The following is a 115,343-nucleotide window of genomic DNA, read 5'->3' on the forward strand; positions in this document are numbered from 1 at the left end:
CCCACGCGATTTGTTCATTATGACCAAGGATAATTCCGGGTATGCCGGCAAATATTACTCCACTTACATTGACGTCCGGTGATTCAAGATGCATTTGATACCAGATGGAAGGAGTTCCTAGCGCAAGATGAGGATCATCTGCCAAGAGTGGTTTCCCACTGGCGGTTTTATCTCCACTAACAACCCAGTTATTGCTCCCGTTAAATTCAGGTGGTATGAAAGCTTCTTCAAATGATTTACTCAGATCTACGTGCAGTTTCCCAACATCTGCTAATATAGTCGGAGCCTCTTCAGGATAGGTAGGGAATAAATCATATGCTTTTTCTTCAGGGAGGTTCTCCAATGCCCAATATCTGAAAGCCTGTCCCTGCCAATGACCACCTAAGTCGAAGGCCATATACTTTCCAATCGTCAAAGAATCGACTGGTGTCCATTTTTCAGGTTTATAGCCGAGGAGAGTGAATTCAAATGGGAGCTTTCCGTTGTCTCCAGCTTCTTTCATATAGGCGTTGACCCCGTCGGCGTACCATTCAAGCAACTCCTTTGCTTCATCTGGATATGCGGTAAATGAAACCTGTGCTGCTCTGCGTAACCCGAATGTTCGGAAAAATTTATCCCGATCTACCGCCTTCTCACCGACAACTTCACTTAAACGCCCCGAGGCCTGTCTCCTGCTCAAGTCCATTTGAAATAATCGATCCTGGGCCTGGACATAGCCTTGGGCCATATACAAATCACGTTCATTTTCCGCCCGAATATGTGGTACACCGTCCTTATCTCTTATTACTTCTACGTCTTCAGATAAACCACTCAAAGGAATCGTTCCCGAAATTACTGGAAGAGATCTTTCAATGTAATAGTTGGCAAAAATCAGCAAGCCCAGCAAGATAAACAAAATCACTCCCGCTGTCCACAACGTAATCTTAAGACTTTTATTCATTTTCTTCCTTTGAAGCTCAATGCCTCCATTCATTCCTTTTCCCCCTGTATGGTAGATAGAATTTTCTGAAAATATCTATATCTTAACTATTAGCCTTTTGGGAGGGGAATTCCTTCATCTGACAAGTAATCAAAGAAATTTATTAAAAAAGGAATGCTGGGACTATGCTGCACTATCACTATTTTCAGGAGCCGATTTAAACCTTGAATAGAAAACAAAAATAAGAATCCCACTAGTCATAAAGAAAATTGAACATCCATAAAAAATAACGTGGATGGTGAAATAGTCTAGCAAGAATCCAGTTCCCATTACGGCTACACTAGAGAAAATAGAGGTCCAAAAATGATATGCCCCGATACTCTTTCCTCTTGATGCCTGTTCTGTCAAGTCACTAAGTACTACTTTCTCGGATGTTTTCTGGATAGCTCCTAAAATGCCAAGTATCAATTGCACAAGATATACACCTTGAACCGAATCCACAGAAGGGATAAATAGAAACATAAGACTCATTCCGATAGAATACATCAGGAGAAGAACCGGTCCGCCAATCATATCGGACACCTTCCCGATAAAGCGATGACTGAGGGCTGCACTTAACGTGAATAATCCATAAGCAAACCCGAAACTCGAGAAAGAGTTCCCGATATTTTGAATAAACAACAAATAAAAAGGAAAAGACACACCTGCTGCCACCATGGCAAAGCTTTGGGATATGATAAACCACTTCATTGTCCGTAACGCTCATAGAATAAATTCATAAATCGTTCTTCCGGATCAAGCTGTTTCTTCATGTCAAAGAATTCATCTGTGTTCGGGTAAGCTTCTTTCATTTGTTCCACCGTTGGATATTCATAGTAAGGCAGATAATAACTACCTTCATGTTGAAGGCTTATATCGATCATCCCTCGAATAGTATTGCCTGTCTTCTTAATCTCCTCCTCACTTTTCCCTTGATTAATTAATAAAACAAGTGCGAACATATCTTCTTTTGCGTAGGACAAGACGGCTTCTTCATTGTGACTCACATATCGTACGGTTATATTTATTAAATTCAGGTCCTGTTCTGATAAAAACTCCCGTAACTCATCGATATATTCCTCGTATTCATCGACGGGAATAAAATACTCCTGTAAAATATCTGTATCGTTCTTTGCCTCATACTCCAAGAAATCTGATTCTGAGCGCATGGCATTATTCCGGGTCACAAGCTTACCATCCTGCTTTTGAAAAAATGATTTCTGCATCCCCCAAAATACATTTTTCCCCCATTCAAAATCTCTCGAAAGTCCGAGTAAGAATTTTGTCAGGAATGTAAGTTTGTCTTCTTTCAATTGATTAAGGTCGGAGTATTCCTCCTGATCTTTTTGTAATACATAATTCGTCACATACATATCTTTAAGAAATGTCTCAGGAGCAGTTGACAATCTGCCTAGATGCATCTTCACATTATCATTACCCTGCACATTCTTCCTAAAGTATTCTTCATATTTGTCATAAGTCATTTCTTCCGTCTCCAAGGCATACAATTCGTCATTTGTGAGTTTAAGCTCCACATCCAGAATCACTCCAAACAACCCGTAACCCCCAATGACCAGTGGAAAATATTCAGCATTCTCTTCCCTCGATACCTTTATGATTTCTCCATCGGGTGTTAATAATCTAAACCAATTAACCGTTTCAATTAATGATCCATTCCGAATATCTCTTCCGTGAACATTAACGGAAAGAGAGCCCCCAACCGTAAAAATATTTTGGGACTGCATCACCTTTACCGATAGCCCCAAAGGGTTGATGGCTTTTTGGATATCATCCCATGTTGCCCCACTTTGTACATGAACGGTCTGATGGACAGTATCCACATTGAGTACTTCGTCATATGTGGTCATATCCAACATGATCCCATCTGGATAATACGTATGTCCTCCTTGACTATGCCTCTTTCCAGCAATGGAAACTTTAAGGTTATCACGCCTTGCTTCTGCAACCGTATCCACAATACTCTTTTCTTCATTCCCCTTAATGATCTTGTGAATTTTCGTAGGCATCAGTCTCCCTACATCTGTTATTCGATTGTTTGATTCGTTAGTGTTTATGGCCCAATGAAATATCATTATGTATGTGAGCAACGTCAAAATAATAAGCAGGAAGATACTCTTTATATCTTTCAACATCGAAAAACACTCCTCATTTTCCCTTTTGGTGTAATTTTACACTAAAATAAATGTTTTTCAATATAAATGTGAAAGATTTCCTTTGAAAATTCTCTATCGGCTGCCATGATTATTTTTGGACTCTTTGCTCTGCTAGATATTGATGCTGAAGGGGAACTATCATTGATTTTGTAAAATTTTTCTATCACCATTAGTTAACATAATAAAGTTGCAGTTAACTAATGGTGAAGGTGATGGTTAATCGAGCTAAGAGACATATTAAAACGGGCGAGAAACCTTTTTGGTTCCTCGCCCGTTTCTGTGCTCACATAATTCGTTTGAACATTTTTTCCATTTCATAAGTGGAATAGTGAATGATGATCGGTCTCCCATGGGGACATGTGAATGGGTCGCTCGCCAATCTTAATTCATCCAATAACGCCTGCATGTCTCCATTTCGCAAATGATGATTTGCTTTAATGGATCCTTTACAGCTCATCATGATGGCTGCTTCTTCCCGCAATTTTCGAATATCCACCCTATTCATTCTTATAATCTGTTCAATCATATCTTCAATGGTCTGCTGTTCTTCACCTTTTGGGAACCACTGAGGATGTGCACGGACAATAAAGCTGTTGTGTCCAAAATCTTCAAGGAATACACCGACTTCTTCGAGGAGAGAGCGATGTTCATTAATCTTAATATATTCGTCTGTAGAAAATTCAAGAGTAAGAGGAACCAGGAGTTCTTGAAGCTCTTTTGCGACTTCCCCTACTTTCTCTTTATAGAATTCATATTTAATTCGTTCCTGTGCCGCATGTTGATCGATAATGTATAAGCCTCGTTCATTTTGAGCAAAGATGTACGTTCCATGCATTTGACCAACAAGATAGAGAGGTGGGACTCGAGGAGAAGGACTTTCCTCCTCAGAGCTTTCATCCATTTCAGGTTTCTGGTAGTCCTGTTCTTCTTCAATCGGGAAACCTGGATCAGGTGGTTCACTGGAAACAAGTCCTGTTGTTTCATACATTTCATTCCTTAATCGTTGGGGCTCATATAGATTGACCATTTCTTCCTTAGGAAGCATTCGCTCTCGAACTGCCCCATGGAATCCTGATTTTTCTTTCGCTTTGGCCGAATGATCTAAATTCATGAACGTTTGCTCCGATTTTGGCTGTGCTACATTTGGTGCGACTGCCCCTGATGGAATCAGTTCTTTCCCTTTAAATACCCTTTTGATACCTTCCGTCACCAGAGCATTTAATTCAGCTTCTTTACTAATCCGAACCTCCATCTTAGACGGATGTACATTCACATCGACCAGAATCGGATCCATCTCTATGGAGAGAAGCACGATAGGGTGCCTGCCTATCGGAAGAAGAGTGTGATACCCTTCCCCGATTGACTTGGCGATAGCATAGTTCTTGATAAACCGGCCATTAATCATCGTTGATATATAATTCCTAGAGGCCCGTGTAACTTCAGGAAGAGAAATGTATCCTTTTACTTTAAAATCAAGGGAGTCCACGTTGATCGGTACCATCTTCTTGGCAATTCCTACCCCATAAATGGCAGCCAGGACCTGTAATACATCTCCATTTCCATTCGTGTGAAGGAGAGATTTCCCGTTATGCAGAAGTTTGATTGAAACTTCTGGGTGGGAAAGTGCAATTCGATTCACCACATCAGTTATATTCCCGAGCTCAGTATGAATGGTCTTCATGTATTTCAGTCGTGCAGGTGTATTGTAAAACAGTTGTGAAACTGTGATATCTGTTCCTTTTCTTGAAGACGAATTTTCAAGTGACTTGATTTCTCCACCTTCAAGTTCGATAGACGTTCCTGGACCATCCCCCGTACTCGTTTTTAATATGAAATGAGAAACGGAAGCGATACTTGGAAGTGCTTCCCCTCTGAACCCCAACGTACGAATGCGAAATAAGTCATTTTCGTCTTTAATTTTACTGGTTGCATGACGCTTAAACGCTGTTTTCACATCATCCTGTTCAATTCCATCCCCATTATCAATGATGCGTATGGAATGAAGTCCGGCTTCTTCAATATGAACTTCGATAACAGATCCTCCTGCATCGATGCTGTTTTCAAGGAGCTCCTTCACAACAGAAGCTGGACGCTCCACGACTTCACCTGCGGCGATTTTATTTGATAGAGAGTCATCTAGCTGAAATATCTTTACCACAGTTTCACCTCCTTTAGTGCTTTAGGTTTTTTTGGATTCCGTATAGAGTGTTCATCGCATCTAATGGAGTCATCTCCAGAATATCCAATTTTTTAAGATCATCTAAACACTTCTTTTCCTTCGAAGTGAAATGTTCTTGCCTTTCCGTTTTCTCCGCTTCAAAGAAAGAAAGCTGAGCCAAATCTTCAGCTTTGTTTTTTCGTTTATCCATCCCAGCTTCTCGTGTAACAGCTACTTCTTTCTTTGAAACAGTTTCTTCCTTCCTCTCAAGTTCAAGAAGGATTTCATTCGCTCTTTGAATTAAAGGTGAAGGGAGTTCTGCAAGCTCGGCAACATGTATTCCGTAACTTTTGTCAGCTGCCCCTTCCTTTATCTTATGAAGGAATACAAGCTTCCCATTTTGTTCCATGGCACTTACATGTACATTTTTCACCTTTTGTAATCCTTCTTCAAGGACCGTTAACTCATGATAGTGAGTTGAGAATAACGTTTTCGCACCGATATGTTCATGTATATATTCGATGATGGCTTGAGCCAGCGCCATGCCATCATAAGTTGAAGTACCACGTCCGATTTCATCGAAAAGAATCAAGCTTTCTTGGGTAGCGTGAATCATTGCATTCTTTGCTTCTAGCATTTCGACCATAAATGTACTTTGCCCCGAGATCAAATCATCTGCTGCACCAATTCGGGTGAACACCTGATCGAATATGGGCAGGTCTGCTTCACTAGCAGGAACATAACATCCGATTTGAGCCAATATACTCGTTAACGCTACTTGTCTCATATAAGTACTTTTACCCGACATGTTAGGTCCTGTAATGAGGAATATTTCTCCCTCCTGGTCCATGTAACAATCATTTGGAACATATTCCTGTGCACCCATCACCTTTTCCACCACTGGGTGACGCCCGTCCTTCAAGAGAATTTTTCGCTCTTCATTGAAAGCTGGACGTGTGTAATGACGACTCTCGCTAATGGTAGCAAAGCATTGAAGAACATCAAGCTCACTAACCAGTTTCGCTAGCTTCTGTAGGCGAGGAATAAATTCCTTCACCCTTTCCCGTATTCCAAGGAAAAGTTCATATTCTAACTCTACGCTTTTTTCATCAGCTTGAAGGATAAGTGCTTCTTTCTCTTTTAAATCGGGTGTAATGAATCGTTCTGCATTTGTTAACGTTTGCTTTCTTTCATAGCGTCCTTCTTCCAAATGATGAAGGTTCGCTCTTGTCACTTCAATATAGTAACCAAACACACGATTGAACCCAACTTTCAGTGAACGGATCCCTGTTCGCTCACGCTCATCTCGTTCAAGCTTAGCGATCCAAGATTTACCATTTCTGCTTGCATCACGGAATTGGTCAAGTTCTGAATGGTACCCATCTCGGATCAGGCTGCCCTCTTTGATTGTAAGAGGAGGGGTTTCTACTAGCGCTTGCTCCAGGATTTCTGTCAACTCTTCACAAGGATCGAGCTTACTTACAAGTTCATCGGTTGCTTCGTTATCAAGTGACTCAACTAAGTGTTTTAAGACAGGAACCTGTTGTAATGATTTCTTCAACTGAATCAAATCGCGGCCATTTACATTTCCGAATGCCACACGCCCGGCAAGCCGTTCAAGATCGTATACTTCCTTTAACCTTTCTCTTAGATCCTGCCGTTCAAAGAACCTCTCCAGTAACACCCCTACAACAGTTTGACGCTTTTCAATCTCTAATTTATGAATGAGTGGACGATCGATCCATTGCTTTAGTAATCTTGCTCCCATGGCAGTCATTGTCTCATCTAACAGCCAAAGCAAAGACCCTTTCTTCCCTTTGGAACGAATGGTTTCCGTTAATTCCAGATTGCGTTTTGAATAATAGTCCATTTTCATAAATTGGTGGAGTTGATATGGTTCTACCTCTTGCAAATGATCCAGACTTCTCTTTTGTGTTCGGAAGAGATAATGCAAAAGGATGGAAGACGCCTCTACTAGTTTACCTTGTTTCAACCGAGCCAATAGATGGGAGAAAGCTTCCCGAGTGTCGGCTTCCTTCTCAAATGATAACGTTATTTCGTTACGTTCTTTGATCTTCCCTTGCACCTCTGCACTGAAATCAGGGTGAATGACCACTTCCTTAGCACCGATCGTGGATAATTCATTTACTAAAGCTTGCACGCCTCCAGTGACAAGGGTTACTTTGGTCTCTCCAGTTGTTAAATCACTATATGCCAGTCCGTATGTTTCATCTAGAAAATCAGTCACAGAAGCAATATAATTATTCTCTTTATCATTTAAACCCTTACCATCCATAACGGTACCAGGTGTAATAAGCTGAACAACTTCTCTTCTGACAACTCCCTTTGCCTGTTTTGGATCCTCGGTTTGTTCACAGATAGCTACTTTAAATCCTTTATCAATGAGTTGCTCTATGTAATTAGGTGCAGAATGATAAGGAACACCGCACATTGGAATCCGTTCCTTTCCTCCCCCATCACGACTTGTCAACGTTATTTCGAGTTCCTGTGATGCAGCAATGGCGTCATCAAAAAACATTTCATAAAAATCGCCTAAACGAAAAAATAAAAAGGCATCCTGGTAATCTGCCTTAACTTGTAAGTATTGTTTTATCATTGGAGTATATTGTGTCATGGTTTCATTCAAACCTTTCCATCTATATCTACTATTCTCGACTATTCATTATATCACAGGGGTACGGGTTGAAGCATGTGGTTTGAGGAAGCATATTTTACCTAGAAAGGTGTTAAGAGTGAACAAGTGAACACAAAAAAGTTCGCTCCCTTACAATGGGAGCGAACTTTCACCATATCTATTCTGCTTGCTTTACGATATTGGTATCTTCGCGCAAACAATTGGGCTTTGCCTTTCGTTTATAGATGAAATTATATAATAAGTAACCAATAATGAGTACTGCTCCTCCGATTAGTAGGTATGTTTGCACTTCACTCATCATGGATTGGACAGATTTTAAATTTCCATTTTTCCCGACTATTAACATCGTGAGGGTGATAGGGAATATTCCGATGAAGGTTAACGATCCAAATTTCCATTTATTCACTTTACTAATTCCTGCTACATAGGAGATATAATTCCCGATGCCTAAAGGCCTTGTTATCGCTATGCTCCATAAACCACATTTACGAAACCATTTCTGCCCCTTTTCAATTTTCTTAGTGCTCGTTTTCTCCTTAATCTTATCCTTTAATTTAAATCCAATACCGTATGGGATATAACTAAATATGGTATAGATCACACTGCTGGTAATAGCCAATACTACTAGCTTCACCCAAGAGGGATCTAAGGCATACCCATAAGTCAGCGTTACAAGCGCGCCTGGAAAAGGTAACGAAGACGCTTCAATGGCATTTCCAGCAAATAACCCCCACATTCCTAGCTCCTTTATTAAATTCATGACAAACTCAAACATCGGTTGTTTCCCTCCACGATTCATTTAAATATCCTTTTCCCTCTTTTCTATTTTAAAAACTTGATTAAAGGAAAAGGTTTTATCCACTGGAGGAGGATAATGTCAGTTTTATTGACAATTACTGTAATTCTTTAGCCAACGATTTCTCATCTATCTTCCACTGATCATAGACATTATCTTTCAGGATGAGGAGCTTAACGTTTTTTACCTCCTGAGACTGGTCGGACCGTATCCATTTAACTTTCATCTGAATCTTCATTCCTACAATAGCAGGAAGGTCTTCTACAGGGAGGATCGACCTTTGGATAAATTCGATATGGTGAATTTTTTTAAGTGTCTTTTTAACCGACCGTTTATCTCCTGACAATACTAGTGAGAGTAGCTTCTCATCATGTTGATTAATAGCAATCTCCATCACCTGGATTATTTCATATGGGTCCAATCGGTATAAAAACCGATTCAGTTCACCCCCAGCTTTTAAAATCATGATCTTGTGTGCTAAGTCAGGCGTGGGTGTCTTATGAGTTGTACTTCCGTAAAAATGAACACAGAAATGGCCTGGAAAATTATTCTTGAGAGCTCCGGCTCCATGAGGCATTCCATTCATGGAAGCAGATATGAGTTGATCATGAATCAACACAAGAATGGCACGACGATCCCAACTCCACTTCCCACCGTAAATGGCTTTCATTATTTTAGTATCCTTTTCAGTAACCGGTTGGACATCCGCATGTTTACTTCCCGCTCTTCTTTGAACTTTAAAAGAAAGACCGCTTTCGACATCAATTATCGTAAAGTACGACTGATTCGGAATGATTTCTTTTACTTGTTCCCAAGGAAGAATTTCCACTGTGAAACTCGGCATGGCTTCTGCCGGTTTGACTCCGTATACGAAGAGCAATGAAACGACCATGGTAAACCTTAACATTAACAGCATTTACTGAACCTCTTTTTTTATCTTAGTTTAAGTCCGATGAAGCAATCCATGATAATCAATTTTTGGCAATTAGGTTTGAACATAAAATACTTCTCTTTACCGATACTACAAACGAAAGGGAGGATTTACATGCTTTTGTTGAAATTAAGTGCTATTAGTCTTCTCACGCTTCCTTCAATGGGCAATCATGATCAGTTACATATCCAAGTTCCAAATGGCCCACCACTGTATATTGAACGTCACTCATTGGAGGTACCACTGATGGATGAACCTCTATTGAATGAAAAAAACTATTCAGAATTCGTTTTAGAGCTCCAAGAAAAAGTATATACACCTCCCAGAAACGCCTATATCAATGAAAATAATATCATTGTTCAGGAACAGGCAGGGTTTAAACTTAATGGAAATAAATTTCGCGAATCTGTATATGATTTCTTTTTTTCAAAAGGGGATAAACATATCGCTCCCCCTCTCCTGACCTTGTATCCTAGAGTAGACAGTGAGATTTTGGCGCAAATAAAAACACAGTTGATCGGACAGTATGTCACATATTTTAATAAATATAATGAAGAACGCACAAGAAATATCATCCTTGCTACAGAAGAAATTAACAATGCAGTCGTTTTTCCAGGAGAAGTCTTTTCCTTTAATGGAGTGGTAGGGAAACGAACGAAAGAAAGAGGATATCAGAAAGCCCCTGTGATCGTAAAAGGAGAACTATCAGAAGATATTGGTGGAGGGATTTGTCAGGTGTCCTCTACATTGTTTAATGCAGTGGATCAAGCAGGGGTGGTCATATTGGAAAGATACCATCATTCAAAACGAGTGCCATACGTGCCCTCGGGGAGAGATGCGACTGTAAGTTGGTATGGCCCTGATTTCACGTTCAGGAATGATTACAATCAGCCCATCCTCATACGGGCTAACATAGTCGGTGGACAAGTGATTGTATCAGTTTATTCTTCAGAATTCGTAAACGCACAAAAGAGACAGATTCCAAGTGCTTCTCACGACTTATTTCAGGAGAAGGATGTGACTCATTCTGTTGAGAATTAAAGACTGCACCTTCCATTTAGAAGGTGCATGTCTATTTTATTGGAATTCCAAAAATTCGATGCGATTTCCAAATGGGTCAGATACAAAGAAACGAGCTCTTCCTTTAATAGGAGTATCTTCCTTTATTTCAATTCCCTTCTCTTTCATCGTACGCATAAGGGAAGACAAATTTGAAACCAACAGCCCGGGATGGGCTTTCGTTGCTGGTACAAAATCGTCTTGTACCCCAATATGAATTTCCTGTTTTCCATATTGAAACCAGCAGCCTCCCCGTCCCTGAAGGTTGCTGGGTTTCGGTATTTCCTTCAACCCAATGATGTCACCATAAAATTTTTTCGCTTCCTGTTCACATCCTTTGGGCGCAGCTATTTGAATGTGATCAATGTTTTTAAATTCAAAGCTCATGATGGGTGTCCCCCTTTTCATCTTTTATTTCCTCTTCATTATTTTACCATAATATTCAATGTATTCCATAAAATAAAAAGCATCCATTAATGCAGATGCTTTTTACTTTATTACTATTAATGCAGTGTATTAATTCCGGAAATTACTGTCGACAATAACAGATCCAAATCGTCTTCTTCAATATTTAATGGCGGTGATATCGTCAGAACATTGTTGAAACCTGCAACAGTGGCACCATTTTTCCCGATGATAACGCCATTCTGCTTACAATAGCTTATGACTGCGTTAACCTTCTCAAGTTCTAATGGCTGTTTCGTGTTTTTGTTGCATACCATTTCAATTCCGATCAACAGGCCTTTCCCTCTGACATTTCCAACATATTGATGATCCTGCAACAGATTTTTCAACGTATTTATAGCTTTTTCCCCTAAATCTGCTGAACGTTCAAACAGCTCTTCATTCTCCATGATTTCAATATTTTTCAAGGCGAGTGCACACGCTGCAGGATTGCCACCAAAGGTATTGATATGGCGGAAATAATCATAATCCTCTGAACCTTTAAATGCTTCATATATTTCGCGTTTCACTGCGGTGGCTGACAGGGGAAGATACGCACTGGTAATGCCCTTTGCCATCGTTATAATATCCGGTTTCACATCATAATTCATAAACCCAAACGCCTTACCAGTACGTCCAAACCCGCAAATGACTTCATCAACAATCAAGAGAGCACCATGCTTCTCACAAACTTCTTTCGCTGCTTTCATATAACTATCCTGGGGAATGAGAACCCCACCGCCTGTAATAATAGGTTCCATAATAAGAGCTGCCACTGTTTCACTTAATTCCCATGTCATTGCCTGATCAATTGCCTTTACACCAGGAAGTTCATGGGGATCTACTCCTAACACTTCATCACGGTAAGCATCTGGTGGTGCTACATGGTGGAAACCTGGGGCCAATGGTTCATATTTATATTTACGCTGAGCCTGACCTGTAGCAGCTAATGCTCCCATGGAATTGCCGTGATATCCTCTATATCTGGAGAAAATCTTATACCTTCCATGTTCACCTTTTTGTTGGTGATACTGCCTCGCAATCTTAAATGCTGTTTCATTGGCTTCAGATCCACTGTTAGAAAAGAAGATTACATAATCATCACCGAGCAATTCATTTAATTTCGCTGCAAGTTCAATGGCAGGTTGATGACTTTGAGTAAGTGGAAAATAGGCCATTTTCTTAAGCTGTTCGTAGGCGGCCTCTGCTAATTCCTGCCGCCCATACCCAACGTTTACACACCACAATCCTGCCATTCCATCCAGGAATTTCTGACCATCCTGATTTGTAACCCAGGACCCGCTTGACTCTGTTACGACCATTGTTCCATCGGGATTGTAAGGTTTCATCGAATGCCAAATGAGTTTTTCATCATTCTGTAACCATACATCCTGTGATTGACCTGCTTTTACCATGGAGGTTCCTCCTAACCCTGATTAAAAATCGAATCGAGAAGTAATCATTTTCTTCCTAGTATAGAAATTTACTCCGTCTTTCCCGTTAACATGCATATCTCCGTAGAAAGAATCCTTCCAACCTGAAAATGGGAAGAATGCCATTGTCGCCGGTACCCCAACGTTAATACCGAGCATACCAGCATCTGCTTCTTCTCTAAACTGTCTAACTGCTGCTGCATCTTTCGTATAAATTGTTGCACCATTTCCATATCTTGACTGACGAATATAATCGAGTCCTTGATCCAGGTCTGAAGCTCTCAATAAACTAAGAATAGGTGCGAACATTTCTTCTTTCGCAATCGACATGTCAGGTGAAACATGGTCAAAGATAGTAGCCCCCAGAAAGTTTCCTTCCTTGAAATCGTTCATCTCTTTCCGTCCGTCTCTGATAAGAGACGCCCCTTCCTGTAACCCTTTATCAATATATTCAATTGTCTTTTCCCGGTTTTCCTTTCGTATGACCGGAGTGAGCAGGACTTCTTCGTCCATTCCGCTACCAATGCATAGTTCATCAGCCTTTTTATTTAAAGTCTTTACAAACTCTTCATTATCTCCCACAACCACTACTGCACTACATGCCATACATCGTTGCCCGGCACTTCCAAATGCAGAACTGATAATGTGTTCGGCTGCTTTATTGATATCTGCATCAGGCATGACAACATGATGATTTTTCGCCCCTGACAACGCTTGAACCCTTTTCCCATGAGAAGCTGCTTGTTGATACACATATTTAGCTACGGGCTGAGAACCTACAAAGGAAATGGCCGCAATATCTTTATTCTCCAATAAGCCATTAACGACATCGTGGGCTCCATGAACTACATTGAAAACACCTTCTGGCATGCCAGCTTCCGTTAACAGTTCAGCAAGTCTATTGGCTAATATTGGGGTTCTTTCAGAAGGCTTAAGAACGAATGTATTTCCACATGCAATCGCAAGAGGGAACATCCAAAGAGGTACCATCATTGGGAAGTTAAACGGTGTGATGCCTCCGACTACACCAAGTGGGTAACGGAACATTTCAGAATCAATGTCTTCTGCAATTCCACTTAACGTTTCACCCATCATCAATGTTGGTGCTCCACAAGCGAATTCAACACACTCTAATCCCCGTTGTACTTCACCGTAAGCTTCTTTAAAAGATTTTCCATTTTCCTGAACGACAAGTTTCGCCAACTCTTCATGATTGTCAGAAAGCAAAGAATGGTATTTATATAAGATTCGGGCCCGCTTCGGTACCGGGGTTTTCTTCCACGTCTCTGACGCTTGTTTTGCCGCTTTAACAGCGATCGCAACATCTTCTTTCGTGGAGATGGGGACTCTGGCGATTTCTTCATTCGTCGCAGGGTTCAATACTTCTGCGGTTTGTGAGCTAAGGGAATCCACCCATTTGCCACTAACATAATTCTTTAATACTGCTACATCTTTTTTTATTACCGTCATTTTAGTTCCTCCTTATTTCAGTTGGTATTCATACTTCAATTATAAGAGTAGAACCTTTTTTCAATTCGTTATTATCATTATGAAAGAAAATGATAAGGCTTTCATTAGACATTGTGTAAAAGAACATGACATATTCATTGGACATTATTTCATTCAACTAGGGAATACATCTCCAACCGGTCATGAATTCTATTGAGTCCAGATATTAATTGATCTTAGATTTCTTAAGAGTGTGATGTGGTTGCAGATACTCATAAGAAGCAAGTAAAAATTCAATAGCCACTCGTTTATCGGATGCCATGAAATCCTTGCCTAGTAGATCTTCTATTTTCTTCAGACGGTGATAAAGTGTTTGCCTTACGATGAACAATTTTTTGGACGTTTCTTGCTTTGAGCCCTGACATGCGAGAAAAACCTTCAGTGTCTCCATTAAATTTCCATCATGATCGCGATCATAAGTCAATAAGGGGGACAAATACTCCTCGATCATTTCCCACAGGTTCACGTTCTCATGAACACTGGAGATTAATCTGAATAAATGAAGGTCATCAAAGAAGTAATAGGTGTTTGTCCCCCCCACCTTCGATCGGTGCTTGAGACTCTCTATCGCTGTTTCATAGCTCTTATGAATATCCATCATCTCCTCTTGATATTTGCCCGTAGCAAATACGATCGGAGATGAATCTTTAAAGAAATCTGACTGAAGGATCTTTTCATATGCATTTGTCACCCTGGATTTCCAATCCCCTATTCTCCTTGTATCTAAGAGGATAAAAATGAGATTGTTACCTATTCTTTCAGGTACAACTTGAAAGCCATGCTGCTCAAATATGCTTCTTGTCACGAGGTTAAAATACGTTAAATTCAGTGTCTCTTTCTCATTTACCTTATCTGTCTTGCAAATACATACCACTCCACCGTGAATTGTTAACTTTTGTTCCCTAATAAAAGTATCAAGTCTGTCATAAGACTGTTCTCCCTTCAACCAAGACATGATCCATTTAGAATCCTCCAACCGCTTTTGCTCGTTAAAATAAAGTTCCCTCATTAAATACTGAGCAAGTGCCGTTGACGTTCGGTCGAGGATCAACAGCTCATATTCACTAAAAGGGGGGTTGCTTCGATAGATAGTTAGCTCAGCATATTCTTGGTCAAATAAAATTACTTTTGTAGAAACAAATTGACGATTGTAAGTCTTTTTATATCTATCATATTTGTTTATGAGCTTTACTTGTTCAGGCGAGCATAAGAGGGGATAGAACTCTACTTTTTGTTCTTTTAACTGAAAGAGAACCTGAACATTTAGCTCACTATGTAAAACTTGTAGAATGTCTCTAAAATGATTGACTCCAAGTAGCTTCTTATTCAAGTCTTGAGCATAGGAATCTAACTTTTTGATCATGTCATATTGTTGATTAATTAATACAGAATGTATATCCTGGGTAATACTTACAAATGGGACTTCTTTCTGAAAAACAATGACAGGAAAATCAAAATCATCAGCACATTTTAATACTGATACAGGTATAGAGGAAATGTTCGTATCCAATTCAATACAAATGGCAGCTGCATCGCACTCAATTAATTGCTCAATAAGAGAAAGAAAGGTATCTTCTTCTTGCAATGCAATACCTGTTGATAGTATTAGTTCATTTCCATTTAAGAGATTTTTTATTGATGTCACTTCGACTACGTGGACCCATTTCACTTGTCTCACCAGCCCCTTGTGTCCCGCTATGACTTTTGCATGTTCAAAGTGTTTTCGTACAAGCATATCTTCTACTGAGAAATAGTAATTACTTTTCATCCGTCTCTCCTTATTGATTTGACGTGGGAAAATAGGGAAAAAGGATTGGCTGAACCAATCCTTCATTTGTCTTCAATATAGGGGATTGCAAACTGAATCTCTTCACTCCACCAATTTAATAATTCTTCTTCTGTCAGGTGATTAGAAGACAAGACGGTTAACAGCCAATCGATTAACTCATCAGACGTTTGCATTATTCCAGGACTGAGTATATAGCCTTTCTTACTATGCTGATTTCTCAAGTCACTCATCCAATCCCCCCTTTTTAGTTATGAAGTTTGAAATTGAAATAACAGATTAGAAAAATACTTTCGCGCATTCGCCGTTTTAACATGAAGAGTAGCGCTTCTTTTGTTTTCAGTATGTTTAAAAACGACATATGCTCCACTAAGGTTTTCTGTCACCTTTTCAATTTTAAAGCCTTTTTGTAAGAGAAAGTCGATTTTATCCCTTTCGTTTAAGAACTCTTGATAATCGGACATTCTAACACCCTTTCTTCATTCGTATGGAATAGGATTTTAGCGTTTAATTCAAGAAAGACTTGTGCCTGTCGGAGATTCTTCCAAGACAACCTCTTCTTCCACCTCAATTTCCCAATCTCGACCAACTGATAATCCTAAATATTTCTCATCACTTGGATCAAGAAGCTCTGCCTGTTCATATTTCTTGAACCACCAGAATTTTGCCAACACATAATAACAAAGCGCACCAATTCCAAATCCAACTAAAAATGAAAAGTTAGGAACAAAATAGGAAGCAACAGCACCTATGATCCATGAAATGAACCCGGCAAGATTGACACCTTTCATATATTTGAATTGTCCGTTGTCCTCATACAGAGCTGGAACATTGACTCTTCTCTTTCTAATAAAGTAATAGTCAGAAATTAAAATTCCTACAATTGCAGATAAAATCCCTCCTACAAAGAGAAGAACCGGAATGATAACACCAAATAGATTCCAAGGCTGAACAATTGTCCCTACGATTCCAGCAGTTATTACCCCTGCCCAGAAAGGGAATTTAGGTCCACCAACATTGGAAAAGATGGTGGCGGCTGGGACAATATTCGCTGCAATATTTGTTGACCATTGAGCCAGAACGATCATCAGTAGGAGAACGCCTAATACGAAACCACTTGCTGCTTCCTGAAGGGCAACAACAGGATCATAGTTCAAAACGGCGATATAAGATATTCCACCAATCATCACCATAAATGCTTGAGTGATCGGGAGAGCTACAAGATTACCAATTAAAGAGCTGCGATTTCTCTTAAACCAATTACGCTCATTACTAGGAGCCTTCATGAAGCGTGAAATAGAAGGAATATCAGCTGAAAGTGTAGCCCAAAAGCCCATATTACTAAAAATCACTACCAGAAAAGCAGTAAAGGTTGCAACACCCGTTACAGGACTTTCCACCCAACTCCAAATGTCTCTTCCCTGAGTGGCCGCAGAATCTGATAAGGAGGAATACATCCACACTGAAATAAGAATGATGATTGGAGCAGCAAGGTCAGCAAATCGTTCTACCGCTTTAATACCAAGGGCTGTATTCATCAATTGGAGGACTGCAAATAGTAAAAAACAAACGAACCAATTATTAAAACCAAATAAAATATTTAGAATTCCATTCATCGCTGTGGCACCAAAGTAAGTGTTAATACCAAACCACATGGAAGCAGCTAACCCGCGAACAACTGATGGTATATGCGTGCCAATTGTTCCGAATGGTGCCCTCATATACACAGGAAAAGACACTCCATGCTCAATCCCTATATCACCCGTTAAAGTAATAAAAAGACCGATGGCTAGAGAACCGATGATTGTGGCCAGCATGACGAGGGGTAATGGCAAGGATACGACTCCCGCCCCACCGATTGCGAAGGTAGCCAGAACCACTACCATCCCTACCCACATAAATGAATAACCAAGTTTAGTGATTTTCCTTTCACTTTCTTTAATTGGTAATAAATCCGGAGACTTTAAATAACTTCTTTTCACCCTGAACACCCCATTTTCGTTTGCTTCGAATGGCAAAACCAATCATGGTACAAGAGAGGCAAATGGATGGAGGATGACCCCATCCTGTTTGCAGGAGTAGTTCTACATTAAAGATGGATGCATTTCAAGATAGATTGTTAGGACTTGGAAGATTGAAGTTCCTCACTCTCTTCATTAGAAAGCAGATTACCGTATTTCGCTCTCTTCACATACTTACCGGAACCCAGTTTTCCAACAAATTGTTTATCTTTGATCACATAATCACCTCTTGATAATACGGAAACAGGTTCACCCTTCATTTTCATCCCTTCAAATGGATTATAATCCGCTGCCATATGATGTGTTTGTGCAGAAATCACTCTTTCAGCATCCGGGTCAAAAATGACAACATCTGCATCAGAACCTACTGCAATAGTACCTTTCTGAGGATATAGACCAAAGAGCTTGGCACTTCTGGTTGACATGATATCAACAAACTGGTTCAAACTTATTCGTCCTTTATCAACCCCTTCTGAGAATAATATGGATACACGGTCCTCAATAATCGGTCCGCCATTCGGGATTTTAGTGAAATCATCTTTTCCAAGATCTTTCTGTCCTTGGAAATCAAATGAACATTGATCAGACCCCAATGTTTGAAGCTGTCCACTTTTCAAAGCATTCCAGAGAACATCCTGATGCCACTTTTCACGGAGAGGAGGCGACCAAACGTATTTTGCACCTTCAAAGTGAGGTCTCTCTAAATAGGTTTGATCAAGCACCAGATACTGAGGACATGTTTCTCCCCAAACATTCAACCCTTTACTCCTTGCTGCCGAAATCTGCTCTACAGCTTCCGAACAGGAAACATGCACGACATATAGCTGGGAATCGGCCAATCCAGTCAGTTTAGCTGCACGCCCAGTAGCTTCACCTTCAAGTTCAGGAGGTCTAGTCAATGCGTGATAAATGGGATCGGTTTTCCCTTCCTCCAACGCCTTTTCAGTTAAATACTCAATAACATCTCCATTCTCTGCGTGAACCATGACGAGAGCACCTAATTCCTTTGCAGCAATTAAGGTTCTAAATAGCGTTTCGTCGTCTGCCTGAAATACATTTTTATAGGCCATAAATACTTTGAAAGAGGTTATTCCTTCTTGTTCCATGACCTGAGGGAGCTGAGATAGAACGTCTTGATTAATTTCTCCGATCATTAAGTGGAAGCTATAATCAATGACAGCTTTATCCTTAGATTTTTCATGCCATGTATCAATTGCCTTTTGAAGAGGTTCCCCCTTATTCGTTAAGCAGAAATCGATGAGGGTCGTTGTCCCTCCATAAGCTGCTGCAATCGTTCCACTCTCAAAGTCATCCTTTGAAACCGTTCCTCCAAAGGGCATTTCAAGATGGGTATGAGGGTCTATGCCCCCGGGAAAAATATATTTCCCTTCAGCATTTATTACTTCTGCCTCTGAGTGATCGAATGCTTTACCGATTCCTGCAATCTTACCGTCCTGTATAAGAATGTCGGCCTTATATGTGTCTGTCGCTGTCACAATTGTTCCATTTTGAATGATTTTATTCATTACCTTACCTCCTGAATTATTTCACTGCATTGACGATTGAACTTGAAAGGTTACTTACCACCGCTTGACGTTGATTCCAGGTCATCGGCATATGGCCACTTGGAACTTCTATCATGTCAATAGCACCATCAACAGGGCATACGATCGAGCAGAGATTACAGCCTACACAATCTTCTTCCCTCACCTTTAAATAACTGTTTCCTTTAGGGTCCATCAACATCTCAATACATTGGTGAGAAGTATCTTCACATGCAATATGGCACTTATTACAGTTAATGCAAACATCCGTATTGATTTTTGCGACAACACTATAATTAAGATCAAGATTGCCCCAATCTGAAAATCTCGGAACAGACTTTCCGACGATTTCCTGCACAGAAGAGATTCCTTTATCATCTAAATAATTATTCAAACCATCGAGCATATCCTCGACGATTCTGAAACCGTGATGCATAGCAGCCGTACAGACTTGAACCCCTGATGCTCCCATAAGCATAAATTCGACAGCATCCTGCCAATTTGATACTCCTCCCATTCCAGAAATCGGAACGCTTATACGGGGATTTCTGGCACATTCTGCAACCATGTTCAAGGAAATCGGCTTAACGGCAGGTCCACAGTAGCCTCCATGTGCGCCTTTTCCAGCAACATGTGGAATAGTGTTCCATGAATCCAAATCTACCCCCGCTAAGCTATTGATGGTATTGATCATACTCACTGCATCGGCTCCGCCCCGAACAGCCGCTTCGGCTGTTACGGTAATATCCGTAATATTCGGTGTCAGCTTTACAATTACAGGAGTCTTAGCCATTTCCTTGGCCCAATGGGTTTGTTTTTCAACCAGTTCTGGGACCTGACCTGAGGCAGACCCCATTCCTCTTTCAGCCATTCCGTGTGGACAACCGAAATTAAGCTCTAAACCATCTACCCCGACATCCTCAACTTTCTTAACAATTTCATGCCACTTTTCCTGTTTAGGTTCTACCATCAATGATGCAATAATGGCGTGATTGGGGAACCGTTTCTTCGTTTCATATATTTCCTTTAAATTCACTTCTAATGGACGATCGGTAATGAGTTCGATATTATTGAACCCTGCTACCTTCTGTCCATTAAAACTGACTGCTGCGAATCTTGAGGATACATTGATAATGGGGTCACCTAATGTTTTCCAAACTGCTCCACCCCATCCTGCCTCGAAAGCCCTTTGGACTTGGTAACCTGAGTTCGTTGGTGGCGCTGAAGCTAACCAAAATGGATTGGGTGATTTGATTCCTGCTAAGTCGATGCTTAAATTTGCCATGAATTTCCCCCCTTATAAGACATCTTAATTCATTTGAACTTCTGCAAACTTCCCATGTAAATGATAAGCTACCTGCTTCCCTTGTTCTGCAGCGGTGACAACCATTGCTTCCCCAACTCCTTTACCAAATACAACATCCCCACATGCAAAAATCTTAGGATTCGATGTCTGGAAGGTATCTTGATCAATCTTTACAACACCATCAGAATGCTCTAAACCAAATTGTTCAATGAGTGATAAATGACGGGTTTGACCAATGGCTTTGATGACGACGTCCACAGGCAACACAAACTGTGAGTCTTGGACCGGAACTGGCCTTTTTCTTCCGTCCATTCCAGGCTCGCCTAATTCCATCTTGATACATTCGATACCTGTCACTTCCCCAGCGTCATTTCCAATAATTCTTTGCGGTGCTGTAAGCCATCGGAATTCCACACCATCTTGCTTTGCAAATTCGTACTCGAAATCATAGGCAGTCATTTCTTCTTTTGTTCGTCGATATAAGATTTTCACATTGCCTGCCCCTAAACGTACAGAACATGTGGCCCCATCAATCGCTGTATTTCCTGCACCGATCACCACCACATTTTTACCAGCATACTCCTTATTCAAGGTTCCGCTTTTCGTTGCCTTAACAAATTCAATGGCATCATGAACACCAAGCAAATCTTCGCCTTCAATTTTCAAATCAGGGACGCTTGACATTCCAACAGCCAGAATGAGAAAGTCATGTTTCATTGCTATTTCTTCAACAGAAATGTCTTTTCCTACCTTTACATTGGTCCGAATCTCTACGTTTAATTTCTTTACTTGCTCCACTTCCCAGAAGGAAATGCTTTGAGGTAGTCGAAACGAAACGATGCCATAGGTATTCAACCCTCCCGCTTCTTTCTCTGCCTCATAAATCGTCACCTCATACCCGAAGCGGGCAAGTTCTCTTGCAGCAGATAGACCAGCAGGGCCCCCACCGATAATCCCTACTTTCTTACCATTTGATTCCCCTGCTTCAAATAACACAGCGTCATTATGTCGTGCCCAATCCGTTGCATACCGCTGGAGGTCTCCAATCATGATTGGTTTAGTAGAATGATTCAGTACACATGCCCCTTCGCATAATTCTTCTGTGGGACAGACCCGTGAGCAACTTGCCCCAACTGGATTCGCCGTCATGATCGTCTTAGCAGACCCTTTCAAATTCCCAGAGGCTATTTTTTTAATAAAGGAAGGTATATCGATGCTTGTTGGACAGGCTTGAATACACGGAGCATCATAGCAATACAAGCAGCGATTCGCTTCCTCGACTGCTTCTCTGTTAGTCAAGCCCTCATGTGCTTCAAGAAAATTCTTTTCAAGATTGAGTAATGAAAGTGTGTTGGACAAACTGACTTCCCCCTCTTCATTTCCATTTGATGGCTAATTGTACACTATGGTTGACGGTGATGATTCACCGTTCACCTCACCTATTATGGAAGTAATGCTGTCATGTCGTTATAGGTTTCCGGTCTGCGGTCACGATAGAATTGCCAAGTATCCCGAACTTCCCTTAATAGCTTTTTATTCATTTCCCCGATAATGACTTCATCTTGATCTCTGCTTCCAACGGCAACAAAGCTGCCCCTAGGATCTACTAGATAAGACTGACCATAAAATTCTCCCATATTCCAAGGACCCTCATAGCCAACACGGTTTATTGCTCCTAAGTAATAGCCATTTGCAACTGCATGAGCAGGTTGTTCAAGTTTCCATAAATATTCAGAAAGTCCGGCTACTGTTGCAGATGGATTGAAGACAATTTCGGCACCTTTCAATCCTAATAAACGGGCGCCTTCTGGAAAATGGCGGTCATAACAAATGTAAACCCCTACTTTTGCATATGCCGTATCAAACACAGGGTAGCCTAGGTTTCCTGGTTTGAAGTAATATTTCTCCCAGAATCCATACCCTTCTTCTCCGACTCCCACATGCGGTATATGCTGCTTTCGATATTTACCGAGATAGGCTCCATCCGCGTCAATGACCGCCGCTGTATTATAGTAAGTCGCAATCCCTTCCCTTTCATAAATCGGTAGGACGATGACGACGCCAAGCTCTTTCGCTAATGCCTGAAACTGTTTCGTCGTTGGGCCATTTGGAATTTCTTCTGCTGAATCGTACCATTTGGGATTTTGTTCGGAGCAGAAATATGGTCCATAGAAAATTTCTTGTAAGCAAATGATCTGTGCCCCTTTTTTCGCAGCATCCCTCACTAGCTCCACATGCTTATTAATTGCTTGCTCTTTATGGATCTCTACTCCTTCACTTCCATCCACATCATGAGAAGCTTGAATAAGTCCAATTTTCACTAAATCTGACATTCCATTTCCTCCTACAATAATAGATTTTTATAAAATAGTAAGCGCTTTCATTGTTTTTTCGCCAAATGTTTACACTTACTAGATTTCATCTGCTTGAAATATAGTCTGAATTTTAAGTATTTTCACTTTATTTTAACCCTCATCATTTTGAAAAGCACTATACATTTTGTAACACGAACTCGCCTCTTCTTTTGTCACTATGTATATCCATGTCTAAAACTTATTCGTTTCACATAAGGTAGCATACTTATCTTGCGAAATTTGTAGAAATATTTGATAAATTATTTAAAAATTCAGTTTTTAATTCGACAAATACATTTTTTCAGCTTATTTAACTTATATTTCTCAAGAAATTATTAAACTGTAGTTAAATATCCCTAAAAAAAACAGCCTTCTCTATTGAAAAGGCTGTTTCATAAAAATAACTTTATGAACGTATTGATTTCATTTCCAGAACTCTTTGTCTGTTCGGTCTATATTTCACTAATTGAACAACAAACCAAATGAATACTGCGAACCAAATAATTGATCCCATCATCATAGCCTTTGAATAGGAAAATCCAAAGCCTTCAGGGGCATAAAATATATAGGAACTAACAACTCCTGTCATAAATAATGCAGGGAGACTGCATATCCAGTGGAACTTTGCCTTTTGCAATAAATAGATGGCAGCGGTCCATAGCATAACGGTTGCAACTACCTGATTGGACCAACCAACGTATCTCCACAGAAAGGTATAGTTTATTTGTGTTAATAGAAATGTAGGCACTGCCACAGGTACAACGAGAACTATCGGCACCCATTTACCTTCGATTTCTCTTTTGCGCATTGAATTGAGCAAATCTGCAAGCATCATTCGAGAGGATCTCATCGCCGTATCTCCAGTTGTGATTGGAAGAATAATCACTCCAAGTATGGCAAGGACACCACCTAGTGACCCTAATGTTGTCTTGCTTATTTCATTAACCACACCTGCAGGTCCTCCCGCAGCCAGAGCTTCTTGCAGGCCACCTGTCCCATTAAAGAAGGCCATACCTGCTGCAGCCCATATAAGTGCGATAATCCCTTCTGCTACCATCGCACCATAGAATACTTTACGGCCTTCACTTTCTCGCTTTAACGTTCTTGCTAAAATCGGGCTTTGAGTTGAATGGAATCCAGAGATTGCTCCACATGATACTGTAACCATCAGTAATGGCCATAATGGCAATTCATTTGGGTGAAGGTTTTCAAATGTTAAATTGGGAATTGGATTCTCAAAGAAGAATAACCCCACTCCAATCGCTACAGCCATAAAGATAAGGATGGCTCCGAAGAATGGATAAACCTTCCCTATTATCTTATTAATGGGGAGTACTGTCGCTACGAGAAAATATATAAAAATAAGGAATAGGCACGTCATAAAGTTTAGCGGTGTCACTTCTGCCATTAATTGAGCAGGCCCAGACGTAAACGCCGCAGCTACTAGAATCATTAATACTATCGATAAAATGTTCATGAGCGTTTGAACATGTTTCCCCAAGTACTGTCCAACGATGGTAGGAAACTGTGCTCCATTATGCCTTAGAGAGAGCATACCTGAAAAATAATCATGAACCGCTCCAGCAAATAGAGTACCGATCACAATCCACAAAAAGGCTACCGGGCCATATAAAGCACCTAGTATTGCACCAAAGATCGGTCCTAGCCCAGCAATGTTCAATAGTTGAACCAAGCTTGCTTTCCACCAGCTCATGGGCATATAGTCCATTCCGTCTTTTTTTGTATAAGCTGGTGTCACATTGGAATCATCAATCCCGAAAATCTTTTCTACCACCTTTGAATATACGAAATAACCAGCTACAAGAATACAGATGGATGCAAGAAATGTAAGCATCACGATGTCCTCCCTTCAATGTAAATGAAATTACGGTTAATTCTAATACGTTAAACGACAAAAAACAACAGAATTTTCTAAAGACATTTATTTTTCAGATTTTATAAAAGGCACTCTTTTTCGAATATCCCTTGCCATCAATAATGAAAGCGCACACTTTATATTATGGATTTATATATTATTATCTAATTATATTTTCTGAAAAATCTTTCTGTTTAGAAAATAAAAGTAAAAAAGCATCCCTATTTAAGAGATGCGATAAAAAGATCATACTTTACTGGGCTTTACCATTAGAGAAATCTTCGTGTGCTTTTAGAAATTCTTTATTGTCCCTTTCCTTGGCAATCTCTAAAGGAGTACGATGTTCACTATCTGTATACATTTCTTGGCCGTCGCCATAAGCTAGTAACAAAGTCACAATGTCAGCACTTCCATCGAAAGCAGCTATATGTAAAGCTGTATGACCAGATGAGTCCGGTTGGTCCACCTTCGCTCCTTGATCCAGAAGAAACTTCACCAGCTCTTTTGAGGCATTTCCGGCTATACCAGCATGTAAAGCTGTGTTAGAAGGAATGTAGGAGACCTTTGAATTTGAAACGGAATTGATATCCGCACCAAAATTTAATAGTAGCTCGACAATATCTAAGTGACCATAATGGGCAGCCACTCCCAACGCTGTTAAACCATGTTCATTTTCTCCGTTACAAAGATTTGTGTCATTTTTTAATGATTGCTCGACCCTCGCAATATCACCTAATTCAATTGCTTTAAAGAACTCTTCCATTGTAATCGATGTCAAGTATTCCACCTCTTTTTCACATAATTACAAATATTCTACCAATTATTAACAAAAAAAGATAGGGATGACTCTGAAAATAGTTAGTCATCCCTATGAATATTATTGGTCTAGCTTTAATTTGGCTAAAGCATCCGCTAATGCAGTATTGACTGGTTCATCCTTTTGCTGTGTATTCAAATACTTGTTTACATCCCGCTTTGTTGCTTTACTATTCTTTTCTTTCTTTTTTCGTTCGTTGAATGTCGAGAGTTTTTCTCTATGTCCACATACACAGGTGAATGTTTGCCCTTCACCTTCTCCTCTTAACTCAAGGCGCTTATGGCAATTTGGACAACGTGCGTTCGTTTTCTTGCTAATCTGTTTCCGATGTCCGCATTCACGATCTTTACACACCAATTTTTTCCCATGTTTATTTTTTATTTCCAGCATTAAGTTGCCACAATCCGGGCATTTTGTGCCAGTCACATTGTCATGGGAGAATTTTTTTAGTGAACTCTTAATTTCGCTTACAGATTTCCGGGTATAATCCTTGATTTCTCTTAAGAATTCATGTTTTTTAAGAGAACCGTTTTCAATTTTTTCAAGCTTTTGCTCCCACTCTGCAGTGAGTGTAGGGGACTGCAATTCCAGCGGTGCCAAATCCAACAATTGTTTTCCTTTTGAAGTGATATGGATGTCTTTGCCCTTTGGTTCAATCACACCTGAGTTGAAAAGCTTTTCAATAATATCCGCTCTAGTGGCGACAGTACCGAGCCCACCTGCCTCATGTATGGTATTGAGGAGCTCTTTATTGCTTTCCTTCATAAACTTCCTGGGATTTTCCATTGCAGATAATAAGGTCCCTTCATTAAATCGGCTAGGAGGATTTGTCTGTCCTTCCGACTGTTGCATCGACAGAACAGGGTAGGTATCTCCTTTCTCCATTTTGGTTAAAAGTTGATCTTTCTCTGAATCAAAGTCATAGACTTCTTTCCATCCGATTTCTACTATTCGTTTACCTTTGGTCTGAAATGTTTGTGACCCTATTGATGCTTCTACAGTCGTTTGTTCATATAAGTATGGTGGAAAGAATACGGCTAAGAATCGTTTGACAATCAAATCATAGATTTTTCTTTCCCTATCTTGTAACCGTTGAAGGGATGGTGTTTCCTCAGTTGGAATAATCGCATGATGATCTGTCACTTTTTGATCATCCACATATGCCTTTGAAAGTTGTTGTGATTCCTGCAATGCTCGATGAGCCATTTTACGGTAAGGTTGGACATTCACTGCATTCAATCTGTCTTTCAATGTTGAGACCATATCGCTTGATAGATGCTTACTATCTGTTCTCGGGTAGGTTACCAGTTTATGCTGTTCGTATAATTTTTGCATGATTGATAGGGTTTCTTTAGCAGAAAATCCGAAAATTTTATGGGCGTCCCTTTGTAGTTCTGTTAAATTATAAAGCGAAGGAGCATAAGTTTTCTTCAGTGCTTTTTTTACCGATTGAATCGTGATTTGCTTGTTATCTTTCAATGATTCCATGACATGGACAATTTCTTCTTTAGAGAATGTTTTCGTATCGTTGGTTTTAGAATTTGACCAAATAAACGGTCCACTTTCAGTTGCCGCTTGTACACCATAATAGGGCTGTGGGGTAAAGGACTTTATTTCTTCTTCCCTCTGTGCAATGATGCTTAAAGTCGGGGTTTGAACACGCCCACATGATAATTGGGCATTGTGCTTGGTCGTAAGCGCTCTTGTTGCATTCATCCCTACATACCAATCAGCTTCAGATCTTGCTTGTGCAGCAGCATATAGGTTTTCGTAGTTTATGGCATCTTTCAGATTATTGAATCCGTTCTTTATGGCCATATCAGTGACAGATGATATCCACAGTCGTTTTAACGGTTTATTTACCCGAGCTTTATCGATGATCCATCGTGCTACAAGCTCACCTTCACGACCTGCATCCGTTGCAATGACAATTTCTTTGACATCTGGCCGGTTCATTTGCGCTTTGACTGAGCTATACTGCTTACCGGTTTTCTTGATGACAACAAGATTAAGTGAGGCTGGAAGCATAGGTAAATCCTCCAGATTCCAAGTTTTATAACGTTCATCATAGCTTTCAGGTTCTGCCAATGTCACCAAGTGACCGAGAGCCCATGTAACGATATAGTCATTCCCTTCCAAGTATCCATTTCCTTTTCTCGTGCACTGCAGCACTCTTGCAATATCTCTACCGACAGATGGTTTTTCTGCCAGGACCAAAATCTTTTTCATATCAAAAATCCTTTCATTACAGGGTGTATATTAACTATCTCTATTTTATTTTAACATACAATAATATAGCGCGTTTCCGTTCACCTCTATATTCGGTTGTATTATATTTTTCGCAAAAATTGTTGCTTTCTAATATGGAATACGCCATGACTCTGTCAATAAGTGTGTGCTTTAGATGGTGAGGAGGTTCTGCGGGAAAGTAGGAAAAGCGGAGGCTGCAGTTGGTCTATCTTCAAGTGGGAATAAACGATTTTACAAAATTAAGATGCAAACTCCTGCTTACTGAATTAATTGCTTCGAGAAACGTTTCTCATGAAAAAAAGAGCATCTAAAAAGAGATGCCCGCTGGATCATTTAGTATTTCGTTATAAACGATGGATTGCCTTCAGCTAAGAAGAAAATCTAGGAAGAGGCCGTCTTCCTAGTAAATGTTATTCTTCGTCGCCTTCTAAGAAGTCTGGATCTAACTCTTCAAACTCTTCATCATCTAAGTCGCAATCCCAGTCTTCATCGTCACAACCCTCTGGATTAACAAGGACACAAACTTTTGTTTCTCCGATAACTTCCACTAGGAATTCACGTTCCACGTGAACAATGATTTTGTTACCGTTTGGTGATATTACCGCTTCGCAGCAATTAGGCTGTTGTAATACTCGAGCACATACTTCAATGTCATCTAAACAATCAGGATCACGGTATTTTAACTTAATGCAGTCTGTATATTCTACTCTTTCGGTTACAACAGATGTCTTAGTGTTGTCACTGTGGGAGTACCATACGTTGATATCGTATGAACCGTGTACTTCAACCTTCTTGCCTACTTTGTGTGCTTCATACTGGTGATTAATTATCCAGCAGCCTAAAATGCTCGATGGATTATGCGGCGGGCAAATCGTATGATGAGACTGTGTAAATTTGCGTCCCTTCGCTACGACCGCTTTAGTAATAATCTCTCTATATTCTGCCATTCGAGCGAACCTCCTCATTCATTTTCAATTCATCTTATGCGACTATCTAGGTGTTTGTGCGAGTAAAATTAATTACATAATGGGATTGTTGCGAGATAATGTATTGTATGCGAATCACCATTGAATGTTCCGGGATGCACGGTCCTCTAACCTAGAAAAAGGGGGAAACAAGAATCAGGAAGGTTTTTGTCTAAACTGCAATCTAAAATCTCTTCCTATAAAAGGAATCGCATTTAGCAAAAAGGGGGAGATTTACAAAAAAGAACAAATCCAACAAAAAAAACGATCTTTGCTAAAAGGATATTCCTTTTAGCAAAGATCGTTTTGAAAATTTAAATATGAATGCAGTGTCCGGTTGTTGAAACGACGTTCCTTGAAATTACGAGCAACTTCCAGGTGTTGAATTTTTTACGTTAGACCCTGTTTCTCCACGGAGAAGGTCTCCACCAGTTGTTTCGATGATATGATCTGTCACGTTATTTGAAATAACAGACGCAACAATTTGCAGTAAATCATTCACATCTGTTTGAGATTCCTTAAACTGTTGAACAACCGGAATTTCATCGATTTCCTTTTCAAGGTTTTCAATTTTAGCTTCAACCATTTTTAATGCTTCAATTTTCCCATAGTGCTGAAAGTTCACTGCTTGTTTTTGCAAGCTCTTAATACTGGCGATCATTTCCCGCACCTTTTGGTTTTCATGAATCTGTGATTCAGCACGTTTAAAGAAATCCACTTCCTCTGTTTCAGCAATCATCGTCGCAAGCTCTTCGGCCCGCTTCATAATATCGTCTTTTGTGTACTTTGCCATATTAATTCACCTCTACCGCTTCTTGAAATTCTGTTCCAATCTGGCCTTCCTCGACCATTTCCCCATCCAATGACCAAGACTTGGCGTCTATGATCTTTACTTTCACTATTTTGCCAATGGCTGATTTCGGTGCTTTAAAGTTAACAAGCTTACTGCGTCGAGTATAGCCGGCTAATATTTCAGGATTCTTCTTACTTTCTCCATCTACTAAAACCTCAACAACCTGACCAGTATAGTTCTTCATGGCTTCAGCAGAATATTCTTTCACGACTGCATTCAATCGTTGAAGACGTTCTTTTTTCACTTCCATCGGTACATTATCATTCATCTTCGCAGCAGGCGTACCTTCCCGAGGAGAGTAAATATATGTGAAAGCCGATTCAAATCCAACCTCACGATATAAAGAAATTGTTTCTTCAAATTGCTCATCCGTTTCATTAGGATATCCAACGATAATATCTGTTGTAAGAGCCACATCCGGCATGGCTGATTTAATCTTACCGACTAATTCCAAGAACTGCTCTCGGGTATATTTACGAGCCATGATCTTTAGAACATCTGTCGAACCAGATTGAACGGGTAAATGTATATGCTCCACAAGATTCCCTTTTTGAGCCAGGACTTCGATTAAATGATCATCGAAATCTCTTGGGTGACTCGTTGTGAATCGAATACGTGGAATATCTACTTTTCGGAGATCATCCATTAGGTCCCCTAATCCATAGTTGAGCTCTTCTATGTCTTTACCATACGCATTCACATTCTGCCCGAGCAGAGTGATTTCCTGGTACCCTTGGGCTGCCAAGTGACGGACTTCCTGAATGATTTCTTCAGGACGGCGGCTCCGTTCTTTCCCCCGTGTGTATGGTACGATACAGTATGTACAGAACTTATCACAGCCGTACATAATATTGACCCACGCTTTAATGTTTCCGCGTCTGACTTTAGGAAGGTTCTCAATAACATCCCCTTCTTTCGACCAAACCTCTACCACCATAGCTTTAGACATATATGCATCAGAAAGGATTTTTGGAAGACGGTGAATATTATGAGTTCCAAAGATCATGTCAACTTGTTGATAGGTTTTCAAGATTTTGTTGACAACGGATTCTTCCTGAGACATACAACCGCATACCCCAATCAAAAGTTCTGGCTTTTCTCGCTTTAAATGCTTCAGGTGACCTAGTTCACCGAATACTTTATTTTCAGCATTTTCACGAATGGCACATGTATTTAATAGGATTACGTCGGCATCATCAGTTGAATTCGTCGCTTCATAGCCCAAAGCCATGAAGATCCCTGCCATTACTTCTGTATCATGTTCATTCATTTGACATCCATACGTACGAATATAGAATTTCTTGCCTTCCCCGAGGCCCCTATATTGATCATCGATTGTAAAGTCATTATGATATTGAATTTCTTCTTTCCCACGTTTTTTTGCATCTTTTAACGAAGGTGGGATATAGACACTTTCAAAGTATTTGCTGAAATCCTTTTCGGATTTTTGGTCCGCTGGAGATACAGATTTCGATTGTTGTCCTTGTTTTCGCTGTTCTTCGTTCATGAAAAATCCCCTTTCTACCTCTATAACCAAACCGTTTATCTTCTATATAGTAAGTCGGCCGAATTAACAAGATATACATTCTTGCACATTATAATAGTATAAAGGTTTTCAAGGATACATACAATAGAGGCGCTTAAGTGTTGAAAAATGTATACATCTCAACCTTCGATATTAATGTTATTTCACCATGATAGATTCCCATAGACATGTGCCTTTTTTCATCCTTCTTTCAAAGCTGGAAAACTCCCATTTTACTCGAGACCATAGTCATGAATAAAGACTAAAACTATTAATTGTGTAATGAACAATCTATTTTTATCGTTTTAGGCTAGAGGCTCAATCGAATAGTCCCTTTTGAGCGTATGATATTTAGTAGTAAATTGTAAAGGAGTGTAAAAATATGAGTTATTATCAAAAATCAATTACCCAGGACAAATATTTTCATGAGGAATATGAGAATCATAAATGCCAGAAGTCACCTTCCAAGCATTATGAAAATTGTGTTGAAGACGTGTTAAAAGCAATCCTCGAAGCTCAAGAGAAAGTGAATAAAGATCATGATTGCGATTCATCCTGCAAAAAATCCATTGAGGATTTTTTATGTGATAAAAAGACGGCCAAAAAAAATACCATTCCCTTCATCCTCTATTGTGGCTGTAGTCCATTTAAAGGAACCGGTGTTACTACGTACCATTGTCATAGTCAAAAAAATAATACATTCAAATGTATTGAAACCTTCGTCTTCAAAATTAAAAACATCGATCATAAATGTGCTACTCTCGAATTGCTAACCTTTAAATCTGATCATCATAATAACGACTCTCATCCTAAACATGAAAGTAAGTGCGTTTCCAGTTCTCCTTGTAAACAAATAGACGGTAAATGTGTGAAGGATTTAATGAAAACTGGGATATGTATTACAGTTGATCTATCTTGCTTCTGTGCGATCACTTGCCTACCAGCCGTTCATTTGTAAGACAAAATATATTCAAATAAAAAAGGTGAACAAGAATCGTTCACCTTTTTTTATCCCCCAAAGGCTTCAAGTAACTCTTCAACTTCTTTCATGCCTACTGAGGTATGATCTTGTTTTTTTGTACTCAAGATGTTGTTTTCTTTCATGCCCTTCGTTGAATCATAGCCATTTTGGAGCAACAATCTTTTTAATTCTAATAATTCTTCAAATATGGCATGATCTGTTGCCATATTTATTTGAGCAGGTTTAGAGTGGTGTAAGTAATCATGTAGAGCAGAAAAAACAAGATGATTCAGCGTATTGTTCTTTGCATGATAGGCAATCTGCTCTTGAATCTTAGAAGTGATGGCTTCTGTTTCCCCTGTTTTAACATTAATAAAATTATCAGGGACCGTTAGAATCGTATCCTGAAAATAATCTGTATATTTCTTAGGCATATCCATCACCCTTTAGCTTTTTGTATATTCGACATGTACAGGATTGTTTTTTAATTGATTCAATTTTGCAAGAATCATTAATCCTGACACATTTAACTTTTCCATATTTTGCGGGAAGTATAATTCAATAGGGCGTCCTCTTTCTGCCCATTTCACAGCAGCTTCCCTTATATGAGATTCAGCTATTTTGGCAGCACCACCTACTGCAATGTATTTGACTGCACCTTTGATTTCATTTGAACTATTTCTAACCCGGTCGAAATGTTCCAGATATTTAATTGCCAATGATTTCAATTGGGGTATTATATATTTGCTTATGTCCTTTTTCACACCAGCGAATGGTTCTACATACCACTCCGATTGACCAGCCACCAGCTTTTCTTCAAGCTCAGATCTAGAATCGAATCTATATAACTCATATTTACTGACTTTCTGGATGATATGATCTAAAAACTGGTTAATCCCAAATGGCTCACCTTCGATGGAAGCTACTGGCTTATTGTTTTTGATTCCCACAAAATCTACTGAATCCCCCCCTAGATCACCAATGAGGATTCCTTTGGCAGAATCCTGTAAAAGAGATTCATCTTTCACCCCTAATGTTTCCCAATCCCTCGTTAACGCCAGATAAGCACAAGCTCCTTCTGCACCGATAATAACATCTTTAATATGAAGTCTAACGATTATCTCTTTAGGAGGTACCATGCCTGGAACCTTATGAAGATACACGGTATGAGTCCCAATTAAACGGCTTTTCAAAGTATCTTTCCGTTCTTTGTATTGAGTAGTTGGCAGAGAGACCGCTAATTGATCTATCTCAAAGGATACATCTGTATCAGATGGTTTGTTCAGTACAGCATGATGGGCCATCATGCCAAATAAGAGGGTGTAAGTCCGATCTTCCTCTACCTTCTGATTATTAAAGGATGTTAAACTCACATTACGTTGTCTCGCTGCCGATTTACCTATATAAAAGATATCTCTTTTCTCATGCAACGCTGAACTGTTTACTTCCACAATTAAATTGTCTTGTAGTATAACGTCCTCGTCATCGTAAGGTTTCTCATAAAATTCTTCATCAAATAATGCAATAGCATTGGGCATGGAATATTCCATTATTTCACCATTTGTTGAAAACATTGCTTTATAAAAGCTGTTCCCTAAATCCACAGCAACATAATTATTTCTATCCATTACATCATCCTCCTTCCTTAAAGCCTATGCAGGGGTGGAAAACATCTGTGCACGTACTCAGTAATAATTTTTAAATCTAGTAAAGATATATGGAAACGGGTTATCTCTACTATCATGATTTTTCATCGAAAATTTCCACTCTTATACTGATTCATTTAACCACTCTTAATAGATTCGTTCAGCATACAATAAAGTGTAGTTTAAATATTGTAAATTATATAGGAGGAAAAAAAATGAGTGATTATAATAAGAATCGAAATTGTGTGAATGTGGATAAGTCTGCATCACTCGATCACTGCGACAACACAGCTGTAGACCCAATTCTAACACCGGCAGGAGAAAGAACTGTCCATGTTCCAGTAGATTTAGGAATTTATCGTGTATCCAGTAACCTTGAAGCACATATCACATTTCCAGAACCTGTAATGGAAATCAAAGATGTAAAAAAGAAAGTGGAAATTGTTCAATGCCGTCTAATGACTGTTCCAACTAGTGATGGTGATTTCAGTGCGGATGGTGCACAATTTCCTCTGTTACTATCTGGATACGTGCGCAAAAACATTCAATACGCTACACCATGCGGTAGTTCAGGATTTGATGGATCATGTATATCTTCCAACATTAAATCATTAACGGTTCGCGTTCCATTTAAATGTATGACCACGATTACCCTAGAATCTCCAGTCCAACTTCCAAGAACCAATAGCCGACAAGAATTCGACTTCTTTAGAGCTCAAGATTTAGGGACAGGCTATCCTGAGAAAGATCAATATTTATCAAATGACATCTCCCAATTCCATCAATACTGCACGAATTACTATAATCAACTTCCTTACTGTGAACTGCTTTCCAGCAGCATTCTAGAGTGGGACGAATCAACAGATCGTGTATCTGAAGGACCGGTGGGTGAAGGGTATTTCTACAATATGCTAGAGAAAATGTCCCTTAACTTTACTATTAAAGTATTACAAAAACAGCAGGTTCGTCTTGATGCATTAGGGAATGCATAGTACCTCAGCACCCCTTCTACTGTATGTATAACAGTAGAAGGGGTGCCTTTTCTTATCACTCACACAATTCTCTTCTTCGGTTGTAAATCGTTCTCCTGAAATTACTCCTTTACATATAGGCTTTGGCCCAAACAAGTAACATTCTTAATCATAAGATGGCATTATCTTGCTTTAGGAGGCCCCTTATGTTTGATAACCACAATAAAGTGTCTGAATGTAACATAACGTCAAATCTACATGAATGTAAAAGCCATTGTCATCATCCGAATGTTAGTATCGGTAAGATAGTGACGAAGGTACCTGTCGTACTAGCTGAACTGTCACTGGAGGTAAATGTAGATGCGAAGATTACCTTTCCAGAAGCAGTCTTGGAAATTAAAGATATTAAAAAAACAATAAAATTAACACAGTGCAGACTTCTTCTCCCTACAAATAAACTATTTGTAAAAGGGTTTGTTCGAAAAAACATCCAATACGCAAGCCCTTGTAAAGAAATCGAAGAGAGTTCCCATGCATCCATCGCTTCAGACCTTCACTCTTATACTGTTGATATACCCTTTCAATGTGTGACAGACATTAAGAAGTTCTTATCAATGCCTGTGATGCCTGAAGTAAATAATCGTCAGGAATTTGATTTCTTTATTTCGAAACCATTACCTTCTGGATATCCGGAAAAGGATGAATTACTATCAAATGATTTATCTCAGTTCCATCAAGAAAGCCATCAATATTACAATGAAATACCTTACTGTGAATTAGTATCCAGTAAAATCATTGAGTGGGATGAAGCGATCGATCGCTGTCCACTCCCTCATACAGGTCCCATTGGAGAAGGCTATTTCCGTACAATCGAAGAAAAAATGGTCATAGATATATGTGTGAAAGTCCTTCAAAACCAACAAATTCGTGTAACCTCCACCACAAATGATGATTGCGACTGAAAATGAGTATTCATTACAGATAGGAGGCAAAGGATTCGGTGTGATTTCGAAACCGCACCAATCACCATGATTATGAAAAATGATCACTCTGATGATTTAGAAAACCATTTCTCAAATAAGATGGAGGAAAATCAACAAGAAAAAAACAGACATGAAACGCACAAAAAAAATCTTCCCCCTTATTCATTTTCTCTATTTAATCTCAATCAGAAGAATGAACCTTCCAGTGAAATGATTGTAAATAACGAGAAGAATGTACCTAAAGATATTATCTTTCCTCAGGATCCACAGGAGGGATTTCTTTCTCACCCTACATTCTTCCCCCCTCCAAAAGTGATGGATATGGAAATCAGCCTGGAGGAGAATAAAAGCATGGCCGAGGAATTAAATGATATGGTCGAACGGGATGATGGAAAGGAAGATGAAAAACTGCTTCCTAATAATTTCATGGAGGATATACCTATTGAGAGGTATAAGGTCGATCTGTCTACTTCGGATCATATTGAAGGGGGTAACCGGCCATCTATGGATGATGAAATATCATTAGATACTTCAGCTAATGAAAATGAATCTGTGTCGATAAGAGAAGAAATATTTATGATGTTAAATGAAGAGTTAGATGAAGACTTCAATGCATCTGAACAAATAGAACCCCTTCAAGGACAAGAAATTGAGAATGATATAGATTCACTCAGTAACGAACAGAGCTATATATCAAACGATTTTTCCACTATTTCATACAAAGAAGATGATTACTATTCTTTTCTGGATCTTGATTATGAAGAAAATCATCCGTCTCCATTCACTCAATTTTTAGAAACTATATATTGTGAAAAAAAGGCGACTCAAATAAACAATAAATATACAGAATTCGTTCGTTCCATAGACTCCTTGACCTCTGTTCTCAAAAAGATTTCAACTGAGTGGGAAGTGATGAATGCAAGTCAAGAGCATACAGATGACTGTGAACAAAACGATACTGATCTTTCGGCTCTAAAAAAGCATTTCGAAACTGAACTCTTGTCAGAGGAGGCTGGTCCAGAAGAGGATATAGGAACTAAATCAACTGACTATCATTCTTTAACTGTAAAGATCCCTGTTGTATTATCTACTTTAAGCATTGAAGTCATTATCTTTGAGAATCTAGAATTACCGTTTCCGATTGAACATATTCAGACAATCCATTGGTCAATTCATTCTCTTAAGACACATATCCCTATCCCTTCTTCTACCCTATTTGTAAAAGGAACTCTTGTTGCTTCGATTGAATATGTAAATCCAGGGAAAGAAAATACGGTACATTCAGTAAAAATACCAGTTGAATGGAATCAAACCAGCCATATTCGTTGGATCGTTCCACCAAACATCAATAAAAGCTCTCAGAAAGAATATATATTCTTATCTCAACATAACCAAGAAACAACTACTCATTATGATAGTCATCATTCTTTTTGTGAAACTATCCAAGATTCTCTACAAGATTTTAAGTTTATTTGTCAACAAGAGTCTTTGAAGCAAAATGGCAGGTCAATTTTAAAAATTCAAGGATGTTTAACACTATGTCTTCATTTAACACAAGAACAATTTGTCCAAATCGATACAGTTAAATGGATTCAATGATATGTATATGGATTCAGGGGTACACTTCTTTGTGAACCCCTTTTTTGGGCGTTCACTCTCCATTCTCTATAAAGTCTGTACTCATAAGAAAAATGCCGTAAAGGCAGATTCGCATTTTCTATACGGGTCTGCCTATGGCATTTTGAACCTAACACTAGCGTTGGATGATGTTTCTGAAACGATTGAAGACTACTTCAGGTCCTTGCTGCTCTTCTCCTTCACCGGTATCAGCATCTCCAGCCATTTGTTGTTTCTTTTGGGTTAATTTAATAAGCAGGTTAATGTCCATCTTTTCTGTGATTTTATTAAAACGTCCCCAATTATCGAAGTTTTCAGTAATATCCCATTGGTTTACTGCAGAGGCAAGAAGTTTACAATTAATAGGCTCGTTATTGATTTCAAATGTTAATGAACCGAATTCGCAACGGTTTGCACCCATTCCGTCTTTAGCAAGTTCTCTTCTTTGCAAGACATTCTCTTTAATACTGAAGTCAATTCCAAACGGTTTATTGACATCATTAGCCAGTCTCACTCTATCATACGCTTTAAAAGGAATGTCAACACTATAGTCTTTCACTACTCCATAGGAGCCTTCTACATATTGGATATTCTTGTGGACAATTCCTTCTACAAAAAGCTTAACGTATTGAGGAAAACCTGGTACAGGAATTGCTTTACATTGAGTTAATGAGACGTTCTTTTCAATATTTTTAATAGCTCTAGCATAAGTTGGTAGATAGATCTCTGCTTCTGTTAAAGATTGGAGAAACACATCACCTAGAACAACAGTTACTTCCTCTAAGTTTAAGTCTGGTACATACGTTTCAGTAAAAAGGCTTCTTGCCTCCGCTTTATCATTTGGTGATTGTGGAGGGCACCCATCATGTCCAAACCCGCATCCTGTATTCTTTTTCATACTATTTCACTCCTGATAATCATAAATTAATCAACAGAATAGGCTATTAATGTAGTGAAGACAGTACAGATTCCTTTTCTATTGACTTACTATAATCTATGTATATTTTTTCAGAATGAGTGGACGAGTGTCGGTAGGCTTCAACATATTTCTAGTATTAATTCTATTAATCTGTGAAACTTCATGTCATGTGTTAATCAATTCATCTGTGTGAGGCGATTATATATATAATTCGTTGGTGCCTTTGTAACATTTACCCAAATCGGTTCATACAATAGAGTAAAAATCTTTAGGAGGAGATTACAATAAAGGAGGAAGCTAATTTATCACCGATGTACGCTATTTCTGACCAAGAAACCCTTTATTTAAAATCTGAAATAGAGAACCTGAATAAAACAATTCGAAGTCTGAAAAGTAGTTATCTGTATGCTGAAAATGAGTATCATAAGGCCGAACTTAAAAAGGTTCAGGAGGAATTAAAACTTGCTCTCCTTCGAATAGAAGAGAACGATACAGTTGAACGGGAACTCATTGTAGATCGAAACCTGTTTAAAGAAGGTAAAGAGAAAGTAGAAAGTCAAGTACATTCACTTCATGACGCTTTGCATGGAAAAGAAGAGTTATTACAGCAGCAACAAGTGAACAAGAATGAACTCGAACAAGAACTCCTTTCTAACGGGCTTGAACTGAGACAACTCTCTCAAAAAATAACTGAATTAAAGAAGAACCAACAAGAACTATTCAGTAAAAATCAAGCATTGTTGGAGGAAAACATCCTACATTTAAGAAAATCAGACAGCTTAAAGAGTGAACTCCAAAGCAAAAACCTTCATATTTCGGACTTAAATTCGGCATTGGCTCATTCTGAAGATACAAAGAAAGAAATGTTTTATAACCTGATATCCAAAACCGAGGAGTTAGAAGAGTTAATATCCGAGAGAAAACATACCCTTGATTCATTGCAATTTGCAAAAGACCAATTAATAGAAGCAGAAAAGCAAAAAATGGAATATCTTAAAACCTTTATCAGCCAATATCAAAAACATTTTGAAGAAAATGAGTGGTGGCTTTCCTCACAATTTGCCGACATTGATCAACGAACAAAACAACAAGATGAACGAATTGAAGCGGTTGAGCAGGAGCAGGAAAATCATTTTTCTCTACAGAGTGAAGTGCTAGAGGGAAGGTTTAAGCAGGTTGAGCAAAGGTTTCTGAATTTTATTACAGAGGTCGACTCTATTCGGGACTATAATTCCATATTGACACACAATTTATTAGAGCTTAAGAGACTGATGGAGAGCCAAAGACGCAGTCAGGCTCATATCATTAACCCACGTCAAAAACCCTCTGTAGCGAAGATTTCTGCACCGATTGATCAGCAATTTATAGAAGATGAAAAAGAATAAAAAAACGATGCCACAGGGATTCCTTGGCATCGTTTTTGGTTAAAATGTTATCTTAATTTTATTATTTGAGCTAAGCTGGAGCTCCTGATCTTCAAATAATACAAACCCTAAAATGGTTGAAGTTTCCTGTTCTTCAAGATTTTCAACCGTAAATTGCAACCCCTCCACTGCTATTATTTCACCAGGGGGAATGATTGAATCCTGTATGGATTCTATCCAATATTCTCCGGTGGAATATGCCTTTTCCAACCAATCTTTTCCCATATACTTCCATCCTTGTGCACCGTTTTGACCTTGGAGAGAAAATATTTCGCTCATTTCAGGAGGAAGAATCTGTCCTCCAATTTCAATCTTATCAGGTGGATCCATCCGAAAGCAGATTTTTGGATTCGTTAAGTCTACGTTTCCAGTATTCTTTATGAAGAAATCAGCTTTAATGGAATAGCGTTCTGATTTTCGATTGGGAATTAGATTGTAATCAAAATATATTTCCGCATATGGCTTTATTTCCTGAGCTTCACGGACTTTCCGATTTGCTTTTCGCATTTTCATCTCATCATACGTTTTATCATCTATCTGGATATTTTCACTTGAATTCTTCTTCTCACTATTTGTGTCAGTTTGCCCTGTTTGATTACTAGTGGTTCCAAAAAGATGGAGAACATTAAGGTCCAGTAAACTGGGCTTCTGATTTCCAAGTAGCGTTTTAAGCACACATTGAGTTAGAATGGCGGGAGCTTCTCTTAACAAAAAACCTTCCTCTTTACACGTTAACGAACATCTTAGATGCGGAATGGCATGGTGCTCAGGTATTAAATAATACCCTTTAAATTTCAGTTCATGCTTATATATTGATAGATTTTTTTTAACATTAATGGAATTTAGCTTTTCATTATATCCGACAGAAATAAATCTGCTATCCCCCTCTGACTTACTCGACACTAAATCAATAAATAGATCCCCGTCTCTTATCCTTCCAGTATCACTTTTACTGGTAACCTCAATTCCATGATCCGTTAATACCCTGGTCACTTTTTCAATTATTTCTTTGTTTATGCTCGCATTTGGTGTGTTTACTGATAACCATATTTTTTTCCCATGGAGTGAACTCTTCACTTCCACGCTTTGTTCTTCTTCGTTCAAATGGAATTGATGATTATTCTCCGCACAATAAAATTGGATGGCAGCTATGGAATGGGCTGGAATCGTTCCCCAATCATGGTTGTTGATTTTTAATTTCATTTTTAGGCTCACCACCCTTTAGAAGTAGTCTATGTATCATATGAACTCTAGAAATAAATTATGAATCTGTTCAAATAATATGCTTGTCGCCTCTGTTCAAGCCGCTTCTGCTTTTATGGTTCATCCTGCTCCAGCGGCTAGAGACTCGAGGTCATAAGCTGCTTACGCTTTTAGGTGTAGGCTAATGCTTGTTTTGTATTACAGCCCTCTCCTCTGGTTCATTTTCACATAAACTAGTAAAAGCAAGTCAGCTTGCACTTTACCCTTCAATATATGGACTCGTTAGATCAGATGTCTGGTCTTAACCGTTCTAATAAAATTCACTCTATTTGAAAGGAGAAATGTATATGATTTCCCCACACGGAGGTAAACTCATTAATCAAGTTGTAAAAGGGAAAGAGCGTGATGAACTACTAAACAACGTGTCCACTTTATCCACTATCACATTAGATTCTTGGGGGTTGTCTGACTTAGTCCTCATCTCAACAGGAGCCTTCAGTCCCTTAAAAGGGTTCATGAATCAGAAAGACTATTTACAAGTGCTGAAAGATATGAGGTTAGCAAATGGTGTTGTTTGGAGTTTGCCTATTACACTCCCTGTTCCAAAACGATTGAGGGAAACTTTATCGATTGGGCAAACCGTTTCTCTTAAAGGAGAAGATGGAGTGATCTACGGCACTTTGGAAATAGAAGAAATGTATGAATATAGTAAAGAAGCTGAGGCTCTTTTCGTATTTAAAACATTGGACAAACTCCACCCGGGCGTGCAGAAAACCTTTCAGAAAGCAGATGTGTATGTTGCTGGATCTGTTAAGCTCCTAGCCTTCCCGGATATATTCAATGCAGATTTCCAAACCCCTGATCAGCTTAGGAAGCGTTACAAGGATTTAGGTTGGAAAACAGTGGTGGCATTTCAAACACGGAACCCTATTCACAGGGCCCATGAGTACCTTCAAAAAACAGCGCTTGAGAATGTCGATGGTCTATTGATCCACCCCTTGGTAGGGGAGACAAAACAAGATGACATTCCTGCAGATATTCGAATGAAAAGCTATAGAGTATTACTTGATGAGTACTATCCAAAAAAGAGGGTTATATTGTCTACATTTCCTGCTGCGATGAGGTATGCGGGTCCACGTGAAGCATTATTTCACAGTATTGTAAGAAAAAATTTTGGCTGCACCCATTTTATTGTCGGGAGAGACCATGCTGGAGTTGGGGATTATTATGGAACCTACGATGCACAGGAAATCTTTAATCAGTTCACTAAAGAAGAGATAGAGATTGAAATATTGAAATACGAACATGCTTATTATTGCATTAAGTGTGCTACGATGGCTACTTCTAAGACGTGCCCCCATAAGGATGAATATCATATTCACCTTAGTGGAACGAAAGTGAGAAAGATGTTGAAGGATGGAATCATGCCTCCAAAGGAATTTTCCAGACCGGAAGTAATCGAAATACTCATGAATGAAATGAGTTCAGATTCTTAGAATGGGAGAATCGCTAAGGAGACATCATCATGTTTGAATTTTATATTGTTATAGTTGGAATGGTCGTTATGCTCTCTTGTTTAATCTTTGAATTGGAGCGCCCTGAAATCGTTATTCCCACCACGCTCCTACTTTTCGTTATGACTGGCGTTATAACTCCCCAAGAAGCAACAAAAGGGTTCTCGAATGAAGGGATGCTTACCATAGGTTTATTGTTTTTGATTGCCGGAAGTATACAATCGAGCGGCATCGTAGATCACGCTCTTCTGAAACTATTAGATCACTCCTCTTCAAGAAAATACATGCTCGCCAAACTGCTCGTTCCGATTTCAGTACTATCGGCTTTTCTTAATAATACTCCTATCGTCATCGCTTTTACTCCCCTTGTGAAGAAGTGGTGTGAAGACCATCAGCTTTCACCTTCAAAATTCCTAATTCCACTCTCATATGCCACGATTCTCGGCGGTACGATCACGCTCATCGGGACGTCAACGAATCTTGTTGTTCATGGTTTAATGCTAGATCATGGTTTGCCTGGATTTACATTTTTTGAATTGAGTAAAATAGGCATTCCGATTACTCTGGTTGGTTTGTGTTATCTTATTTTCTTTAGTTCTTATTTGTTACCAACCCGGCAAAGCCCCAAAATGACAAACATTGAAGCCTTGAGAGAGTTTACGGGGGAAGTGCTAATACTAGGAGATTTTCCATACCTTCATAAAACAGTTGAACAAGCTAGGCTGCGGAGCTTAAAAGGACTATTCCTTATCAGTATAATCCGGGATGATGAAATTATCACCCCTGTCTCAAATGCAACAGTACTAAAGGAAAATGATCGCTTAATTTTCACAGGGGACATCACGACCATTACGGAGCTTCAATCGAATAAAGGACTTCAATTACAAAGTAATAGCGGGGCTTATTTTCCTTACCATCATCAATTAGTAGAAACAGTCGTATCTCACCATTCTTCCTTATTATATAAGAAAATAAAAGAGACGAATTTTAGGAGCAGATACAATGCAGCCGTCATTGCTGTCCATAGACAAAATCAACGACTCAAAGCAAAAATCGGGGATATTGTTTTAAAACCAGGCGATATCCTACTGCTTGTTGCAGGTACTGACTTTCATAAGAAAGCACCTACAAATGACTTTTACTTTGCCTCACTAATTGATAAAAAAATCCTTACTCAAAAACAAAAAAAACAGGGCTGGTTCTCAATTGTTCTATTAGGGACCATGATCCTCCTGGTCACGTTAGGATTTGTTTCAATGCTCACAGGCATGACGTTTGCCTCTTTAGTATTATTCTTGTTCAAGATCATTCATCCTCAACAGGCAAAGCAAGCTGTTCAATGGAATGTATTAATGATGATTTCCTGCTCTTTCGGTATCGGTTATGCGTTGATGAACTCAGGCGTTGCCGCTTTTATTGCCAATTTATTAATGGAAGCGTCAAGACCATTCGGAGTGTTCGCCGTTATCATAGCAATCTATCTATTAACCAATTTGTTCACTGAATTGATGACGAACAGTGCAGCTGCTGTGTTGATGTTCCCTATCATCCTTGAAGTTGCAAGTACAATGAATTTAGATCCGATTCCATTAGCCGTGCTTGTTACCATAGCAGCTTCAGCAAGCTTTGCTACACCGATTGGTTACCAAACGAATTTAATTGTATATGGACCAGGTGGCTATCAGTTCAAAGACTTTCTGAAAGTGGGGATTCCCCTGAATATCCTTACAATGATTACAACAGTCGTATTGGTCTACTTTTTTTGGCTATAAATGATTGAATGATGGAGGTGGAAAAGATGAAGAAAAAGAATATTTCATGGCATGAGGGTAAAGTAGAAAAAGAAAATCGACAACTTCTTCACAATCATAAAAGTGTATTGGTTTGGTTCACGGGATTATCAGGTTCTGGTAAGTCTACCATTTCAGTGGAACTTGAAAAGGCGCTCTATGAAATGGGGATACACACGTATCGACTCGACGGAGATAATATCCGTCACGGCTTAAATCGAGACCTGACTTTCTCTGAGGAAGACCGTAATGAGAATATCCGGAGAATTGGTGAAGTAGCGAAATTGTTTGTGGATGCAGGTGTCATCACCTTAGCTGCCTTTATTTCCCCTTTTAAAAAAGACCGTAGGTTTGTACGTTCTTTATTTTCCGAAGCGGAATTCATAGAAGTTTATGTAAAAGCAAGCATAGAGGAATGTTCTAAGCGAGACCCTAAAGGGCTATACAATAAGGTACAGATGGGGGAAATTAACAATTTCACAGGGATTGATTCACCTTATGAGATTCCTGAGTCCCCGGAACTTTTGATCAATACTGAAATTCAAACAATTGAGGAGTCCGTTAAGCAAATAGTCCACTACTTACAGAATAAACGATTGCTATGATGGTGGAATTCTATGTATTTGTTCACCATTTTATTAAACTATACAGGAGTTGAAAAACACCATGCTGAGAGATGTAATCGAGATCGCCATCCAAGCAGGTCAAAAAATTATGGAGGTGTACGATGAGATCTATACTGTACACCAAAAAGCAGATCAATCCCCCTTAACCCTTGCAGATCAATTGTCTCATGAATATATACAAACAAAATTAAACTTGCTACAGTTGAAACTGCCCTTACTCAGTGAAGAAGGAGCACACATTCCTTTCAAAGTGAGAAAAAATTGGTCAACATTTTGGTTGATTGATCCTCTGGACGGCACAAAGGAATTTATTAAGAAGAATGGTGATTTCACAGTCAATATCGCACTCATTCAAGGAAATCGACCTGTACTGGGAGTCATCTATGCACCTGCTCATGATATTCTTTATAGCGCTGAAAAAAATAAAGGAGCTTTCAAATTACTTCATGCCAGTTCTAACACAAAACGGAAGAAGATCAAAATCACTTCCTCCTCTTCAAAGATTAAAAAAGTGGTTATTTCCAGATCTCATCTTTCTGAAGCTACCAAAAACTATCTTGAGAATCTTCACCAACAGGAAGGGAAGCTTGAATACTCATCCATTGGCAGTTCGTTAAAGTTCTGTCTGGTTGCTGAAGGGGCCGCTCATTATTATCCCCGCTTAGCACCTACAATGGAGTGGGATACGGCTGCGGGTCAAATTATAGTAGAAGAAGCACACGGACAAGTGGTCGTGTACGATACAGGCAAACCTCTGGAATACAATAAAGAAAATCTTACGAATCCCTCTTTCCTGTGTACCATTCGATAATACAAAAAAAGGCTGTGTATTAAGTGTTGACATAGCCTTTTACTATATTCACGGAAATTCTCTGTTCACATATACTATCGTAGAATATCTCGGAGTAAGGGAGAGAAAACATGGGAAACAAACCTCCTAAAGTATCTATCATTTTCCCCGTACGTAATGAAGGCACAAATGTCAAAATGACACTTGACTCATTATTTACGGTTAAGACTAATATCGAAATTGAAGCAATTATCGTGGATGACGCCTCGGATGATCAATGCTGTAATTTTCTAACAAGCTATCCCCACCGAAACAAAGTAACGTATATTCGAGCAAATGGTGTAGGTCCGGCAAATGCCAGAAATCTTGGAGCGGAGAAAGCACAACATCCCTATTTAGCCATCTGCGATGCTCATATGACGTTCGAAAACTTCTGGATTGACCGTTTGGTCTATCATCTTGTCAAAGGAACAACGGACGCAATCTGTCCAGCCATAGGATCTATCTCTGACCCAACGATTAAAGGATATGGACAGTCCCTGACTCCTTCCTTGAAGATCAAATGGCATCAAAAGCGAAAGTCCTTGTTTGAAACTGCAGTATTACCCGGTGCAAGTATTATCACGTCCCAAAGAGTGTTTAAAGAAGTGGGGGGGTTTGATACAGGATTTTTAACTTGGGGACATGAAGATGTGGAATTCTCCCTTAAGCTCTGGCTATTTGGATATCGCTGTCACTGTGATCCCCAAGTAACCATTTTACATTTATTCAGGACCAGTCACCCCTACAAAGTGAATTATGAAGGTATTTATTATAACTTATTGAGGATGGCTTACCTGCATTTTGATGATAAAAGAATTAAAAAAGCGAAAGCCCTTATTGTTCACAGTCCTCCCAACACAATAGAGAAAAAAGTGATCAAAGATGGGGTTTTAGTAAAGAGAGCTCAATATGTAAAAAGAAGAAAGATGGACATCGAGGATCTATTTAAAAAATTCAACATTTACTTTTAGTCTAATAAAAATCTCATTACTGCTGATACCATCCGTCAGCAATAATGAGATTTTCGTTTACCCTCTTACATAGTAATCAATGATATCTTTCAAACTGTTTTGCAAAGAATGTTTCGGTTTCCAATCTAGTTCGCAAAGTTTCGTATGTTCATGTCGAATGTCAGCTGTAGGATAAAAATGGTCTGTAGTTAATGGAAGGTCGCTTTGTGATATGCTCTTAAGTTCCTTTGCCACCTTTAGAAATCTGTAGTTTTTTCCAGATGATACGATATAACTCTCATTCTTCTCACCTCTTTGAAGAATGATGTCATAAGCCTCTACTGCGTCTCTTACGTCCACAAAATCCCTATTATCCAGGACATTATGGAAGTGGAACGAAATTGATTTATCATCTCGGTATTGCAAACATTTTTGTGCAAGGAGTGAGCATATGCCAGTGGAATGTCCTGGTCCTATTAAATTGGAAGACTTGGCAATTCGTATATCAAGATCATAAAACGTAGACCAGCACAATGTTAATAGAGTTTGAATATATTTAGACAGGCCATAGGGGTGGTTGGGGAGTGAAGAATGACATGGATTGTACTCAATAACAGAGCCTACAATAAGAAGAGTCGCATCAGGAACAGACTTCTTTACTGCTTCGAGAAGATTCATTGTACCGATCACATTTGTATTTATGGTGGAAACGGGATCTTCCCATGATCTTCCACTATGGTTCTGTGCTGCTAAATGCAGGATAAAGCGAGGTTTCACGACCTTAAGAACTTCTATTAAACCTTCAATGTCAAATAGGTCGCAATGTATGCTTTGAATTTGCTTAGAGGAAAGAGATTGACTATGGACTAAGCCGTATACATCATATCCCTTCTTTGTGTAATACTCGCATGCATGCCTCCCAGTAAATCCTGATGCGCCTGTAATGAGAATCTTCTTCATTTCCCTGACATCCATTCTTGAAGTTCATTCAGCATCTCCCGATAGCTTCTCACAGGATATTTATAATCCGTTCTAGTATGAATAAGGGTTTTATCATGAACCGGTTCAAGGACTGGTTTGATTTCCACTTCATCATTCTGAAAAATCTCCTTAAAAAGGAGAAGAAGTTCATATTTGGATATTCTTTTATCTACACTTAAGTGGTAAAGTCCTGACACGTTCCCCAGTATGAGAGCTTGAATGGCTTTAGCCAATTCAAGTGTGGTGACACCATTCCAGAAAACGTTCTGGTATCCCTGAATACTTCCTTTTTGCTTAAGAAACCAATGTAGGAGACCGATTCCATGACTCTTCAATTCCGGTCCTATAATCGAGGTTCGTATGGTCAAGTGAGGAGCGGTTTCAATTTCACCTAGTGATTTTGTCTTGGAATAAACACTTACACCATCCTTAGTCTCCTGCTCTGTATACCCCCCCTTATTTCCTGAAAACACGCAATCTGTGCTGATATGAACCAATTTCCCCCCATATTCATTGACTACATCCACCAAGACGTGAGGTAAAAGACTATTAACTTGAATCGCTTCTTTCACGTTTCGTTCAGCGTACTCATTTAAAAGACCAGTAGCATTAATGACGATATCTGCTTTATGTTCAATCAGGAGCTTCCTTACTTTTTCAAGATTTCTAACATCTAATTCAATTCCCTTTGAATCTTCTTTTCGAACCGTATACAAAACGTCATGACCACAACGCTTCATATAGTCAACAATGACATGTCCTGCCATGCCATGACCTCCTAGAACGAGAATGTTCATTCTAGAAAACCTCCGTCCTTCAGCATGATCTTGATCTCATCGTAGGAGATGATATTGTCACTTGAAGAGTACGTATCTAAATCAACTTGGGGAAATTCCTCGTAATACTCCATCAGCCCTTCAATAGGAATGGTTGGAAGAATGACAAAATACTCATTATCGTAAGCAATTGTATTGTGGCTTTCAAATTCTGTTAAAAGGAGCTCATGCAGTTTTTCACCGGGACGGATTCCAAGTTCTTCAATGGTAACCTCTTGATCAGGTGAATACTGATCGATTAAAACTTGTGCAAGGTCGATGATTTTACAGGTTGGCATCTTCATGACAAAGATCTCTCCACCATGACTTTCGTAGGTTGCTTTGAATAGTAGTTTAATGGCATCCTTTATCGTCAAGAAGAAACGGGTCATTTTTTTATCGGTTATACCGATTTTCGACTTTGATTTGATCCCATGTTTGAAGACATGAATAACACTTCCATTCGTGCCCAGGACGTTCCCCCCACGAACACAAACAAACTTTGTTTTATTTGTTAATACATTCGCATTTATAATCAGTTTCTCTCCCATTGCTTTAGTAAATCCGTAAAAATTGGAAGGGTTCGCAGCTTTATCTGTCGAGATGTTAATCACTTTTTCCACATTGTTTGCAATGGCTGCATCAATGATGTTCTGTGTCCCCATCACGTTTGTTTTCAGCGCTTCCAGAGGCTGGAATTCACAGACTGGAACGTGTTTTAGAGCTGCAAGGTGAAAGATGTAATTGACCCGTTGGGAAGCTTCTGAAACCGCTTCTTTGTCTCTAACATCTCCAATGATGAACGTCAGTTTCCGATGATTTTCGAATTTTTGTTTCATTAATACTTGACTCGTTTCATTCCGAGAGAAGATGCGAATCTCCTTTGGATTTTTTTCAAGTAATTGAGATACAAGTTCATTTCCCCACGATCCAGTACCACCAGTTACAAGAATAGTTTTATTAGTAAACAATGTCAGAACCCCCTAATAGAATATTAATCACTTTATCTGAAACATTTGTATCAAGATACTCAGCTGGACAAATCCAGTTTGAATCTTTAGAACACATTACCTTCACTCCATTTAAAATGGCCTTTTCCTTTAACCCGGATATGAAATTGCTTCCACAATCTACGGTTTCCGGCCTCTCTGTCGTTTTTCTTACCGTTACGGTTGGAATATGAAAAATACAGCATTCTTCTTGAACTGTCCCGCTGTCTGTCAACACACAAAATGCGTTTTTCTCAAGTTTAATAAAATCAAAAAAACCAAATGGTTCGTGTAGTTCGATTAATGGATGTAATGATAGGTGGGGTGACGAGTGCAGTTTGGACCTGGTCCGTGGATGGGTGCTCAGAATAAGTCTCTTTTTGTAAGTATCCGCCAATTGATTAAGTGCATTGACAATAGAAGAAAGATGATCAGGGTTGTCGACATTTTCAGCACGGTGAATGGTTGCGAGAAAGTATTCCTTTTCCTCTAACGATATCTGTTGGAGGATGCGACTTTCTTCAATTTGGGGATAATAATGGGTCAGAACTTCAAAAATTGGGTTTCCCGTAATGATGATCTTACTTGCAGTCATTCCTTCCTTGAGTAAATTGGTTTTGCTGTACGGGGTGTAAACCAGATTGTAAGAAGATACGGCATCGATGATTTTCCGGTTTTTTTCTTCCGGAACATTCAGATCGAAACAACGGTTTCCAGCTTCCATATGAACAACTGGAATCATCATTCTTTCGGCGAGGATCGCACTTAGTCCGCTATTTGTATCCCCTAACACCAGTACTTTGTCAGGCTTCTCTTTTAATAGGATTTTTTCCAACTCCGTAAATAAAGATGAAAGTTGTTCTCCTAGTGTTTGCTGTGCGTTTGCTAATACATAGTCAGGCTCTCTCAAACCTAGTTCCTTAAAGAAGATGCCATTTAACGAATGGGTGAAATTTTGACCCGAATGAACAATAATATGCTCATCTGCTAGCACATCCAATTTCTTCATTATTAAGCTCAATCGGATGATTTCAGGCCTCGTTCCCAAAACAGTTACGATTTTCATACTCACCTCTCCTTTTTCATTCTCTTATTATATTTATGTTCAGTAGAGGGACATGTCCTAGACTATTCTCTCTATTTTCAAAAAAGGCGTTTGCCTTATTCTGCATTTAGGGAGTTCGTATATTTTTCTTGAACGTTTCCAGGCTATTTTTCTCATTGGGGGAGAGAAGAGATATTTCGTTATTCAGCCGTGTTTTTCCGTATAGGTAAAGCTTCATATCCAATGTGTTGTATTTTTCAATAAGCTTTATGATTCTTTCCGGAACATCTTCTTTCAATGGCCTTTTCTTCGTGATGTTCTGTTTTTTATATTGAACATGCTTCCATCCATACGCTTTTTGCAGTAGGAAGAGTGAATCATCGAACTTCTCTGTCAGCCCTACAACCTTGAACTCACTTAGATGATCCAGAGCCTTGTCCAGTTTTGGTGTTCTCCCTATACCACTGATCATTGCCGTTTGGAGATTATGAGCAACATGTTTCGTTTTAACAAACTCTTCCAACGTCAAACTCCGGATATGCTCATGCCCAGGAAAATCACGTAGAAAATAATATGAAGATAAAACTCGGTCAACAGGTTCCCTCAGTAGTGTAAAGTAGGTATAATCCATTGAAAAGTGCTGATGAAACCCATAAAAATAATGTCCGGAAACTGCTTTAATCTTCTCTTTTTCTACTGGGGATATGGTATCGATCAATTTCCCTTTTCCATCTATCCGATCATGGTCGAATAGTTCCCCAGTACTATATTGATTTCGGAAAATGTTGTTCATTGTTGTTCCACCAGTTTTTGGAACATGCAAAAAAACCGTTAATGGCTGTTTAGTCATTTCTTCCCATCCTATTCTTGATATATTTTAAGAGATTGAAAAAGCCCCGAATATGAGGGGCTCCTACGTCTTTTGAGGATATTTATATTTGACGAAATCGTCATGGTAAACATGATTACACAGCTGAATGGTTTCCTCATCAAATAAACATTCAGCATTTGGTAATGGTCCGTGAATTAATTGTTCAGGGGTTAAAATCGTGTTTGAATTGAACTCAGTCTGCGTCATTTTAGTCTTAAAGGAATGGGGAGAAGTTAATACGTGGTCTGGTGATGAAAGAAGTTTGTATTTTTCTTCTAGCCTCTTTATTACCTGATTGAAATTTTCCAATCTGATTAATTTAGGGTCAAGGTATTCCTCTTCAAGGCAATACTGTTTGGCTATATGTCCATCTACGATCGTATAATCTGAACCAACTTTGGATAAATAGTATAAAAATTGTTTAAATGATATTCCCTTATAGGAAGAGTGTGGATAATACATGGAGAGAATCCTATCTTTATCCTTGTTCATCGGAGAATTGGGAAGGCCGTTTGAGTAACAGTAATTTGCGATGGTGAAATAACTGCTTACTGCTCTTTTGTAAGGGTCTCTGATTAACTTATATGTTGTTTTTTTATTAATTGTAAATCCACTTGAATACGAGTCCAGATAGTTTTTTTGTTTGAAATGAACAGCACCTTTATACACATGGATGGACGGATGGTACGCTAGTGCCTTCTCTAATAGTCCTATTTGAAAAAAGAACCAACGTGCAAATGTCGTGCATCCAGCTTTTGGGGACCATAATAATAGTAATGGGAAATTCTGATGATAAAGTGGAGTCCTGTAGTTCTTCCTTAAAAAATCTATTGCTATTTTTCGATTCAAGTTTTCACCCCCTTTCTACCTTCAGTATTTATTTTTGGTGTAATTTAATGGAATTAGCGTATAACTGAACCGTATTCCTGCTTAATCTGTTTACATCCCACATTTTTTCTCCTTGTACTTTTGCATATTGACTCATCTGATCCCGTTTTTCCTGATTGTTCAACAGGTACTCTATTCTCTCAGACAATTTTCTGCTATTTTCCCTTTCTACTATAAAACCGTTCTTATTATGTTCCACCATTTCAGGAAGTCCACCAGCATCACTTACAATCGTAGGTACGCCAAGTAATTGTGCTTCAATAACTGCAAAAGGTTGATTTTCCAGAAGGCTGGGAAGAACTAGCATGTACGATTGCTGTAATATTTCTTTTACTTTTGACGTATTCCCCCAGAAGATTACATCCTTCTCGATCCCTAGATTTTTGCAATCTTTCTTTAAACTGTTTTCAAGTTCCCCCTCTCCCAGGATCCAACATTCCCAATCATTTCTTGATTTCAAAAATGAAAGGGCTTCAATTAAATGATGAAGACCTTTTAAGTAAACAAGTCTGCTATTTGCTAGGATGATTTTTTTCCCATTCACTTTCCAAGGAGACGATTCATGTATGAAATCAGATAGCTTTACCCCATATTTAAATGTTTTGATTTTGGATGGAGAGATGTTGAATTGAGTTTCGATTATTTTCCTCAACCAATAACTAGAGGTATGGATGTAATCACTCGCTTCATATCCTATTTGTTCCATTCGAGAATAGTAACGAAGAACGAATGTGTTCCAGATTTCCTGATGACTCATATTCAGGTTTATGGATTTGTATTGATGAAATATCGCCCCGGATAAAAATCCATGAATGCTTGTGACTAGTGGGACTTGAGCACGCTTCAACCGACTTAGTGCCACTGCACATAATACATCTTGAGCATGAATGATATCGTATTTAGTCAAATCTATGGTAGAGACTCCTTGTTCAAATACATAACGGTTCATTTCTGCATGATATACCCAAGGATTGTTTATAACGTGGGGAACAGCCCGTAATAGCCTCCGCTGCACAGAAGAACGATATGGGTTAAGGTTGACAATGGTTTGGCCATTCAATATGACAACCTTTGAGTTGTTATCCGACGTGCAAAGAATATCAACCTTATGACCTTGCTTTACCAGTTTTTCACTCAAATTAGAAACAAACGACCAAATCCCCCCTCCTGGCAATGGAAATACTGTTGCAATAAGAATATTCAAGCGTATCACCCCTTAGGATATTGATTTAGAATAGATAGTATTCTTGTATCTGGAATCGAAAGTTTTTGATGACTCTTTGGAACATACTGTTGATTCTTACCCAATGATGTCTTGCTTCCGTTTATATACCTGAAGTAATTCTTTCTTGGTAACATATGATTCACTCCGATGGGCTAATTGATTTTTCTACCGGTACAGGAACGGTGAGAACCTCGTCAATGGATCGAATAGATAACATTAAGATCAAATTCTTCAAGGTTCTTTTCCCATAAAAGTTTGTTTGATTTAATATTAAAACATGATAATCTTGTCGGCATGACGCCATACTCTCCAACATACATCGTAGAGCCATCTTCCTTTTTCTTGCTGGATGGACGTATCCTCGAAAATCCAACCAATACCAGATCATCTGATAAAGGTTTGATGCCTCTGCACCATCCAATCTTCTGCTGATGTTGACTTATCTCCACCAAATTCACAACTTTCTCAACACTGAGTGTCTTAGCATTTGCAATGACGACTCTCCCGTCCACCTGTGTAAAATAAATTTTCCCTTTAAATACGACCCCATCATGTATAAGCTGGCGCCCGATATTTATTCTCTTCGTTCTGTCCGTTAAGCAAATTGCATCTTTTTGCAAGCATCTGGTTACCCAAACTTCATCATTTAATTCAAAAACAAAGTTTGGGTGTGACTGATGAGGTTTTGTAGTTGGGACCTTCCTATAATCCACTCTTTGATCAAATCTCTCCCATGGATCTCCACCCATCACATTCCAAAGGTTGATGATTTTACCGCTTGAATGTAGTTCAATCACCATATCTAGCCCAGTGTTTACGACCAATAGATTTCCATTTTTTCTCGGTTTCACATGGTGCACGTCGTTAAACAATGGCAAACTATAATAATCTTCCAGTTTATATGTGAAAGAATTATAAACCAGAATTTCTGTTTGGGTTCCAACATACAATTTCTTGTTTTCCAATGTTGCTGCTGTGAATGAAATGGAAGCTTCCCGTGAAGGACACACCTCTTTCGGTGAAATGTATTCAATGACTCTTTCTGCCTTTTTGGTAGACCCATCAAATTTCAACACAACCGCTTTTTTAAATTGTTCCCAATCCTTCAATACATTTGATTTTTGCTCTGCCCCAACTAGGTATAAATCTTTCAATCTTTCTCACCTCTCCTGATTTAATATGTCAACCTCGGAAAACGCTTCATTAACGATCCAAATCTGTATGAAAAGGTTCAAGTGCTTAACCGAATAACTGCTCTAGATATTCTATGTATAGCTTGTATCTTTTGACATTGGAATCAGAGAAAATAGTACCTTCTTCAAAATAATAGCCGCATAGCCCTCTACAAACCCTTTGAATTCACATATAAAAATAATAGGATTGTTTAATGAGAACGTAAAATTGTTTGGAGGAAATTCTATGAAATTACTATTTGTCTTTTATGTACCGAGCGGAGGCGTTGAAACGTTAAACAGACAAAGAGCCGCTGCCCTCAAAAAAGCCGGGATGCGCTGTGATTTCTTATATTACAGCAAGCGCAGAAATTTAATAAATCATGAAGAATCGAATGTATTCATCACAAACGATGACCAGGAAATTAAGTCCATTCTCCAAAAAGGAAAATATGATGCAATCATCATCACTTCAGATTATGCAGCCATGGAAAGATTCAGAGGATTAGGATTTAAGGGGAAGATCATTCTTGAAATTCAAGGATACGGTCCACAACACGTGGCCAGGGAAGAACTAAAGAAAGCCCTCCCATATGTACAAAATCATTGTGATGCACTTCTATATCCTAAAACACCTCATATTGGAGCTATATTCAATGAATTTTTCAAATCAACCCCCATTTTTCAATTTAACAATTGCTTTGATCATAAATCATTCGCTTATCAAAAACTCCCTAAAAATGAAAAACCAATCATTGCCTGGATTGGTCGATTGGAGGATAACAAAAATTGGAGAGAGTTTTTACACATTGGCCACCAATTACGGCAAAAAGGACAATCCATTGATTTATACATGTTTGAGGACCCAAGCCTTTCGACCCCTAAAGAGAGGATTAATTTCACCCAGTTAAAGAGCAGATTGAATCTGGATCAACATGTTCACCTTCTTCAAAATGTACCGAACAGTCAGATGGCTCGCTATTTTTCCAAAATTGGAGACTCAGGCGGTTTTCTTTGTTCGACATCGAAAGTCGAAGGTGCACCCTATTCAATATTAGAAGCCATGAGCTGTAGATGTCCGATTCTTACAACTGATTCTGATGGGGTAAGAAGCTCTATTCTCCATAATCAATCAGGAAAATACTATCCAATAGGGAATATTCAACATGCTGTATTGCAAGCCGAAGAGCTCATGGGGAATTCGACATTACGTCAATACATCATCGAGAATGCATTATTGCACTTAAAATCACAATTCAGCCATGAACAATACGCCTTGCATTTCACCCGTATGCTAAGTTCCATAGGGGCATAGATTCCGATAAAACATAGGTCATATGGTCGATCAAAAGATTGTCCACTGGCATATGCTGGTAAAAACAATGAAAAGGTGAGATGTCAATTGAAAGCACTTGTAACAGGAGGAGCCGGGTTTATTGGCTCCCATTTGGTCGACACTCTTATTTCAAAGGGTTTGACCGTACATGTAATCGATAACTTGAGTAGCGGCAAGAGGAATTTCATTCATCCATCCGCGATTTTTCATCAAACAGACATAACTTCTCTTGCTACTCAACGAATCATCCTCGCTGAAAAACCGGATTATATCTTTCATATGGCTGCACAGGCCGATGTTTCGCAATCGACTTTATCCCCCCTTGAAGATTTGCACATTAATGTAGCCGGAACCGTAAATTTATTAGAAGCTTGTAAACATGTAAAAATCAAAAATTTCGTGTTTTCTTCGACTTCAGCGGTGTATGGAAATGTGAATATTGACAAAATCGATGAAGCACAGCCTACCTTCCCTATTTCTTTCTACGGTTTATCTAAATTAACAGCTGAACGGTATATAAAGTTATACAACGAAGCATATAACATCCCTTACTCCATTCTTCGTTACGGTAATGTATATGGACCTCGTCAAACCTCAAAGGGAGAGGGAGGAGTCATTGCAGTGTTTCTTGAAAGACTTCAACAAAACGAAGCGTTAAAAATAAATGGAGATGGGCTTCAAACCCGTGATTACATTTATGTACAAGACGTTGTCGAAGCCAATATAGCTGCAGCATATAAAAAAATCAACATGTTAATGCAAATAAGTACCGGAAAAAAAACCTCCATCCTTCAATTGATCGACTTGATCGAAACCAATCATGCAGGACAAATCAATCGGTTTCACAGTGCAGATAGACAAGGAGATATTAAACACAGCTGCTTGGATAACTCCCTTGCTAAAACAAAATTAAAATGGAAACCTGCCTACACTATTGAGGAGGGTATCAAAAAAACCTATCATTCTTACTTATCTACTTGACTCATTTTACACAAAAACAGCATTCACATTATTAAAAATGTGAATGCTGTTTTTGCATTTCAACTTCTATTTCTCTTCCGTTCCATTTCATAATATTTTCGATATTTTCGTTGAATAGATTGTGATTCCTTTATCATTCCCTTACCATTCGTGGCTGAACCCATTTTGGGATGAACTCTATACAACACGAGTGTTTCATCTAAATAATCCATAGTGGTATGAAGGTTCAAGCGGCACCACATTTCATAGTCTTGTGTGTATTTTAAATTCTCATCAAACCAACCAGCTTGTTTTATTAAATCAATATCAGCGACCACTGTGCATCCATTCACAGGGCAACCCTTCAAAAGCAATTTCCGAAACGTACTCCTTGTCATTTTTCTGGAACGGACTTCATTCAGCACTTTGTTATTTTCATCTATGGTTTTAAATGCAGTGTAGGACACTCTTGAATTAATGGACTTCATATACATGACTTGTCTTTCAACCTTCCTATCAACAAACATATCATCAGAACTTAACCAAGCAAAATATTTTCCAGTTGCATGCCTTAACCCTGTATTTAAGGCAGAGGCTGTACCGCCGTTTGGCTTTCTTACATATTTAATTCTTTGTTTATAGGGTTCTATTTTTTCTATATATTGAGTCGAGCCGTCATCTACAACGATCACTTCAATATCTTGATATGTTTGCCTGAGAGCACTCTTGATGGCGCGGTCAACGTATGAACAATTATAAAATGGAATGATAATGGAAACCTTCACTTCGTTCCCCTCTTTCATCAACTTAAATGGCATTAATAGTCATAGTGTATGTATTTAACTGGAAAATTCTTGTATCAATACCCAAGAACGAGGCACATTTGTTGTGGTTAACGCCAAAAAGGTGAACCCTGAACCTATAACATAAAGATCAAATGAAAAGAGCCCTGCAAAGAGGACTCTCCTATTGAACGACGATCTCGATATGTCTGACCTTTCCATTATTAATCTTATAACACCTGAGTTCTTCCTTCCTCCCTCCAATTGCAGCAATGAAATAAAAAAGTTCTGGGTATTGGGAATAGGCAACGTCATCCCTTGAAGGTACAGGGATTCCGAAAGGATGTGAATGATAAATTCCCAGGAAGGATTCATTTTTTTTGAGCATATTTTTAATCACCCAATCCTGTTCATCTAGATCGATTGCGAAGGAATAGGGGGAGGGATCGGTATTTGTCATCGGCCAAGTGGTAAGACAGTGATTATTCTTTCCTGAAATGAATCCACATGCTTCATTTGGTAAGCCTTTTCTGACTTCTAACATGATCCTCATGTACACACGCTTGGACATTACAACTGAATTCTCATGCGTTGCATCCGCAGCCTTTGTATTTAAATTTCGTTCTTTTGACTTCCATTTGCATTCTTTCTTCTTTTTTAATGCCAATGGGAACACTTTTTCTTTGCTTGTAAATATTGTTCAAATCTTTTGATTGCATTTATATCCCCCCCTTCAAATTTAGCGAATATATTTATTCGGATTAAACATGGTCCGTTTTGAATCAGAATCCATCGGGATGCTTCCGTATTCTTCGAATTGAGCATTCCTTTGAGGTTTTTTACTTGTAATCGTACTCTGTTGCTTCATTTTATTGTAGAGTTCGTTTTTCTTATTGGATTGAGATTGAAGATCCTTTCGAAGTGAATCTAATTCCTGTTCCATTTCGACTTCCCTTTGACTTTTTACCTTTTGCCCACTATTACCTTTTTCATTCAATAAGTTCACTTGTCTTTCCAGGTCTATTTCTCGCTGTTTAAAGTCTTCCAACTGATTTTTTAATGTTTCAAGCTCTTCTTCATAATAACCTTCGATTTTTTTCAACTGTTCGTGTAATGCACCCATTTTCTTCAAGTAGCCCTGGGTGGTCTCCTCTCTTTCTCCTCCCATATCCAAAGCTTTTTTCACTTCATTAAATGTCGTTGAGTACGATACTAATTGTTGTTCAATCAAGTCAAGTTTCTTTAAAATCTCCGGATGATTGTTCTCATCTTCTTTACCCCATAAAAATCTCCACACAGTTGTATACCACCTATCTCTTTTTATATTTGAAAATTTCTTACGTTTCACTTGTATCCATTCCAAATGTGTAAAGAAAGCATCATTATACTTCTCTACATAAATAGACCTATCTCGGTTTGAAACAAAGAATCGATTTACTTCAATCAACAAAGAAATGACATCATTTTTCACATTTTCAAGCTGTGATTTTTTTTCCCATCGAGTGCTTTCATAAATCACTCTGATCTCTGGTATCGTTGCAGGAGGTAAGGACTCCGTCATCTCCCATAAACTATTTTCAAGTAGAAGGTCATCCTTTACTACTTCCATTTCAGATGCGGAGATGGTCGTTAATCCTTTGTCATCTTGAATGACCTTTTCCCTCTGATACTGCTGTAATTGAAGGTAGAGCTCATGCTTCACTTCAACTTCTTGTAGTAAATATTCAATTTGCTCCGTAAGTGTTTGAATCGTATAATGGTTTTCTGCAATCTCAAATTGATATATCTTATGTTTTGTTCTTTCTCTGGACAATTCCTCCGACACATTCTTGATTCTTCGTGAATAATGATTATAGAGGGACTCCAATTCATAGGAAATGCTGTGAATATCATGCAATACCTCAGAATGCCCTTCCCCCAATATAGACTGGCCCTCCTCCGATTTCATCCTCTTCACCTCCAGTGATTGCTTTTTATTATCATATGTAAGGTTTGTATACATGTTAAAAAAAAGGAGAGAGTATTTCTCTCTCTCCCTCATTTAATTAGTCATCCAATCCGCCTAGTAAGTCAGCAAATGTATCACACTCACCAAACTCTACCAAAGCTTCTACAACTCCACTATCAAAGATAACAACATTCGCTGTATTTCTTAAGATCAAGCGGAAACCTTCAGTTGGTGCATCAATGATTTGAAGTTCATAGAATAATTGTTCAGGAGCACCATCAAAGTAGCGAATTCCTTCTCCAACAGCCGTAAGTGCACCATCACCGCACGCTACTCTATCGATAGAAGATGGATCGAAAGTGAAGCTGAAATCTGGTTGGAAGCCAGTTGCAGTAGGAGCTGGCGTAGGACCTACTTCAGTGTCAGTGAAAGAGTATGACCAAGTGCTATCTGCAAGTGAACACTCTTGACAGATTTCTGCTCTTAAAGTGGAGGTACCTTCAATGACTTCTCCACCGATCGTAGCAAGAGTATCTTCATTTCTTGCAAGAGCTGTCGCTTGGCACTCACAGTTATCAACCGGGAATAACCCTGGGCATTGACGCGGGAATTCAAGTAAGCTTAAGTCACACTTAAGTCTTTCTTCTGGAACTGGAATATTGTTCGGGCGTGGGAAACAGAATTTAGCTAATACTTCAAGCTTAACCGGATACTCCACTTGAACATCTTTACATAGTACTACTTTCAGTGGGATCATTGGTCCGAATGGATCTGGTCCCATTAATACTCCACCAGATGTTGCAAGGACTTGAGTCGCTCTGATGTTTAAGTTTTCATTTGTAATTCCTACCGGCACACAAAGCATAATTTCATCTGTGAATTGTGTACGTACTGTAAAGGAACACTCTGCCACTCCATCAATCAGAATGGTTACATCAACAGGAACTGTCCACACGATAAGCACTTTTCCAGGGTTACCATTTTCAATGATTGAGCCTGAAACGCTGACGTCTGAAGGGTCTACTGGTGCTGTTTGCACCTCAACTCTTAGGCCTGCCGCCAATGCTGCACTTACTGCTGCACGACATGCTTCATCAGGAATGAAGTTCTTATTCTCGTATCTGTTTGCAAAGAACACCCAGTCATATACTTTGTCTACACGGATACATTCCGGTGCTAAATCGTTCGTGTCCAATGGTAGTGGAGACGGAGATGGTGTCGGAGTCTGGGAACCCCTAATTTGTTTACGCTTCTTCAAACAAATCCTTCCTTTCTTTTAATGAATATTTATATCACAATATATCCTATGGACGAGAATGAAATCGGTATAGAGTAAATACCTATTTATTCAAAAAAAATTTACTAGGCGCATTGCTAGCTTTTAGTAAACTAGTAAAAAATAGGCTGATTCTATAGACATTTGGCGGTACTCCGAACTTCAGATCGGCATATCATATATCATAAGGAAAGGGGGAATGTGGAGTTTATCAATATCCGCTCTATCCAACTTGTGAAGTTCTTACTATAACCATTACGATGAAATGTTAAAATATAGCTCCTTTGAAAAACCTCTATTGAGTTACGCTTACTCTTTTAAATGAATATTACGAACGTGAACGATTATCCTATCATTGCAATGATATTAATTATATATAAAAGCCATGTAAACGCTGGGAAGTTTACATGGCTTATTTTATTGACGATTAGCGTTAAACTTGCTTCGAACATATACATACTAGTAAAAGCGCACAGAGAGGAGAAGTCACATGAAACAGCTTTCTTCCATTCAACTTCAACAGCAAATCATCCACTATAAATCAGAAATGGAAAAATACAGACAAAAATGTTCCTTCTTAGCTGAAAAATCCCTTGCTCAAAAATACAATGCCTTACAAAAAGAAAATCAGGACTTACGAAAGAAAGTCGACGAATATGATGAATACTTGGAGAATAAGGAAATGCAAATGGAGAAACAATCACAAGATTCACTTTCCCTTCATATTGCACAAGAAAAGGAGATCTCAAAGCTTCGATTTACAGTTAATCAACTCCGGGATCAACTTCGGAAAATCAATCACCGCTATACAACAGATTCAAAACTGTATACGGAGAGATTACAATTATTTAAAGATTCCTTTCACAAGGAAATCATTTCATCACAAATGACCATTACTCATTTAAAGAATGAATTGGAGATGTTCCTTTCAACCAAGGAAGCTACGGAAAAACAATTATATAAGAAAGAAATCGAACTTTGGGAACTGGAGAAGCTATTAGAGGGCAAGGAGCAAGAATGGAATAGAGAGCAAGAATCTTTACTCCTTCAGAGTGTTTCCCAGAAGAACAGGATTGACCTCCTCGTGAATGAACAGGATACCTTTCACAAGGAAATCATTTCATCACAAATGACCACATGTCATTTAACGAATGAAATGGAGATGCTTCTTTCAACAAAGGAAGATACCGAAAAACAACTATATAAGAAAGAATTCGAACTTTGGGAACTTGAGCAACTATTAGGGGGCAAGGAGCAAGAATGGAATAGACAGCATGAGTCTTTACTCCTTAAGAGTGTTTCCCAGGAGAACAGGATTGATCTCCTCATGAATGAACAGGATACCTTTCACAAGGAAATCATTTCATTACAAATGACCATTTGTCATTTAACGAATGAAATGCAGATGTTTCTTTCAACCAAGGAAGAGATGGAAATGCAATTATATAAGAAAGAAATCGAACTTTGGGAACTGGAGAAGCTATTAGGGGGAATGGTACAAGAATGGAATAGAAAGCATGAGTCTTTCCTCGTTAAGAGTGTTTGCCAAGAGAACAGGATTGATCTCCTAGAAAATGAAAATGATAACTTAAAGACTCAGCTTTCTTTAAAGGAAGAAGTAATGAATGATGCCTTTCAACAGTTAAAAGATATGACATTCTATTATGAGAACATCTTATTTCACCAAACGAACAAACTTACAGAAGCATCCCACCTTGAAAGGAATTATGAAGAAACTATTCGAACCCTTAAAACAAAGCTTGAAAAACAACAAGCTGATATTGAAATGTACACCAATACACTCCAAACAGTCAAAATGAATATTAGACAAATGAAAGAAGAAGCTTTCATATTCGGTGGAGGAGATTCATCAGAAACGAAAAAATTATTAAAAAACCAGGAGAGTACCATCCAACACCTTCAATTCACAAATGCCCTTCTAATTGATGAAATCAATAAATTAAAAAATAAGAGGCAAAGGACATAACTAAATCACTCCAATCACACCTAGAGCAAGGTAAAACTAATAAAAAAAATCCGAACTTATTCGAATTCTAATGAAAGAATTTCAAATGATCGTTCGGATTTTTCTTCGACTATTAAACTTTTGTCCCAGCCTCTTATTCTATTACATGAATTCCTTCACCAAATCATCGAATTTGCATTCATCCAGCTTTAAATCATGACTGCTCAATGGTTCTTTAGAATACCCTGCCACTAGATCTTGATAAGACGGCTGTTGTAAATTTTGATAAATCAGTCCTGTTACAAGTCCATCTTTCTCCATAAGTGTATTCATTGCTTGTTCCCGATTAGAAGGGTCATAACCTTCCACTTCAGAAAGCTTTGTCAGATTCTGTTTGAACCAGTCGTACGTATTGATCTTATTATATGTTACACAAGGACTGAACACATTAATCAATGAGAAGCCTTTATGATTAAGTCCAGCTTCAATTAATGATGTCAGCTCTTTTAGGTCGGAAGAGAAACTTTGGGCAACAAATGTTGCACCTGCCGTAAGCGCCATTTCCATTGGTGCAAGAGCTGGCTCAATGCTTCCCTCTGGTGTCGATTTAGTTTTGAAACCGGTTGACGAACGTGGAGATGTTTGACCTTTCGTCAAACCATAAATCTGATTATCCATGACGATATAGGTAACATCAACGTTACGGCGTATGGCATGAATGGTATGTCCAAGCCCGATGGCAAACCCATCCCCATCACCGCCAGAAGCTATCACTGTTAAATCCTTATTTGCCATCTTCAACCCTTGGGCAATAGGAAGTGAACGCCCATGGATACCATGAAACCCGTAGGAATTGATATATCCTGAAATACGGCCTGAACATCCGATTCCGGAAACGACAGCCAATTGTTCAGGGTCCAACCCCACATTGGCAGAAGCCCGTTGAATCGCAGCTTGTACCGAGAAGTCACCACACCCAGGACACCAGTTTGGTTTAACATTATTTCTGAAATCTTTAAAGGTAGCCATGGATTAGTTCAACTCCTTACATCTAGTATGAATTTCATTAGGTAAGTATGGTGTTCCATCATACTTCGTCATCTTTGTGATTTTATTTCCGTATCCAACGTTCATTTTAATGATGTTGGCAAGTTGACCTGTGGCATTATTCTCGATCACGATCACTTTCTTCGCTGATTGCATAAGCGGTTCCAATTCAATTGCCGGGAACGGATGAATTAAGCGGATGTGAGCATGATTCACTTTAAGACCATCCATTTCCAATCTCCCCATCGCTTCTTCAATAACTCCACGTGTTGAGTTGAAGCCAACTAACAAAAGGTCCGCTTCTTCATGAGGTGCGTTGACGTGGATTGGTTGATTGAATTTAATGTTATCAAGCTTCCTCATACGCTTATCCATCTGGGCCTTTCTATTCACAGGAGATTCAGAAGGCTTTCCTGTTTCATCATGCTCTACTCCTGTTACATGATGAATTCCGTTTCTCATTCCAGGAATTACACGAGGAGATACCCCATCTTCTGTTACTTCAAATCGCTTATAATATTTTTTCGGTTCCAGTTCATCCAAATCAGATTCCTCACCAACAAGCTTCCCTCTTCGGATTTCCACTTTGCTGTAATCCAAAGGTTCAACGGTTTGCTTCCCTAAAGAGAGTTGAAGATCAGAAAGAATGATTACCGGACATTGATATTCCTCGGCCAAATTGAAAGCTTCCACTGTGTCATAAAATGCTTCCTGTACTGTGCTTGGTGCCAGTACGATTTTAGGTATTTCACCATGGGTGCCGTAAATCATAGCCATTAAATCTGACTGCTCCTGTTTTGTGGGAAGTCCTGTAGACGGTCCTCCACGTTGAGTGTCTACGACAACCAAAGGCTGTTCCGTCATCCCAGATAGTCCAATCGCTTCCATCATTAGTGAAAGACCTGGTCCAGCAGAAGCTGTGAAGGATCGGATTCCACCGTAGTTCGCTCCGATCGCCATCGTGGCAGCTGCAATTTCATCCTCCGTTTGGATGACCGTTCCACCCACCATTGGAAGCTTCTTGATTAGGTATTCCATAATTTCAGATGCTGGAGTAATCGGGTAGGCAGCCATCAAACGCACCCCCCCAGCCAGTGCACCAAGTGCTATGGCATCGTTTCCGATCATAAACATGCGCTTATTTCCATCTGCTTCCTTCAGTTGTAACGAGCCAACCTTATCTCCGAGTTCATCTATCATCGTTTGGAATCCTTGTTTAATGGCTTCCATATTTTTCTCTACAACCGCCTCACCTTTACGACCAAAGATTTCTTCCACTACTTCCTTGAAAACGTCCGGATCAAGGTTCAGAACGGCACAAGTCGCACCTACTGCCACCATGTTCTTCATTAATGATGTTCCAAGTCCCGTCGCTAATTCAGTGAAAGGAACGATGAACAGGGAAGCATCTGTATCTTCAGGCTTCTCAGGCTTGAATTTCGCATCTGCTATAATAACGCCACCACTATGTAATTCTTTATAATTCACATCGATCGTTTCCTGGTCAAATGCAATCAGGATATCTAAGTCGTCAGCAATCGCACGAACTTGTGTGGTGCTTACCCGAATTTTATTATTTGTATGCCCACCCTTAATTCGAGAGGAGAAATGGCGGTAACCATATAAGAAATAGCCAAGGCGATTGAGGGCCATGGAAAAGATTTCACCTGTACTCTCTATTCCTTCACCTTGCTGTCCGCCAACCTTCCATGAAAGTTGTTCCTTCATTTATTACACCCCTTCAATCATTATTTGCAACATCTATTATAGAAGCATATTTTTTTCATTTCATTCATACAATCGATTATTAATAAGGATTGTTTCAACATTCTACTGCGTGTTCACTCTATCAGTTTATCACTTTTCCATTTAAATCACTACTGTATTAAAGAGATTATGAGTGTAATCACTTACCTATAGTCATGAATGGGGCTGGGACATAACCAAATCAATATAATCGAAAGACGAACAATCAGGATATAAGACCATGTTAGGGTTTCTTGTGACACCGCTGTTGATTTCCGTGCAAGACTTCGCTTTCCTCGGGGCGGAAGGCGAGCCTCCTCGTCGCTGACGCTCCTGCGGGGTCTCACCTATTCCGCTTTTCCCGCAGGAGTCTTCGTCTTGCACTCCAATCAACAGCTAGAACCAGTTAAATACACTGTGTATGCTTTTAAAATAACATTAAAAAATCCTTTTGTCCCAGCCTCATCTTTCTTAATCTGGCATTCTTCCGACAAAGTTTTCGTATAAGAATTTTTTCACTTGTTTCTCACTATAGTATCGTTGAAGTGTGTTAATTAAATGATCATACTGATCGAATGAAGATAAACCTATCACCGTCTCTGTTATCCCGTCGAAGTCTGAACCAAAGCCAATATGATTCTCTCCGCCCAAACTACATACATGTTCTACATGCCTGATCACATCCGAAATTTCTGCTATCCCTTTCTTGGTTAAAAAGGGTGGAACAAAGGTGATTCCCATCACACTATCTTTTTGAATAAGAGCTTCGATTTGATCGTTTTTCAAGTTTCGGGGATTGGGACAGATTGAATATGCATTTGAGTGAGAGGCAATGGGGAAATCTGCGATTTCAATCGTATCCCAGAACGCCTTTTCGCATAAATGGGACACATCTGTCCACAATCTCTTCCCATTCAAAAAAGACACAACCTCATGACCAAAATTTGTCAATCCTCCACCCCTTGGTTCAAGTGCCCCATCTGCAACCCCATTTGCCCAATTCCAAGTTAATCCAACAGAGCGGACACCGAGCCTGTACAGAATCTCAAGCTTCGTGAGATCTTCCTCTATTGCCTCTGCTCCTTCAAGAGTAAGCATTGCACCAATCTCTTCCTTCCCTAGTCTGTCTAGATCCTTTTTACAGGTTATAAATTTTAGTTTCGGATTGGGCTTTAAGATTTGATTATGAAATATGTTCACCATTTCTAACGCGGCTTGAAATCGTTGACCGGGCTTTAAATAGGACGGTATGTAGATTGCAAACAATTGAACCTTACCTTTGCTTTGAATGAGCTGAGGGTAGGTAATATGTAATTTGTACTTCGTTTGAAATGCTCCCATTCCCGGTTCTACGTATAACTTCATCAACACATCACAATGTGCATCAAATATCATGTACCCTCATCCTTTCGGTCACAATGAAAATCTGTACCATTATTAATAGTATAAAGGCTGTCCACTAAAGAATCCTCTTTAATGAACAGCCCATGATTTATTATCTTGGTTCTACAATTAGCTTTATCGCCGTACGCTCTTCCCCATCGATCAGGATATCTGTAAATGCTGGGATACATATTAAATCTAAACCACTGGGAGCCACAAACCCTCTCGCAATCGCCACTGCTTTAACTGCTTGATTTAAAGCACCTGCTCCAATCGCTTGAATCTCAGCTCCTCCTCTCTCACGAAGAACACCGGCGAGTGCACCAGCTACAGAATTAGGATTAGATTTTGCTGAAACTTTTAATATTTCCATTCCTTTTCCTCCTTGTCATTTCCCCCATACCGTATGTCCGTGGTAAAGAACAAACTTGGTATAAATGATTCCACTGCTACTATATTCAGGAAATGGACAAATCATTCCGGTCATACCGAAATAGGAAGGAAAACATTTAATATTCTGTTATGAAAGGGTGGTCTTCGTTTATTAAAAGTCTTTCGATTTTTTTTGCTTTTCCTGTTTTTTGATCAATATCGATTAAACATGCACTCAAAATCTTCCGTCCGGTCTTAGGTACTTCAAAACGAACTGGTAAACTGGTCTGAAATCTCTTTAAAACAGAATCTTTACTCATTCCTAATACTTCGTCATACGGTCCGGTCATACCCACATCACACATAAACGCTGTGCCATTTGGTAGAATACGATTATCCGCTGTTTGAACATGTGTATGGGTCCCGATAACCGCAGATACCCGTCCGTCTAAAAACCAACCTACAGCTTGTTTTTCACTGGTGGCTTCTGCATGGAAGTCTACAAATATGATTGATGTCCTCTTCCTCGCTTCATCAACGAGTTCATCAAGTGCCTTAAACGGGTCATCAAGTGGAGGCATAAAGGTTCTTCCTTGGGCATTAATAATGGCTACTTCTTTCCCATACACTTCAGCAAAAACCAAACCGCTCCCCGGTGTTCCTTCCGGGAAATTGGCTGGTCGCACCATTTGCTTTGCAGAATCGATAAAATCAAAGATGTCCCTATTATCCCATGTATGGTTTCCGAGGGTCACCATATTGGCACCATCTTGTAAAAATTGCTTATAAATTTTCTCTGTAATCCCTCTGCCAGATGCAGCATTCTCCCCATTAACGATCGTAAAATCAGGCGAGTGCTTTTTTTTAAGCTTTGGTAAGTATTCTGTAATCATCTCTCGGCCCATTGAGCCGACAACATCTCCAACAAATAATATTTTCATGAAAATTCCCTTCTCTATATGTATTGAGTCATGTAGTTATTGTATCACAAATGGCTTTCGGTCTATTCATCATAAACGGTTTGAGCGATTGTTTCATATCAAAAAATACGCAGCCGATAAAAAAAGCTGACTCAAAAAGGGATATTCCTTTTTGAGTCAACTTCTTATTTTGCGTATTCAACGGCTCTTGTTTCACGGATAACCGTTACTTTAATATGACCTGGATAATCAAGCTCATCCTCGATTCGTTTACGGATATCCCTAGCTAATCGGTGAGATTCCAAATCGTCAATGGCTTCTGGTCGAACCATAATACGTACTTCTCGGCCAGCTTGGATCGCGAAGGATTTCTCAACGCCTTCATAAGACTCTGAGATTTCTTCAAGCTTCTCAAGTCGACGGATATAGTTCTCCAACGTCTCACTTCTTGCTCCAGGTCTCGCTGCAGATAAAGCATCTGCTGCGGCAACGAGGACAGCTATAATGGACGTAGGTTCTGTATCTCCGTGGTGAGAGGCAATACTGTTAATGACTACAGGATGTTCTTTGTATTTCGTTGCAAGTTCCACTCCAATTTCAACGTGGCTTCCTTCTACTTCGTGGTCAATCGCTTTTCCGATGTCATGAAGTAGTCCAGCACGTTTGGCAAGTCTTTCGTCTTCGCCAAGTTCTGCTGCAAGTAATCCTGATAGATACGCCACTTCCATTGAGTGTTTTAAGACGTTTTGACCGTAACTTGTACGATATTTTAATCGTCCCAAAATTTTAATTAAATCCGGGTGAAGGCCGTGAACGCCAACTTCGAATGTTGTTTGTTCACCAATTTCACGGATATACTCATCCACTTCACGTCGGGATTTATCCACCATCTCTTCAATTCGCGCAGGGTGAATACGTCCATCCTGAACTAATTTCTCTAATGCAATTCGAGCCGTTTCTCTACGAATCGGATCAAAACCAGAAAGAATAACTGCTTCAGGAGTATCATCAATAATCAAATCGATTCCTGTAAGTGTTTCCAGCGTACGAATGTTACGTCCTTCTCGCCCAATAATTCGACCTTTCATCTCATCATTCGGTAGGTTCACAACACTAACCGTTGTTTCTGCCACGTGTTCTGCGGCACAACGTTGAATAGCCAGTGAAAGGACTTCTTTCGCCTTCTTATCTGCATCTTCCTTCGCACGTGTTTCATGTTCTCTCACCATAATAGCGATATCATGGGAAAGTTCATTTTCAACGCGGTCAAGAATGATTCCTTTCGCTTCATCACGGGTTAAGCTCGAGATACGCTCTAGCTCTGTTTGCTGTGATCGTACCATCTCGTCCACTTTGCTTTCCATCTCTTCAATATGTTGTTGTCTCTCGTTAAGAGTTCCCTCTTTTCTCTCGAGTAAGGCTTCACGCTTATCAAGCGTTTCATCTTTTCGATCGAGGTTTTCCTCTTTTTGCATCAAACGATTTTCTTGTTTTTGCAATTCATTTCTTCGTTCACGAAGGTCATTTTCCATTTCTGTGCGAAGTTTATGATTTTCGTCCTTTGCTTCCAAAAGTGCTTCTTTCTTCAGAGCATCTGCCTCGCGCTTCGCATCTTCTAAAATCTGCTCCGCTGAACCTTTAGCACCAGCAATCTTTGCTTCAGCAATGGACTTACGAATTAGGTATCCAACAACTACACCGACGATAAGGCCAAGCAAAATGAAGATGATTGTAATAGGTTGCATTATTTCACCTCCTCTTGCTATGAACTGTCATCATGTCTTTTACATGTCGGCTTGTACATTGCTCATTTGAACAAAATATACAGCGCTAGGCTTTCAAATATTCATTCGAAAAATTTGTAAAATATACATGTTAATTTTAAATCTCTGAAAATTTATTGTCAAGGGGTAGAGCCTTCTATCACTAGATTTCTCAAGGGATTTTTCCCAATCGACATAAATTGACACTGTCACTCTGGGGTTATGGATGACTTTGAACCCATAAACAGCTTTTTCAATTTTTTTTAAACTTGTGAAGATATTTGTAAAAATTGGATTTGCAATCATCCATTTATGACAATTAGGGGCTATCTTTGAGAAAAAAGGAATATTACTATTTTCTACCAAAAGGTTGTTTGACATACATATGGACTGTATTCTTCATTATTTCGTATACAGGTAGTGACTGATTTCCGCTATTATGTCGGTGGTGAGAATTGTCTGTATAGTGTCATAGCGCTTCTCCACATCTACTTCTGCAGAAGTCAGTACAAAGAAAGAGTGTTGAATATGTAAAGAAACGTAACAATCTATTTTTCACAATGAGCCTATATAATAAAGAGAAGCAAACCAAAAGATGGTTGCTTCTCTACCAACTCACTTAGTCTTCTAATAGACTTAAGTCACCTTGCTCGTCTGTTTCAGCTCGGCCCGTATCCAACCCATAATGTTCACGGATTTTCAGCATGATTTCACTACGGATCTCAGGATTCTCTTTAAGGAAGACCTTTGCGTTTTCACGACCCTGACCTAAACGTTCCTCATTATATGAGTACCAGGCACCACTCTTTTGGACAATATCCAGTTCAGAACCAAGGTCAACGATTTCACCTTCTTTGGAAATCCCTTCTCCGTACATGATATCAACTTCAGCTACACGGAAAGGAGGAGCAACTTTATTTTTCACGACTTTAATCTTGGTTTTGTTACCTACCATTTCGTTCCCCTGCTTAAGCGTTTCGGCACGTCTAACTTCCAAACGTACAGAAGAATAGAATTTAAGTGCGCGACCACCAGGTGTTGTTTCGGGATTACCAAACATGACTCCAACTTTTTCACGAATTTGGTTAATGAATATCGCGATGGTTTTCGATTTATTGATAGCACCTGAAAGCTTACGAAGAGCCTGAGACATTAAACGGGCTTGAAGTCCTACATGGGCATCTCCCATTTCCCCTTCAATTTCCGCTTTCGGCACAAGGGCTGCAACAGAGTCAATAACGATAGCGTCGACTGCTCCACTACGTACTAAAGCTTCAGCAATTTCTAATGCCTGCTCACCTGTGTCAGGTTGTGAAAGTAATAATTCATCTATGTTTACTCCAAGCTTCTGTGCATATTCAGGATCTAGTGCATGCTCAGCATCGATAAATGCCGCTTGACCACCCTGAGCCTGAACCTCTGCAATCGCATGAAGCGCTACTGTTGTTTTACCAGATGATTCTGGGCCATATACTTCAATGATTCTTCCACGAGGATATCCGCCTATTCCAAGCGCAGCGTCCAATGCCAGTGAACCACTTGGACATGTTACTATGTTTCTATCCGTTTTCTCTCCAAGCTTCATGATAGAGCCCTTACCAAACTGTTTTTCTATTTGTTTTAACGCCATATCTAAGGCTGCTTTACGATCGCTCACAAATTTTCCTCCTTTGAATATAGAACTTGAAATCGACAACTTATAAGTTTGTCTCAAATCCAACCTATCTATACTATAAACGTTTTTATAATAGAAAACAAGAAAAAATCGAACATTCATTCGGTTTTTTTCTATTGGTTTAGTTGATTGATATGTAGAGGGTTCACTCGAATAAATGATCGTATTTTCACTTTTTTCACCAATTCGAACGATCAACATTCTGCTCATAGCGAACTTATTCATTCAGCATCTTAAAAGGCTGCCCTCAAAAAAGAAAGCAGCCTTCGTTCATTTAACTCAACGCCTTGATCAAAAAATGCCAACCATACTTTACTGTTCTCATGCGATTTCCATTTCGTCCTCCACCCAAATCTAATCGAAATGTCTTGGTTGGTTGGCCTTCCATTGCCATTCCGATCCAGACAGTCCCTGAAGGGTGGCCTTCATGTGATCCTGGACCGGCAACACCGGTAAAGCTCATTCCGATGTCGGAAGAAAGAAGCTCCCTTACATTTTCAGCAAGTTCTCTTGCACACTGCTCACTTACGGATGTATGTTCTGTCAGTGTACTCTCTTTCACGGATAAAACCTTTTGCTTAACCTCGTCCTGATAACATACTACTCCGCCATTGAGAATAGAAGAGGCACCAGGTAACGATGCCAATTGGGCTTGAAAGAGTCCGCCGGTCAGGCTCTCTGCACAGGATAAAGAGAGACCCTTCTCCTTTAACAGGTTGAATCCAACTTCAACTAGAGAATCTTGGTTGTATCCATAAAAATACTCCCCAGCTGTTTTCATAATTTCTTCCTCTACTTCGTCCAGTAGCGTAATAGCAACATCCTTTGATTCATGTTTGGCCGTCAGCCTAAGTGTGACTTCTCCATCACCTGCAAGTGGTGCGATGGTGGGATTGGATTGGTTATCAATCAGCTCTTCCAACTCTGTTTCAAGTTGAGCTTCTCCTATGCCGAAAAAACGTAGGACTCTTGAATAAATAACTTCCTTCTTCTTTAGCAAGGTGAATATCGCTTGTTTTCCGTATTTACTAAACATAGGTCTCATCTCAGAAGGAGGACCAGGTAAAAGCATATATGCCTTTCCATCCTTTTTGTATAACATACCAGGTGCCATACCGTGTTCGTTTTTCAAAACATCAGACCCTTCTAATATGTGGGCCTGTTTTTCATTATTTGGGGTCATTTCCCGATTCACTTTCACAAAGTAGCTTTTGATTGATTCCAGGGCTTCCTCATCCATCGTCAAAGTCGTGCCTAGCGAGCTTGCAATCGTTTCTTTCGTTAGGTCATCCTTTGTTGGGCCAAGGCCACCGGTGAAAATCAGTAGATCAGCTCTCTTTTCTGCCACCTTAATGACATCCTGTAATCGCTCCGGATTGTCACCAACACTAGTGTGGTAGTAAACATTCACTCCCATTTCAGCAAGTTGCTCTGAAATGAATTGAGCATTAGAATTGACGATTTGTCCTAGCAACAATTCAGAACCAACCGCTATGACTTCTGCATTCATTCTTATTCCCCCTATTATTGATGTAAAGAAGGGGTTGATTCCAGTAGAATCACCCCCTTTTTAAAACGATTTATTTCGAATTTACGAATGCTTTTTTATTATGTTTGAAATAATCCCATCCAGACCAAATGGTAAAGAACATGGCCACCCAAAGGGCGATCGTAGCAAAAGGAAGATTGATTAGCTCGAAAATAGCATTATGCAAAAGCAATGCTGAAATCGCGATAATCTGAGCCCAAGTTTTAATCTTCCCAAGTTGACCCGCAGCAACCACTTCTCCTTCTCCTGCTAAGACGAGACGCAATCCTGTTACTGCGAATTCCCTGCTGATGATGATAATCACGATCCAAGAGGGAGCAAGACCGAGCTCTACCAGAACGATTAAAGCAGCAGAGACGAGTAATTTATCCGCTAATGGATCTAAGAACTTCCCTAAGTTCGTCACAAGATCGAGCTTACGTGCATAATATCCGTCCACCCAATCGGTTGTTGCGGCAATAATGAAAATCAATGCTCCTATAAAATGTTTGACAGGTAATTCTGCACCAAGAAACATCATATCTCCCCAATTGAAGGGAACAAGCATAATGATTAAAAATAATGGAATTAAAAATATCCTTGAAACCGTAATCTTATTAGGTAAATTCACCTTTCTACCTCCAATACTTTAAACAATGGTCTACCTATAGTATGTAATAAGAAAGGAGTTATTAAAACTCCTTTCTTATTATTGTTGTGTTCCAGCTTCGTAGTTGATGACAATGTCCTGCCTTACAACTTCCGCAGCGGGAACTTTGTATTCAAGTCGTTTTCCGTTTACTAAGATATCTGTATTCGTAGCATCCCCTATGATTAGGTAGGCCTGTTTTTCAGAAGAAAAATCAAATTCTTTTTTATTGCCTTCTTTTAATAAACCTTCAAACAACAATTCATCTGCTGTATTATATACCCCGATCCATGTATCTCCATTAGCTGATAATTGCAGTTTGAATTCATCCGTATTTTTGAGGTCATAGGTTGTTTTTTTGCCTGCGGTATCAACAGCCTCTAATGATTGTTCAGACTTTTGTTCCTTCTCACCATCAGCAGAATCTTCCTTGGAATCTTTACTTTCATCCGTTTGTTCTTTTTCTTTATTTTCTTCCTCAGGCTTTTCATCTTCAGCACTTTTATTTTCATCAACATCCACTTGCTCTTGGTTTGCTGACTGATCTGATTCTGTTGCCTTGTCCCCTACTCTCCCCTGCCAGAACACCCATACAGCAATAAGGGCACCTATAATAAACAGGGATATAAGAAGCTTAGGTATAAAGTCAAATGCCTTAGTTGAGCTTTCTGAAACCGACTTGCGGGACTGGACCCTAGACAAAGAAACTGGGATCTCATCTTCATGGGTTGTCGGGATATCATCCTTGTGTTCCTCAAAAATCACTTCAGGCGGTAGCCCAACTGCTTCAGAGTATTGCTTAATGAATGCACGGACATAGAATTTCCCTGGCATCGCATCATAATTTCCTTCTTCTATACCAATCAAATAACGCTTTTGAATTTTCGTTATCCTTTGTAAATCCTCAAGGCTATAGCCTTTTGCTTCACGAGCTTCCTTTAAACGATTTCCTAATTCCGTCACCACTTAACACCTTCCAATATTAAAAATCAAAACCTCCAAAATCGGAATTTTGAAATAGATTATTTTGTTCGACTAATTCATATGTAATTTCTTCATCAGGATCGTTTCTAAGTTCAATGATATAATCAAAATCTTCAAGCGAATATTCAGAGTTTTGAACAAAAACATCAGGATGTTCGATTACTTTCACTGCAGGCAATCTCATAATTTCCCTTACAAGTTGCCAATGCTTCTCGCTTGCACGGCGAGTTGACACGATGCCATCAATAATGAAAAGGTTTTCAGATGAGTATTCGTCTTCGATCAGCTTGCTTCTTATTGTTTGTTTCAACAATGTCGAGGATACGAATAGCCATTTCTTATTTGCACATACGCTTGATGCCACGATGGATTCGGTTTTTCCTACTCGAGGCATTCCTCTAATCCCAACAAGTTTATGTCCTTCTTGTTTAAATAATTCAGCCAGAAAATCGACCAACAAGCCCAGCTCGTCCCTTACAAATCGAAACGTTTTCTTGTCATCGGCGTCACGCTGAATATATCGGCCGTGACGGACAGCAAGGCGGTCCCTTAATTTCGGTTCTCTCAGCTTTGTAACATTGATGGTATCCATCGTTTGCAAAATGGATTCCAATCTGATGATCTGTTCATCATTATTTGCAAGAAGAAGCATTCCCCTTCTTCCTTCATCAACGCCATTTATCGTTACAATATTTATTGAAAGCATTCCTAATAAAGAAGAAATATCACCTAAGAGGCCTGGACGATTCTTTTGAATTTCATATTCTAAATACCATTCTTTCCGTTCCATTCGTAACCCCCCTAAAAAACTGTGACATTCCAATTGGAGAAAATTCATTCAACATTCGTTTAAACATCTAGGTATTATAATAAATGATTTTCAGGTAATAGAAAAGCAAAACCTACATAAATATGTACATTTTCTCATTTTATCCCTAAGGAAATTGTTTGCCTGAGGCGGTTTAATTCCCTTCATAGGGTCTACATCAGTTGGGAGTAAGGTAAATGCATAAAAAAAGAAGAGGGAAATCCCTCTCCTTAACGAGTACCATTGTTATTAACAAGTTTCACCATCATATTGGCAATGGAATGCTGTTCTTCAGGAGAAGCGACAGACCATAAATCCGCTAATACTTTTTCCTGATCGTTCTTGGCTTCAACCTGATTCGCCAAGTAATCACCGATTTGATAGGCTAAGTCCGTTACTGTTTCATTTTCCATTCCACCGTGTTCAGCCTGGTTAAGACGATCACCTAAAAAGTTTTTCCAATCAGACCAGTTATCTAAAACAGACATTTGTCATGACCTCCTTTATTGAAATACACTCTTAGTTTGTATCCGAGAGAAAAAATTATGCGCCATAATCTATTGGTTGCAAAAACTTTTTCAAGTATGCCAGCCGCCATTGACTGACAGGGTTTGGCCAGTGATGTAGGAGGCTTTGGTTGACAGAAGAAACTGGATAGAGTCGGCTATCTCATCTGCTTTGGCGAGACGCCCCATCGGTATTTCTTCATGAAGTGCCGTCACCTCTTCTTCAGAAAATATGCCCATCATTGAAGTATCTACGGCTCCAGGAGCTACTGCATTCATTCTCACTCCACTTAAAGAAAGCTCTTTGCTAAGAGATTTCACGAATGCCAATTGGGCTCCTTTGACCGTTGAATATACGACCTCACAAGCAGCCCCTATCTGCCCCCAAATTGAGCTTACCATGACGATAGCTCCTTTTCGCTCAATCAGCTTTGGCAACAATCTTTGAACGAGGAGCATGGGGCTTTTCACATGAAGGTTAATCATATAGTCAATGTCCGATTCGGTGATATCCTGAAACAATCCCCAATTTGAATTCCCACTACTATAGACCAGTGCATCAAGTTGAAAAATATTCCCTATAAGGAGCTCCACTTCTTCTGGAATCGAGAGGTTTGCCCTAATGGGAATTACTTCTACTCCATAATGATCAATCCTTTGTACCAACTCTTTCACAGCCTCTTCATTCGAATAATAATGCAAATATAAGTTCCAGCCCTCTTCGGCCATCTTCAAAGCCGTACTGCTCCCAATCCCACCTGAAGCTCCTGTTATTAAAGCATATTTCATCTGTTTCACCCCAACATTCGTAACATAAAGAAGGGAACTGCCTTTTGAGCAGTTCCCACTCTCATTATGATTTAGGTACTACCTGGCAAACCGTAAAGCGCTCTTCACTTATAATGGTATTCACAATAGATTGAATATCATCATACTTTAATGCTTCAAGTGTCGGTACCACCTCAAATAGATCCATTTCATTGAAAGCGTACCGTGTAAATTGATTCGCTATATACTCGGGAGAATTAATGGCTCGCAAGAAAGCTCCTATTTTCTTCTTCTTCGTTCTTTTTAACGCCTCGTCAGTAAACAGGGATTCTTGTTTGGCTTTAAGAAGGAGTGATTGAACCTTCTCCGCTAATTCATCAGGTCTTTCCGTATCTCCACCTACTGTGAGAAAGCCAAATCCATTTTCCTGTGTGTAATCATAATGGAAGGTTTCATCAATCAAGCCTTCATTGTAAAGATCTGAATAATAGGTTGAACTCTTCCCAAACAGCATATCCAAGAATACGTTCATGGAAAGTTCTTGTTTAAGCATTTCCTTCCCTTGTTGCTGTGGTTCGGGAGCTTTAAGACCGACCAGACATTTAGGGCTTTGTACATTCATTTTGAGTACTTGTTTCTTTTGGGCAACCGTATCTGGCTCATCTTCGAATTCACGCTTGATTTCAGGCATTTTTTCATAATTCTTTTTTTCCTGATTCGAGCGAATTTGATCCATGATCTGATCAGGTTCCACTGAGCCGACAACAAAGAGGAGCATATTACTTGGATGATAGAACGTATTGTAACACTGATATAGCATATCTTTCGTAATCGGTGTAATGGATTCGATCGTACCTGCAATATCAATTTTCACAGGATGGTTTTGGTACATGTTTTGGATCACACCGAAGTACAGGCGCCAATCTGGATTATCATCATACATTGTAATTTCCTGTCCAATGATCCCTTTTTCTTTTTCCACCGTTTTTTCGGTGAAATATGGATCTTGAACGAAATCGATAAGGGTTTCAAGATTTTGTTCTACATTGGTGGTACTTGAAAACAAATAAGCTGTCCTTGTAAAAGATGTGAATGCATTCGCTGAAGCACCTTGCCGGCTGAACTGTTGGAATACATCCCCATCTTCCTTTTCAAATAATTTATGCTCAAGGAAATGTGCGATCCCGTCCGGTACTTTAACGAATTCGTCTTCGTCCAATGGAAGGAAATGATTATCAATACTTCCATATTTCGTGGTAAATGTTGCATACGTTTTATTGAATCCTTTTTTAGGGAGAATGTATACGTCCAAACCATTGGACATTTTTTCATAATATAAATTTTCTTGTAATTGATCGAAGGAAATTTTCTTCATCTTCATCCCTCCATTCCTGTTAAAAAGTAGATAGTATCCAGTTCAACTTTATTTGCGGCTTTCACTATATCTTTTTTAGTTGTTTTTTCAATTTCATCCAGCCAATGTTTCAAATCGATTTCTTCATGAGCCACTGCATTATGGTAAAGAATTTCTACCAGTCCCCTTGATGTATCAATGGTTTCTAGAAGCTGGTTTCGAATGACCGCTTTCGTTTGATCAATCTCCCCATCTGTAAAGTCGCCATCTTTCATGGCTTGGAGCTGCTCATTGATGATCCCAACTGCTTGATCATATTTTTCAAATTCTATTCCAGACATCACCATTAATAGCCCTTTATGACTCTCCAGTCTACTTGCTGCATAGTAGGCGAGACTCGCCTTTTCCCTCACATTAATGAACAATTTAGAATGGGAGAAACCGCCGAATATCCCATTGAATACTTGAAGAGCAAAGTAGTCATCATCGCCATATTGAGTGTGTGTACGGTAGCCCATATTGAGCTTTCCTTGCTTAACGTCCTGCTTTTCTTTCACGACCTTTTCCTTGTCTTTACGTTTCACTTCAGATGAATCCACTTTTTGAGAAGTACGATCACCTAGTTGAAGAAGTTGATCACATAGTGCTTCAACTTCTTCAACTTCCACATCACCAATTACATAGAGATCAAATTGATCTTCATTCATGACATTTTGATAATACTCATACAAGCTTTTAGCCGTTATGGATTCAACTTCCTCACTAACACCATTAACGTGAAGAGCAAATCGCTCACCTTTACACATTTCTTCCACTAGCCGTGAATTGGCGTAGCGCATTTTATCATCGTAAACTGATTGTATTCTTACTTTTTGGTTTCGTTTTTCTTTCTCTACTATTTGCTTATCGAATTCACCATTGTCAACGTCAGGATTTTGCAAGACATCCGCCAAGAATGCAATCCCTTTTTTAAGCAAGGGCTCTGAATCCTTTAAGAACTTCTCGTTGGCAATTTCAACTGACATACTGACCACATGATACTCACCCTTTTTCCCAAGATCAACGAAGAAGTTCGCACCATATAGTTCATCCAAATAGGAACGTAATTCCGTTGTACTCGGATAGGTTTTCGTACTGCTTTGCATCACATGAGGAAGTAACCCCCGGAGCGTCACTGTATCTTGATCTAAGGGTGCTTTCATTTTCAAAACCAGGCTGTTGGTTTTATACTTATCTGTTTGAACGATATGTAGCGTGTACCCCTGTTTCTTTTTTACGATTTCATTAATGGCTGTCATCGTACCGTCCTCCTTAGTTCCACACTTGTCGTCAATTTGTAATGAAAATAGATATAAACACCCTTATTGTGCGGTATTTATGTATAACTATACATGTAGTGAGTTATTGATTTCAAGCATCTTCCACTCCTGGAAAAATACCCATGGAGTAAACCATTATATGCAGGTGGAACATCCTTTATGTTTTGCCTACATATCCAAAAGAATTTTCGTTTGTTTCACCCAATAAAGTACTTCGCAAAGTACTTCACGCCTTTGGGAACTTTAGAACAATCTTCTTGTAAAAAAAAGGATACCTCCGAATTAAATGTCGGGATATCCTTTTTTTGATATTCAATTAACGGTTTCCTTTAATATAAGGTGTTCCGAGTGCTTTAGGTGCGTCAGCACGACCGATGAATCCTGTAAGGGCCAGGATGGTTAACACATAAGGTGCGATCAACAAGAATACGCTAGGAATATTTTCGAATAAAGGAATACTTGATCCGATAATACTCAAACTTTGAGCGAATCCAAAGAATAAAGCCGCTCCCATGGCTCCCAGTGGATGCCATTTACCGAAAATCAACGCTGCAAGGGCCATGAAACCTTGACCGCTTATTGTGGCGTGGCTAAAGTCTGATGAAATCGATTGAGCATAAACTCCCCCTCCGACCCCTGCAAAAGCACCAGAAATAATGACTCCCATATAGCGCATTTTTGTCACATTAATCCCCATTGTATCTGCTGCCATCGGATGCTCACCCACAGAACGCAGTCTAAGTCCAAATGGGGTTTTAAACATGATGAACCATACAATAAAGGAAACTAGAATCGCTACGAACGGCGGCCAATATGTGTTGGTAAAGAAAATATCTCCAATGACCGGAATTTTGTGAAGCAATGGTACATCGACTTTACCGAAACCTTCGGAAATAATATCCGTTTGACCTTTACCATAAATGCGTTTGACTAAGAATAGTGTCAAACCAATCGCTAGTAAGTTGATTGCTACACCAGAAACAACTTGGTCAGCTCTGAATGTAATTGACGCAACAGCATGAAGGATTGCTAATGCCGCTCCCATTATCATTGCAATGATTAAAGACACCCAGGGAGTCGCTGAACCAAACGTATCTGCGAATGCAAGATTGAATACAATACTTGAAAATGCTCCAATGACCATTAATCCTTCAAGCCCGATATTCACTACACCAGATCGTTCTGAGAAAGCTCCGCCTAAAGCAGTGAAAATAAGTGGTGACGCCCAGAGTAATGTCGATGGGATGAGGATTGTTAAGATATCAAAAAAGCCCACTTATTTCACCCCCTTTTTACTAAATCGTTGAATAAGATATCGAATCATATAACCAGATGCTACAAAGAAAATAATAAGGGCAATAATAATGTCTACCAGTTCATTTGGAATACCTGCTTCTAGTGGCATATTCAGAGCACCCACTTTAAGTCCTCCAAAAAGAAGAGCAGCGAACACAACACCAATTGCTACATTTCCTCCTAAAAGAGCCACAGCGATCCCGTCGAATCCAACCCCTGTAAACCCTCCTTTAATTGAAGCATACCCAAATGTTCCAAGTCCTTCCATAGCTCCTGCAAGTCCTGCAAACGCTCCGGAAATAACCATTGAGAGAATGATATTTCCATTCACGTTCATTCCTGCGTATTGAGAAGCATGCTGATTAAAACCTACGGAGCGTAACTCATATCCACGAGTCGTTCTTTCTAATAGGAACCACATGATGAACACACACGCAAGGGCAACGAATATACCCCAATGAAGACGTGAATAATCCGTCAAGCTTTCAAAGAAGGGGGACTTCAATGAAGCCGTTTCTGCTATATAATCTGTTCGATCTTTACGTTCTGTTAACACATCACGGATAATTGCATTTGCTACGTGAAGTGCAATATAGTTCATCATGATCGTTACAATGACTTCATGTACCCGATATTTTGCTTTAAGTAATCCTGGAATGAATCCCCATAGGGCCCCAGCTAATGCTGCTGCAATAATGGCAAGTGGTAAATGGATCAACTTAGGTAACCCGTCAAAAGCAATCCCTACCCAGACAGCAGCGAGCCAGCCTACAATCAATTGCCCTTCTACCCCAATATTGAATAAACCTGTTCTAAATGCAAAGGCAACGGCTAAACCTGCCAAAATGTATGGTGTGACTTGACGAACGGTCTCACCTACATAATAAATATCACCGAAAATCCCATTCCATAGGGCAGAGTATCCTGCAATCGGATCGTATCCACTGACAAGCATGATAATGGTACCGACGATGATACCTAAAAGGACTGAAATAACCGGGATTAATATATTTGTTAATCGATTAGACATGTGCGTTCTCCCCCGCTTCCTTCCTTTTCGAGCCAGCCATAAGAAGTCCAAGCTCTTGTTCGGTTGTTTCCTTTGGATTCACGATAGCGACAATTTGTCCCTCATAAATAACGGCTATGCGATCACTAACATTCATGATCTCATCTAGTTCAAATGAAAGTAATAGAACTGCTTTCCCGTTATCACGTTGCTCTATCAAGCGTTTGTGAATAAATTCAATTGCGCCAACATCAAGGCCCCGTGTCGGTTGAGCCGCAATCAATAAATCTGGATCACGATCCACTTCTCTGCCGATGATCGCCTTCTGTTGATTTCCGCCGGATAGCGCACGGGCAAGAGTGAATTCAGAAGGGGTTCTTACATCAAACTCTGATATGAGTTTTTTTGCTTGCTTATAAATATTTTTATAACTTAGTACGCCTTTATTAGAATAAGGCTTCTGGTAATAGGTTTGAAGTACCATATTTTCACCAATAGGGAAATCCAACACTAACCCGTGCTTATGTCGATCTTGTGGGATATGACCTACTCCGGATTCGTAAATCTGACGAGGTTTCATATTAAGTATTTCTTTTCCGTTCAATTTGATTGATCCACTATCTGCTTTGTGTAAACCCGTTATAGCTTCAATCAATTCACTTTGTCCGTTACCATCAACCCCGGCAATACCAAGGATTTCTCCGGCTCTTACTTCGAGATCCAAACCCTTAACAACTGATACATTCCGGTGATCTTTCACGTTCAGATCCCGAATTTCAAGTACATTTTCAGCAGGGTTCGCTTCCTTTTTCTCTGTTTTAAACGTTACTTCGCGTCCAACCATCAGACTTGCAAGGTGGTTCGGATCAGTGTCTGAAACTTTGACTGTCCCGATGCCTTTCCCTTTTCTGATAACGGTTACATTATCACACACTTCCATAATCTCTTTTAGTTTGTGAGTGATTAATATAATGGACTTTCCTTCTTTTATGAGCGTTTTCATGATCTGGATAAGTTCTTTAATTTCTTGTGGTGTCAATACAGCCGTAGGCTCATCGAAAATCAGGATCTCAGCACCACGGTATAGAGTTTTTAATATCTCTACACGTTGCTGCATCCCTACTGAAATTTCAGAAATCTTTGCAGAAGGATTGACCTTTAAACCGTATCGTTCCGAGATTTCTTGAATATCCTTTTCTGCTTTTTTAATATCGACTGTTGCACCAGACTTAGGTTCTCTTCCAAGTATGATATTCTCTGTTACAGTGAATGTATCAACAAGCATAAAATGCTGGTGGACCATCCCAATTCCTAAATCATTCGCGATATTAGGGTTTGTGATATTTGCTTTCTGCCCTTTTACACGAATTTCTCCTTGCTCAGGCTGGTAAAGTCCGAACAATACGTTCATCAATGTAGACTTACCTGCTCCATTTTCACCAAGAAGCGCATGAATTTCACCTTTTTTGAGCTGGAGGGTAATATTATCATTTGCTACGATGCCAGGAAATTCTTTACGAATATTCAACATCTCGATTACATAATCCATTGCTATTCACTCCTTGCATAGGCTAGGGATATTTATCTAGTAGTTAGAGGTCAGACCTTGAAACTCTAGAAAAAAAGGGTTTCCCCCGTTTAAAACTCTAAATGAAAGATAGAAAGAAGTTTCTATACTTCAATTAAAGTTTTTAGTCCTGTTGGCCTATATTTTGTTTTTTGCTGAATAGAAGAATACAAGACTATAGACTCACCATTCACATGTCAAACAACTTTTAGTTCTAAAAAAAGGGATAAGAGACCGGCTTGCATTGATCCCCTTATCCCTGTTCAATTAGTTAGCTGAGAATGATTTAGCCGCATCAAGAGATTCTGGAACAGTGATGTCCCCGCTCTTGATTTTCTCTTTCCATTCATCAACTTTCGCCATTACTTCGTCTTTGTTAGAAAGCTCTTCATTAAGAGGAGCTAGTCCAACGCCATCTTCGTTAAGGCCGTAAGAGATAACTTCTCCACCTGGGAACTTACCATCTTGCGCTTTGCTTGAAAGATCGATAACCGCATTATCAACACGCTTCAATGAAGAAGTTAAGATAATGTTATGATCTCCAACTTTACCTTCTGCTGATTGATCAGAGTCAACCCCGATTGCCCATAGTTCGCGTGAAGGATCTTTTTCTTTTAAGTCACGTGCTTCCTTGAATAGACCGTTACCAGTACCGCCTGCTGCATGGAAAATCACATCTACATCTTGAGAGTACATTTTTGAAGCGATGGTTTGTCCAAGTTCCGCTTTATCAAATGCACCTGCATAATCTGCAACGATTTCAGCATCGGGATTAACCGCTTTCACACCAGCGATGAAGCCAGAGTGGAAACGTTCGATTACTGGAATTTCCATTCCACCGATGAAACCGATTTTGTTTGTCTTTGTTGCTAATCCTGCTGCTACTCCAGCTAGGAACGAACCTTCTTGTTCTTTAAACGTAATGCTTGCAACGTTTGGCTGATCTACAACCGCATCAACGATTGCAAATTTTGAATCTTTTTGTTGTTGTGCAATATCGTTTACTGCACCTTCCATAAGGAAGCCGATACCATATACTAAGTCAAAGTCTTGACGAGCTAATGTGTTTAAGTTCGTAGCATAGTCTGCATCAGATTGTGATTGTAAGTAGTCGAATCCTTTTTTACCTTTTTCCATGTCATTTTCTTTACCAAATGCTTTCAGGCCTTCCCAAGCAGATTGGTTGAATGATTTATCATCTACTCCACCAACATCTGTAACCATCGCTACGGTGAATTGATCTTCTTTGTTGTTACCTTCACCACTAGATGTACCTTCTTTGTCCTCGCTTGTTCCACAAGCACCTAATAATGTACCTGCAGCTAGAACAAATGACAACGCTAAACCGAATTTACGTTTTTTCACCTAGAGTACCCCCTAATATTGTAATAAATTAGTAGAAAGATGGATTGTTGTTATACACGCTTTCTTAATACGTGGAAGCTAAATTTGTCTGATCTGAAATAGTTTACTGAGTACAGAATCGGTTCATCGTTTTCATCAAAATGCATTTGTTTTAGTACGAGTAAAGCCGTTTCTGGTTCGCAATTGAGAATAGGGGAGATTTTATCGTGATATCCCATCGGTTCAATTTGTGCAACTGCATGAGTAATTCTTTTATTCTCTCGTTTTTCTAAAACGGTGAAAATCGAATTATCTTCATGGGTAAAGTTCCTTGGCAAGATCTTCTCAGGAATTTTGTCAACACAGTACACAACCGGTTCCCCGTTTGCAGTACGAACACGTTCGATCAGGATCACGTCTTCCTCTTCATTGCAAGTAAACCTTTTCACATCATCCTCAGTAGCTTCTTGAGTTGTCGAGCTTAAGAAAATGGTCCCTGGCTCCATACCAGCCTGTTTAATCATGTTGGTTACACTGTTTAATTGCTCAATACCAGAAGTAAAGAGCGGTTTGGCGTTTACAAATGTACCTACACCATGACGTCGTACGATAACACTTTCTTCCTCAAGAATTCTGAGAGCTTCCCTAAGAGTCGCCCTACTTACACCAAGTTGTTTGGAAAGATCAAATTCGGACGGGAGTTTCTCTTTTTCTCTGTATATTCCCGCTTCGATGTCTTTCTTCAAACGATCAATAACTTGTAAGTATAAATGCCTATTGTCTGTTTTTATTGTCACTGGAACCACCACCAAATTTTCTCAAGACATCAGACCTCTGATGTATATCTTTCCTACTAATCGAAAATACTATAACACTTTTCTTTTGATAAATAAATAGTATTGCGTGATTTTGTCGAAAAAAATGATTAGAATGACAATTTAAAATCTTTTTTTCCAATAAGTAGTAATAATATCTTTATGAATGGGTTTACATGGGATATTTTAACTTATTTTTAACAAAAATAGTGTGATTCATTTTCAAATTTTACATAGACAATTCATTACCATTACATTTGTAAACGCTTTTAATAGTATAACACATTCGTGGATAAACTAAGATAACTTTCTTTCATAGAAGCTAAAACGGATTTATCATCCTTTATTTTTCATAAAAAAGGTGTGTTACCCCGCTCCTTTTTCGAATAGGGTAACACACCTTTTTTTTATGAACTTTGCTCCTCTGAAGGCTTGCCGATTAAGACGGTTCTCGGCTTACTTCCTTCATATGGCCCCACAACTCCCCTTACTTCCATTTCATCGATCAGTCTGGCTGCTCTCGTATAGCCAACTCTAAATCTCCGTTGAAGCATGGATACAGATGCGGTTTGCATTTCTGCGATGAGCTGTACAGCATCATTATATAATTCATCTTCCGCTTCCCCGGTTTTTTCATCCTCTTGAATTTCATCCGGTATCATTTCTTCTTGATATTGGGCCTTCTGTTGTGAGATAACGAAATCGACGATCTCCTCTACCTCTTCATCCGACAAGAAGGCGCCTTGGACCCTAGTTGGCTTAGAGGCTCCTACAGGCATGAAAAGCATATCTCCACGGCCTAATAGTTTTTCAGCTCCACCGGAATCCAAAATCGTTCTGGAATCGGTTTGAGAAGATACAGCAAACGCAATCCTTGAAGGTATATTCGCCTTAATGACACCCGTGATAACATCTACAGATGGGCGCTGCGTGGCTATGATAAGATGGATTCCAGCTGCTCGGGCCATCTGGGCCAGTCTAGTGATGGCATCCTCGACATCGTTTGAGGCTACCATCATCAAATCAGCCAGCTCATCCACTATCACCACAATATATGGGAGCAGAGGCTGTTTTTCTTCATTCTCACTATTTTGTCTTTTGACATAGTCATTGTATCCTTCAATATTTCTTGTTCCTGTATGAGAGAAAAGTTCATACCTGCGTTCCATTTCATTTACAACCTTTTTTAATGCCTGAGACGCTTTTTTAGCATCAGTGACAACAGGTGCTAAGAGATGGGGGACTCCATTATATACATTAAGCTCAACCATTTTCGGATCAATCATCATAAGTTTCACTTCATGTGGTTTTGCCCTCATAAGTATACTTGTAATGATACCGTTAATACACACACTCTTCCCGCTCCCTGTAGCACCGGCGACAAGTAAGTGAGGCATTTTATTAAGCTCTGCCAGTACCGCTTCACCAGTGATATCTCGTCCTAATCCGATTTGTAGTTTGGCATCCGGCTTATTTTGTTCTTTCGCCTCGAGTACCTCCCTCAAGGAGACCATTGCCACCTCGGAGTTAGGGACTTCAATACCGATCGCTGACTTACCCGGGATCGGTGCTTCGATTCGGATGTCTTTCGCCGCAAGGGCCAATGCCAAATCATCGCTCAGATTAACGATACGACTGACTTTCACTCCCACATCTGGATGCACTTCATACTTCGTGACAGCGGGACCCAAGTGAACTTGGGTAACTTTGGCTTTCACCCCGAAGCTTTGGAACGTTCTTTCCAATTTGGCAGCATTGGCATGTATCAATTGGTATTCATTGCTTTGATCTGTTTTTCTTGGACTCTTCAGTAACGTAATAGAAGGGAGTTTATAATCTTTATTCTCCACTTCAGTAAAGGTAATCGGTGGAGCTTTTTCTTCTTCTACTCCTGACCCTTGGTTTGAATTTTGTGAAGTATCCTCTTTTTCTTCATTCACGCCAGCAGCAGAAGAGGAAATATCTTCTTTAGGTTGTGTTCCACCATATGCCCTTTCAGCGAAATTCGAGATGATAGGTTCTCTCGATTCATCTTCTTGTGGAAGAAGTGATTCGGTCACTTTTTCTTTATTCTGTGGATTCTCTTTCTTTTTCTGTTCCTTTATGTTTTTTTTCTTGGATTGGTCTTCCTTCCAATCACTCATGTCCTGTTTAAATGCTGCCCATTGGCCACTAATGAATGCGCCAAAGCGATTACCCGCTCTCCCAAGTACATCACCAATGGATTTTCCCGTCACTAATATGATTCCGATCATTATGAATGTAGCGCTCACGATTCTTGCTCCTTGTGAATCGAAGAGAAAGTAAGAAACGGCAAATAGAATGCTCCCTATCATACCACCACCAAGATCCGATGTACTCGTTTCGCCAGTAACATCTATCCAATACAAATCCCATGTATTCATAATGACACTTGGATTGTCGAATGATCCATCATTAGAAAGTAAATCAAATAATTTCACATGACTTAAGAGCAAGAAGCTGGCTATGATGATATATACACCTAACAATCTGCGACTAAATAACATGGGTATCTCCCGTTTAACCATAAGGTAAAGAGCGACGTACAGCATCCAGAGAAGCGCCACCATATACCATTCCCCAAGAAAGAATCGATCGAAATAAACTAATGCCTTCCCTACAGCCCCAAGCTCTATGATGGAAATTAAGCTTAATGCAGCTAGTATCAATCCGGTAATTTCATATTTTATTGTTTGTTTTAAAGTCGAGCTCGTTGCCGACCGCTTTTTTCTTTTTTTCTTTTTTGCCAATCTAATTCACCTAAATTCTATTGAAGTCTATCAAGTTATGTACTTAAAGATGAAGGAAGGGCTGACCCTCGGGGGCAAATCGCGTGCCTAAGGTGTCAGACCCTTCCCGGGACTGTATCGTATGTTAATCTACTCTTCCAGTAATATTATAGCATAACCACTATTTCGGGAAAATCATCTTTATCACTTAATTGTTGATAAATTCCCCTGGGCATAGTTGATCATTGAGGTAGTGTGCAGGATCGCTACTCATGATTCTTATGACTCGATATTTATTTTCTTCCTGTTGAACAAGAAGTGGGACACCTTGATATTCCATCATCATTTGTCCACTGAATTCACTTTCATCTGTCGGATAAACAAGGTCATTTGGAACAACAGTATAAAGAATCATTGAACCAGCCCCTCTTGGTGATCAGTTTGCTTTTTAATTTCTATCAGCTCATTGATCTTTCTAATCGCCTTCCCTATTCCACCAATACCGTCTATTAAACCGTATCCCACTGCATCGTCCCCCACCACATTTGTTCCAATATCCCTTGTAAGATTGCCTTTTGCAAACATGAGGTCTTTAAAATCTTCTTCAGTGATGTTGCTGTGTTTAGTAACAAAGCTTACCACCCGTTCCTGCATCTTATCAAGATACTCAAATGTTTGGGGTACTCCGATGACTAGTCCCGTTAATCGAACAGGGTGAATCGTCATGGTAGCTGTGCTCGCGATATATGAAAAATCACATGATACGGCAATCGGAACACCGATACTGTGACCTCCTCCGAGCACGACTGAAACGGTAGGCTTAGAGAGTGAAGCAATCATTTCTGAAATAGCCAGTCCTGCTTCTACGTCACCTCCTACAGTGTTTAAAATGACCACCAATCCCTCTATTTTAGGATTTTGCTCAATGGCAACTAACTGGGGTATGACGTGTTCATATTTTGTCGTTTTATTTTGCGGTGGAAGTTGCATATGCCCTTCTATCTGACCCACGATCGTTAAACAATGGATATTTGAATCCTGAGATAGCTGCGGGACGTTGGTTTGTCCTAATTGTTGAATTTTCTCCATCAGTCCTGATGGCTTATCTTTATTATCATCCTGTCCTTTGTTTGGCTGGTCCTGCATCGATAAATGATTTTCTTCCATGAAAACATCTCCTTTTCATTCCCATTCTCTTGTTATTATTTTATTAATGGAGTGTTTTCATACTTTATACTTTCCCATGCGGACCAAAGCGATATAAAAAGAGGCTGTTTGTTTAAACACTCTTAAACAAACAGCCTCATGGATTATACTTCCATGATGATCGGTAAAATCATAGGTCTTCTTCTTGTTTTGTTGAACAAATAGTAGTTAAGCTGATCCCTGATATCCTGTTTGATGGATGTCCATTCAAATGATCCCTTTTGTAGGTATGAATGTACCACATCCGTCACGATGCCTCCTGCTTCTCCAATCAATTCCTCCGACTCACGGACATAAACGAATCCACGGGATATGATTTCAGGTCCTGCAACAATCGATTTGGATCTGCGATTGATGGTAACGACAACGGTGAAAACACCGTCTTCTGATAATAATTTTCGATCCCGGAGGACGATGTTCCCAACATCTCCAACACCGATACCATCAATGAGAACATTTCCAGCCTGTACACGTCCGCTCATCCTCATCTTGCCGTCTTTGTATTGGAGTACATCCCCCTTGTCCAAAATAAAAATTTGCTTATAGGGAAGGCCTGTGTCATGTGCCACTTGAGTATGGGCAACTAGCATCTTATATTCACCCTGTATCGGTACAAAGTACTTGGGTTTCATGATATTTAACATGAATTTCAAATCTTCCTGGCTTCCATGACCCGATACCTGTTCCTTTTTAGAAGAAGTTAATACTTCTGCTCCAGCACGGTAAAGCATATCGATTGTCTTACCAACGATCACTTCCATACCTGGTGAAGGAGTAGCGGTTATTAGAACAGTATCTCCTTCTTCAATATTAACTAGACGATGGGAGCGTTTAGACATGCGCTGAAGGGCCTCAAAGGGCTCGCCTTGTGTTCCTGTAGCTATGATGAGAATTTCATCTTTTGGATAGTTTCCAATTTCATCTATTCCAATGATCATTTCATCCCGAACGTGAAGATAGCCGAGTTTCAAAGCTACATCATACACTCTCTTTAAACTCTTACCCACTACAGCAACTTTTCGATTATTTTGTTCTGCTGCATCAAAAACTTGTTGAAGGCGGATTAAGTTCGAGGCAAAGCACGCTACAATCACCCTTCCAGAGGCTGTACGTATTGATTTAGTTATCTGTTGCTCCATCACTGCCTCAGAGGTAGTATAGCCGGGTCTCTCGGCGCCTGTACTGTCTGATAATAGGCAAAGGACACCCTTCTCTCCAATTTGTGCCATCACCCCTAGATCGGGTCTATAAAGATGTTTGGCAGATTGGTCAAATTTAAATTCCCCCGTATGAACGATGACGCCCTCTGAGGTATGTATGCACACTCCTACAGAATCGGGAATACTATGAGTCGTTTTGAAGAAGGTTACATTCACTCCATCAAAATTGAGGTGACTATCAGAGTGGACAGTGAAAAATTTCACATCTTCACGGATATTTTCATCTTTCAACCTTGCCTTTACCAGTGCATTTGTCAATCGTGTACCATAGACAGGCGCTTTAATTTTACTTAATACATATGAAATCGCACCGATGCTGTCTTCATGACCATGAGTCAAGAAAATACCTTTCACACGATCCTTATTTTCGATTAAATATTGAATGTCCGGGATGACGATATCAATTCCGAGCATTTCATTTTCAGGAAACATCAGTCCTGCGTCTATCACGAATATTTCCTGATCCACTTCAATCACGTACATGTTCTTCCCTATTTCTCCCACTCCTCCTAGAGGAATGATCTTAATACTTTCATTCTTAGACTTACCCACTGTTATGTCCTCCTATGCTGTGCCTTCCCCGATCTTCAATCAGTTATGTTCATTATACTTGATAATATTTTGGGATTACAACCAAATTTATCCTACCCTTATCAAGATTAGGAAAAAGACTACAATCTTTTATACTACGTTACTATTTCGATACAGGGCGAGGAAATCCTTCTTCTGTATGTGTAAATTATATCGGTATTCGAGTGGTGCAAGCATCATATGCTTAAGATTATTATGGATGACACTTAACAAGGACCTCTAAACGTCAAAAGACTGTGAAGTAATCCTTCACAGTCTACTCTTTAGCGAATATTCAATTAGGTTAGACGACATAGTAAATGTGTTGCCCGTTTATGTTTCCAATCAAGATAAAGTCTGTAGTAAATGAGACAATTTAGCTCGTTCTACTTCGGTAAGCGGAATTAAAGGTAGGCGTACCGAGCCCACGTCAAGACCTTTGATTTGGAGGGCCGTTTTTACAGGTGTAGGATTAGGACTTGTAAACAGCCCTTTCATGATCGGAAGCAGCCTTTGATGAAGCTTGGCTGCTTCTAGAGTTTTTCCCCCTGCAAAAAGGGATACCATCTCTTGCATTTCGTTACCGATCACGTGGGACGCCACGGAAACGATCCCCGTACCCCCTATGGATAATACAGGTAATGTAAGTCCATCATCACCACTATAAAGCATAAAATCGTCAGACGTATGAGAAAGGATCTCTGTCATATTATCAAGGTCACCACTTGCTTCTTTAACAGCCACGATATTTTTCAACTCCGAGAGTCGAATGATCGTTTCAGGAGATATATTAACGCTTGAACGACCTGGAATATTGTACAGCATTATAGGGAGGGCGGTTGAGTCTGCAATAGCTTTAAAGTGCTGAAACATCCCTTCCTGACTAGGTTTATTATAATAAGGAGCCACAAGCATAATGGCGTCTACGCCCGCTTCTTCTGCTTTCTTTGTAAGCTCTATAGAAGAATGTGTATTATTGCTTCCAGTTCCAGCAACCACTGGCACTCTACCATCCACCACTTTTACGACATGTCGAAATAATGCAACTTTCTCTTCTTTCGTTAAAGTAGGCGACTCACCCGTGGTCCCTGCTACCACTAACGAATCTGATCCATTGTCGATCAAATACTGAATCAATTGGGTCGTCTTTGCAAAATCAATATTTCCTTTACGGTCAAATGGTGTAACCATTGCCGTAGAAACCCGGCCAAAATTCACTATTCTCACACTCCTTTTAAGATTATCCCACTCTAAATGTAGCATTTCTCTCTTGTAATTGAAACGTATCATGAAGTGCATTAATCGCATTGATCAAATCCATCTCTTTCACCAACACCCAAATAGTCGTATGACTGTCAGCAGATTGGAGAATCCGGATTCCCTCATTAGAAAGGGAAGATACGATTGCCGAAGTTACCCCGGGAACTCCTGTCATTCCAGCACCCACTACTGAAATCTTAGCACATTCTGACTCTACGATTGGATTATGCCCAATTCTCCTTAGAACCGATATCGCATCATCTGCTAAAGATGATGCAACCGTATAGACAACGCCCCTGGGAGAAATGTTAATAAAATCGACACTTATCCCCTCTTTAGCCATCGCTTTAAATACTTCAGCTTGAAGATTATACTGATCTTCTTTAGCGAAAACTTTAATTTGGGTGAGATTGGAGACATGGGCGATTCCAGTCACAGGATGACTCCGAAATTCTTTATGGGCCTTCGTATTCTCAAGGGTGGTCACAAGAGTACCTTCCCCATTTGAGTAAGTGGAGCGAATACGCATGGGAACATTCGAATTCATTGCAATTTCAACTGCCCTTGGATGAATCACTTTCGCTCCCTGATAGGCCATATTACATACTTCATTATAGGAAACAACCGTTATCGGTCTCGCTTTCGATGAAATACGTGGGTCAGCCGTCATGACCCCTTCTACATCAGTAAAAATATCAATAAACTCTGCTTTTAATGCAACTCCTAATGCAGAAGCGGACGTATCGCTTCCTCCCCTGCCGATGGTTGTGACATCCCCATCTTTGGTTGCCCCTTGGAATCCGGCAACAACTACAACATCATGCAATTCCAGCTCTTTCACTAGGCGACTGCATTTCATTTCGATAATTTTTGCATTAGAAAAATCATTATTAGTCCGAAATCCCGCTTGTGCCCCTGTCAGGGCAGTCGAACGGATCCCATGCTCAAGAAGTATGTTGGAATACACCAGGCTAGAGATGATTTCTCCACATGATAACAATAAATCCTGTTCCCGTTTACTGATTGAGGTATTTTTTCCCCCGATTAATGACAATAGGGAATCAGTAGCGTAAGGCTCACCTTTTCTTCCCATGGCTGAAACCACTACCACGACTTTATATCCCTTATCTATTGCTTGCTTTGTGTGGTCAATTGCTTTCAAACGACTTGCCTCGTCACGCACAGATGTTCCACCAAATTTTTGAACGATCACTTTCATGACTACACCTCATTGTCATATGTTCAAAGAGGTAAGAGAAAAACGAGTAGTGGAATTAGATATATTCAGCTGGAATGATCCCTCTTCATTAATGTATTAAACCAAGCTTCATTAGACTTTCTGCGATTTGAACTGAGTTCCAAGCGGCTCCTTTAAGTAAATTGTCAGATACAACCCACATATGAAAGCCTTTGTCTTCATCAAGATCTTTACGAACCCGACCTACAAATACATCCGGTTTTCCAACGGCATATGCAGGCATTGGATAGATCTGTTCATCCGGAATGTCTTCAAGTGTTACACCAGGAGCATTCTGTAGTGATGTATGAATTTCCTTCACTGTTACAGAATCCTTCTCAATTTCAATATATACACTTTCAGAGTGACCTGTTACAACTGGTAATCTCACGCATGTCGCAGATACCTTCAAATAAGGCATATGCATGATTTTTTTCGTTTCATTAATCATTTTCATCTCTTCGAATGTGAAGCCATTATCCTGAAATTTATCAATTTGAGGTATGGCATTATAAGCAATCTGGTAATGTTTTTGATCGCCTTTTACAGGTAATACACTTGGCTCAAACGTCTCACCCGATAGAATGGCCTGTGTTTGATCATGAAGTTCTTCGATAGCCACGGCACCCGCACCCGAGACTGCTTGGTAAGTAGATACGATCACTTTCGTTAAACCATATTGTTTCCGAATCGGTTCGAGTGCTGCCACCATTTGAATCGTTGAACAGTTCGGATTCGCAATAATTCCATTATGATTTTTAATATCCTCTTCATTTACTTCAGGTACTACAAGGGGCACATCCGGATCCATTCTATATGCACTCGTATTGTCGACAACAATAGCACCGCGCTTTACGGCTTCTGGAGCAAGAAGCTTGGATACATTCCCACCTGCACTAAATAAAGCAATATCTACTCCTTCAAAGCTTTCAGGCTTTGCTTCCTCAACCGTCCATTGTTTTCCTTTAAATGTAACAATTGAACCTGCAGAACGTGCTGATGATAATAGTGTTAAATGTTTTATTGGAAAATCCCTTTTTTCTAATGTTTGAAGCATTTGCTGTCCTACCGCACCTGTTGCACCAACAACAGCTACATGAAATCCCGTTGTATTCAAAATCTTCTCTCCTTCCACACATTCAAAGTTTTCATAGTACAATAAGTGAATTATTTTAGTCTATTACTATAATAAAGAATATTTTAACATAAACAATTATTCGACAATAGGAATTTTTCATTTTAGTTTTCATTCCATCATTTCTCGTAATGCAGGATGGTTAAATCTTAAATAAAAAAATACCTTCTTTAGGCATGAAAAGAAGGCCATCTTAGCAGTGCAAGGTGATAGCCTTCTTCATGTATTAATCTAAATATCTTTCGATGACGACCGGCTGAAGCTGCCTGCCTTCTATCGCCGCTTCGACTGTTTCCTGAATTAATGTCATTCTTGCAACCATTGACTTCGGCTTATTTTCAGGTGCATCCTGACCAAACGGGATAAAATAAATATCTTTCGTTGAGATAAGTCGCATTAAATTCACACCGTTTAATCCTAATGCATCGTTTGTGGAAATTCCGAGGACTACAGGACGGTGATTACGTAAAGTCGCTTTGGCTGCCATTAACACTGGAGAATCAGTCATCGCATTTGCAAACTTACTCATTGAATTACCTGTCAGCGGGGCAATCACCATGCAATCCAAAGGTATTTTGGGTCCGAGGGGCTCTGCCTTGACGATTGAATCGATTACTTTATGTCCGGTCACGTCTTCAATTCTTTTGATCCAATCTTCCCCTTTGCCAAACCTCGTTTCAGTATTCATAACCGTTGAAGTGACAATAGGCATTACTTCTGCACCATTATTCACTAAACGCTCAATTTCGGGAAATACAGCATCATACGTGCAATGAGAGCCGGTCAGTCCAAACCCTATACGTTTACCTTTCACACTCATGATGAACTCTCCTTTCCTGAATCAAAATCTTCCTCTATTAATTGGTAAAGGACATTCGCCAATATTTGGCCCGCGGTCTTTGGTGCCACGATCCCTGGCAACCCTGGAGCTAATAGTGCTTTTATCCCACGCTTTTCTGCATAACGAAAATCTGTACCACCAGGCTTTGAAGCCAAATCAATAATTAAAGTATGAGATGGCATTTTGGCTATCACTGCAGCCTTTACTATATGCACTGGAATTGTGTTAATACAAATATCACAATCCTCAACTTCTTTTTCTAAATTATCTAAGTGGAAAGGCACTAATCCCATCTCGGACACGCGAGCTAGATGTTCACTTTTACGAACCCCAACCTTCACTTTACCTCCTAGATGATGAAACGTTCTAGCTACACTCATACCCACTCGCCCAAGACCCAATATGACAACGGTAGATCCATGGATGGTAAAGTCTGTATGTTGAATAGCCATCATAATCGTTCCCTCTACGGTAGGAATAGAATTATAAATGGCAACGTCGTCTCTTTCAAACAACTGAACAAGTTTACGGTTCGTTGAAGACATGATCTGGTCTAAATACACATTACTAATTCCTGAATAGATCGTACAGTGTTCTGGCGTCTCAGATACAACTTCTTCTGTTAACATGATTTTCTCATTGGAAAATATCGTATCTATTTCCCCTTGTAGATTCGTGCCAGGCACAGGTAAGATAATGGCATCAATCATCGAAAAATCCACTTCATCGAGCTTTTCCTTCGTAGCCCCTGTAAAAGCATGATCTAATTGTTCAAAACCTACGAGTGATATTTTGGCATCCAATTCCGTAAGCTTCCGAATAATCTCAAGTTGACGAGCATCTCCGCCTAGAACTGCGATCTGCATTCCGGTCAGCATCACTGATTTCACCTACTTTTTACATAATCGCTATTCTAAATCCCTTTTCACTTCAACAGTGTATGTTGCACTTACTCAATAGGTGAGAAGAAATAAGAGAGTAGACCGCTAATAAAAAAAACAAAACAAAAAAACGGGTCTGGCCCGTTTTTTGTTTCTAATATTTTTCAGCTGTCATTTGATACTTCCAGGATGATCATGTCCGAACCGATTGTTCTGATCTGATGCCAAGGCACTCGGATCTCCCCACCTTGTTTCCTTAGCCATTTCCCTGTCGGAATAATTAGGGCGTTGATACTTCCTGATTGATCATTGAATTCGAGGTCGGTTTGCCCAAGGATACCAAGCCGTTCTGCTTTTTTATAATCAACAATTTCTTTTCCGCTTAATTCACTTAATCTCATGTTGGTTTCCTCCTTCAAAAAGCTCTTTAGTACAATGTATACACTGTCCACTTTTTTTAGAAGAAAAATGATTTCTTTGTTTAAAGGGTCACGGTCTAAAAAAGAGTTGGGTGAAGTCACTGTAAACGTGATGTTTAGGTAGTAATCTGGTCATTATGTATGATTAGACTCCCTGAGAAATGATGAGGAGAAATAGGTAGCTGCTTTATGCTAAAAAAAGATGCCTGTAATCCATGACACGGATTACAGACATCTTTCTGATTTTCATCATTTATCAATACAACTTAGTTTTTCTTATCGTTTCCTAAGTGGAGTCTGCTTGTTTACATTATTTTTTCATATTTTGAGGAAGAGTACCTTCTGGGCTGATTAGGGATGATGCATAATCGTCCGTAAAGATTTCAAGCGCTAATCGATTAACTTTGTCCATCGTCACACCATCAATTTCTTCTACAATCTCATCGAGTGTTCGGTGTCGTTTCAGCAACAGTTCATTCTTTCCGTTTCTGCTCATCCGACTGTTGGTGCTTTCTAAACTAAGCATAAGGTTTCCTTTTAATTGCTCTTTACTATTCATTAATTCTTTAGAAGTGATTCCTTCGCCTTTAAGGGCTTGCAATGTGCTGTCAATCGTATCAAATAATTGATCCAATTGATTTGCTCCTGTTCCGCCATATATCGTCACCATCCCACTATCTTCGTAGGCTGAATGGTAAGAGAAGACGGAATAAGCGAGTCCTCTCTGTTCACGCACTTCTTGAAATAGTCGGGATGACATGCTCCCTCCTAATACGTTGTTTAGTACAATCAAGTTGTAGATGTCAGGATGACCGATTTCGAGACCATCAAATCCTAGACATAAATGGGCTTGTTCAGTATCCTTTTTCCGGGCAAGTTTATTGTTATGAAAGGCTGGTTTAACTCGGTCTTCTGGCCCTTTCCCACCTTCATATGAGCCGAATAGCTTCTCAACTTCTTTGATGAATGATTCGTCTACATTACCGGCAACTGAAACCACTACCTGCTCGGGTGTATACATATCATGCATGTATTCCTTTAATTTAGCTTGATTGAATGAGTTCAACGTATTTTCAGTTCCAAGAATCGGATACCCTAGCGGATGCTCTTCATATATTGCCTTACTGAGCAAATCATGAACGATATCGTCTGGAGTATCTTCATACATTTTTATTTCTTCATACACTACATTTTTTTCCTTCGTCATTTCCTCTTCTACATAAGTGGAATTAAAGAACATGTCTGAAAGGGTATGTAATGCATAATCAGCATGGTTGTCCAATACTTTCGCGTAATAGCAAGTGTACTCCTTAGAAGTGAAAGCATTTACCTGCCCACCAATACTGTCGAAGGATTCTGCTATCTCACGTGCGGATTTTGTTTTTGTCCCTTTGAAGAACATATGTTCCAGAAAGTGAGAAATACCATTATTTTGTTCTGTTTCATTTCTGGATCCTGTAGCGATCCAGACTCCGATTGCTACTGAGCGGACGTGTGGAATTTCTTCAAGTACGATTCGTAGCCCATTTTGACATGTATATTTCTTTATCAAAAGAATTTCCTCCTATTCATGTTGCAAACTTACTGCTTCTTTATACTATTTCCTTGTTCAGACGAATTATCGATGTCATCAACGATTCGCTCTTCCTTTACCAAACTTGATATCGTACCGATTCTTAAATTTTTTTCTTTAATTTGAAGGATCAAGGTATTGAATGAATTGGCTGTGGATGCGGTAGGATGCATGAGGACAATCGCCCCCTTATGCACTTTACTCATCACACGCTCTACTAAAACATGAGGTTCTGGCTTTTGCCAATCAATCGTATCTACACTCCACATAACTGTTCTCATATGCATTTCATCAGCGATATTTACGACTTCATCCCGATAACTTCCACTTGGTGGAGCAAACCACTTCACCTTTTCCCCAGTCGTCACTTCAATCATTTCATTCGTCTTCTTCAATTCTTCCCTTACCTTTACGGGCTCTAACGTTCTCATATCTGGGTGGGAATATGAATGATTTCCGACCTCATGACCTGCATCTACAATCATCTTGGCTAGGTCAGGATTATTCTTCACCCATCTCCCCTCTAGAAAGAACGTAGCATATACCTGGTGCTTTTTCAAAGTAGCAAGCATATCGGGGATGTATTCATTCCCCCAGGCTACATTGATAATAAAGGAAACCATTGGTTTATCCGGATTACCTCTATATACCGGGGACGCCGGTAGATCAGGTAAATGCTTAACCGGAGGGATTTGTTTGTAAACCAGTTTATCTGCATTAAACGATTTTTCTTTCTTCATATTTTTAAGAGACGCTTCTACATCCACTTTCAATCCATTATAACCCGGAGTAGCTTTCCAAACCGTATCGATTATAGCATCCTGAGCAGGAATTTCTCTCAATTTTGCTTCATCTTTAATTTGACGAGTCAAATCGTTCGGTGCAACCGACCCGCTCACTTCTAACGCCTTATGCTTTAATTCCATCACATATTGATTTGATAGTGGATTTTCAACGGCTACTAAAGTCAGAATAGCAATTAGACTTATTCCAATCAAGTATTTTCTTTCCATACTTGCTCACCTTCCTTCTCCTTAAAAACATATGAAGGAAAAGGACAAGGTAGAACAAAAGCGGAGGGGCTTTGCATAGAGGCGACAAGCATAAGGCGAACCTATCGGAAAGGCGTCCTTTGCCTTTTTGATAGGTTTGGCCTATGACCTCGAGCCTCTAAGCCCCGGAGCTGGATGATACAAAAGCGGAGGCGGCTCTTTCAGCCCCGACAAGCATCAGACGGACCTATCGGAAAGGCGTTCTTTGCCTTTTTGATAGGTTCGGCTTTTGACCTCCGATCCTCTAAACCCCGCAGCTGAAATAATACAAAAACCTAGACGCCAAAAGGAAATATTGATTTCCACATAAAAAAACTGTCCCTAGGAGAATTTCCTCCTTTCAGGACAGCCTGCCAATCTTAAGAGATTATGCTTGGTTTTGTTCTTCTTTTTCACGCTGTTCCTTAAGAACGGCTTTTCTTGACAAATTGACTCTTCCTTGATTATCGATATCAAGAACCTTTACAAGGATCTCATCACCGATTGCAACTACATCTTCCACTTTGCCTATACGTTCTTCTGCAAGTTCAGAAATGTGAACCAAACCATCTTTACCACTGAAGATTTCTACAAATGCGCCGAACTTCTCGATTCGTTTCACTTTACCAAGATACATTTGACCAGCTTCAACTTCTCTTGCGATATCTTCAATTGTTTTCTTGGCCACTTTATTCATCTCTTCATCGGTAGAAGAAATAAAGATTGTTCCATCCTGCTCGATATCAATCTTAACGCCTGTCTCATCAATGATCTTATTGATCTGCTTCCCACTTGGCCCGATAACATCACGGATTTTGTCAGGATTAATATGCATCGTTAAGATTTTTGGAGCATATTGAGAAAGATTTGTTCTAGCTTCACCGATAGTCGCTAACATGCTTTCAAGAATTTGCATTCTTCCTATTTTTGCTTGTTGAAGTGCTTCTTCAAGGATTTCACGTGAAAGCCCATCTATTTTGATATCCATTTGAAGAGCAGTTACTCCTTTAGAAGTCCCGGCTACTTTAAAGTCCATATCACCCAGATGATCTTCCATCCCTTGAATGTCCGTTAAGATCGAGTAGTTTTCACCAGATTTAATCAGACCCATGGCAATACCGGCTACAGGTGCTTTGATAGGAACACCCGCATCCATCATCGCTAATGTACTTGCACAGATACTTGCTTGGGAAGTTGACCCATTTGATTCAAGTACTTCAGAAACAAGACGGATTGTATAAGGGAAATCTTTCTCGTTTGGAATAATCGGATCTAACGCTTTCTCTCCCAGTGCCCCATGCCCTATTTCACGACGGCCCGGTCCTCTAATCGGTCCAGTTGAACCTACGCTGAACTGAGGGAAATTATAATGGTGCATAAAGCGTTTGGACTCTTCAATTCCCAAACCATCAAGAACCTGCACATCCCCTAAGGCTCCAAGGGTACAGATGCTCAGTGCCTGAGTTTGTCCACGTGTAAATAATCCTGAACCATGTGTTCTTGGCAGTAAGCCAACCTCTGAAGATAGTGGACGGATTTCATCGACTTTACGACCATCCGGACGGACTTTATCCTCCGTGATTAATCGGCGGACTTCGTTTTTCACAAGTTTGTCCATTACTTTTTTCACTTGCTTTATTGTAGCATCATCGGCTTCTTTTTCTTCTTCATAGACAGCCATCACTTTATTTTTAACATCTGTGATTGATTCTTCGCGAGCATGCTTTTCTTGCACTTGAATAGCTGGAATCAGTTCAGCTTCACATAATGAACGAACCTCAGCTTCAACATCCTTATCCAACTCAACAAGTGGAATATCTAATTTCTCTTTACCAACTTTAGCAACGATTTCCTCTTGGAAAGCAACCAAACGCTGAATTTCTTTATGCCCAAACATGATGGCCTCAAGCATCGTTTCTTCTGGAACTTCATCTGCACCAGCTTCTACCATATTAACCGCATCTTTCGTGCCTGCTACAGATAAATGAATTGTACTCTTTTCCAACTGCTCGACAGAAGGGTTGATGATGAATTCCCCATCAACCAGGCCAACAATGACTCCTGCAATCGGCCCCTCAAATGGGATATCGGAAACAGAAAGTGCCAGTGAAGATCCAAACATAGCTGCCATTTCAGATGAACAATTTTGGTCTACACTCATCACAATGCTGATTACTTGTACTTCATTTCGGAATCCATCAGCGAACAATGGACGAATCGGGCGGTCAATCAAACGGCTGGCAAGAATCGCTTTTTCACTTGGGCGTCCTTCACGTTTAATAAATCCACCAGGAATTTTACCCACTGCATATAATCTCTCTTCATAGTTTACTGTTAATGGAAAGAAATCCAATGGTTTTGGTTCTTTTGAAGCTGTTGCACTACTTAATACAGCCGTATCGCCGTAGCGTACCATTACCGCTCCATTTGCTTGTTTGGCAAATTGGCCAACTTCAACCGTTAATTCTCTCCCGGCCCATTCAATGGAAAAGGTTTGTTTAGTTTGTTCCATAAAGTGTACCCCTCTCTTTATATATCACTAAAGGGTTCGGTCTGCACCTTACCCGGATAAATATTAAAAAAATCTATATCATGCACTACAGTGCCGTTATATACGTTTGAATGAATCACATAAGAAACTATGTAAATATGCGGATAATATCAAAATTGGTCAAGTTCCTTCATTTGAAAGAATTGCATCAACATATTATGTATTTTAGACAAAAACGATAAATTTGAATACTACTATTGAAAAATATTTAAAAGAAATGGCGTATCATACAAAGATTTCCACTTATGAAAGCTAAAGAAAAAGCGGGACATAATCCCGCTTCCTTTGTCTGTTTATCGACGTAAACCTAATTTTGTGATTAACTCACGGTAGCGTTGTACATCATTCTTACGTAAGTAAGATAAAAGATTACGACGGTGACCTACCATTTTAAGAAGACCGCGACGAGAGTGGTGATCTTTCTTGTGAACGCGTAAGTGATCGTTCAGATTGTTAATTTCTTCAGTTAGGACAGCAATTTGAACTTCTGGAGATCCAGTATCGTTCTCATGTACCTTGTATTCACTGATAAGTTCGTTTTTACGCTCTTTAGTGATAGCCATCCTTTTCACCTCCTATTAATTTCTTTCAAATCCCCTGTTACCGAGCAGCCGTTGGTGAATCGTGATGCCAAGCAAAGGTTCATTTCATACGCTATTTAGAATACTACTCTTTTAATGAAAAATCAAGTCTTATCATCAAATTTCCGAAAAGTAGTGAATTGCCTTGTCCTTATCTTTCTGGATTTGAGAGATAAGTTCATCTATTCCAGAAAATTTTTGTTCATCCCTTATTCTTTCGTACCATTCAATATAGACCTCTTCTCCATAAATGGATGTGTGAAAATCAAAAAGATGAACCTCTATTGAAAGAGAGTACTCTTCCGGATTTTTAAAGGTGGGCTTATATCCAATATTACAAACTCCATTGAACCATTTATCATGAATCTTCATTCTTACCGCATACACACCTAATCTAGGTGTGAGGTAGTCATCGGACAATTCGATATTGGCCGTTGGAAATCCAATTTTCCTGCCTCTTTTATCCCCATGAATGACTGTACCTTTCATCTTGAAAGGCCTGCCTAATAGTTGATGGACCTTCTGTACATCTCCATCTTTGAGACTTTCTCTTATAAATGTCGAACTTACTTTCAAGTCCTGATCTGAAAGTTTGGGGATTGTAGTGGATGTGAACTCATCTCTTGAATGGAACGGAAGTGTTTCCATCGTTCCTTTTCCAAGTCTTCCATACGAATAATCATATCCTGCCACTACATGTTTAACATTAAGACCGATAATATATTGATCTACGAAGTCCTGAGGAATTAAGCTTGCAAACTCCGATGTGAAGCGGACAATAAATAAATAATCTACTCCCAGTCCCTCTATGATTTCTTTCTTGTCCTCTAAAGGCGTTATGTAGTGTATATGTTTGTGTTTAGACCCTAGTACCACTGAAGGGTGAGGATCGAATGTCATAACCGCACTACAACACTTAAATTCCTTCGCCTTGTCTACTGCTGCCATGATCACCCTTTGATGCCCTCTATGAACTCCATCGAAGTACCCAAGAGCCAATACAAGGGGTGGAAAATCACTTTTACTAATTGAATGTGGATGATGTACAGTTATTACCTTCACAGTATTTCACCTTTTTCACTAGTCGTTGAAAAGCACTTTGACAGGCTTGATAACCCCAGGCTTGTCCGGATGTCGATGATAGATGGCAATGGCCTTGTTCTGATATTCCATTACTACCTCCGAGCATTCTGGCCAATCCTCAGGCTCTTCTAAGCGTGCCCCATTCTTCACTTTCTCTGCTAATGTATCACTAATTGCCATTTTCGGCAAATGAGAAAGCCCCAATTCAAGAGGAAGAAGGAGTCCTTCTTGATGGTTTTCCTCAACAAACTCTCTTATCTCTTCTAAGGTGAAACAATCTTCTTTTTTAAAACTTGCAGATTGTGTTCGGGTCAAAGCAGACATATGGGCGGGGTATCCCAGTCTATTCCCAATTTCAACAGCCAGAGTCCTCACATAAGTACCTTTTCCACAAACAACTTCAAAGGTGAACGAGCATGAATTGCTGTCTAACTCGTTCCAATCCTCTAGCAAGTTCAACTTATGGATTTGAACTGTTCTGGATGGTCTCTCAATCTCGATCCCCTGCCTTGCATATTCATATAAACGCTTTCCATTTACTTTCACCGCTGAAAACATAGGAGGCGTCTGATTGATTTCTCCTCTTAAACTTTGTAGGATTCCCTCTACCTCAGTTCTTGTTATCAAGCGGTCTACTTTCTTTTCTTCTACTTTCTCTCCCCATGCATCTTCTGTTGTAGTAGAAAAACCGAGAGTCACTTCCCCTTCATAAGTCTTTCCAGATGATGTAATGTACTCTGCTATTTTGGTTGCCCTGCCTATACAAATAGGCAGGACACCGGAAACCTCTGGATCCAGTGTGCCGGTATGTCCTACTTTCTTCGTTCCAAGGAGCTTTCTTAATTTAAATACGCAATCGTGGGATGTCATACCACGGGGCTTCCATAAGGGCAGGATGCCATTCATATTCATACCTCCATTATGTGAATTTTACATTCATATAAAAACATAAAGGACCGATCCATTGGAATTGTGCTTCCGTCCGGATCAGCCCTTTCATGTTACTCTTCTGTATCTTTAGACTCTTCTGGTTCATCTTGAACCTTTTTCAATAAAGACTCAATATGATTACCATAATCAATCGATTCATCAAACTCAAAAATAATTTCAGGTGTTTTACGAAGACGGATTCGCTGTCCTACTTCAGAACGAATGAATCCTTTTGCCTTCCCGAGACCTTTAAGAGTGTTTTCTCTTTGGTCTTCTCCACCTAGAACGGTAATATACACTTTTGCCTGTTGTAAATCCCCGGTTACTTGTACATCAGTAACCGTTACAAAGCCAATGCGTGGATCCTTTATTTTTCGTCCGATAATATCGCTGAGCTCTTTCTTCATTTGCTCGCCAACACGATTCGCACGATGGCTCATCAATATCACCTCTTATATATCGTTAATGTTTATACGTCAAACATAAGCAACTCATTAAAGCGACTCGATTTGGGTTTCCAGTCGTTCCCACTCAGGAAAAGAATCAATGAATTTCAATGCGTGCTCGATTTCTCTTTCGCTCGCTCCTTTTGAAGAAGCGACAGTAACCATCGCAATCCTTGTTCGTTGCCAAACATCCTGGTGGTTGATTTCCGAGACAGAAACATTGAATTTTTGCTTTAGGCGTGACATGACCCTTTGCAGGACCGCCCGCTTATCCTTTAATGAGTGAGAATCATAAATCATACACTCACATTCAACATATGTGATCATTTACGTGTAATTTCCTCCATGATGAAGGCTTCAATTACGTCGCCTTCCTTCACGTCGTTAAAGTTCTTAATTGTAATACCACATTCGTACCCTTTTGCTACGTCTTTTGCATCATCTTTAAAACGTTTAAGGGCATCTAGTTCACCTTCAAAGATAACAATTCCGTCACGAATAAGTCGAACGCCACTATCACGCGAAATCTTACCTTCTGTTACATAGCTTCCCGCAATGGTTCCAACTTTAGACACTTTAAATGTTTGACGAACTTCTGCTTGCCCAATGATTTTTTCTTCAAATTCAGGATCAAGCATACCTTTCATAGCGGCTTCAATTTCTTCCATTACCTTATAGATAATGCGGTGCAAACGAATTTCTACACCCTCGGCGTCTGCTGTACGCTTTGCGTTCACATCAGGACGAACATTAAATCCAATTACAATCGCATTTGATGCCGCTGCCAGGGAAATATCAGATTCATTAATTGCACCCACACCAGTGTGGATGATTCGAATGTTTACACCTTCGACCTCAATTTTCAGTAACGATGCAGCAAGTGCTTCAACTGACCCTTGAACATCTGCTTTAAGAACAAGGTTAAGGTCTTTCATTTCCCCTTGTTTCATTTGTTCGAACAAGTTCTCAAGGCTCACCTTCGATTTTTCACCACGCTGAGCTTGTAGAGCTTGGGATGCACGTGATTCACCTACTGAACGTGCCGTTTTCTCATCTTCGAATACGACGAAACGGTCACCTGCTTGAGGAACATCATTCAAACCTGTGATTTCAACCGGAGCAGAAGGACCTGCTTCCTTCACACGTCGCCCAAGGTCATTGACCATTGCACGGACACGGCCGAATGTATTTCCTACTACGATGGGATCCCCGACTTTTAACGTTCCATTTTGAACGAGTAAAGTGGCAACAGATCCACGGCCTCTATCTAATTGAGCTTCAATGACAGTTCCTTGTGCCAGACGGTTTGGATTCGCTTTAAGCTCTTCCACTTCGCTCACAAGAACGATCATTTCAAGTAAGTTATCAATACCTTCACCAGATAGTGCTGATAGAGGAACAAAGATTGTATCTCCACCCCAAGCTTCAGGAACCAATTCAAATTCCGTCAGTTCCTGCATAACACGATCAGGATTAGCCGCTTCTTTATCCATCTTATTAACAGCGATAATGATTGGAACTTCTGCCGCTTTGGCATGGTTGATTGCTTCAACCGTTTGAGGCATGACACCATCATCAGCTGCAACAACGATGATCGCGATATCTGTTACCTGAGCACCACGTGCACGCATTGTAGTGAAGGCAGCATGTCCAGGAGTATCCAGGAATGTGATCTTCTTCTCATCCACTTCGACTTGGTAAGCACCAATATGCTGAGTAATTCCCCCAGCTTCTCCAGCTGTTACTTTCGTGTTACGAATCGAATCAAGCAGCGTTGTTTTACCATGGTCGACGTGACCCATGATGGTAACAACAGATGGACGTTCTTGTGCTTGCTCTTCCGTATCTTCAGTGAAGTATACTTCAAGATCATTTGTATCAACTTTGATCTCTTCTTCTACTTCCACTCCGTATTCGCCAGCAATCAGTTCAATTGAGTCTTTGTCTAATTCCTGATTGATTGTAGCCATAACTCCAAGCATGAATAGCTTTTTAATAATTTCAGAAGGCTCTTTATAGAGCTTTTTTGCAAGTTCTGAAACCGTCAATGACTCAGTGAACGTTATTTTAGCAGGAAGCTCTTTTTTCTTAGCAGGCTGCTGTTGTTGCTGAGGAGCCTGTTTGAAATTTTTGTTTTGCTTATTTTGTTTATTATTTTTGTTTTTGTTGTTGTTGTTATTATTATTATTGAAGACCTTCTTCTCCTTTGACTGGTGCTGTTGTTCGTGTTTTTTACCTTCACGACTTTTCGGTGCTGCTTTTACCTTCTCCTTGTTAGGAGCGTCTTCTGACTTAGATGCACTTGTTTTAGAATCTTGCTGAGCTGATTTGTTTCCTTGCCCTTTGGAATCTCCTTTGTACATCCCGTCCAACTTGGTTACTGCGTCGTCTTCTATAGTTGCCATATGGTTTGATACCTCAATATTCAGTTGCTTTAATTTTTCGATCACATCTTTACTTGATACATTGTGCTTCTTTGCATATTCATATACACGCATCTTGCTCATATGTTCACCCCCACTGAGATTCATCGAGCAGTTCGGATAATTTTTTGGCAAAGCCTGCATCCATTATGGCTACGACTACCCGTGCATCTTTTCCAATAGCTTGACCTAAATCATGCCTGTCCTCTACTAAGCATACCGGGACATTATACGATTTACATTTGTCCGTGATTTTCTTGTTTGTATTAGCAGAAGCATCTTTGGAAAGAATGACAAGATTCGCTCGTCCACTACGAACTTCTTTAATAACAAGCTCTTCACCTGAAATAATCTTACGTGCCCGATTCGCCAATCCTAAAAGTGACATCCAACGATTTTGTTTCATACGCTAAACGTTACTCCTTCTCCACAAGGCTAATCAATTCATCGTATAGAGATTCATCTATTTTCGCTTGTAATTGATTGGCTAAAGTATTTTTCTTTTTCGCTTGTAAAATGATGTCTTTATCCTTGGAAAGATAAGCACCCCGACCTGATTTCTTACCAGTAGGATCGATGGAAACTTCCCCTTCTTTCGAACGGACAATTCTAATCATTTCTTTTTTTGGTTTCATTTCACCAGTTGCAACACATTTGCGCAATGGTATCTTCTTATTCACAGCCATCTTGCTCACCTCTTAATCTTGATTTTCGAAATCAATATTTAAAGGTTCGTTATCATACTCGTCCTCTTCATCCTGAGGAAGGAAAGCCTCTTCTCGAGGATACAACCCTAGCTCTCGTGCGTCTGTCTCACTCTTGATATCAATCTTCCAGTTTGTCAATTTAGCTGCAAGACGAGCATTTTGCCCCCGTTTACCGATGGCAAGTGACAGTTGATAGTCTGGTACAACGACTCTTGTCGCTTTATCTTCTTCGTTCACCTGTACATCTAATACTTTAGAAGGGCTTAAGGCATTTGCTACGAATGTCACAGGGTTTTCTGACCACTGAACGATGTCGATTTTTTCACCTTTTAATTCGTTTACAATCGCCTGGACACGTGCTCCCTTTGTTCCTACACACGCTCCTACTGGATCAACTTCAGAATTTTCTGCATGAACAGAGATTTTCGAGCGATCCCCTGCTTCGCGGGCAACCGATTTGATTTCAACCGTTCCGTCAAAAATTTCAGGAACTTCGATTTCAAATAATCGCTTCAATAGTCCAGGGTGGGTTCTTGAAACAAAGATTTGAGGACCTTTTGTAGTCTTTTCTACCTTTGTAATAAACACTTTAATCCGGTCATGAGGCTTGTAAGTTTCATTTGGCATTTGTTCACTTACAGGTAGTAGCGCTTCAATCTTACCCAGTGCTACATAAATAAAGCGATTATCCTGACGTTGGACAATTCCAGTCATGATGTCTTCTTCCCGGTCTACAAATTCAGAATAGATAATGCCTCTTTCCGCTTCTCTTACTCTTTGCGTCACAACCTGTTTAGCTGTCTGAGCAGCAATACGTCCAAAATCCTTTGGCGTTACTTCAAGCTCTACAACGTCTCCAACCTCATAACTAGGATTGATTTCGCCAGCGTCTTCAACCGAAATCTCAAGACGTGAATCAAAAACCTCATCCACCACTTCTTTACGGGCGAATACTCTCATAGTCCCTGTATCAAGGTTAAGATCTACACGAACATTTTGTGCTTGGTTGAAATTTCGTTTGTAAGCAGACACAAGTGCTGCTTCAATTGCTTCTATGATGACATCTCTTGCAATGCCTTTCTCTTTCTCTAAAACAGTAAGAGCATCTAATAACTGAGTGCTCATGGTGGTTTCATCCCCCTTTATAGTGCGGTTCGTTCCTATGAAAATGTAACAGCCAATCGTGCGATAGCTATCTTATCTGTTGGAATTTCAACCTTCTTTTTTCGTGTCTTAATGGTTACGTCTAATGCTAATTGGTCTGAAGTATAGGAAAGAAGTGTCCCTTCGAAGGCTTTTTCACCGTTCAATGGCTCATACGTTTTCACATAAACGTTCTTGCCAATGGCTTTCTCGAAATCCTTGTCTTTCTTTAAAGGACGCTCAGCTCCCGGTGAAGAAACTTCTAAAAAGTAATTATGAGGAATTGGGTCAATTTCATCTAACTTTTCACTAAGTCTTTCACTTACTATTCCGCATTCTTCAATGTCAACACCTGCATCTTTGTCAATGAATACACGGAGGAACCAGTTGAATCCTTCCTTTACATATTCCATGTCAATGAGTTCCAAAGACATGTCATCTAAGATTGGTGTGACGATTTCTTCTACTAGTGTTGTTATTTTGCTCATACTTACCTCCTGGTCTATATGAAAATCTTGCACCAAGACTAGAAATGATAGTTCAAAAATCTCCATGTAATAACGAAAGAGTGGGGTGCGACCCCACTCTTCTACCTTTAGAGCTATCTTTAGTATTTCCAATAAAAATATACCATAATCAACATTTTTATGCAAACAATTCCCATGGTATCAGCTTAGAACAGGGATAATTGGTTCTTATCCGGCAATGACTCCAAGCAGCCATGATTGTCCAAATATTCGATAATGGTCTTTGAAACACGGCCTCTTTGTTGGAGATCTTCCTTCGACAGAAATTCTCCATCTTTCCTCGAATTCACAATATTAATGGCAGCATTGGTCCCAAGTCCTGGAATGGAGTTGAAAGGAGGAATCAATGTATCTCCATCTATCACAAACTCTGATGCGTGAGAACGATAGAGGTCTACCTTCTGGAACTTATACCCTCTTTCACACATTTCGAGTGCTAATTCGAGTACGGTCAAAGTATTCTTTTCCTTAGGAGAGGCGTCCAATCCCTTACTGTTGATCTCTTCTATCTTTGCTCTCACAGCCTGAGATCCTCTTACCATGGCTTCAATATCGAAATCCTCTGCACGAACGGTGAAATATGCTGCATAGTAAAGCAAAGCATGGTGAACTTTAAAGTATGCAATTCGAACCGCCATTAATACATACGCAGCCGCATGGGCTTTAGGGAACATGTACTTGATCTTCAGACACGAATCAATATACCAATCCGGTACCCCGTTTTTCTTCATCTCCTCTACCCATTCATCCTGCAGTCCTTTTCCTTTTCGAACAAATTCCATGATCTTAAAGGCAAGCGATGGCTCAAGTCCTTGATAGATCAAATAAACCATAATATCATCACGACAACCAATTACTTCACTCAGATTACATATACTGTTATGAATGAGCTCTTGAGCATTACCTAGCCATACATCCGTTCCATGAGAAAGGCCGGATATTTGGACGAGTTCAGAAAAAGTCGTCGGCTTTGTGTCTTCAAGCATTTGACGTACGAAACGAGTACCGAATTCAGGTATCCCTAAAGTTCCGGTTTTACACATAATTTGTTCTTCCGTTACACCCAGTGATTCAGTTCCACTGAATATCTTCATCACTTCTGGGTCATCTGTTGGAATAGTCTTTGGATCTACACCAGATAAATCTTGAAGCATACGGATAACAGTTGGGTCATCATGACCAAGAATGTCGAGCTTCAACAAGTTATCATGAATGGAATGGAAGTCAAAATGTGTTGTTTTCCATTCTGAACTTGAATCGTCAGCAGGGAATTGGATAGGAGAAAAGTCGAAAATATCCATATAATCAGGTACTACGATGATTCCTCCTGGATGCTGTCCGGTTGTCCTTTTCACTCCAGTACAGCCGTTTACCAATCGATCGATTTCAGCACCGCGGATTTGCAGTTGGTGATCATTCGCATAGCCCTTCACATACCCATAAGCAGTCTTTTCCGCTACTGTACCAATTGTTCCTGCTCGGTATACATTGTCTTCACCGAATAATACCTTCGTATAGTTATGGGCATTTGGTTGATATTCACCTGAAAAGTTCAAGTCAATATCAGGAACTTTATCGCCTTTGAATCCAAGGAATGTTTCAAAAGGAATATCGTGGCCATCCTTCTTAAACGGAATGCCGCAATCAGGACAGTCTTTATTCGGCAAATCGAAACCCGATCCCACAGATCCATCATCAAAGAACTCAGATTTCTTGCAAGATGGACATACATAATGTGGAGGTAGGGGATTTACTTCGGTAATTTCCGTCATGGTTGCGACAAATGAAGAACCTACCGATCCACGGGATCCAACCAGATAGCCATCATTCAATGATTTCTTAACAAGCTTGTGTGAAATTAAATAGATGACAGCGAAACCATGACCGATGATACTCTTTAATTCTTTTTCGATTCTCGCCTCTACAATTTCTGGAAGCTCTTCCCCGTAAATGCTTTTTGCCATTGTATAACTCATCCGCCGCATTTCTTCATCTGCACCTTCAATTTTAGGTGTATACAAATCATCCCTGATTGGTTTGATGACATCTACCATATCGGCGATTTTATTGGAGTTTTCCACGACGATTTCTTTTGCCGTGTCTTTTCCCAGGAAGGAAAAGGCATCGAGCATTTCATTCGTTGTTCTGAAATGGACATCAGGGAGTTCATGGCGATTTAACGGATTGGCACCACCCTGTGAACCTACGAGAATCTTGCGATAGATCTTATCGGTTTCATTTAAGTAGTGTACATTTCCGGTTGCCACGACCGGCTTATCCAATTTCTTTCCAAGATTCACGATATTCGTAATAATGTCTTCCAGGTTCTTCTGACTTTGAACGAGATCCAGTTCGATTAAATGTTGATAAACCTCTCTTGGGTGAACTTCAAGGTAATCATAGAAACGAGCAGTTTCCTCGACCTCTTCTTTCCCTTTTTGCATCATCCCTTCGAATACTTCCCCTTTGTCACACCCTGACCCGATCAGGATGCCTTTCCGATATTTTTGAAGCTGGGAACGGGGAATACGGGGAACACGGTAGAAATAATTCATATGAGAAATTGAAACTAGCTTATAAAGGTTTTTTAACCCTTCTTCCGTTTGGGCAATCAACGTACAATGATATGGCCTTGACCGCTTATAAGCATCACCTTTACCCATATAATCATTAAATTGATTATGGTTAGTGATCCCTTTTTCAACGGCATCTTTTAGCATTTTCAACAGAAGGTATCCTGTCGTTTCTGCATCATAGATCGCACGGTGATGCTGGGTTAATTCAATATCAAACTTCTTCGCCAGCGTATTCAAGCGATGATTCTTAAATTGAGGATAAAGAAGTCTTGCAAGTTCCAGCGTATCAATGACAGGATTAACCGCCTTTTTTATACCCGCTTTTTGATATCCTGCATTTAAAAAGCCCATATCAAAAGACGCATTATGGGCGACTAAGATATCCTCTTCGATCCAATTATAAAAATCGTGCAGTACATCATTTATTTCAGGAGCCGTTTGCACCATGTCATCTGTAATCCCGGTCAAGTCAATCGTGATCGCGGATAAGGGATGATGAGGGTTGGCAAATGACTCGAATTTATCAATGATTTCTCCATCCTTGATTTTCACTGCGGCAAGTTCAATGATGGTGTCATAAACAGCTGAAAGCCCAGTTGTCTCTACATCAAAGACAATAAAGGTACTATCTTCTAAAGAAAGGTCATGTACATTATAGGCAATCGGAACTCCATCATTCACAAGATTGGCTTCTACACCGTACAGAAGTTTAATATCGTTTTTCTTACTTGCGTTATAAGCTTCCGGAAAAGATTGGGCAACGGCATGATCAGTGATTGCCACTGCATTATGTCCCCATTTTTTCGCTTGCCCTACAAGACTTGCCACTGAAGAAACTGCGTCCATTTGGCTCATAGGTGTATGCATATGAAGCTCTACCCTTTTCTCGTCAGCTGGAGCAGTATCCAGTCTAAGAACAGGTTTAATTTCATTCACATCATTGGCAATCATCACAAGGTCACGTACAAACGTATCGTTTTGGATACTCCCACGGCAGCGAACCCACATGCCTTTTTTCATATTATTCATGACTGCAGCGTCTTCTTTGTCTCTTGAGAACATTTTGACAAGAATTGAACTTGAGTAGTCCGTTACTTTAAATGTAAGTAAGGTACGGCCGCTTCGCAATTCACGTGTTTCACAATCAAAGACATATCCTTCCACAGCAATCCGCCGCTCTTCATCATATATTTCTTCAATCTTTCTGAAGTCAGCATCGTCTTTAATCGATAGACCAAGCATAAATGGACCACTAGGCACACCGCTTGCTTCTTCCTTCTCTGCCTTTTCCATTTCAATAAGGGCCTGTTTGGCTCTTTCTTGATCTTCTTTAAGCTTTTCTTCTAGAAATTTCTCATACTCATTGTTTTGCTCCTCTACCTGACTTACTTCAGCATCTAATACCAGTTTAGGAAAACCGAAATTCTCGAAAGTAGAAGTGATCATTTCTCCGTATTTTCTTTTTAATTGTGTAGCTTCTGTATCATTCGAAGTCTGAACAATAATCTTGTTTCCAATGATTTTCGGCTTTTGAGTATTTAATAGTTTCAATAATGGTGGAGAAATGCCTTGAATTTCTTTCACACAATCCTGCCAATAGTCTAAAATATGCTGATTCGTTGCTTCAGCTTTCAATACTTTAATCGTATAGCTGACGTTTGCAATATGTTTAAACGAGGTATGCAGGGCAATTGAAAATTCATTCCACACCGTACACGGAATGATCTCATCAAACGTAAAATAAAAATGCCATTTCTTTTCTTTCCGGTACACCGCTAGTTTTTCAATTTCAGCATTCTGAAAATACTGTACAAATGCATCCTCTGTTAACCCCAACTGTTGAAGCAACAGTTGAAACCTTTCTCTTTTGCCCAGGGGCTTTTCTTCCATATTCATTCTCCCCCATTTCTTATCGTGTTTTACGTTATCATTACAGAAGAAAAAGGGCTGACAGATAAGGATTGCTTCCTTTAAAGTCGAGCCCTTTATGTTTAAGAAAGAGTCTTGAATAGTGCTTGAAGATTTGAAAGAAGTTCATCTTTATGAATCTCCAACATTTCACCTGTTTTTCTTACTTTCACTTCTACGATTCCTTCTCCCGCTTTCTTTCCTACCGTTATTCGGATCGGAAGTCCAATCAAGTCGGAATCGGCGAATTTCACACCAGGACGCTCAGCTCGATCATCCATTAACACATCATATCTATTTTCTTTGAAAGAGTCATATAATTCGTTCGCAAGCATCGCCTGCGCTTCATCCTTCATATTGATCGGAATCAAATGAAGATCATATGGG

The 115,343-nt window shown here is 39.6% G+C and carries 100 protein-coding genes (2 of these 100 cut by a window edge); 14 read left to right on the forward strand and 86 right to left on the reverse strand.

The genetic code is table 11. The features are described 5' to 3' along the window. The 7 genes from FGG79_RS05980 to FGG79_RS06010 form a co-directional block, all read right to left on the reverse strand. A protein-coding gene (locus FGG79_RS05980) for a penicillin acylase family protein (protein WP_481747252.1) crosses the window boundary here: on the reverse strand, positions 1–973 show its beginning. It extends 1,412 nt beyond the left edge of the window; the window shows 973 of its 2,385 coding nt (coding positions 1–973); it begins with the start codon at positions 971–973; the stop codon falls past the left edge of the window. A 129-nt stretch (positions 974–1,102) separates the two neighbouring features. Continuing rightward, on the reverse strand, positions 1,103–1,669 hold the full coding sequence (locus FGG79_RS05985; RefSeq protein ID WP_138776816.1) for an MFS transporter: 567 nt from the start codon (positions 1,667–1,669) through the stop codon (positions 1,103–1,105). After that, the gene (locus tag FGG79_RS05990; protein ID WP_481747268.1) at positions 1,666–3,099 is read right to left on the reverse strand and encodes an FAD-binding protein; all 1,434 of its coding nucleotides are present in this window, start codon (positions 3,097–3,099) and stop codon (positions 1,666–1,668) included. Before FGG79_RS05990 ends, FGG79_RS05985 begins: the two co-directional genes overlap by 4 nt. A 316-nt stretch (positions 3,100–3,415) precedes the next feature. Continuing rightward, positions 3,416–5,290, reverse strand: coding sequence for a DNA mismatch repair endonuclease MutL (mutL, locus tag FGG79_RS05995; RefSeq protein WP_138776817.1), 1,875 nt, complete (start codon positions 5,288–5,290; stop codon positions 3,416–3,418). Between the two features lie 13 nt (positions 5,291–5,303). Continuing rightward, positions 5,304–7,925 (reverse strand): DNA mismatch repair protein MutS, encoded by a 2,622-nt coding sequence (gene mutS / locus FGG79_RS06000; RefSeq protein WP_138777624.1) that lies wholly within the window; start codon positions 7,923–7,925, stop codon positions 5,304–5,306. A gap of 178 nt (positions 7,926–8,103) precedes the next feature. Continuing rightward, positions 8,104–8,721, reverse strand: coding sequence for a DedA family protein (locus FGG79_RS06005; RefSeq protein ID WP_138777626.1), 618 nt, complete (start codon positions 8,719–8,721; stop codon positions 8,104–8,106). A 118-nt stretch (positions 8,722–8,839) separates the two neighbouring features. Continuing rightward, positions 8,840–9,658, reverse strand: coding sequence for a hypothetical protein (locus FGG79_RS06010; protein WP_240794207.1), 819 nt, complete (start codon positions 9,656–9,658; stop codon positions 8,840–8,842). 129 nt (positions 9,659–9,787) lie between these two features. On the opposite strand from FGG79_RS06010, the gene FGG79_RS06015 reads away from it, so the two are divergent. Continuing rightward, positions 9,788–10,714: a VanW family protein gene (locus FGG79_RS06015; protein ID WP_138776818.1), complete on the forward strand. Its 927-nt coding sequence runs from the start codon at positions 9,788–9,790 to the stop codon at positions 10,712–10,714. 36 nt (positions 10,715–10,750) lie between these two features. Here the strand turns inward: FGG79_RS06015 and FGG79_RS06020 are convergent, their stop codons facing one another. The 17 genes from FGG79_RS06020 to miaB form a co-directional block, all read right to left on the reverse strand. Beyond that, positions 10,751–11,119, reverse strand: a complete 369-nt coding sequence (locus tag FGG79_RS06020; RefSeq protein WP_138776819.1) for a VOC family protein — start codon at positions 11,117–11,119, stop codon at positions 10,751–10,753. 116 nt (positions 11,120–11,235) lie between these two features. After that, positions 11,236–12,591: an aspartate aminotransferase family protein gene (locus tag FGG79_RS06025; RefSeq protein WP_138776820.1), complete on the reverse strand. Its 1,356-nt coding sequence runs from the start codon at positions 12,589–12,591 to the stop codon at positions 11,236–11,238. Between the two features lie 21 nt (positions 12,592–12,612). Further along, positions 12,613–14,079, reverse strand: a complete 1,467-nt coding sequence (locus FGG79_RS06030) for a CoA-acylating methylmalonate-semialdehyde dehydrogenase (RefSeq protein WP_138776821.1) — start codon at positions 14,077–14,079, stop codon at positions 12,613–12,615. Between the two features lie 205 nt (positions 14,080–14,284). Further along, on the reverse strand, positions 14,285–15,886 hold the full coding sequence (locus tag FGG79_RS06035; RefSeq protein ID WP_171050821.1) for a PucR family transcriptional regulator: 1,602 nt from the start codon (positions 15,884–15,886) through the stop codon (positions 14,285–14,287). A gap of 62 nt (positions 15,887–15,948) precedes the next feature. Continuing rightward, positions 15,949–16,137, reverse strand: a complete 189-nt coding sequence (locus tag FGG79_RS06040) for a hypothetical protein (protein ID WP_138776823.1) — start codon at positions 16,135–16,137, stop codon at positions 15,949–15,951. 18 nt (positions 16,138–16,155) lie between these two features. Next, a complete protein-coding gene (locus FGG79_RS06045; protein WP_138776824.1) occupies positions 16,156–16,368 on the reverse strand; it encodes a hypothetical protein in 213 nt (70 codons plus the stop codon). Positions 16,369–16,416: 48 nt separating this feature from the next. Beyond that, positions 16,417–17,886 carry an NCS1 family transporter gene (locus tag FGG79_RS06050; protein ID WP_138776825.1) on the reverse strand — a complete coding sequence of 490 codons (1,470 nt, stop codon included), beginning with the start codon at positions 17,884–17,886 and terminating at the stop codon, positions 16,417–16,419. A gap of 137 nt (positions 17,887–18,023) precedes the next feature. Next, positions 18,024–19,451 carry a dihydropyrimidinase gene (gene hydA / locus FGG79_RS06055; RefSeq protein ID WP_138776826.1) on the reverse strand — a complete coding sequence of 476 codons (1,428 nt, stop codon included), beginning with the start codon at positions 19,449–19,451 and terminating at the stop codon, positions 18,024–18,026. Between the two features lie 16 nt (positions 19,452–19,467). Beyond that, positions 19,468–20,754, reverse strand: coding sequence for an NAD-dependent dihydropyrimidine dehydrogenase subunit PreA (preA, locus tag FGG79_RS06060; protein ID WP_138776827.1), 1,287 nt, complete (start codon positions 20,752–20,754; stop codon positions 19,468–19,470). Positions 20,755–20,778: 24 nt separating this feature from the next. Continuing rightward, complete coding sequence (locus FGG79_RS06065; protein ID WP_138776828.1) at positions 20,779–22,134, reverse strand: NAD(P)-dependent oxidoreductase; 1,356 nt, start codon at positions 22,132–22,134, stop codon at positions 20,779–20,781. A gap of 83 nt (positions 22,135–22,217) precedes the next feature. After that, positions 22,218–23,108, reverse strand: a complete 891-nt coding sequence (locus FGG79_RS06070) for a nitrilase-related carbon-nitrogen hydrolase (RefSeq protein ID WP_138776829.1) — start codon at positions 23,106–23,108, stop codon at positions 22,218–22,220. 427 nt (positions 23,109–23,535) lie between these two features. Further along, positions 23,536–24,984 (reverse strand): carbon starvation CstA family protein, encoded by a 1,449-nt coding sequence (locus FGG79_RS06075; RefSeq protein WP_138776830.1) that lies wholly within the window; start codon positions 24,982–24,984, stop codon positions 23,536–23,538. Between the two features lie 274 nt (positions 24,985–25,258). Next, positions 25,259–25,783: an ankyrin repeat domain-containing protein gene (locus FGG79_RS06080; RefSeq protein ID WP_138776831.1), complete on the reverse strand. Its 525-nt coding sequence runs from the start codon at positions 25,781–25,783 to the stop codon at positions 25,259–25,261. A gap of 99 nt (positions 25,784–25,882) precedes the next feature. Beyond that, positions 25,883–28,051 carry a DNA topoisomerase III gene (locus FGG79_RS06085; RefSeq protein ID WP_138776832.1) on the reverse strand — a complete coding sequence of 723 codons (2,169 nt, stop codon included), beginning with the start codon at positions 28,049–28,051 and terminating at the stop codon, positions 25,883–25,885. A gap of 431 nt (positions 28,052–28,482) precedes the next feature. Further along, complete coding sequence (locus FGG79_RS06090) at positions 28,483–29,019, reverse strand: outer spore coat protein CotE (protein ID WP_138777630.1); 537 nt, start codon at positions 29,017–29,019, stop codon at positions 28,483–28,485. A 379-nt stretch (positions 29,020–29,398) separates the two neighbouring features. Further along, on the reverse strand, positions 29,399–29,830 hold the full coding sequence (locus FGG79_RS06095; protein ID WP_138776833.1) for a YlbF/YmcA family competence regulator: 432 nt from the start codon (positions 29,828–29,830) through the stop codon (positions 29,399–29,401). A gap of 1 nt (position 29,831) precedes the next feature. Further along, a complete protein-coding gene (gene miaB / locus FGG79_RS06100) occupies positions 29,832–31,397 on the reverse strand; it encodes a tRNA (N6-isopentenyl adenosine(37)-C2)-methylthiotransferase MiaB (RefSeq protein ID WP_138776834.1) in 1,566 nt (521 codons plus the stop codon). Between the two features lie 400 nt (positions 31,398–31,797). On the opposite strand from miaB, the gene FGG79_RS06105 reads away from it, so the two are divergent. Continuing rightward, entirely contained in the window at positions 31,798–32,373 is a 576-nt protein-coding gene (locus tag FGG79_RS06105) for a CotY/CotZ family spore coat protein (RefSeq protein WP_138776835.1), read from the forward strand. 50 nt (positions 32,374–32,423) lie between these two features. On the opposite strand, the gene FGG79_RS06110 is transcribed toward FGG79_RS06105, so the two are convergent. Both FGG79_RS06110 and FGG79_RS06115 read right to left on the reverse strand, forming a co-directional pair. After that, entirely contained in the window at positions 32,424–32,810 is a 387-nt protein-coding gene (locus FGG79_RS06110) for a hypothetical protein (protein ID WP_138776836.1), read from the reverse strand. 12 nt (positions 32,811–32,822) lie between these two features. Further along, complete coding sequence (locus FGG79_RS06115) at positions 32,823–34,004, reverse strand: ParM/StbA family protein (RefSeq protein WP_138776837.1); 1,182 nt, start codon at positions 34,002–34,004, stop codon at positions 32,823–32,825. Between the two features lie 233 nt (positions 34,005–34,237). Between FGG79_RS06115 and FGG79_RS06120 the strand changes: the two genes are divergently transcribed. The 3 genes from FGG79_RS06120 to FGG79_RS06130 all read left to right on the forward strand — a co-directional run bounded on the left by FGG79_RS06120 (position 34,238) and on the right by FGG79_RS06130 (position 37,575). Continuing rightward, on the forward strand, positions 34,238–35,014 hold the full coding sequence (locus tag FGG79_RS06120; protein ID WP_138776838.1) for a CsxC family protein: 777 nt from the start codon (positions 34,238–34,240) through the stop codon (positions 35,012–35,014). Between the two features lie 185 nt (positions 35,015–35,199). Beyond that, entirely contained in the window at positions 35,200–35,955 is a 756-nt protein-coding gene (locus tag FGG79_RS06125) for a CsxC family protein (RefSeq protein ID WP_138776839.1), read from the forward strand. Positions 35,956–36,327: 372 nt separating this feature from the next. Further along, positions 36,328–37,575 (forward strand): hypothetical protein, encoded by a 1,248-nt coding sequence (locus tag FGG79_RS06130; protein WP_138776840.1) that lies wholly within the window; start codon positions 36,328–36,330, stop codon positions 37,573–37,575. 154 nt (positions 37,576–37,729) lie between these two features. Here FGG79_RS06130 and FGG79_RS06135 read toward each other — a convergent pair whose 3' ends face one another. After that, positions 37,730–38,491 carry a CsxC family protein gene (locus tag FGG79_RS06135; RefSeq protein ID WP_205688802.1) on the reverse strand — a complete coding sequence of 254 codons (762 nt, stop codon included), beginning with the start codon at positions 38,489–38,491 and terminating at the stop codon, positions 37,730–37,732. A gap of 332 nt (positions 38,492–38,823) precedes the next feature. Between FGG79_RS06135 and FGG79_RS06140 the strand changes: the two genes are divergently transcribed. Further along, positions 38,824–39,897: a coiled-coil domain-containing protein gene (locus FGG79_RS06140; protein WP_138776841.1), complete on the forward strand. Its 1,074-nt coding sequence runs from the start codon at positions 38,824–38,826 to the stop codon at positions 39,895–39,897. A 39-nt stretch (positions 39,898–39,936) separates the two neighbouring features. On the opposite strand, the gene FGG79_RS06145 is transcribed toward FGG79_RS06140, so the two are convergent. Continuing rightward, on the reverse strand, positions 39,937–41,139 hold the full coding sequence (locus FGG79_RS06145) for a hypothetical protein (protein ID WP_138776842.1): 1,203 nt from the start codon (positions 41,137–41,139) through the stop codon (positions 39,937–39,939). 341 nt (positions 41,140–41,480) lie between these two features. Here FGG79_RS06145 and sat point away from each other — a divergent pair, with 341 nt between their 5' ends. The 5 genes from sat to FGG79_RS06170 all read left to right on the forward strand — a co-directional run bounded on the left by sat (position 41,481) and on the right by FGG79_RS06170 (position 46,872). After that, on the forward strand, positions 41,481–42,635 hold the full coding sequence (gene sat / locus FGG79_RS06150) for a sulfate adenylyltransferase (protein WP_138776843.1): 1,155 nt from the start codon (positions 41,481–41,483) through the stop codon (positions 42,633–42,635). Between the two features lie 29 nt (positions 42,636–42,664). Then, positions 42,665–44,425, forward strand: a complete 1,761-nt coding sequence (locus FGG79_RS06155; protein ID WP_138776844.1) for an SLC13 family permease — start codon at positions 42,665–42,667, stop codon at positions 44,423–44,425. 26 nt (positions 44,426–44,451) lie between these two features. Beyond that, a complete protein-coding gene (gene cysC / locus FGG79_RS06160; RefSeq protein ID WP_138776845.1) occupies positions 44,452–45,048 on the forward strand; it encodes an adenylyl-sulfate kinase in 597 nt (198 codons plus the stop codon). 61 nt (positions 45,049–45,109) lie between these two features. Next, the gene (gene cysQ / locus FGG79_RS06165) at positions 45,110–45,880 is read left to right on the forward strand and encodes a 3'(2'),5'-bisphosphate nucleotidase CysQ (RefSeq protein ID WP_138776846.1); all 771 of its coding nucleotides are present in this window, start codon (positions 45,110–45,112) and stop codon (positions 45,878–45,880) included. A 110-nt stretch (positions 45,881–45,990) separates the two neighbouring features. After that, positions 45,991–46,872, forward strand: a complete 882-nt coding sequence (locus FGG79_RS06170; RefSeq protein ID WP_138776847.1) for a glycosyltransferase family 2 protein — start codon at positions 45,991–45,993, stop codon at positions 46,870–46,872. A gap of 57 nt (positions 46,873–46,929) precedes the next feature. Here FGG79_RS06170 and FGG79_RS06175 read toward each other — a convergent pair whose 3' ends face one another. The 8 genes from FGG79_RS06175 to FGG79_RS06210 all read right to left on the reverse strand — a co-directional run bounded on the left by FGG79_RS06175 (position 46,930) and on the right by FGG79_RS06210 (position 54,819). Continuing rightward, positions 46,930–47,811 (reverse strand): NAD-dependent epimerase/dehydratase family protein, encoded by an 882-nt coding sequence (locus FGG79_RS06175; protein ID WP_171050822.1) that lies wholly within the window; start codon positions 47,809–47,811, stop codon positions 46,930–46,932. Then, positions 47,808–48,629: a dTDP-4-dehydrorhamnose reductase family protein gene (locus FGG79_RS06180; protein ID WP_138776849.1), complete on the reverse strand. Its 822-nt coding sequence runs from the start codon at positions 48,627–48,629 to the stop codon at positions 47,808–47,810. The genes FGG79_RS06175 and FGG79_RS06180 overlap by 4 nt, the downstream gene beginning before the upstream one ends. Beyond that, positions 48,626–49,618 carry an SDR family NAD(P)-dependent oxidoreductase gene (locus tag FGG79_RS06185; protein ID WP_138776850.1) on the reverse strand — a complete coding sequence of 331 codons (993 nt, stop codon included), beginning with the start codon at positions 49,616–49,618 and terminating at the stop codon, positions 48,626–48,628. The genes FGG79_RS06180 and FGG79_RS06185 overlap by 4 nt, the downstream gene beginning before the upstream one ends. Further along, positions 49,608–50,702, reverse strand: coding sequence for a non-hydrolyzing UDP-N-acetylglucosamine 2-epimerase (gene wecB, locus FGG79_RS06190; protein ID WP_138776851.1), 1,095 nt, complete (start codon positions 50,700–50,702; stop codon positions 49,608–49,610). Before wecB ends, FGG79_RS06185 begins: the two co-directional genes overlap by 11 nt. 106 nt (positions 50,703–50,808) lie before the next feature. Then, positions 50,809–51,531, reverse strand: coding sequence for a sulfotransferase family 2 domain-containing protein (locus tag FGG79_RS06195; protein WP_138776852.1), 723 nt, complete (start codon positions 51,529–51,531; stop codon positions 50,809–50,811). 63 nt (positions 51,532–51,594) lie between these two features. Next, a complete protein-coding gene (locus FGG79_RS06200; protein ID WP_138776853.1) occupies positions 51,595–52,401 on the reverse strand; it encodes a sulfotransferase family 2 domain-containing protein in 807 nt (268 codons plus the stop codon). 28 nt (positions 52,402–52,429) lie between these two features. Beyond that, on the reverse strand, positions 52,430–53,644 hold the full coding sequence (locus tag FGG79_RS06205; RefSeq protein ID WP_171050823.1) for a glycosyltransferase family 4 protein: 1,215 nt from the start codon (positions 53,642–53,644) through the stop codon (positions 52,430–52,432). Positions 53,645–53,859: 215 nt separating this feature from the next. Then, positions 53,860–54,819 (reverse strand): hypothetical protein, encoded by a 960-nt coding sequence (locus FGG79_RS06210; protein WP_138776855.1) that lies wholly within the window; start codon positions 54,817–54,819, stop codon positions 53,860–53,862. 265 nt (positions 54,820–55,084) lie between these two features. Here FGG79_RS06210 and FGG79_RS06215 point away from each other — a divergent pair, with 265 nt between their 5' ends. Together FGG79_RS06215 and FGG79_RS06220 are read left to right on the forward strand one after the other, a co-directional pair. Next, positions 55,085–56,152 (forward strand): glycosyltransferase family 4 protein, encoded by a 1,068-nt coding sequence (locus FGG79_RS06215; protein ID WP_138776856.1) that lies wholly within the window; start codon positions 55,085–55,087, stop codon positions 56,150–56,152. 87 nt (positions 56,153–56,239) lie between these two features. Beyond that, positions 56,240–57,154, forward strand: a complete 915-nt coding sequence (locus tag FGG79_RS06220; RefSeq protein WP_138776857.1) for an NAD-dependent epimerase/dehydratase family protein — start codon at positions 56,240–56,242, stop codon at positions 57,152–57,154. 59 nt (positions 57,155–57,213) lie between these two features. Here the strand turns inward: FGG79_RS06220 and FGG79_RS06225 are convergent, their stop codons facing one another. The 5 genes from FGG79_RS06225 to FGG79_RS06240 form a co-directional block, all read right to left on the reverse strand. Continuing rightward, positions 57,214–57,918, reverse strand: a complete 705-nt coding sequence (locus FGG79_RS06225; RefSeq protein ID WP_171050824.1) for a glycosyltransferase — start codon at positions 57,916–57,918, stop codon at positions 57,214–57,216. A 181-nt stretch (positions 57,919–58,099) separates the two neighbouring features. Beyond that, positions 58,100–58,486, reverse strand: a complete 387-nt coding sequence (locus FGG79_RS06230) for a M67 family metallopeptidase (protein WP_171050825.1) — start codon at positions 58,484–58,486, stop codon at positions 58,100–58,102. 13 nt (positions 58,487–58,499) lie between these two features. Beyond that, positions 58,500–58,634 (reverse strand): hypothetical protein, encoded by a 135-nt coding sequence (locus FGG79_RS22260; RefSeq protein ID WP_276607951.1) that lies wholly within the window; start codon positions 58,632–58,634, stop codon positions 58,500–58,502. Between the two features lie 20 nt (positions 58,635–58,654). Beyond that, on the reverse strand, positions 58,655–59,863 hold the full coding sequence (locus FGG79_RS06235; protein ID WP_138776860.1) for a hypothetical protein: 1,209 nt from the start codon (positions 59,861–59,863) through the stop codon (positions 58,655–58,657). A gap of 97 nt (positions 59,864–59,960) precedes the next feature. Beyond that, entirely contained in the window at positions 59,961–61,121 is a 1,161-nt protein-coding gene (locus FGG79_RS06240; protein ID WP_138776861.1) for a BMQ_0737 family morphogenetic spore coat protein, read from the reverse strand. A 508-nt stretch (positions 61,122–61,629) separates the two neighbouring features. Here FGG79_RS06240 and FGG79_RS06245 point away from each other — a divergent pair. Then, positions 61,630–63,126 (forward strand): hypothetical protein, encoded by a 1,497-nt coding sequence (locus FGG79_RS06245; protein WP_138776862.1) that lies wholly within the window; start codon positions 61,630–61,632, stop codon positions 63,124–63,126. A 141-nt stretch (positions 63,127–63,267) separates the two neighbouring features. Here the strand turns inward: FGG79_RS06245 and FGG79_RS06250 are convergent, their stop codons facing one another. The 45 genes from FGG79_RS06250 to FGG79_RS06475 all read right to left on the reverse strand — a co-directional run. Then, a complete protein-coding gene (locus FGG79_RS06250) occupies positions 63,268–64,134 on the reverse strand; it encodes a 2-oxoacid:ferredoxin oxidoreductase subunit beta (protein WP_138776863.1) in 867 nt (288 codons plus the stop codon). Between the two features lie 3 nt (positions 64,135–64,137). After that, entirely contained in the window at positions 64,138–65,880 is a 1,743-nt protein-coding gene (locus FGG79_RS06255) for a 2-oxoacid:acceptor oxidoreductase subunit alpha (RefSeq protein WP_138776864.1), read from the reverse strand. 489 nt (positions 65,881–66,369) lie between these two features. After that, positions 66,370–67,293, reverse strand: a complete 924-nt coding sequence (locus FGG79_RS06265; RefSeq protein WP_138776865.1) for a dipeptidase — start codon at positions 67,291–67,293, stop codon at positions 66,370–66,372. A 100-nt stretch (positions 67,294–67,393) separates the two neighbouring features. Next, complete coding sequence (spoVS, locus tag FGG79_RS06270) at positions 67,394–67,654, reverse strand: stage V sporulation protein SpoVS (RefSeq protein WP_034760060.1); 261 nt, start codon at positions 67,652–67,654, stop codon at positions 67,394–67,396. Between the two features lie 136 nt (positions 67,655–67,790). Beyond that, a complete protein-coding gene (locus FGG79_RS06275; RefSeq protein WP_138776866.1) occupies positions 67,791–68,594 on the reverse strand; it encodes a TIGR00282 family metallophosphoesterase in 804 nt (267 codons plus the stop codon). A gap of 164 nt (positions 68,595–68,758) precedes the next feature. Next, positions 68,759–70,318: a ribonuclease Y gene (rny, locus tag FGG79_RS06280; protein ID WP_138776867.1), complete on the reverse strand. Its 1,560-nt coding sequence runs from the start codon at positions 70,316–70,318 to the stop codon at positions 68,759–68,761. A gap of 637 nt (positions 70,319–70,955) precedes the next feature. Continuing rightward, positions 70,956–71,993, reverse strand: a complete 1,038-nt coding sequence (gene recA / locus FGG79_RS06285; protein ID WP_138776868.1) for a recombinase RecA — start codon at positions 71,991–71,993, stop codon at positions 70,956–70,958. Between the two features lie 292 nt (positions 71,994–72,285). Then, on the reverse strand, positions 72,286–73,521 hold the full coding sequence (locus tag FGG79_RS06290; protein ID WP_138776869.1) for a competence/damage-inducible protein A: 1,236 nt from the start codon (positions 73,519–73,521) through the stop codon (positions 72,286–72,288). A gap of 70 nt (positions 73,522–73,591) precedes the next feature. Further along, on the reverse strand, positions 73,592–74,170 hold the full coding sequence (pgsA, locus tag FGG79_RS06295) for a CDP-diacylglycerol--glycerol-3-phosphate 3-phosphatidyltransferase (RefSeq protein WP_138776870.1): 579 nt from the start codon (positions 74,168–74,170) through the stop codon (positions 73,592–73,594). 78 nt (positions 74,171–74,248) lie between these two features. After that, positions 74,249–75,154, reverse strand: coding sequence for a helix-turn-helix domain-containing protein (locus tag FGG79_RS06300; RefSeq protein WP_240794208.1), 906 nt, complete (start codon positions 75,152–75,154; stop codon positions 74,249–74,251). Between the two features lie 16 nt (positions 75,155–75,170). Continuing rightward, complete coding sequence (locus tag FGG79_RS06305; protein ID WP_138776871.1) at positions 75,171–75,962, reverse strand: DUF3388 domain-containing protein; 792 nt, start codon at positions 75,960–75,962, stop codon at positions 75,171–75,173. 248 nt (positions 75,963–76,210) lie between these two features. After that, the gene (locus tag FGG79_RS06310) at positions 76,211–76,468 is read right to left on the reverse strand and encodes a DUF3243 domain-containing protein (protein WP_138776872.1); all 258 of its coding nucleotides are present in this window, start codon (positions 76,466–76,468) and stop codon (positions 76,211–76,213) included. A gap of 90 nt (positions 76,469–76,558) precedes the next feature. Continuing rightward, a complete protein-coding gene (gene ymfI / locus FGG79_RS06315; RefSeq protein WP_138776873.1) occupies positions 76,559–77,275 on the reverse strand; it encodes an elongation factor P 5-aminopentanone reductase in 717 nt (238 codons plus the stop codon). A gap of 64 nt (positions 77,276–77,339) precedes the next feature. Next, positions 77,340–78,629 (reverse strand): EF-P 5-aminopentanol modification-associated protein YfmH, encoded by a 1,290-nt coding sequence (gene yfmH / locus FGG79_RS06320; RefSeq protein ID WP_138776874.1) that lies wholly within the window; start codon positions 78,627–78,629, stop codon positions 77,340–77,342. Positions 78,630–78,631: 2 nt separating this feature from the next. Further along, positions 78,632–79,906: an EF-P 5-aminopentanol modification-associated protein YfmF gene (gene yfmF / locus FGG79_RS06325; RefSeq protein WP_138776875.1), complete on the reverse strand. Its 1,275-nt coding sequence runs from the start codon at positions 79,904–79,906 to the stop codon at positions 78,632–78,634. Positions 79,907–80,243: 337 nt separating this feature from the next. After that, positions 80,244–81,203 (reverse strand): ABC transporter permease, encoded by a 960-nt coding sequence (locus FGG79_RS06330; protein WP_138776876.1) that lies wholly within the window; start codon positions 81,201–81,203, stop codon positions 80,244–80,246. Continuing rightward, on the reverse strand, positions 81,204–82,253 hold the full coding sequence (locus FGG79_RS06335) for an ABC transporter permease (RefSeq protein WP_138776877.1): 1,050 nt from the start codon (positions 82,251–82,253) through the stop codon (positions 81,204–81,206). Next, entirely contained in the window at positions 82,246–83,781 is a 1,536-nt protein-coding gene (locus FGG79_RS06340; RefSeq protein ID WP_138776878.1) for an ABC transporter ATP-binding protein, read from the reverse strand. The genes FGG79_RS06335 and FGG79_RS06340 overlap by 8 nt, the downstream gene beginning before the upstream one ends. Positions 83,782–84,066: 285 nt before the next feature. After that, entirely contained in the window at positions 84,067–85,164 is a 1,098-nt protein-coding gene (locus tag FGG79_RS06345; RefSeq protein ID WP_138776879.1) for a BMP family lipoprotein, read from the reverse strand. Positions 85,165–85,214: 50 nt separating this feature from the next. Beyond that, positions 85,215–85,940, reverse strand: coding sequence for a GntR family transcriptional regulator (locus tag FGG79_RS06350; RefSeq protein WP_138776880.1), 726 nt, complete (start codon positions 85,938–85,940; stop codon positions 85,215–85,217). Between the two features lie 425 nt (positions 85,941–86,365). Beyond that, entirely contained in the window at positions 86,366–88,729 is a 2,364-nt protein-coding gene (locus FGG79_RS06355) for a DNA translocase FtsK (protein WP_138776881.1), read from the reverse strand. Between the two features lie 187 nt (positions 88,730–88,916). Then, positions 88,917–89,123: a YlzJ-like family protein gene (locus FGG79_RS06360; RefSeq protein WP_138776882.1), complete on the reverse strand. Its 207-nt coding sequence runs from the start codon at positions 89,121–89,123 to the stop codon at positions 88,917–88,919. After that, entirely contained in the window at positions 89,120–89,854 is a 735-nt protein-coding gene (locus FGG79_RS06365) for a ClpP family protease (RefSeq protein ID WP_138777634.1), read from the reverse strand. The genes FGG79_RS06360 and FGG79_RS06365 overlap by 4 nt, the downstream gene beginning before the upstream one ends. Before the next feature lie 164 nt (positions 89,855–90,018). Continuing rightward, on the reverse strand, positions 90,019–91,686 hold the full coding sequence (locus tag FGG79_RS06370) for a ribonuclease J (protein ID WP_138776883.1): 1,668 nt from the start codon (positions 91,684–91,686) through the stop codon (positions 90,019–90,021). A gap of 363 nt (positions 91,687–92,049) precedes the next feature. Continuing rightward, positions 92,050–92,925: a 4-hydroxy-tetrahydrodipicolinate synthase gene (gene dapA / locus FGG79_RS06375; protein ID WP_138777636.1), complete on the reverse strand. Its 876-nt coding sequence runs from the start codon at positions 92,923–92,925 to the stop codon at positions 92,050–92,052. A gap of 19 nt (positions 92,926–92,944) precedes the next feature. Then, a complete protein-coding gene (dapG, locus tag FGG79_RS06380; protein ID WP_138776884.1) occupies positions 92,945–94,183 on the reverse strand; it encodes an aspartate kinase in 1,239 nt (412 codons plus the stop codon). Between the two features lie 88 nt (positions 94,184–94,271). Further along, positions 94,272–95,318, reverse strand: coding sequence for an aspartate-semialdehyde dehydrogenase (asd, locus tag FGG79_RS06385; protein ID WP_276607952.1), 1,047 nt, complete (start codon positions 95,316–95,318; stop codon positions 94,272–94,274). Positions 95,319–95,562: 244 nt separating this feature from the next. Then, the gene (locus tag FGG79_RS06390) at positions 95,563–96,159 is read right to left on the reverse strand and encodes a dipicolinate synthase subunit B (RefSeq protein WP_171050863.1); all 597 of its coding nucleotides are present in this window, start codon (positions 96,157–96,159) and stop codon (positions 95,563–95,565) included. After that, positions 96,153–97,055 (reverse strand): dipicolinic acid synthetase subunit A, encoded by a 903-nt coding sequence (dpaA, locus tag FGG79_RS06395; protein ID WP_138777640.1) that lies wholly within the window; start codon positions 97,053–97,055, stop codon positions 96,153–96,155. The genes FGG79_RS06390 and dpaA overlap by 7 nt, the downstream gene beginning before the upstream one ends. 167 nt (positions 97,056–97,222) lie before the next feature. Beyond that, positions 97,223–97,459, reverse strand: coding sequence for a YlmC/YmxH family sporulation protein (locus FGG79_RS06400; protein WP_138776886.1), 237 nt, complete (start codon positions 97,457–97,459; stop codon positions 97,223–97,225). A 328-nt stretch (positions 97,460–97,787) separates the two neighbouring features. Further along, a complete protein-coding gene (locus FGG79_RS06405) occupies positions 97,788–99,029 on the reverse strand; it encodes a M16 family metallopeptidase (protein ID WP_138776887.1) in 1,242 nt (413 codons plus the stop codon). A 29-nt stretch (positions 99,030–99,058) separates the two neighbouring features. Next, positions 99,059–100,063 (reverse strand): polysaccharide deacetylase family protein, encoded by a 1,005-nt coding sequence (locus tag FGG79_RS06410; RefSeq protein ID WP_138776888.1) that lies wholly within the window; start codon positions 100,061–100,063, stop codon positions 99,059–99,061. Positions 100,064–100,469: 406 nt separating this feature from the next. Then, positions 100,470–102,593, reverse strand: a complete 2,124-nt coding sequence (gene pnp / locus FGG79_RS06415) for a polyribonucleotide nucleotidyltransferase (protein ID WP_138776889.1) — start codon at positions 102,591–102,593, stop codon at positions 100,470–100,472. A 332-nt stretch (positions 102,594–102,925) separates the two neighbouring features. Further along, positions 102,926–103,195 (reverse strand): 30S ribosomal protein S15, encoded by a 270-nt coding sequence (rpsO, locus tag FGG79_RS06420; protein ID WP_138776890.1) that lies wholly within the window; start codon positions 103,193–103,195, stop codon positions 102,926–102,928. A gap of 135 nt (positions 103,196–103,330) precedes the next feature. After that, on the reverse strand, positions 103,331–104,275 hold the full coding sequence (ribF, locus tag FGG79_RS06425) for a bifunctional riboflavin kinase/FAD synthetase (protein ID WP_138776891.1): 945 nt from the start codon (positions 104,273–104,275) through the stop codon (positions 103,331–103,333). Positions 104,276–104,293: 18 nt separating this feature from the next. Beyond that, positions 104,294–105,202, reverse strand: coding sequence for a tRNA pseudouridine(55) synthase TruB (truB, locus tag FGG79_RS06430; RefSeq protein ID WP_138776892.1), 909 nt, complete (start codon positions 105,200–105,202; stop codon positions 104,294–104,296). 95 nt (positions 105,203–105,297) lie between these two features. Next, positions 105,298–105,666 (reverse strand): 30S ribosome-binding factor RbfA, encoded by a 369-nt coding sequence (rbfA, locus tag FGG79_RS06435; protein ID WP_138776893.1) that lies wholly within the window; start codon positions 105,664–105,666, stop codon positions 105,298–105,300. A gap of 54 nt (positions 105,667–105,720) precedes the next feature. After that, on the reverse strand, positions 105,721–105,999 hold the full coding sequence (locus FGG79_RS06440; protein ID WP_138776894.1) for a DUF503 domain-containing protein: 279 nt from the start codon (positions 105,997–105,999) through the stop codon (positions 105,721–105,723). Continuing rightward, positions 105,996–108,179 (reverse strand): translation initiation factor IF-2, encoded by a 2,184-nt coding sequence (infB, locus tag FGG79_RS06445; protein ID WP_138776895.1) that lies wholly within the window; start codon positions 108,177–108,179, stop codon positions 105,996–105,998. The genes FGG79_RS06440 and infB overlap by 4 nt, the downstream gene beginning before the upstream one ends. 4 nt (positions 108,180–108,183) lie before the next feature. Beyond that, on the reverse strand, positions 108,184–108,501 hold the full coding sequence (locus FGG79_RS06450; RefSeq protein WP_138776896.1) for a YlxQ family RNA-binding protein: 318 nt from the start codon (positions 108,499–108,501) through the stop codon (positions 108,184–108,186). 10 nt (positions 108,502–108,511) lie between these two features. Continuing rightward, complete coding sequence (gene rnpM / locus FGG79_RS06455; protein WP_138776897.1) at positions 108,512–108,781, reverse strand: RNase P modulator RnpM; 270 nt, start codon at positions 108,779–108,781, stop codon at positions 108,512–108,514. Positions 108,782–108,793: 12 nt separating this feature from the next. Then, on the reverse strand, positions 108,794–109,927 hold the full coding sequence (gene nusA, locus FGG79_RS06460) for a transcription termination factor NusA (protein ID WP_138776898.1): 1,134 nt from the start codon (positions 109,925–109,927) through the stop codon (positions 108,794–108,796). Between the two features lie 35 nt (positions 109,928–109,962). Continuing rightward, positions 109,963–110,433: a ribosome maturation factor RimP gene (gene rimP, locus FGG79_RS06465; protein WP_138776899.1), complete on the reverse strand. Its 471-nt coding sequence runs from the start codon at positions 110,431–110,433 to the stop codon at positions 109,963–109,965. A 185-nt stretch (positions 110,434–110,618) separates the two neighbouring features. After that, positions 110,619–114,938 (reverse strand): PolC-type DNA polymerase III, encoded by a 4,320-nt coding sequence (locus FGG79_RS06470; RefSeq protein ID WP_138776900.1) that lies wholly within the window; start codon positions 114,936–114,938, stop codon positions 110,619–110,621. Between the two features lie 101 nt (positions 114,939–115,039). Then, positions 115,040–115,343: the end of a proline--tRNA ligase gene (locus tag FGG79_RS06475; RefSeq protein ID WP_138776901.1), read on the reverse strand. 1,403 nt of this gene lie beyond the right edge of the window; only the last 304 of its 1,707 coding nucleotides appear in the window; its start codon lies off the right edge, out of view; the stop codon is at positions 115,040–115,042.

This window comes from Bacillus sp. BHET2, from assembly GCF_005938125.1.
In the GTDB taxonomy this organism is placed as follows: domain Bacteria; phylum Bacillota; class Bacilli; order Bacillales; family Bacillaceae_B; genus Rossellomorea.

Bases quoted from the DNA above. Each gene is read 5' to 3' on its own strand.
- FGG79_RS05985 (WP_138776816.1), bottom strand. From the start codon at position 1,669: ATGAAGTGGTTTATCATATCCCAAAGCTTTGCCATGGTGGCAGCAGGT.
- mutS (WP_138777624.1), bottom strand. From the start codon at position 7,925: ATGACACAATATACTCCAATGATAAAACAATACTTACAAGTTAAGGCA.
- FGG79_RS06005 (WP_138777626.1), bottom strand. From the start codon at position 8,721: ATGTTTGAGTTTGTCATGAATTTAATAAAGGAGCTAGGAATGTGGGGG.
- FGG79_RS06010 (WP_240794207.1), bottom strand. From the start codon at position 9,658: ATGCTGTTAATGTTAAGGTTTACCATGGTCGTTTCATTGCTCTTCGTA.
- FGG79_RS06015 (WP_138776818.1), top strand. From the start codon at position 9,788: ATGCTTTTGTTGAAATTAAGTGCTATTAGTCTTCTCACGCTTCCTTCA.
- FGG79_RS06020 (WP_138776819.1), bottom strand. From the start codon at position 11,119: ATGAGCTTTGAATTTAAAAACATTGATCACATTCAAATAGCTGCGCCC.
- FGG79_RS06025 (WP_138776820.1), bottom strand. From the start codon at position 12,591: ATGGTAAAAGCAGGTCAATCACAGGATGTATGGTTACAGAATGATGAA.
- FGG79_RS06030 (WP_138776821.1), bottom strand. From the start codon at position 14,079: ATGACGGTAATAAAAAAAGATGTAGCAGTATTAAAGAATTATGTTAGT.
- FGG79_RS06035 (WP_171050821.1), bottom strand. From the start codon at position 15,886: ATGAAAAGTAATTACTATTTCTCAGTAGAAGATATGCTTGTACGAAAA.
- FGG79_RS06040 (WP_138776823.1), bottom strand. From the start codon at position 16,137: ATGAGTGACTTGAGAAATCAGCATAGTAAGAAAGGCTATATACTCAGT.
- FGG79_RS06045 (WP_138776824.1), bottom strand. From the start codon at position 16,368: ATGTCCGATTATCAAGAGTTCTTAAACGAAAGGGATAAAATCGACTTT.
- hydA (WP_138776826.1), bottom strand. From the start codon at position 19,451: ATGAATAAAATCATTCAAAATGGAACAATTGTGACAGCGACAGACACA.
- preA (WP_138776827.1), bottom strand. From the start codon at position 20,754: ATGGCAAATTTAAGCATCGACTTAGCAGGAATCAAATCACCCAATCCA.
- FGG79_RS06070 (WP_138776829.1), bottom strand. From the start codon at position 23,108: ATGTCAGATTTAGTGAAAATTGGACTTATTCAAGCTTCTCATGATGTG.
- FGG79_RS06075 (WP_138776830.1), bottom strand. From the start codon at position 24,984: ATGCTTACATTTCTTGCATCCATCTGTATTCTTGTAGCTGGTTATTTC.
- FGG79_RS06085 (WP_138776832.1), bottom strand. From the start codon at position 28,051: ATGAAAAAGATTTTGGTCCTGGCAGAAAAACCATCTGTCGGTAGAGAT.
- FGG79_RS06090 (WP_138777630.1), bottom strand. From the start codon at position 29,019: ATGGCAGAATATAGAGAGATTATTACTAAAGCGGTCGTAGCGAAGGGA.
- FGG79_RS06095 (WP_138776833.1), bottom strand. From the start codon at position 29,830: ATGGCAAAGTACACAAAAGACGATATTATGAAGCGGGCCGAAGAGCTT.
- miaB (WP_138776834.1), bottom strand. From the start codon at position 31,397: ATGAACGAAGAACAGCGAAAACAAGGACAACAATCGAAATCTGTATCT.
- FGG79_RS06105 (WP_138776835.1), top strand. From the start codon at position 31,798: ATGAGTTATTATCAAAAATCAATTACCCAGGACAAATATTTTCATGAG.
- FGG79_RS06110 (WP_138776836.1), bottom strand. From the start codon at position 32,810: ATGCCTAAGAAATATACAGATTATTTTCAGGATACGATTCTAACGGTC.
- FGG79_RS06115 (WP_138776837.1), bottom strand. From the start codon at position 34,004: ATGGATAGAAATAATTATGTTGCTGTGGATTTAGGGAACAGCTTTTAT.
- FGG79_RS06120 (WP_138776838.1), top strand. From the start codon at position 34,238: ATGAGTGATTATAATAAGAATCGAAATTGTGTGAATGTGGATAAGTCT.
- FGG79_RS06125 (WP_138776839.1), top strand. From the start codon at position 35,200: ATGTTTGATAACCACAATAAAGTGTCTGAATGTAACATAACGTCAAAT.
- FGG79_RS06130 (WP_138776840.1), top strand. From the start codon at position 36,328: ATGGCCGAGGAATTAAATGATATGGTCGAACGGGATGATGGAAAGGAA.
- FGG79_RS06135 (WP_205688802.1), bottom strand. From the start codon at position 38,491: ATGAAAAAGAATACAGGATGCGGGTTTGGACATGATGGGTGCCCTCCA.
- FGG79_RS06140 (WP_138776841.1), top strand. From the start codon at position 38,824: ATGTACGCTATTTCTGACCAAGAAACCCTTTATTTAAAATCTGAAATA.
- FGG79_RS06145 (WP_138776842.1), bottom strand. From the start codon at position 41,139: ATGAAATTAAAAATCAACAACCATGATTGGGGAACGATTCCAGCCCAT.
- sat (WP_138776843.1), top strand. From the start codon at position 41,481: ATGTATATGATTTCCCCACACGGAGGTAAACTCATTAATCAAGTTGTA.
- FGG79_RS06155 (WP_138776844.1), top strand. From the start codon at position 42,665: ATGTTTGAATTTTATATTGTTATAGTTGGAATGGTCGTTATGCTCTCT.
- cysC (WP_138776845.1), top strand. From the start codon at position 44,452: ATGAAGAAAAAGAATATTTCATGGCATGAGGGTAAAGTAGAAAAAGAA.
- cysQ (WP_138776846.1), top strand. From the start codon at position 45,110: ATGCTGAGAGATGTAATCGAGATCGCCATCCAAGCAGGTCAAAAAATT.
- FGG79_RS06170 (WP_138776847.1), top strand. From the start codon at position 45,991: ATGGGAAACAAACCTCCTAAAGTATCTATCATTTTCCCCGTACGTAAT.
- FGG79_RS06175 (WP_171050822.1), bottom strand. From the start codon at position 47,811: ATGAAGAAGATTCTCATTACAGGCGCATCAGGATTTACTGGGAGGCAT.
- FGG79_RS06180 (WP_138776849.1), bottom strand. From the start codon at position 48,629: ATGAACATTCTCGTTCTAGGAGGTCATGGCATGGCAGGACATGTCATT.
- wecB (WP_138776851.1), bottom strand. From the start codon at position 50,702: ATGAAAATCGTAACTGTTTTGGGAACGAGGCCTGAAATCATCCGATTG.
- FGG79_RS06195 (WP_138776852.1), bottom strand. From the start codon at position 51,531: ATGACTAAACAGCCATTAACGGTTTTTTTGCATGTTCCAAAAACTGGT.
- FGG79_RS06215 (WP_138776856.1), top strand. From the start codon at position 55,085: ATGAAATTACTATTTGTCTTTTATGTACCGAGCGGAGGCGTTGAAACG.
- FGG79_RS06230 (WP_171050825.1), bottom strand. From the start codon at position 58,486: ATGTCCAAGCGTGTGTACATGAGGATCATGTTAGAAGTCAGAAAAGGC.
- FGG79_RS22260 (WP_276607951.1), bottom strand. From the start codon at position 58,634: ATGCAATCAAAAGATTTGAACAATATTTACAAGCAAAGAAAAAGTGTT.
- FGG79_RS06235 (WP_138776860.1), bottom strand. From the start codon at position 59,863: ATGAAATCGGAGGAGGGCCAGTCTATATTGGGGGAAGGGCATTCTGAG.
- FGG79_RS06245 (WP_138776862.1), top strand. From the start codon at position 61,630: ATGAAACAGCTTTCTTCCATTCAACTTCAACAGCAAATCATCCACTAT.
- FGG79_RS06250 (WP_138776863.1), bottom strand. From the start codon at position 64,134: ATGGCTACCTTTAAAGATTTCAGAAATAATGTTAAACCAAACTGGTGT.
- FGG79_RS06255 (WP_138776864.1), bottom strand. From the start codon at position 65,880: ATGAAGGAACAACTTTCATGGAAGGTTGGCGGACAGCAAGGTGAAGGA.
- FGG79_RS06265 (WP_138776865.1), bottom strand. From the start codon at position 67,293: ATGATATTTGATGCACATTGTGATGTGTTGATGAAGTTATACGTAGAA.
- spoVS (WP_034760060.1), bottom strand. From the start codon at position 67,654: ATGGAAATATTAAAAGTTTCAGCAAAATCTAATCCTAATTCTGTAGCT.
- FGG79_RS06275 (WP_138776866.1), bottom strand. From the start codon at position 68,594: ATGAAAATATTATTTGTTGGAGATGTTGTCGGCTCAATGGGCCGAGAG.
- rny (WP_138776867.1), bottom strand. From the start codon at position 70,318: ATGCAACCTATTACAATCATCTTCATTTTGCTTGGCCTTATCGTCGGT.
- FGG79_RS06290 (WP_138776869.1), bottom strand. From the start codon at position 73,521: ATGAATGCAGAAGTCATAGCGGTTGGTTCTGAATTGTTGCTAGGACAA.
- FGG79_RS06305 (WP_138776871.1), bottom strand. From the start codon at position 75,962: ATGGAACGGAAAGAATGGTATTTAGAATATGAAATTCAAAAGAATCGT.
- FGG79_RS06310 (WP_138776872.1), bottom strand. From the start codon at position 76,468: ATGTCTGTTTTAGATAACTGGTCTGATTGGAAAAACTTTTTAGGTGAT.
- ymfI (WP_138776873.1), bottom strand. From the start codon at position 77,275: ATGAAATATGCTTTAATAACAGGAGCTTCAGGTGGGATTGGGAGCAGT.
- yfmH (WP_138776874.1), bottom strand. From the start codon at position 78,629: ATGAAGAAAATTTCCTTCGATCAATTACAAGAAAATTTATATTATGAA.
- yfmF (WP_138776875.1), bottom strand. From the start codon at position 79,906: ATGACAGCCATTAATGAAATCGTAAAAAAGAAACAGGGGTACACGCTA.
- FGG79_RS06335 (WP_138776877.1), bottom strand. From the start codon at position 82,253: ATGTCTAATCGATTAACAAATATATTAATCCCGGTTATTTCAGTCCTT.
- FGG79_RS06340 (WP_138776878.1), bottom strand. From the start codon at position 83,781: ATGGATTATGTAATCGAGATGTTGAATATTCGTAAAGAATTTCCTGGC.
- FGG79_RS06360 (WP_138776882.1), bottom strand. From the start codon at position 89,123: ATGATTCTTTATACTGTTGTTCCAAATGACCTTGTTTATCCGACAGAT.
- FGG79_RS06365 (WP_138777634.1), bottom strand. From the start codon at position 89,854: ATGCAGGACCAGCCAAACAAAGGACAGGATGATAATAAAGATAAGCCA.
- dapG (WP_138776884.1), bottom strand. From the start codon at position 94,183: ATGAAAGTGATCGTTCAAAAATTTGGTGGAACATCTGTGCGTGACGAG.
- dpaA (WP_138777640.1), bottom strand. From the start codon at position 97,055: ATGCTGACCGGAATGCAGATCGCAGTTCTAGGCGGAGATGCTCGTCAA.
- FGG79_RS06400 (WP_138776886.1), bottom strand. From the start codon at position 97,459: ATGAGATTAAGTGAATTAAGCGGAAAAGAAATTGTTGATTATAAAAAA.
- FGG79_RS06410 (WP_138776888.1), bottom strand. From the start codon at position 100,063: ATGGAAAGAAAATACTTGATTGGAATAAGTCTAATTGCTATTCTGACT.
- pnp (WP_138776889.1), bottom strand. From the start codon at position 102,593: ATGGAACAAACTAAACAAACCTTTTCCATTGAATGGGCCGGGAGAGAA.
- rpsO (WP_138776890.1), bottom strand. From the start codon at position 103,195: ATGGCTATCACTAAAGAGCGTAAAAACGAACTTATCAGTGAATACAAG.
- truB (WP_138776892.1), bottom strand. From the start codon at position 105,202: ATGAATGGCATCCTGCCCTTATGGAAGCCCCGTGGTATGACATCCCAC.
- rbfA (WP_138776893.1), bottom strand. From the start codon at position 105,666: ATGAGCCATCGTGCGAATCGTGTTGGCGAGCAAATGAAGAAAGAGCTC.
- FGG79_RS06440 (WP_138776894.1), bottom strand. From the start codon at position 105,999: ATGATCACATATGTTGAATGTGAGTGTATGATTTATGATTCTCACTCA.
- infB (WP_138776895.1), bottom strand. From the start codon at position 108,179: ATGAGCAAGATGCGTGTATATGAATATGCAAAGAAGCACAATGTATCA.
- FGG79_RS06450 (WP_138776896.1), bottom strand. From the start codon at position 108,501: ATGAAACAAAATCGTTGGATGTCACTTTTAGGATTGGCGAATCGGGCA.
- rnpM (WP_138776897.1), bottom strand. From the start codon at position 108,781: ATGGCTGTGAATAAGAAGATACCATTGCGCAAATGTGTTGCAACTGGT.
- nusA (WP_138776898.1), bottom strand. From the start codon at position 109,927: ATGAGCACTCAGTTATTAGATGCTCTTACTGTTTTAGAGAAAGAGAAA.
- rimP (WP_138776899.1), bottom strand. From the start codon at position 110,433: ATGAGCAAAATAACAACACTAGTAGAAGAAATCGTCACACCAATCTTA.
- FGG79_RS06470 (WP_138776900.1), bottom strand. From the start codon at position 114,938: ATGGAAGAAAAGCCCCTGGGCAAAAGAGAAAGGTTTCAACTGTTGCTT.